The sequence below is a fragment of the Bythopirellula superficialaquae genome (assembly GCF_059632245.1).
In genome coordinates, this window is sequence record NZ_CP197426.1 from 1,902,638 (window position 1) to 2,017,980 (window position 115,343).

At 54.7% G+C, this 115,343-nt stretch carries 94 protein-coding genes and 2 tRNA genes (2 of these 96 running past the window's edge); 45 read left to right on the top strand and 51 right to left on the bottom strand.

Features of this window, described 5'->3' with window-relative positions:
- Positions 1–1,054: the 5' portion of a fused MFS/spermidine synthase gene (locus SH678x_RS07825; RefSeq protein WP_496922336.1), read on the bottom strand. Its footprint begins 1,463 nt before the window's first position; only the first 1,054 of its 2,517 coding nucleotides appear in the window; it begins with the start codon at positions 1,052–1,054; its stop codon lies beyond the left edge, outside the window.
- Positions 1,055–1,302: 248 nt separating this feature from the next.
- Between SH678x_RS07825 and lexA the strand changes: the two genes are divergently transcribed.
- Positions 1,303–1,902: a transcriptional repressor LexA gene (gene lexA, locus SH678x_RS07830; RefSeq protein ID WP_496922337.1), complete on the top strand. Its 600-nt coding sequence runs from the start codon at positions 1,303–1,305 to the stop codon at positions 1,900–1,902.
- 36 nt (positions 1,903–1,938) lie between these two features.
- Here lexA and SH678x_RS07835 read toward each other — a convergent pair whose 3' ends face one another.
- The 4 genes from SH678x_RS07835 to SH678x_RS07850 all read right to left on the bottom strand — a co-directional run bounded on the left by SH678x_RS07835 (position 1,939) and on the right by SH678x_RS07850 (position 7,683).
- A complete protein-coding gene (locus SH678x_RS07835) occupies positions 1,939–3,294 on the bottom strand; it encodes a sigma-54-dependent transcriptional regulator (RefSeq protein ID WP_496922338.1) in 1,356 nt (451 codons plus the stop codon).
- 10 nt (positions 3,295–3,304) lie between these two features.
- Entirely contained in the window at positions 3,305–4,933 is a 1,629-nt protein-coding gene (locus SH678x_RS07840) for a sensor histidine kinase (RefSeq protein WP_496922339.1), read from the bottom strand.
- A gap of 154 nt (positions 4,934–5,087) precedes the next feature.
- The gene (locus SH678x_RS07845) at positions 5,088–6,275 is read right to left on the bottom strand and encodes an LptF/LptG family permease (protein WP_496922340.1); all 1,188 of its coding nucleotides are present in this window, start codon (positions 6,273–6,275) and stop codon (positions 5,088–5,090) included.
- An 85-nt stretch (positions 6,276–6,360) separates the two neighbouring features.
- Positions 6,361–7,683 carry a protein phosphatase 2C domain-containing protein gene (locus tag SH678x_RS07850; RefSeq protein ID WP_496922341.1) on the bottom strand — a complete coding sequence of 441 codons (1,323 nt, stop codon included), beginning with the start codon at positions 7,681–7,683 and terminating at the stop codon, positions 6,361–6,363.
- A 271-nt stretch (positions 7,684–7,954) separates the two neighbouring features.
- Between SH678x_RS07850 and SH678x_RS07855 the strand changes: the two genes are divergently transcribed.
- Positions 7,955–8,521 (top strand): PEGA domain-containing protein, encoded by a 567-nt coding sequence (locus SH678x_RS07855; protein WP_496922342.1) that lies wholly within the window; start codon positions 7,955–7,957, stop codon positions 8,519–8,521.
- A gap of 24 nt (positions 8,522–8,545) precedes the next feature.
- On the opposite strand, the gene SH678x_RS07860 is transcribed toward SH678x_RS07855, so the two are convergent.
- The 4 genes from SH678x_RS07860 to SH678x_RS07875 all read right to left on the bottom strand — a co-directional run bounded on the left by SH678x_RS07860 (position 8,546) and on the right by SH678x_RS07875 (position 12,270).
- Positions 8,546–9,661 (bottom strand): MlaD family protein, encoded by a 1,116-nt coding sequence (locus tag SH678x_RS07860; protein WP_496922343.1) that lies wholly within the window; start codon positions 9,659–9,661, stop codon positions 8,546–8,548.
- A gap of 27 nt (positions 9,662–9,688) precedes the next feature.
- A complete protein-coding gene (locus SH678x_RS07865; RefSeq protein ID WP_496922344.1) occupies positions 9,689–10,495 on the bottom strand; it encodes an ABC transporter ATP-binding protein in 807 nt (268 codons plus the stop codon).
- Positions 10,495–11,367 (bottom strand): MlaE family ABC transporter permease, encoded by an 873-nt coding sequence (locus tag SH678x_RS07870; RefSeq protein WP_496922345.1) that lies wholly within the window; start codon positions 11,365–11,367, stop codon positions 10,495–10,497. Before SH678x_RS07870 ends, SH678x_RS07865 begins: the two co-directional genes overlap by 1 nt.
- Positions 11,368–11,826: 459 nt before the next feature.
- The gene (locus tag SH678x_RS07875) at positions 11,827–12,270 is read right to left on the bottom strand and encodes a hypothetical protein (RefSeq protein ID WP_496922346.1); all 444 of its coding nucleotides are present in this window, start codon (positions 12,268–12,270) and stop codon (positions 11,827–11,829) included.
- 180 nt (positions 12,271–12,450) lie between these two features.
- On the opposite strand from SH678x_RS07875, the gene SH678x_RS07880 reads away from it, so the two are divergent.
- Entirely contained in the window at positions 12,451–13,362 is a 912-nt protein-coding gene (locus SH678x_RS07880; RefSeq protein WP_496922347.1) for a tetratricopeptide repeat protein, read from the top strand.
- A 140-nt stretch (positions 13,363–13,502) separates the two neighbouring features.
- A complete protein-coding gene (locus tag SH678x_RS07885) occupies positions 13,503–13,757 on the top strand; it encodes a hypothetical protein (protein ID WP_496922348.1) in 255 nt (84 codons plus the stop codon).
- Positions 13,758–13,842: 85 nt separating this feature from the next.
- Here the strand turns inward: SH678x_RS07885 and SH678x_RS07890 are convergent, their stop codons facing one another.
- The 3 genes from SH678x_RS07890 to SH678x_RS07900 are packed head-to-tail and all read right to left on the bottom strand — an operon-like array spanning position 13,843 to position 17,954.
- The gene (locus tag SH678x_RS07890; protein WP_496922349.1) at positions 13,843–14,811 is read right to left on the bottom strand and encodes a CNNM domain-containing protein; all 969 of its coding nucleotides are present in this window, start codon (positions 14,809–14,811) and stop codon (positions 13,843–13,845) included.
- Positions 14,808–16,076, bottom strand: a complete 1,269-nt coding sequence (locus SH678x_RS07895; RefSeq protein WP_496922350.1) for a hemolysin family protein — start codon at positions 16,074–16,076, stop codon at positions 14,808–14,810. Before SH678x_RS07895 ends, SH678x_RS07890 begins: the two co-directional genes overlap by 4 nt.
- 18 nt (positions 16,077–16,094) lie before the next feature.
- Positions 16,095–17,954: an ABC transporter permease subunit gene (locus SH678x_RS07900; RefSeq protein ID WP_496922351.1), complete on the bottom strand. Its 1,860-nt coding sequence runs from the start codon at positions 17,952–17,954 to the stop codon at positions 16,095–16,097.
- A gap of 371 nt (positions 17,955–18,325) precedes the next feature.
- On the opposite strand from SH678x_RS07900, the gene SH678x_RS07905 reads away from it, so the two are divergent.
- Positions 18,326–19,780, top strand: coding sequence for a tetratricopeptide repeat protein (locus SH678x_RS07905; RefSeq protein ID WP_496922352.1), 1,455 nt, complete (start codon positions 18,326–18,328; stop codon positions 19,778–19,780).
- Positions 19,781–20,076: 296 nt separating this feature from the next.
- Here the strand turns inward: SH678x_RS07905 and SH678x_RS07910 are convergent, their stop codons facing one another.
- Positions 20,077–20,898 carry a DUF1571 domain-containing protein gene (locus SH678x_RS07910; RefSeq protein ID WP_496922353.1) on the bottom strand — a complete coding sequence of 274 codons (822 nt, stop codon included), beginning with the start codon at positions 20,896–20,898 and terminating at the stop codon, positions 20,077–20,079.
- Positions 20,899–21,290: 392 nt separating this feature from the next.
- Here SH678x_RS07910 and SH678x_RS07915 point away from each other — a divergent pair, with 392 nt between their 5' ends.
- A complete protein-coding gene (locus SH678x_RS07915; RefSeq protein ID WP_496922354.1) occupies positions 21,291–21,962 on the top strand; it encodes an MBL fold metallo-hydrolase in 672 nt (223 codons plus the stop codon).
- Here SH678x_RS07915 and SH678x_RS07920 read toward each other — a convergent pair.
- Entirely contained in the window at positions 21,950–23,752 is a 1,803-nt protein-coding gene (locus SH678x_RS07920; RefSeq protein ID WP_496922355.1) for an ATP-binding protein, read from the bottom strand. The genes SH678x_RS07915 and SH678x_RS07920 overlap by 13 nt on opposite strands.
- Before the next feature lie 799 nt (positions 23,753–24,551).
- On the opposite strand from SH678x_RS07920, the gene SH678x_RS07925 reads away from it, so the two are divergent.
- Both SH678x_RS07925 and SH678x_RS07930 read left to right on the top strand, forming a co-directional pair.
- Entirely contained in the window at positions 24,552–25,421 is an 870-nt protein-coding gene (locus SH678x_RS07925) for an abortive infection family protein (RefSeq protein ID WP_496922356.1), read from the top strand.
- A 1,079-nt stretch (positions 25,422–26,500) separates the two neighbouring features.
- Positions 26,501–28,252, top strand: a complete 1,752-nt coding sequence (locus SH678x_RS07930; RefSeq protein ID WP_496922357.1) for an IS607 family transposase — start codon at positions 26,501–26,503, stop codon at positions 28,250–28,252.
- A 193-nt stretch (positions 28,253–28,445) separates the two neighbouring features.
- Here the strand turns inward: SH678x_RS07930 and SH678x_RS07935 are convergent, their stop codons facing one another.
- The gene (locus tag SH678x_RS07935) at positions 28,446–29,318 is read right to left on the bottom strand and encodes a hypothetical protein (protein ID WP_496922358.1); all 873 of its coding nucleotides are present in this window, start codon (positions 29,316–29,318) and stop codon (positions 28,446–28,448) included.
- Positions 29,319–29,663: 345 nt separating this feature from the next.
- Here SH678x_RS07935 and SH678x_RS07940 point away from each other — a divergent pair, with 345 nt between their 5' ends.
- Positions 29,664–30,326, top strand: a complete 663-nt coding sequence (locus tag SH678x_RS07940; protein ID WP_496922359.1) for a hypothetical protein — start codon at positions 29,664–29,666, stop codon at positions 30,324–30,326.
- Here SH678x_RS07940 and SH678x_RS07945 read toward each other — a convergent pair.
- Both SH678x_RS07945 and SH678x_RS07950 read right to left on the bottom strand, forming a co-directional pair.
- Entirely contained in the window at positions 30,309–32,147 is a 1,839-nt protein-coding gene (locus SH678x_RS07945) for a DEAD/DEAH box helicase (RefSeq protein WP_496922360.1), read from the bottom strand. The two genes, SH678x_RS07940 and SH678x_RS07945, sit on opposite strands and share 18 nt — an antisense overlap.
- Positions 32,125–32,685: a hypothetical protein gene (locus SH678x_RS07950; protein WP_496922361.1), complete on the bottom strand. Its 561-nt coding sequence runs from the start codon at positions 32,683–32,685 to the stop codon at positions 32,125–32,127. Before SH678x_RS07950 ends, SH678x_RS07945 begins: the two co-directional genes overlap by 23 nt.
- Positions 32,686–33,102: 417 nt before the next feature.
- Here SH678x_RS07950 and SH678x_RS07955 point away from each other — a divergent pair, with 417 nt between their 5' ends.
- The 13 genes from SH678x_RS07955 (at position 33,103) to SH678x_RS08015 (ending at position 47,153) form a co-directional block, all read left to right on the top strand.
- Entirely contained in the window at positions 33,103–33,573 is a 471-nt protein-coding gene (locus tag SH678x_RS07955) for a hypothetical protein (RefSeq protein ID WP_496922362.1), read from the top strand.
- Between the two features lie 228 nt (positions 33,574–33,801).
- Positions 33,802–34,923 (top strand): phenylacetate--CoA ligase family protein, encoded by a 1,122-nt coding sequence (locus SH678x_RS07960; protein ID WP_496922363.1) that lies wholly within the window; start codon positions 33,802–33,804, stop codon positions 34,921–34,923.
- A gap of 16 nt (positions 34,924–34,939) precedes the next feature.
- A complete protein-coding gene (locus SH678x_RS07965) occupies positions 34,940–36,361 on the top strand; it encodes an aldehyde dehydrogenase family protein (RefSeq protein WP_496922364.1) in 1,422 nt (473 codons plus the stop codon).
- Between the two features lie 36 nt (positions 36,362–36,397).
- The gene (locus SH678x_RS07970; protein ID WP_496922365.1) at positions 36,398–37,543 is read left to right on the top strand and encodes an iron-containing alcohol dehydrogenase; all 1,146 of its coding nucleotides are present in this window, start codon (positions 36,398–36,400) and stop codon (positions 37,541–37,543) included.
- Positions 37,527–38,639, top strand: a complete 1,113-nt coding sequence (locus SH678x_RS07975) for an outer membrane protein assembly factor BamB family protein (RefSeq protein ID WP_496922366.1) — start codon at positions 37,527–37,529, stop codon at positions 38,637–38,639. The genes SH678x_RS07970 and SH678x_RS07975 overlap by 17 nt, the downstream gene beginning before the upstream one ends.
- A gap of 14 nt (positions 38,640–38,653) precedes the next feature.
- Positions 38,654–39,958: a coproporphyrinogen-III oxidase family protein gene (locus tag SH678x_RS07980; RefSeq protein WP_496922367.1), complete on the top strand. Its 1,305-nt coding sequence runs from the start codon at positions 38,654–38,656 to the stop codon at positions 39,956–39,958.
- Positions 39,959–39,993: 35 nt separating this feature from the next.
- Positions 39,994–41,784, top strand: a complete 1,791-nt coding sequence (locus SH678x_RS07985) for a HAMP domain-containing sensor histidine kinase (protein WP_496922368.1) — start codon at positions 39,994–39,996, stop codon at positions 41,782–41,784.
- A 177-nt stretch (positions 41,785–41,961) separates the two neighbouring features.
- Positions 41,962–42,912 carry a PstS family phosphate ABC transporter substrate-binding protein gene (locus tag SH678x_RS07990; protein ID WP_496922369.1) on the top strand — a complete coding sequence of 317 codons (951 nt, stop codon included), beginning with the start codon at positions 41,962–41,964 and terminating at the stop codon, positions 42,910–42,912.
- Between the two features lie 16 nt (positions 42,913–42,928).
- Entirely contained in the window at positions 42,929–43,864 is a 936-nt protein-coding gene (gene pstC, locus SH678x_RS07995; protein WP_496922370.1) for a phosphate ABC transporter permease subunit PstC, read from the top strand.
- Entirely contained in the window at positions 43,861–44,739 is an 879-nt protein-coding gene (gene pstA / locus SH678x_RS08000) for a phosphate ABC transporter permease PstA (protein ID WP_496922371.1), read from the top strand. Before pstC ends, pstA begins: the two co-directional genes overlap by 4 nt.
- A gap of 57 nt (positions 44,740–44,796) precedes the next feature.
- On the top strand, positions 44,797–45,708 hold the full coding sequence (pstB, locus tag SH678x_RS08005) for a phosphate ABC transporter ATP-binding protein PstB (RefSeq protein ID WP_496922372.1): 912 nt from the start codon (positions 44,797–44,799) through the stop codon (positions 45,706–45,708).
- A gap of 11 nt (positions 45,709–45,719) precedes the next feature.
- The gene (gene phoU / locus SH678x_RS08010) at positions 45,720–46,400 is read left to right on the top strand and encodes a phosphate signaling complex protein PhoU (protein ID WP_496922373.1); all 681 of its coding nucleotides are present in this window, start codon (positions 45,720–45,722) and stop codon (positions 46,398–46,400) included.
- A gap of 39 nt (positions 46,401–46,439) precedes the next feature.
- The gene (locus SH678x_RS08015; RefSeq protein ID WP_496922374.1) at positions 46,440–47,153 is read left to right on the top strand and encodes a response regulator; all 714 of its coding nucleotides are present in this window, start codon (positions 46,440–46,442) and stop codon (positions 47,151–47,153) included.
- Between the two features lie 327 nt (positions 47,154–47,480).
- Here SH678x_RS08015 and SH678x_RS08020 read toward each other — a convergent pair whose 3' ends face one another.
- The gene (locus tag SH678x_RS08020; RefSeq protein ID WP_496922375.1) at positions 47,481–47,609 is read right to left on the bottom strand and encodes a hypothetical protein; all 129 of its coding nucleotides are present in this window, start codon (positions 47,607–47,609) and stop codon (positions 47,481–47,483) included.
- A gap of 137 nt (positions 47,610–47,746) precedes the next feature.
- Positions 47,747–48,646, bottom strand: coding sequence for an alpha/beta hydrolase family protein (locus tag SH678x_RS08025; protein WP_496922376.1), 900 nt, complete (start codon positions 48,644–48,646; stop codon positions 47,747–47,749).
- 280 nt (positions 48,647–48,926) lie between these two features.
- Between SH678x_RS08025 and SH678x_RS08030 the strand changes: the two genes are divergently transcribed.
- Positions 48,927–49,622: a DUF2461 domain-containing protein gene (locus SH678x_RS08030; RefSeq protein WP_496922377.1), complete on the top strand. Its 696-nt coding sequence runs from the start codon at positions 48,927–48,929 to the stop codon at positions 49,620–49,622.
- A gap of 64 nt (positions 49,623–49,686) precedes the next feature.
- On the opposite strand, the gene SH678x_RS08035 is transcribed toward SH678x_RS08030, so the two are convergent.
- Positions 49,687–50,883, bottom strand: coding sequence for a cell surface protein (locus SH678x_RS08035; protein WP_496922378.1), 1,197 nt, complete (start codon positions 50,881–50,883; stop codon positions 49,687–49,689).
- A 161-nt stretch (positions 50,884–51,044) separates the two neighbouring features.
- On the opposite strand from SH678x_RS08035, the gene SH678x_RS08040 reads away from it, so the two are divergent.
- The 3 genes from SH678x_RS08040 to SH678x_RS08050 all read left to right on the top strand — a co-directional run bounded on the left by SH678x_RS08040 (position 51,045) and on the right by SH678x_RS08050 (position 53,949).
- Complete coding sequence (locus SH678x_RS08040; RefSeq protein ID WP_496922379.1) at positions 51,045–51,467, top strand: DUF6384 family protein; 423 nt, start codon at positions 51,045–51,047, stop codon at positions 51,465–51,467.
- Complete coding sequence (locus tag SH678x_RS08045) at positions 51,464–52,972, top strand: coiled-coil domain-containing protein (protein WP_496922380.1); 1,509 nt, start codon at positions 51,464–51,466, stop codon at positions 52,970–52,972. The genes SH678x_RS08040 and SH678x_RS08045 overlap by 4 nt, the downstream gene beginning before the upstream one ends.
- Positions 52,973–53,109: 137 nt before the next feature.
- On the top strand, positions 53,110–53,949 hold the full coding sequence (locus SH678x_RS08050) for a hypothetical protein (RefSeq protein ID WP_496922381.1): 840 nt from the start codon (positions 53,110–53,112) through the stop codon (positions 53,947–53,949).
- 126 nt (positions 53,950–54,075) lie between these two features.
- On the opposite strand, the gene SH678x_RS08055 is transcribed toward SH678x_RS08050, so the two are convergent.
- Positions 54,076–54,501, bottom strand: coding sequence for a hypothetical protein (locus tag SH678x_RS08055; RefSeq protein ID WP_496922382.1), 426 nt, complete (start codon positions 54,499–54,501; stop codon positions 54,076–54,078).
- A 189-nt stretch (positions 54,502–54,690) separates the two neighbouring features.
- A complete protein-coding gene (gene alaS, locus SH678x_RS08060) occupies positions 54,691–57,510 on the bottom strand; it encodes an alanine--tRNA ligase (protein WP_496922383.1) in 2,820 nt (939 codons plus the stop codon).
- Positions 57,511–57,905: 395 nt separating this feature from the next.
- Between alaS and SH678x_RS08065 the strand changes: the two genes are divergently transcribed.
- Positions 57,906–58,685, top strand: a complete 780-nt coding sequence (locus tag SH678x_RS08065) for a YceH family protein (RefSeq protein ID WP_496922384.1) — start codon at positions 57,906–57,908, stop codon at positions 58,683–58,685.
- On the opposite strand, the gene SH678x_RS08070 is transcribed toward SH678x_RS08065, so the two are convergent.
- Positions 58,663–60,018: an MFS transporter gene (locus SH678x_RS08070; protein ID WP_496922385.1), complete on the bottom strand. Its 1,356-nt coding sequence runs from the start codon at positions 60,016–60,018 to the stop codon at positions 58,663–58,665. The two genes, SH678x_RS08065 and SH678x_RS08070, sit on opposite strands and share 23 nt — an antisense overlap.
- 246 nt (positions 60,019–60,264) lie before the next feature.
- Between SH678x_RS08070 and SH678x_RS08075 the strand changes: the two genes are divergently transcribed.
- The gene (locus SH678x_RS08075) at positions 60,265–61,341 is read left to right on the top strand and encodes a bile acid:sodium symporter family protein (protein ID WP_496922386.1); all 1,077 of its coding nucleotides are present in this window, start codon (positions 60,265–60,267) and stop codon (positions 61,339–61,341) included.
- Positions 61,342–61,398: 57 nt separating this feature from the next.
- Here the strand turns inward: SH678x_RS08075 and SH678x_RS08080 are convergent, their stop codons facing one another.
- The 3 genes from SH678x_RS08080 to SH678x_RS08090 form a co-directional block, all read right to left on the bottom strand.
- Positions 61,399–64,161, bottom strand: coding sequence for a protein kinase domain-containing protein (locus SH678x_RS08080; RefSeq protein WP_496922387.1), 2,763 nt, complete (start codon positions 64,159–64,161; stop codon positions 61,399–61,401).
- A 74-nt stretch (positions 64,162–64,235) separates the two neighbouring features.
- Positions 64,236–64,535: a hypothetical protein gene (locus SH678x_RS08085; RefSeq protein WP_496922388.1), complete on the bottom strand. Its 300-nt coding sequence runs from the start codon at positions 64,533–64,535 to the stop codon at positions 64,236–64,238.
- Between the two features lie 172 nt (positions 64,536–64,707).
- Positions 64,708–64,974 carry a DUF4404 family protein gene (locus SH678x_RS08090; RefSeq protein ID WP_496922389.1) on the bottom strand — a complete coding sequence of 89 codons (267 nt, stop codon included), beginning with the start codon at positions 64,972–64,974 and terminating at the stop codon, positions 64,708–64,710.
- Between the two features lie 189 nt (positions 64,975–65,163).
- On the opposite strand from SH678x_RS08090, the gene SH678x_RS08095 reads away from it, so the two are divergent.
- Complete coding sequence (locus tag SH678x_RS08095) at positions 65,164–66,543, top strand: hypothetical protein (RefSeq protein ID WP_496922390.1); 1,380 nt, start codon at positions 65,164–65,166, stop codon at positions 66,541–66,543.
- Positions 66,544–66,554: 11 nt separating this feature from the next.
- Here the strand turns inward: SH678x_RS08095 and SH678x_RS08100 are convergent, their stop codons facing one another.
- The gene (locus SH678x_RS08100; RefSeq protein ID WP_496922391.1) at positions 66,555–67,577 is read right to left on the bottom strand and encodes an alpha/beta fold hydrolase; all 1,023 of its coding nucleotides are present in this window, start codon (positions 67,575–67,577) and stop codon (positions 66,555–66,557) included.
- A 175-nt stretch (positions 67,578–67,752) separates the two neighbouring features.
- On the opposite strand from SH678x_RS08100, the gene SH678x_RS08105 reads away from it, so the two are divergent.
- Entirely contained in the window at positions 67,753–67,980 is a 228-nt protein-coding gene (locus SH678x_RS08105; protein WP_496922392.1) for an AbrB/MazE/SpoVT family DNA-binding domain-containing protein, read from the top strand.
- A 19-nt stretch (positions 67,981–67,999) separates the two neighbouring features.
- Here the strand turns inward: SH678x_RS08105 and SH678x_RS08110 are convergent, their stop codons facing one another.
- Positions 68,000–68,908 (bottom strand): hypothetical protein, encoded by a 909-nt coding sequence (locus SH678x_RS08110; protein WP_496922393.1) that lies wholly within the window; start codon positions 68,906–68,908, stop codon positions 68,000–68,002.
- 139 nt (positions 68,909–69,047) lie between these two features.
- Here SH678x_RS08110 and mnmG point away from each other — a divergent pair, with 139 nt between their 5' ends.
- From mnmG to SH678x_RS08125, 3 genes are all read left to right on the top strand, one after another.
- On the top strand, positions 69,048–70,877 hold the full coding sequence (mnmG, locus tag SH678x_RS08115) for a tRNA uridine-5-carboxymethylaminomethyl(34) synthesis enzyme MnmG (protein WP_496922394.1): 1,830 nt from the start codon (positions 69,048–69,050) through the stop codon (positions 70,875–70,877).
- Positions 70,878–71,328: 451 nt separating this feature from the next.
- Entirely contained in the window at positions 71,329–71,907 is a 579-nt protein-coding gene (locus tag SH678x_RS08120) for a response regulator (RefSeq protein WP_496922395.1), read from the top strand.
- A gap of 27 nt (positions 71,908–71,934) precedes the next feature.
- Positions 71,935–72,630, top strand: coding sequence for a two-component system sensor histidine kinase NtrB (locus SH678x_RS08125; RefSeq protein ID WP_496922396.1), 696 nt, complete (start codon positions 71,935–71,937; stop codon positions 72,628–72,630).
- 49 nt (positions 72,631–72,679) lie between these two features.
- Here the strand turns inward: SH678x_RS08125 and SH678x_RS08130 are convergent, their stop codons facing one another.
- The 6 genes from SH678x_RS08130 to SH678x_RS08155 form a co-directional block, all read right to left on the bottom strand.
- Positions 72,680–73,210 (bottom strand): NYN domain-containing protein, encoded by a 531-nt coding sequence (locus SH678x_RS08130; protein WP_496922397.1) that lies wholly within the window; start codon positions 73,208–73,210, stop codon positions 72,680–72,682.
- A gap of 50 nt (positions 73,211–73,260) precedes the next feature.
- Complete coding sequence (locus SH678x_RS08135; protein ID WP_496922398.1) at positions 73,261–74,529, bottom strand: aspartate/ornithine carbamoyltransferase family protein; 1,269 nt, start codon at positions 74,527–74,529, stop codon at positions 73,261–73,263.
- Positions 74,530–74,718: 189 nt separating this feature from the next.
- Positions 74,719–76,341, bottom strand: coding sequence for an ABC transporter permease subunit (locus SH678x_RS08140; RefSeq protein ID WP_496922399.1), 1,623 nt, complete (start codon positions 76,339–76,341; stop codon positions 74,719–74,721).
- Between the two features lie 33 nt (positions 76,342–76,374).
- Complete coding sequence (locus SH678x_RS08145) at positions 76,375–76,734, bottom strand: four helix bundle protein (protein ID WP_496922400.1); 360 nt, start codon at positions 76,732–76,734, stop codon at positions 76,375–76,377.
- 35 nt (positions 76,735–76,769) lie between these two features.
- The gene (locus tag SH678x_RS08150) at positions 76,770–77,984 is read right to left on the bottom strand and encodes an argininosuccinate synthase (protein WP_496922401.1); all 1,215 of its coding nucleotides are present in this window, start codon (positions 77,982–77,984) and stop codon (positions 76,770–76,772) included.
- 271 nt (positions 77,985–78,255) lie between these two features.
- A complete protein-coding gene (locus SH678x_RS08155; protein ID WP_496922402.1) occupies positions 78,256–79,464 on the bottom strand; it encodes a 3-keto-disaccharide hydrolase in 1,209 nt (402 codons plus the stop codon).
- Positions 79,465–79,620: 156 nt separating this feature from the next.
- On the opposite strand from SH678x_RS08155, the gene SH678x_RS08160 reads away from it, so the two are divergent.
- Positions 79,621–80,001 (top strand): GxxExxY protein, encoded by a 381-nt coding sequence (locus SH678x_RS08160; RefSeq protein WP_496922403.1) that lies wholly within the window; start codon positions 79,621–79,623, stop codon positions 79,999–80,001.
- A 108-nt stretch (positions 80,002–80,109) separates the two neighbouring features.
- On the opposite strand, the gene SH678x_RS08165 is transcribed toward SH678x_RS08160, so the two are convergent.
- Entirely contained in the window at positions 80,110–80,409 is a 300-nt protein-coding gene (locus SH678x_RS08165; protein ID WP_496922404.1) for a hypothetical protein, read from the bottom strand.
- A 74-nt stretch (positions 80,410–80,483) separates the two neighbouring features.
- Positions 80,484–82,178, bottom strand: a complete 1,695-nt coding sequence (locus tag SH678x_RS08170) for a PilW family protein (RefSeq protein ID WP_496922405.1) — start codon at positions 82,176–82,178, stop codon at positions 80,484–80,486.
- A 405-nt stretch (positions 82,179–82,583) separates the two neighbouring features.
- Between SH678x_RS08170 and SH678x_RS08175 the strand changes: the two genes are divergently transcribed.
- The gene (locus SH678x_RS08175) at positions 82,584–84,242 is read left to right on the top strand and encodes an ABC1 kinase family protein (RefSeq protein WP_496922406.1); all 1,659 of its coding nucleotides are present in this window, start codon (positions 82,584–82,586) and stop codon (positions 84,240–84,242) included.
- 51 nt (positions 84,243–84,293) lie between these two features.
- Here the strand turns inward: SH678x_RS08175 and SH678x_RS08180 are convergent, their stop codons facing one another.
- A complete protein-coding gene (locus SH678x_RS08180; RefSeq protein WP_496922407.1) occupies positions 84,294–84,446 on the bottom strand; it encodes a hypothetical protein in 153 nt (50 codons plus the stop codon).
- 341 nt (positions 84,447–84,787) lie between these two features.
- Between SH678x_RS08180 and rpsU the strand changes: the two genes are divergently transcribed.
- Entirely contained in the window at positions 84,788–84,985 is a 198-nt protein-coding gene (gene rpsU / locus SH678x_RS08185; protein ID WP_496922408.1) for a 30S ribosomal protein S21, read from the top strand.
- Between the two features lie 148 nt (positions 84,986–85,133).
- On the opposite strand, the gene SH678x_RS08190 is transcribed toward rpsU, so the two are convergent.
- The 3 genes from SH678x_RS08190 to nadC all read right to left on the bottom strand — a co-directional run bounded on the left by SH678x_RS08190 (position 85,134) and on the right by nadC (position 89,594).
- Positions 85,134–86,354, bottom strand: a complete 1,221-nt coding sequence (locus SH678x_RS08190) for an Lpg1974 family pore-forming outer membrane protein (RefSeq protein WP_496922409.1) — start codon at positions 86,352–86,354, stop codon at positions 85,134–85,136.
- A 322-nt stretch (positions 86,355–86,676) separates the two neighbouring features.
- Positions 86,677–87,711 carry a hypothetical protein gene (locus tag SH678x_RS08195; protein ID WP_496922410.1) on the bottom strand — a complete coding sequence of 345 codons (1,035 nt, stop codon included), beginning with the start codon at positions 87,709–87,711 and terminating at the stop codon, positions 86,677–86,679.
- Positions 87,712–88,682: 971 nt separating this feature from the next.
- Positions 88,683–89,594: a carboxylating nicotinate-nucleotide diphosphorylase gene (nadC, locus tag SH678x_RS08200; RefSeq protein ID WP_496922411.1), complete on the bottom strand. Its 912-nt coding sequence runs from the start codon at positions 89,592–89,594 to the stop codon at positions 88,683–88,685.
- A 91-nt stretch (positions 89,595–89,685) separates the two neighbouring features.
- On the opposite strand from nadC, the gene SH678x_RS08205 reads away from it, so the two are divergent.
- The gene (locus SH678x_RS08205) at positions 89,686–90,126 is read left to right on the top strand and encodes a ComEA family DNA-binding protein (protein ID WP_496922412.1); all 441 of its coding nucleotides are present in this window, start codon (positions 89,686–89,688) and stop codon (positions 90,124–90,126) included.
- Positions 90,127–90,145: 19 nt separating this feature from the next.
- Here SH678x_RS08205 and SH678x_RS08210 read toward each other — a convergent pair whose 3' ends face one another.
- From SH678x_RS08210 to SH678x_RS08225, 4 genes are all read right to left on the bottom strand, one after another.
- Positions 90,146–91,480 carry an Lpg1974 family pore-forming outer membrane protein gene (locus tag SH678x_RS08210; protein ID WP_496922413.1) on the bottom strand — a complete coding sequence of 445 codons (1,335 nt, stop codon included), beginning with the start codon at positions 91,478–91,480 and terminating at the stop codon, positions 90,146–90,148.
- Positions 91,481–91,621: 141 nt separating this feature from the next.
- On the bottom strand, positions 91,622–94,024 hold the full coding sequence (locus tag SH678x_RS08215) for a beta strand repeat-containing protein (RefSeq protein ID WP_496922414.1): 2,403 nt from the start codon (positions 94,022–94,024) through the stop codon (positions 91,622–91,624).
- 215 nt (positions 94,025–94,239) lie between these two features.
- Positions 94,240–97,539 carry a peptidylprolyl isomerase gene (locus SH678x_RS08220; protein WP_496922415.1) on the bottom strand — a complete coding sequence of 1,100 codons (3,300 nt, stop codon included), beginning with the start codon at positions 97,537–97,539 and terminating at the stop codon, positions 94,240–94,242.
- Positions 97,540–97,835: 296 nt separating this feature from the next.
- A complete protein-coding gene (locus SH678x_RS08225) occupies positions 97,836–99,314 on the bottom strand; it encodes an alpha/beta hydrolase-fold protein (protein ID WP_496922416.1) in 1,479 nt (492 codons plus the stop codon).
- A gap of 283 nt (positions 99,315–99,597) precedes the next feature.
- Between SH678x_RS08225 and SH678x_RS08230 the strand changes: the two genes are divergently transcribed.
- Positions 99,598–99,921 (top strand): cupin domain-containing protein, encoded by a 324-nt coding sequence (locus tag SH678x_RS08230; RefSeq protein WP_496922417.1) that lies wholly within the window; start codon positions 99,598–99,600, stop codon positions 99,919–99,921.
- 47 nt (positions 99,922–99,968) lie between these two features.
- On the opposite strand, the gene SH678x_RS08235 is transcribed toward SH678x_RS08230, so the two are convergent.
- The 5 genes from SH678x_RS08235 to SH678x_RS08255 all read right to left on the bottom strand — a co-directional run bounded on the left by SH678x_RS08235 (position 99,969) and on the right by SH678x_RS08255 (position 105,949).
- Positions 99,969–101,426 (bottom strand): DcaP family trimeric outer membrane transporter, encoded by a 1,458-nt coding sequence (locus tag SH678x_RS08235; RefSeq protein WP_496922418.1) that lies wholly within the window; start codon positions 101,424–101,426, stop codon positions 99,969–99,971.
- A gap of 221 nt (positions 101,427–101,647) precedes the next feature.
- A complete protein-coding gene (locus tag SH678x_RS08240) occupies positions 101,648–102,355 on the bottom strand; it encodes a PEP-CTERM sorting domain-containing protein (protein WP_496922419.1) in 708 nt (235 codons plus the stop codon).
- 231 nt (positions 102,356–102,586) lie between these two features.
- Positions 102,587–103,006: a hypothetical protein gene (locus SH678x_RS08245; RefSeq protein ID WP_496922420.1), complete on the bottom strand. Its 420-nt coding sequence runs from the start codon at positions 103,004–103,006 to the stop codon at positions 102,587–102,589.
- Between the two features lie 200 nt (positions 103,007–103,206).
- Entirely contained in the window at positions 103,207–104,586 is a 1,380-nt protein-coding gene (locus SH678x_RS08250) for a hypothetical protein (RefSeq protein ID WP_496922421.1), read from the bottom strand.
- Complete coding sequence (locus tag SH678x_RS08255) at positions 104,579–105,949, bottom strand: hypothetical protein (RefSeq protein WP_496922422.1); 1,371 nt, start codon at positions 105,947–105,949, stop codon at positions 104,579–104,581. Before SH678x_RS08255 ends, SH678x_RS08250 begins: the two co-directional genes overlap by 8 nt.
- A 330-nt stretch (positions 105,950–106,279) precedes the next feature.
- Here SH678x_RS08255 and SH678x_RS08260 point away from each other — a divergent pair, with 330 nt between their 5' ends.
- Complete coding sequence (locus SH678x_RS08260) at positions 106,280–106,963, top strand: hypothetical protein (protein WP_496922423.1); 684 nt, start codon at positions 106,280–106,282, stop codon at positions 106,961–106,963.
- 516 nt (positions 106,964–107,479) lie between these two features.
- On the opposite strand, the gene SH678x_RS08265 is transcribed toward SH678x_RS08260, so the two are convergent.
- Positions 107,480–107,552: transfer RNA gene (locus SH678x_RS08265), tRNA-Ala, on the bottom strand.
- A 79-nt stretch (positions 107,553–107,631) separates the two neighbouring features.
- Positions 107,632–107,705, bottom strand: a tRNA-Ile gene (locus tag SH678x_RS08270).
- Between the two features lie 263 nt (positions 107,706–107,968).
- On the opposite strand from SH678x_RS08270, the gene SH678x_RS08275 reads away from it, so the two are divergent.
- From SH678x_RS08275 to SH678x_RS08300, 6 genes are all read left to right on the top strand, one after another.
- Positions 107,969–109,888 carry a thioredoxin-like domain-containing protein gene (locus SH678x_RS08275; RefSeq protein ID WP_496922424.1) on the top strand — a complete coding sequence of 640 codons (1,920 nt, stop codon included), beginning with the start codon at positions 107,969–107,971 and terminating at the stop codon, positions 109,886–109,888.
- A 281-nt stretch (positions 109,889–110,169) separates the two neighbouring features.
- Positions 110,170–110,451, top strand: a complete 282-nt coding sequence (locus tag SH678x_RS08280) for a hypothetical protein (RefSeq protein WP_496922425.1) — start codon at positions 110,170–110,172, stop codon at positions 110,449–110,451.
- Between the two features lie 277 nt (positions 110,452–110,728).
- Positions 110,729–111,526: a BON domain-containing protein gene (locus SH678x_RS08285; protein WP_496922426.1), complete on the top strand. Its 798-nt coding sequence runs from the start codon at positions 110,729–110,731 to the stop codon at positions 111,524–111,526.
- A 289-nt stretch (positions 111,527–111,815) separates the two neighbouring features.
- Positions 111,816–112,406 (top strand): hypothetical protein, encoded by a 591-nt coding sequence (locus SH678x_RS08290; RefSeq protein ID WP_496922427.1) that lies wholly within the window; start codon positions 111,816–111,818, stop codon positions 112,404–112,406.
- A gap of 105 nt (positions 112,407–112,511) precedes the next feature.
- The gene (locus SH678x_RS08295) at positions 112,512–114,950 is read left to right on the top strand and encodes a tetratricopeptide repeat protein (RefSeq protein ID WP_496922428.1); all 2,439 of its coding nucleotides are present in this window, start codon (positions 112,512–112,514) and stop codon (positions 114,948–114,950) included.
- Positions 114,951–114,974: 24 nt separating this feature from the next.
- Positions 114,975–115,343: the beginning of a MotA/TolQ/ExbB proton channel family protein gene (locus SH678x_RS08300; protein WP_496922429.1), read on the top strand. Its footprint extends 441 nt past the window's final position; only the first 369 of its 810 coding nucleotides appear in the window; it begins with the start codon at positions 114,975–114,977; its stop codon lies off the right edge, out of view.

Below are 115,343 nucleotides of genomic sequence, written 5' to 3' on the forward strand. Positions count from 1 at the left end.
AGAAGACGAAATACACGTAGTATTTCCCCTCGACTTCGGGTGGCCAAAAGGGCACGATCCGCGTGATCACGGCATTAGCAATCACCAACGCCGGTAACAGTGCCAGTTGGCACAGAGCGAGCCAGCGAAGTGGATGATTGGTTTTGCGGGCCATATTCGCCGCGACGGTGCTACCGATACCAAGCCCCGCCAGGAAAACCATCAAGATAATTGCAAATGTGTAAGTCGTAGCCCCAAACATCAATGCCAAAAGCCGTGTCCATATCACTTCCGCGCTCAAGGCAGCAAAACCTGACAATCCCACGACTAAACAAATAATCATCGGCGCGTTCAGCGACCGCGCGGACGATGGGGAAGTCTTTTGCGTGGCTTCCCGCGTGTATGGCAACGAATTGGCAAGCGACAACGCCAGCAGGCCGACAATTAAGTTCACTGCCGCAGCGACATAACTGGCATAAACAATGTCGGACTGTGGGAGGAGGAAAAAACCGGCGATGAAGCAGCCTAATACCGCGCCCAGCGTGTTCATGCCGTAGAACAACCCCATCCGTGACAGTCCTACGGGGGTTGACTTCACCCAGCGGGCAATCGCCGGCAAGGTGGCCCCCATCAAGATGGTGGCCGGTAGTAGACAGCCGCTTGCGACCAGTGACCGAGCCAAAAGATCACGGCCTGCGGAATCCGAGTTCGACAGATAGAGATTTCCTAACCACGGCATCCAATGGGGCAAAGTCGCACCGATCAGTCCGATGCCGAGTTCCAGACAGGCATAAACTTTGAATGGATGATATTTAGGAGAGATCACCATCGGCAGCAGCAAGCTGCCAATGCACATGCCTCCCATGAACGTTCCCAGTACGATGGCCATCGAGACTGATGACCCGCCGATCACAAGCCGCAATAGGTGAAACCATATGATTTCGTAAATCAAAGCGGCGCAACCGCTTCCAACGAATAGCAGTCCAGCCTTCATCCAGGGCAAGGCATCGGCGTCAAGATTCGCGGCAACCTTCTCCACCCGTCTAGCGGACGCTGGGGACGCAGTACTCGACATAATACTCCTGGCGAAACTCACGTGGGAAGAAACGGACAGAGGATATTACGAGTGAACTAGCCGGAATCACTCGCTTGTCTTTGCATTCTAGCCAGTGACCACAAAGTCGGCACACCCTAGGGAAGACCACTTTTTGGGTCTAACCACAAAATACTGTACAGATGCGCTTGTCATGTGTACGAACGTATATTAAGATTGCTTGCTGACCCAGTTCGTGGGCCTTAGGCACATTCCTGAAAGGACTCCCCATGTCACTCGATCAACTCACGCAACGGCAACGACAGGTTTTCGATTTTATCCGCGATAAAATGACTGGCCGGGGCTATGGGCCGACGGTCCGTGAGATCGGCGAGAATTTCTCGATCAATTCGCCCAACGGCGTGATGTGCCACTTAAAGGCTTTGGAGAAGAAGGGCCTAATTACGCGCGAGCCCAACATGTCGCGAGCGATCCAGCTCACCGATGCGGCACGTGAAGACCGGGGCATGCCGCTCGTGGGACAGATCGCGGCAGGTAATTTGACCGAAGCCATCGAGCAAGCCGAGCGGTTTGAATTCGAAGATTGGTTCGGCCAAAAAAATCTCTTCGCCCTCAAGGTGAAGGGAGATTCGATGATCGAAGCAGCCATCGCCGACGGCGACGTGGTCATCTGCCGTAAGGCTCGCACCGCCGATAAGGGGGATATTGTCGTGGCCCTCACAGACGAAGGGGAATCGACACTTAAGTATTGGTATCCCGAAGCAAACCGCGTGCGGCTTCAACCGGCCAACTCATCGATGAAGCCAATCTACTGCCGCAACGTCAAAGTTCTCGGCATAGTGACTGGCGTCGTCCGCAAAGTTAGCTAATAATTTAGCCGTGGTGCTCGCACCGCGCTCACAAGATCACGCACTCTGCTCAAGCGTGCTCACCTGATTGATCTTGTTGTACAATGTCTTCAGGCTGATGCCCAACTCGTCGGCCGCCTTCGGCTTGTTGCCGTCATTGCGGTCCAAGGCTTCGTGGATCGCTTCCATTTCCAAGTCGCGTAAGGTAATCACACCGCGGCGACCTCGTGCCGCGCCTTGCAACTGCCGTGAAGCAAGTTGCGGTGGCAAATGCTCGGCCCGAATTGGTCCCGAGTCGCATAAGATCGTGGCGTGTTCGATGACATTGGCCAACTCGCGAACATTCCCCGGCCACACGTGTGACAGCAGAATCTCAATTGCATCGTCGGCAATCAACGCATCGATCGCCTGTTTGCCCCCGCGGTGACGGGCGAGCAAATGCCGCGCGAGATCGGGCACGTCCTGAACACGTTCCCGCAACGCCGGCAAGTTGATTTCAAAGGGATTGATACGATACATCAAATCCTCGCGGAAATCTTCCGAGGCGACCATCGCTTGCAAGTCACGGTGCGTGGCACAAATCACGCGGACATCGACCTGGGTGGTCTTATTCTCACCCACGCGGCGGATTTCGCCGCTTTCGAGTACCCGCAATAATTTAGCCTGCATTGCCTTGGGGAGTTCGCCGATTTCGTCGAGGAAGATCGTTCCCCCGTGGGCGACTTCAAACAAACCAACGCGATGGTCGTCGGCCCCCGTGAACGCGCCCTTGCGATGGCCGAAGAGCTCGCTTTCGATCAAAGTTTCTGGCAAGGCACCGCAGTTGATCGCCACGAACGGATTTTCCGAGCGGCTGCTATGTTCGTGCAGCGCACGGGCGACAAGTTCTTTGCCCGTGCCGGTTTCGCCAAGAATTAACACGGTCGAATTCGTGGGAGCAACCTTCTCGATCAGAATGCGAACCTTTTGCATCGCCGGAGTATGGCCAATCAGACGCGGCGTACCTTCGAGTCGCTGCACGCGATGCTGTAGCGCGCGATATTTTTGCGTGAGTTGCCGTTTGTCGGAAACTCGCTTCAGAAGTGCTTGTAATTCAACGAGTTTGCAGGGCTTGGTGAGGTAATCGAACGCACCGTGACGGAGCGCGGCAATCGCCGTTTCCATCGACGACTTGCCGGTGAGGACGACCGCCTCGGTGTCGGGCGACACTTCTTTGCAGTGCGCGATCACACCGATGCCGTCACGGCCCGGCATGTCGAGATCCACCAGAATGCAATCGTAGGTGTTCTTGTCGAGCGCAGCCATCGCCGTCAAACCGTCCGGACAAACAGTCACACGGTGACCCAGGCGGGGCAACTCAAGCTTCATCAGTTCTTGCAACGACGGTTCATCATCGGCAAACAACAGGGTCAATCCTTGACCGTTAGGCTGCTTGGTAGAGATGGCTCTTCTCCTTAATATTATGATGAGTCGGCAACGCAACCACAAATCGCGATCCGCATCCTACGCCCGCGCTTGAGGCTTCAATCGTGCCGTCATGTTCTTCCACGATCTTGTAAGTAATCGAGAGTCCGAGTCCGGTCCCCTGCCCTCCACGGCGGCGGGTAAAGAATGGCTCGAACAAATGTTTCCGCACTTCGTCGGTCATGCCACAACCATTATCCTCAACGATGATTTTAGCTAGGCCTTCGTTCTGAGTCAGCGACACTTTCACCGTTCCGCCGGTGTCGAGGCTTTCCAGGCCATTGGCGATCAAGTTGAGCACCACCTGTTTGATTTCTTGGGCATTGACGGCGATTAACACCGAGTCGCCAGGAACGAGTTCCAGGTTCTTGCCTTTGTGATTGCCCAGGTGCTGCACCATGTCGATCACGCCCGCGACAAGATCGCGCAGGTCGGTGAGAATCCGCTGCGAATCTCCCATCCTTGCGAAATCGAGCAGCTTTTCCGTGATTTGCTTGCAGCGGAACGCTTCCTTTTGAATCATTTGCAGGTAATGACGTACCACCTGCACGTCTTCATGCGACGAGCTGTTGGAACCGTCCAACAATTCTTCCACCCGCGAGTCGAGTGATTCGCTGCACAAAGCGATCGACGCGAGTGGGTTGTTGATTTCGTGGGCCACGCCGGCCGCCAGGAACCCGACGCTGGCTAATTGTTCGCTTCGCACGACTTGGCTGGTGCGTTCCTGCACTTGGCGGTCCAAGTCATCACGCACCTCTTGGAACCGGGCGGTCATATTGTTCATCGCCACGGCAAGTTCACCCATCTCGTCCGATCCGTCCAAATGAATGCGGTGATCAAACTTGCCCAGCGCTACCTTGCGTGAACCTTCTACGAGCGTTTGTAGCGGCACGGCAAACCAACGAATAAAGCCGCGTACGGAGATGACCAACAACACGATCGCCACGCCAACATTAAACCAAGCCACGATAATCGCCGTGCGATATTGGGCCTTTACGTTTTCAGCCAAATCTTGCAGCCGCGTATGCAGATAACTGGGAAGCTCCGCCACGTGCAGGCGAAGTTGATCCACTTGATTTCGTAACTTTTCCACCCTCGAGGGACGCGAAAGCCAATTGTCGCTGTTCTGAGCTTTTTCGTCCTCTCCTCCAAGCACGTGAACGGCCTCATCGATCTTGGTGAGCGTTTGGCGTTCGAGACTATCGTCACCCAGTTCGAGACCCCCTTCACTGCTCGTGAGGTCGAGTTGCCGACGGTAGCGTTCGATCGATTCAACAAGCTCGGCAAATTTGGTGCTGTATTGCTGATTCAGAATCAACAGGTCGTAAGACGAGATACGGATTTTGTGTTCGTCGTTGGAAAGATCGATTCGTTCCGTGGCTTGGCTGAGGATCACGCGCAGATCGTTGACGTGCCGTTGTATATCGCTCGCCAACGGCAACTCAGCCGAACGGGCGCTCAAGCTCCGTACCAAGCCGCGATAGGCGTAGAGTCCGTAATACGCACTGCCGAAGAGCGCGAGGATCGCCACTAGGAATAATCCTAGGCCGACCTTGAGCTTCGTGCGAATGGGCCAATGATGGGGCACCGACGACCTCCGTGTCGCTATTGGTGCAACGGCGTGCAAAAATGAGTTTCTCTGAAACTCAACGGGACGCGGAGTCTAGCACCGTTCTTGTAAAAATGACAATAGAAGTGTGCGAGTGCTATCACGGGGTCTGTTCGCTTCAGCGAACAGTCTATTAAAACCGCACAATCCGTCGCATCAAATAGACGCCAATCCCTGCTAGCACCAGATTTCCCAGCCACACCGCGGGGGAAGGGATCGTGCCCGACTTGGCCATGTCCAAACAGCCGACCAGCATGGGGTAGTAGATCAACAAAATGGGGGCGAAGCACATAAAGAAGCTCCCCCAGAATTCGCCATGCTTACGCCACATGGCCATTGGCGCGCCGATCATCACAAAACACAAACAACTAAAACCGTTCGCCCAGCGCCGATGGGGCTCGGTATAAAACCGCTGCAATGTGACCCGGTTGTATTCCAAGCTTTTTTGCTTAGCCAGCCAATTTTGATCCGCCAGCTCAAACGTGCGGCCCGTCATCAAGGCGTTGGAAACATCGGCGGCCATCTCTTGTTCCAGCTCGGCGACTTCCCGTGCTTGTTCCGCCTTTTGCACGCCGATTTCACGTAGGGCGTAATTGGAGGGGCTCCGAGTATTACTCGTTTGACCGCTGAATTCACTCAGCGAAATCGGAAACTCCGAAATCCCAGGATGGGAAACGGCCCCTTTGCCGCCGAAGTCAATTTCGGCATTCGTCAGTTTCAAAAGCACGCGTTCGTTCGCGGCGTCGGCACGAATTTCCGCTTCATCGGCGGTCAGCGTCCAGGCCGGATCGTCGTCGTTGGCAAAGAACAGAAACGTCGGTTGCAGCAGCCGTTTATCCTGCACCCGCCGCACGGTCACTTTGAGTTGGTCGTTGCTGTAAGAGCGGGTCGTTCTCAACCGGCCATAAATAATTTCTTCCAGCGAGCTGAAAAAAACTTTCTGCACGCCTTCATGTCCCCACGAGACGGCCATATCGTTGATCCACACCGTGGCGAAACTCACGAGCGTGGCCAGCACCAAAGTGGGCCACACGAGCGTCATCGGCGAGATACCCAGCGATTTGAGCGCGACGACTTCATTGGCGTTGGAAATACGGCCGTAGATCGTTGTCGTGGCGAGCAGCATCGTTCCCGGCACGGCAAATTGCATCGCCTGCGGCAACATGTAGGGCAGCAAACGCAAGAGTGGCACGAGCCCCAACCCTTTTTCCACCGCTTCCTTGCCGACTAGCACAAAAAAGACGATCCCCGTCATCGCCGTGAGCGTTAACAGAAAGACCGCTAGCAGGTCGAACACAATATAGCGCGTGAGAATCCGCATGGGCCAGACTGTAACAATCCCCACGCAACCTGCAAACGACAATCCGCATGCTAGCAGTCGCTCGCGGCTTAGCGCTCAATCTTGCTCACGCCAAATCCACCGTCGAATCACTCGGCTTGGCGAGCTTCGAATCCCGCAATGCCTGCATCAAGCGCCGCACGGCCGCACAGTAGGCCACGACCGCTTCTTGGAAATTACCGTGGGTGACCGCTTCATGCGCTTTTTCACGGTCTTGCTGAATCGATTTCCAGTCGACGTCCCAATTGCTGTGGCCTTCGAGGTCTTCAAGCTGCCGCACAATATCGCCCAGCGTGCTAATGCTCGTCGCACCGGGGGCACAATCATAGCGGCGATAAGGTGCCTTGCCATGCAGACCCATGTAATGAGAACTGTTGAAAGACCCACCGCCGTTCGAGCGTTGCGTCCAAGCGACTCCCGCTGAGACGAGCAACCCAGCCAACGCCAGACCGCTCCACGCATAATGCCCTGTCATCAGTAATCCAGCGGTCAGAAACGTGCATGCAATCAGCGATAACCAAGTGACAGGATGAACTGATTTTTTACGAGCGCTCTTGCGTTGCACAGGGACCGGGTCGTCAGGACTTGCTTCGAGCCCCAACTTGCCAGTGTCGGCCACCTCGACCAACACGGCGGTGATATTGTCGGGGCCTCCCAGCAGATTCGCGAGATCGATGAGTGTTTGCGCGGCGTCGTTGAGTGGCAAACTGCTCAGTACCGCGCCAATTAATTCCGGCTTAAGCGGACCGGTGAGACCATCACTGCACAACAGAAAGCGATCCCCCGGCTTCACGCCGAACGGCCCTTCGACGTCGACCGACACCGTGGGGTGCGGACCCAACGAGCGAGTGATCACATTTTTTGGAACATAGGCCGGAATCTCTTCTTCGGTGGCATGTCCCGCGGCCGCCATTTCCCAAACCAGGCTGTGATCGAAAGTGAGTTGTTCGAACGTATCATCGCGCAAACGATAAATACGACTGTCGCCCACGTGCGCTGCCAGTGCGCCTTGCGGCAACACAAGCAGGCAACTGCATGTGGTCCCCATCCCTTGAAAGTCTACGCTGTTCGAGCCCTTGGTATAGATGACCGTGTTGGCTTCCAGAACTGCATCGACGATGGCCTGACTCGCCGGCATATCCGCACGTTTGTGATAACTGTGCGGCACGGTGTCAGTGGCCAGTTTGCTAGCGAGCTCGCCCGCGGCGTGGGCCCCCATGCCGTCGGCGACCATAAACAGATGGCCATGCTTTTGCCACTGCGAAGTCCCCTCGGCGAGCAACACGGCCAGCGAATCCTGATTGCTCGAACGCCGCATTCCAACGTCGCTCACCGCCGCGCAGCGCAATCCGCCAGCAGAGTATTCCAGTTTTCGAGACGGGCTGCTCATGCGGCGGCAAAACCTGGCTTACCGCATTGTAGCGGTGGGAAAAAGAATCATGCATCCGGCAAGCTAGCTATTCTACCCAGCCTTGGGGGTGATTGATAGCGGTTCCAACCGTCTTACATGCCGGTCTATGCCCCGAAAGTCGCCATAGCCAGCAGAACTTATGATTTCTATACTTCCGCCCCCGTTTCTCTCGATCCCATTGGACTTATTCAGTATTTGAGTCGTCGTCATGCTCATTGGGCAACCAACTCCTCGATCGACTTTGCGAATCATGGCTTGCCTGGTACTGGTCAGCCTGATGGTGCTCCCGGGTTGCGTGCGCCGACGTCTCATGGTGCGCAGCAATCCCCCGGGGGCCATGGTTTATGTCGACAACCAACTGATCGGCACGACCCCATGTGCCACCGATTTCATTTACTACGGTACGCGCGAGGTTCGCTTGGTGAAGGCTGGGTTCGAGACGCTCACCGTCAATCAACCGATCCCCGCGCCGTGGTATCAGATTCCCCCGCTCGATTTCTTCAGCGAGAATCTTAATCCGCACAAAATTCAAGACTTCCGTACGGTCACATACGATCTCACGCCGCAAGTGATGGTGCCGACGGAGCAACTGCTCAACCGCGCCGAAGAATTGCGCCAAAGCACGCTGCAGGGAGCCGTGTTGCCGACTGCTCCCGCGGTCGCTCCGGTGTTGCCGCCGGGGACACCTGTTATTTTGCCTCCGGGCGTGCAGCCAGGCGTCACAGCGCCAGAAACATTGGGCCCCGCGCTGAACACGCTTCCCGCACCCTCGGGAACTCTCCCCCAAGGCGGCCAAACACTCGAGCCAGTCCAGTAGCCGTTTACGGCTTAGCGCTCCCGATCACTTCACCGGCGTTTCACGATTTTTTGGAACGATACCTCGAGCGATTCGTGCCGGATCGCGGGCCAGCTTATCAGTCAGCACCCAGATGTTATCGAGTATCTGTTGGATACGGCGTTGGATAAACTCGCTGTTGATCATCAGCCGTACGTCACGAATCGCCGCTTGGGCTTCGTTCACGGTGTTCCCCAACCGATCGTAAAGTTCTTGGTCACGCAGCAGTTTGCCTATCGTCCCTTCACCAGAATTGACGTTCTTGGCCAAGAGTGCAGCTTCGGCAAAGACTTGGCTAAGGTTGTCGATGCTGGCTTCCATGCGGTTGACGAGTTCTGGCCCACGTTCACCCAACGGGCCGGTAAGTCCCTGCAAGTTTTGTAGGTTTTTGTCCGCCGACGCGAGCGTGCGTTCCAACACTGCCAAGATCTCACGGGCATCCGAAACGACTTGCGGGATTTGAGTGAGTCCTTGCCGGAGATCGGCTTTGAACTGCTCATCACCCAGCACGTCTTCCACGTCGGCCATCACGCGGCCAAAGTTGGTAAGTGCCGCATCGGCGGAATCCATGACTTGCTTGAGCCGATCCATGTCGGTGTCGCCGATCACGCTGTTGAGTTTGCCGGCCAGTTCGGCCACTTGCTGGCCAGCTTCACCGAGCGACTGGATTGCGATTTTCAGATCGCCCTGCATATTCGAGAGTAAGTCCAGCGGACTTGGCACGAACACGCCGCGCAGTGGTGGCCCCCCCGGCTTCACCACGACGGCATTGGCAGCAGGCCCCGCCGGTGAAAAATCGATAATCGCGTCGCCAATGAGCGACGTAGTAATTCGCGCGACTTCGTTGCTCTTGATTTCTTTATTGCCGTCGATGTTCAGCGTAATCAGCGCCCCCGTGTCGGTATCGGCCACGGTATCGACACGACCGATGAGTACGCCGCGTCGACGCACGGGCGTATCAGGAGCCACGCCGGGCGCTTGGTCCACCAAGATTTGTAACTGATATTGGCTGCGGAACGGCGACCACGAGAAATCGCTGCTCATGAGAATCAGTACGACCGTGATGATCGCCGTGGCAAAGACCACCACGCCGACTCGAAATTGTTTTTTACGTTCGTCCATGTTCGTATCCTTGTGCGCAGCCTCACGCTAAGCGAGGCCTTCGCTCATTTCTTCAAGCCGATCGCCGGCTTCGCCGTTGTAAAACTGCGAAACCCGCGGATCTTTCGAGCGTTCGATTTCTGTTGGCGTGCCGTTGAAGATAATCTGGTGTTCATCGTCTTTCAGCCGCGACGTTGGATAGAGCATCACGATCCGGTCAGCAACTTTCGTGGCCGACTTCATGTCGTGCGTGACCATGATGCTCGTTACTTGGTTGTGGCTTCGTGTGCGCATCATCAGCTCGTTAATCACGTCGCTCATGATGGGATCAAGTCCCGTCGTGGGTTCGTCGTAAAGCAAAATCTCCGGGTGCATCACCAGCGCCCGCGCAAGCCCCACTCGCTTGCGCATGCCGCCGGAAAGCTCGGCAGGACGTTTGCGTAACACGCTCTTAGGCAGCCCGACTTCCGCCAAGCGAGCGTGCATTTCTTCGGAATGATTGCGCGCATCCTGCGGACGATGTTGCCGCAAGGGAAATAAAATATTCTCGGCAATCGTCATGCTGTCGAACAGCGCGGCATTTTGAAACACAAAGCCAAAACGCGTTCGCTCTTGGGCCAGTTGGTGATCGGTGAATTCACTGAGGTGGTGGCCATCAAAAATGACGTGACCCTGGGTGGGTCGAATCAAACCGATCAAGGTTTTCAAGAGCACGGTCTTGCCGCAGCCGCTTTCTCCGATGATGGCCAGCGATTCGCCCACTTTCACATCGAGCGTAATATCGCGCAGCACTTCCTGCCGCCCGAAACGGACTTCCAAATCGTTCACTTCTAAGAGGGCTTGTGCGGCAACCATTACGTTTTTGGCAGCATCAGGCTGTTGGGCCAGATCCAGCTATAAATTTGATCGAGGAAAATGCTTAGGAACAAGTCGAGCGTGATGATCATCACGAACGATTGCACAAATGCAGTCGTGGCGGCTTGACCCACACCTTCAGCGCCCGGTTTGCAGTGGAAGCCGCGATAGCAACTCAAGATGCCGATCGTTGCTCCGAAAAAGACGCTTTTCACAACGCCATAGATCAAGTCCCAAGTCTCGACAAACGATTTCGCATTGCGCGAATAATGCTGCATGTCGATGTTCAAGTAGAAAATGCAGAATGCCGCGCCACCCACCACACCGCAGAAGACGGCCATGATTGTCAGCGAAGGGATGAGTAATAAGCAACTCAAGAACCGTGGCACGACCAAATATTGAATCGGGTTAGCCCCCATGCTCGACAGCGCGTCGATCTGCTCGGTCACGCGCATCGTGCCCAGTTCTGCTGCCATAGCGCTGCCGACTCGACCGGCGAGCATCGTCGCGGCCAGCACGGGTCCAAGTTCGCGAAGCATCGTCCGATTGATCACGCCGCCGAGTTGTGTTTCCAACCCGAACGCGCGGAACTGATTGTAAGATTGCACTGCCAAGATGATTCCAATGAACGTTCCCGTGAGCGCCACCACCGGCAAGCTCAGCACGCCTATCTGGTACATGTTGTTGTAGAGCGTGTCACGACTCGGGAGCCGTGTAAGTAGCCACCTGATCGTTTGCCAGGCAAAGATCGTGATCCCACCGATCGTTTCGAGAAAGCGTAGTACGACCGCCCCCAACTCGGTGAGCGGGTCGGTGAAATAGGACACAAGTCCCCGGCGTCCATTCGGCGTGTAATCGAGGCCTGTCGACATGAAGGCATGCACTCAGGTGTGAAATCGCGGCGAGCGCGCAGTGCGGCTCAACTTCAATTTCGACCAACGGAGATTACTGCTTGAGCAAACATTGACGATTCGGCCGAGATGGCTGATTGGGGGATTTGCGAAGTGCCGCGGTTGCCAGCACAAAACAGAAGGAACCGGTTGGCCCTGCGAGGGATGCCAACCGGTTCCTCAATATGGTCCCACTCGAAATCGGCTCGTGGCGAGCTTTGCAGCGTCATACGATCGACGCACTAAGACGAGGTTGTGCGAAGACAAGCTCTTTCAACAAGCATCTCAGTGCGGGTGAGTTGTTTGTCGATCTGTCATGTCTTGCGGACGTGTTCTTCGTAACGCATCAAGCGTGCCAATGGTTCGCACTATCTCAATACACCGCGATTTGCCGACGAACTCCGTGCCAGCAGTGGCGATTGCGCGTGTAAGAATTGCAAATCATTCCTCGCTGGCAGCCAGATTGCGCAGCACGCTGGCCAGCATTGCGCGAAACACGAGCTCCACTTGCGCGAACTCGCGGTCTTCTGCCTGACAGATCAACAGGTAATTCGCTGCGGGTGTTTCGATTCCGCGTAGCCAACAGGTGTTCGTGAGGTCCAGATAGAAAAAATTGACCGTAAACCCCGTGACCGTAAAACCTTCGACCACGTCGTTTTCGAGTTCCACCTCGATCTCTTCATATTCGCTCCGCAAGGCTGCCAGCACTTCGTCGAACAATGGTTCAAGATCTGTTCCCGGCGGGTACTTACTCAGTTGCCAGAAGGCCGTATGGGGGCTGGAAACCACCACTTGCTGGTTGGAGTCAATATCCTCACTCTGATCGACCGACCAATTATCGGGATACTCAAAGCGGAGGCCAAATTGATCGAAAGTTGCTGGCATCGACGTCATCCCTTTCCTATCAGGGAGGGCTCGTGGGGTTATGTTTTGCTAGCACGCCAGCATATCAAATCGAATTCGACTCGCCCATGCCCAGCCGTTGGCAGCGAGTGCCGTTGTGGTACGTCAAACCGGTTTGCTATCATCCGCCGCTATTTTCCATCGCCTTCAGCACGGTCGACCATGGTTGGTTCTTTCCGCATCGTGTGGCTTGTCGCAGCGAGTTTGCTCGCGCTGTCGCAATACGGCTGCGCGCTCCCTGGCAAGAAAAAAGTCGTGCCCGATTCGTTGGTCGCATGCCGCGAACTTTCGCGCGAAGGGATCACCGCGATGGAAACGGGCGAGTACGATCGCGCCCAGACGTTGCTGGCCGAAGCCGTGACCACGAGCCCCACCGACGTCGATGCGCGGCGCAGTCTGGCCGAGGCATTGTGGCAACAAGGATCCTATCGCGACGCCGCCGTGCAAATGGAAGCCGCCGTGCAGCTCGACCCTCGCGATGCACCCACAGTGATTCGCGCGGGCGAAATGCTCTTAGCCGTCGGCGCCAGTGATCGTGCCATGAAACGCGCTGAACAGGCCATCTTACTCGATTCCAACTTAGCCGGAGCCTGGGCCTTGCGCGGGCGATTATACCGGCAACGAGGCGAACTCGATCGCGCGCTGGCCGACATGCAGCATGCCTTGCGTTTTGCGCCCAACGACTCAGGTGCCCTCCTGGAAGTCGCCCAGATCCAGTTTGAACTTGGTAAACCACAACGCAGTTTGGCGACGCTCCATTGTTTACTCGACACGTATCCACCCGGCGAAGAACCGCAACAAGTCTTGTGGCTCGAAGGTTTGGCGTTCAGTTCGTTGGGACGGCACGTCGAAGCGGTCGAAAGTTTGCACGCCGCCAGTGTCCGTGGTCAGCCGCGGCCTGAGCTTCTCTTCCAACTTGCTCAAGCCGAACAGAGCGCAGGTCAGCGCGATGCCGCCGAGAACTCACTACGCATGGCGCTTGCGCTCGACGAATCGCACGAGCCGAGTCGTGTGATGCTCGCTCAATTGCAGCAGCACGAAGACTTCAGCCAGGGCGGCACGATTCTCCGTTAGCCCGTGCAATTGGCGCGACCGTTACTATCGTGCCCCACTACGGCAAAGCACTTGATTTCACTCCTGAGGCTACGAAATAAGGTATGATTATTTTGTTTGCAACCCGCCTTAGCTTCGTCCCACCTGCCAGGAGCTTGACCATGTCCAGCCTTACCGCACCGTTGCCCCCCACTGAATTTAACGCCTCAGATTTTGTCGACCGCCGCGAACCGCGGGGCGAAGGCAATGCTCCCGGCAAAGAACGCCGCCAATTCGCCAACAGCCATGATGAACTCTCATCGGAGGCCGCCGAATTGGCCTGCGCGATCGATCAATACAAGCTTTTGCACCGCCGCCGATTTATCAACTTCGAAGAAATGCTGGGCATCATAAAGGCGCTTGGTTACAGCAAGTAAGCCACTTTGTCACGACGAAGCAACGCCGAATTGAATGAGGAACGCCATCCGCGGCGTTCCTTTTTTTTGTTGCACAGCGGACATTCTAGCTCACCCGCAACAACGCCATTCGCAGTTCACGTCCCGTCACAAATCCCACGGTTTTGCCCTCGGCGTCGATGACTTGCCCTAAGGCATCGTCGGCCTGTCCCAACAACCGCATCGCCGCCAAGCAGGAAATGTTGTCCAGCAGACGCACCAGCGGCCGTGGTTCGGGCAGTCCCGGCGAATTGTCGAGATATAAGTCCATCATCCGCAAATAACCGACCAATTGGCGTTTGTTATTGCGGGTCTCTTCCACGGGGAGCAAAGCACGCTGATGCCGCTGGGCGAGTCTGAGCACGTCGCTTTTACTCATGGTCGTCGTGGCTCGCACGACTCGTCCCGATGGCGAAGCAAAGGTTTTCACCGGCATACCCGCCACAACGAGCATCGCCTGGGCGAGCGATTGTTGCGAGGGTTTCAAGATGCCCGCTTCGTGTCCCTCGGTCAGCAAATCACCGAGCTCCCGGCGTGCCAGCCGCATGCTGAATTCTTGCGAAGGGCTGCGTGTAATGATTTGTGCCAAACGACTCAGTAACCACAGCACAATCGTGACCGGCATGAATAGGATGATGCAGACGAAAAACGGGATCGCAGCCCGCTTCAACAAGCGGTTCGGTGCATCGTAAAACAATCCTTTGGGCAACAAATCGCTGAAGAGAAACACAACCGGTGTCACGACGATCGTTTCCAAAATCTCCACCATCGCGCCCCCTTTCGGCGCGATCACGTGCGAAGCGAGCACTACGCTCGTCGACACCACGTAGTGCGAAAGGTTGGTTCCCACGAGCGCGGTCGCCACGAAAATCGACGGCTGGCTCCCCAACCACAACAGCGTTTTAGAAATCCAATTGCCGTTGAGTGCTTCAACAGCTAATCGTACGCGCGTCATGCGGAAGAAGCCCGTTTCGGTGCCGCTGAAAAACGCGCTGAGCAGCACGCCGATCACTAACAACATTACCGCGAGGATCATGATTCGGAACCCTCGTCGTCGGCGATGCGTTCCAGCTCGAGCATCAACGGTTGCGTTTCGGTCGATTCCAAAACGCGAAAGCGAAACGGCGGCCAGTCAATCACGTCGCCCACTTCTGGCATGCGCTGCAACACTTCTTGCGCGATTCCCGCGACGGTCGTGCTCTTGCTTTTGGGTAGTTCCAAATCAAACGTGCGGCTTAATCGCCGCAGGCTCGTCATGCCCGTGACGTGCCAACGATTTTTGCCGGCTTGTCGAATCGACGCCGTCGCGAGCAATCGCGCACTCCGGCTTGATTCATCCTCGAACACCGTTTGCAGCAAATCTTCAAGCGTCACGATGCCAATCGTTTCGCCGAACTCGTTGATGATCGCCGCGACTTCGCAATCCTCCGCGTTCAAGTGATCGAACACCGTCGCCACCGACGCGCTCCACGGCACATACACCACCGGCTTGGCGAAATGCTCCAAGTGATGCCGAGGAATTGTGGACAGCAATTTGAGCGGAATCGCCCCGACGATCTCGTCACTGTCCGCTTCGGTAACGAGCAAGTATCCACTGCGCGGGTATTCCCCTTCAAGATCTTCCAAATCCACGGGCGGCGCAAAGGTGCGGTACTGGGTCCGCGGCCGCATCAATTCTTCGGCCGTCAAATCGGAAAGCTGCACGATGTTTTGCAGCACCATCCGCTCTTGTGCAGCCAACTCTTCGTTGGGGGTGGATATCGTGATCGCCTGCTCGAGATCCGAAAGTTCCAGATAAGGTTCTTTCTGAAAATTGGGAAAGAACACTCGTCGCAAAGCGCGGTTCACCGCCGAAAAGATCGGCGCGATCGGGCCGAACAAGCGAATCGCCACGGTCAGCGGTACGCTCACCAAGCTGGCCATGAATCGTGGCGCGAGCACACCCACAGTCTTCGGAGTCATTTCGCTGAACAAGATAATACTGAACATCGCCACCAAAGCTACGATACCTGCTTCCGTTTGCCGGCCTTCATGTTGCAACTTGATGCTGACGATCGACGCAATCGTAAAGAATGTGATGTTGATGATGAGATTCCAAAACAATATCGCCATCAACAATTGCTCGGGCTGATCCAATAATCCCACGGCCATCCGCTGCGGCCGCGAGCCAGTTTTCAATATGCGGCGGTCCTCGGGCTGCAAAGAAAACAGCGCCGCCTCACTGCACGAAAAGAACGCCGAGGCGAAGGCCAGCACCACCATCGTTAAAAATGCAGGAGCGAAATCTTGCAACAACAGCACGGCAATTCTCGCGAGGCGTTAATCTTGACTCGTAGTGCGGCCGGTCGCAACGTCGAACTCATAAACCGCCGGGACAAGCATTGCCGCGGTGGCAAACAAATAAGTGACGAACGTTATGAGAAACGCCCCGCCGTAGCTTTGCTGGAAAAAATTGGTGATGACAATATACGTCGCGAACGGTGTCACGCCCGAAGCCAATGCCAAGGCCCGCGACGGATTGCGAATTCCCAAGGCGTAGAACATTCCTGCCCCGCCGCAAACCATGAACGCGATGAACGCCTGCAATTGATGCGTGAAAGAATTCTGAAACGCCATCATCATCCGCATGCACACCCCGATCCCCAGCAGCAAAAACAGCACCGTGCTTAAGCTCACGCCCACCGCGGTTTGCGACACGCCGTAAGTCATGCCGCAGTGAATTCCCAGTACCGCAGCAAAGATATTCATCACCAAAAACGAAATCACCAGGAACACCAGGTTTTCAGTCGTCAGGTAATCCGTCCACCACAACAGCACGCTCAGCGCGATGGGGAGCAGGATCATTTCCTTGGAGTTGTAAAACACGCCCCCAAGTTTGCCGTAGATAATCTCTTTCGGGCTTAAATCGGTGACGAGCAACAAATCGAGCGCGCGTAAATCGCGTTCGTTCGTCAGCGACGTCACCGCCAGCGCGTTCACCAAGATCAATCCGATCACCATCAACGGCACGAGCGGTTTGGCAAGCTCGGGCAGCATCGCGTTTTGCCGGCTGGCATCGCTTCCCAATTGCCCCATCAAGGCCGCGGCCGAGATCGCGAAAATCACCAAATAGGCAATCCGCACGACAACAATCTTCTTGCCGTAGGCCCAGGTGCAGATCTCTCGCCACAGGATCGGATTGTCCCAAACTTGTTTGGAACTCTTCGGTGCCAGCGGGGTTGCCTCAGCGGCCAGCTTCTCGGACTGTTCGTCGGTCATCCGTGGCTGGGCTTCCTGCGAAGGATTCCATACCCGCACACGGGCAATCGCCCACAGATTCAGCGCCACCGCAGCGGCCAGCGCCAACAGCATGAACAAATTAACGGCCCCGCCGCACCAGGCGAGCCGCGGCGTCACTTCTTGCAGTGGTTGAATCGCCACGAGAATCGCTCGCAATGGCGACAACACAGTGGCCCACTGTTCGGCTGATATGCCAAGCCATCTGCTTCCCACTTGGCCGCTGGCGATTGTTTCCCCCGCGATCAGCCACATCACCAATAGCAGCGCCGTGAGCGCCAGGGATTGAAACGTTCTTTCCCGCCATAGCGCGATTGTCGAACCCAAGCTTCCCGCCAAGATGGCCGAAGCAAACGTCACACCCACCACACGAAAGATCTGTCCGTAGGACACTCCTCCCAACAGCGCGAGCAACATCAACAGCGGCACCGCCGCCGCGATCAATACGAACACGCTCAAGCTACTCGCCAGCCACTTGCCCAGCACCAGTTCGCTGTTGGTCATCCGCGTCAGCAGCAGCAGGTCGAGCGTCTTGCGATCTTTCTCTTGCGCGACCGCCGCCGTGGTCAGCAGCGCGGCAAACGCGATCGCCATGGCCAGTTGCAGCGGGGCCAGCAACGCAAACACGGCCGATCCGAACCGGGCCAAGTCGCCCAGGCTCCGCACGTTCTGCGAGCCCAGCAAAATCAGCCATGCCGTGATCACCAATCCGAAGAGCGCGCCGACGTAAATCGCCCGCATCACATATTGCCGCCAGCCGCGGGGCGAGGTGGTAATTTCGCGCGTGAAGACCGGACCGATGAGCATCAGTTGAGATTCTAGAGATTCTGGGAGAAAGAAACGGGTGTCCGGAGCGATTAAGAAACCTTCACTATAGGCCCCAGCGCCGGGAGTGTCGACCATCGTATCGGTGGCTTCCAGCCGCTGTTTAGCTAACTGGGCAGCGGCTGGAAGCCACCGATACGAAAAACAGTGCGAACATCGAATTTACCCGACTCGCGTATTTCACGGCCCTTGGCCTGCTTGCCGGTGTTTCGTGAACCTTTGCCCGCTAATCCGCGTAATCCCTACGGTCGGCCCATCATTTAATCGCGCTTCTCGCAAGGAATTCCTTGGTGGCTGGCTAGCCAACGTGAAATGTCTAAAATAAAACCAGTGGTTTGCGGGGAACTCCCGCGCTACTGCAATCTCTGATCCAATGCCCTGCCCTGGCTTTGCGCGTTCGTTCGCGAAGCTTAGGCCGCGTGGGCAGACACTTTGAGGCCAATAAATCCATGAAGTTCCGTAATCGCACCTTTTCTTTTGTCAGCGGACTCGCGCTCGGTGGAGTCCTGTTTGCTCCGCTCTCAAGCGTCCATGCCCAAGCCCCTGCGGCGCCACCTGCCGATCCCATCTCGGGCGCGGCTGATCCCGCCGCTCCGACGACCGCCACGCAAGCGCCGGTCGACGTGCAAGGCAACATCCAAAAAATGAAGGAAGCGCTCATCGGCAATGCCGTATCGCTTTCCAATCTCGACTACGCCGAAATCGACAAAGCCATTCAGCGCTTTGGTAACAACGACGGCGAAGGCGCGCTCGAGATCCTCAAGGAAGCCAAGAAGAAGTATCCCAAGCTTCCCCCCGTCTACGTCATGCTCGCCAAGTTGCAAGTCATGGCCCAGAACACTCAAGGCGCGTTCAACTTGCTTGAACTGCAAGTCGCCGAAGAGCCCAACGATCCAGAAGCTTATTTATTACTCGCCGATCAAGCCTTCGCCGGTAATCGCACCGCCGAAGCCGAAGCCTTGTTCGAAAAGGCCGAACCGCTCGTCGAAGCTTTCAAAGACAACGACAAGCGCAAGCGTGACATGGAAATTCGCGTCCTCGCCGGTAAGGCTGCCGTGCAAGAACGCCGCGGCAAGTGGGAGAACGCGATCGAACTGCTCAAACAATGGGTCGCCACCGATCCCGACAACGCCATGTCACACGCTCGTTTGGGTGTGACTTTGTTCCGTCTCGACAAGGCCAAGGAAGCCTTCGACGAATTCAGCAAAGCTCGCACGATTAACCCCGAGATGCCGCATCCCTATGCGTCGCTCGGCCAGTTATTCACGCAGAACAACGATCTCGACAACGCCCGCAAGTCGTTCGAACGGGCGTACAAAGAAGATGGCAAGGACCCCAACACGGTTCGCAGCTATGCCGAATGGCTGTTGCAACAAAGCGAACTCGACAAGGCCCAGGAAGTTGCTGCCGAATTGCGTAAGCTGACCCCCGACAATCCGAATGCGGTGTTGCTCGACGGCGTCGTGGCCTTGATGAAGGGTCAAAGCGACCGTGCCGAGGAAGCCTTTATGAAGGTGCTCAGCCTGGAGCCAGGCAACGCTCGGGCGAACGATCTGTTGGCCCTGCTGTTGATCGAAAGCCCCGACAAGGCCGACCACGATCGAGCCCTCCGATACGCGGACCTCAACGCCAAGCAGTACCCACAGAACTCGCAAGCCAACGTTACCCGTGCGTATGTATTGCACAAGCTCGGCCGTGACAACGAAATGCAAGAAGCGATCCAAGTCGCCGGCCGCGGCCAATTGCAAATCGACTCGGCTTACTTGATTGCGAAGATCATGACCGACCTCGGCCAGACCGATAAGGCCAAGGCCGCGCTCGAACAAGTGCTCGCCCAAAAGGGTGGGTTGTTCATCTTCCGCAAACAAGCCCAAGCCTTGCTCGACCAATTGAACAAGCCGTAAGCGACAACTCGATTCATCGAGAAAAATTTAGCCCCGGGTGATTGCGAGGTCAGGCACCGACGCGCAGCGTTGGTCGCGAGCATCCCCCCGGGGCTTTTTCCTGCGCAGGATTCTGTGGCCGACGTCTCCAATTCATCTCGGCGACTTCTCAGATGCGGCGTACCCCATGTTCATCGATGACTATAACGACTCGGAAGTTGTGCAAAGTCGACAATTTAGTAGAGATTCAAAAAAAAGCCCCAGCAGCGCGAGTTGCGTTGCTGGGGCTTGTTATAGATTCACGAAAAACAACCGGCTTATTTGAAGTATTCAGGGTTGTTCTTGTCGAAGTCGGCGTCGGTGAAGCCGTTGTTCAACTTGATGTTCAGGTAGGTGTAGGCTTCTTCCAACGGGGGTTGCTCACCAGGATTTTGCGGCCACATGTAAGCGGCATAGCGGATTGGCAGCTTCAACTCGTTGTCGATGAAAATTTCAGCTTTGTGGAAGCGGAAGTTTTGGCGGGGAACCGGATGAACCACTTCGATCAAGGTGCAAGCCCGGCCATTGATCGCGCTTTGCTTGGTTTGGACTTCACACTCACCAAATTGCGTGTCGTTGCCGCCCACGACCGAGAGTTCTTCCATGAGGTTGCGAACGCCTAATTTCATAACGGGATATTTTTGGCCAGCCATCGCCAAACGGCCTTCGGGATCAAGCTCGAACTTGCCGAGACGTTGGCGAAAACCACAGTCGCGAGCCACAAGCACGCCTTTCGTGGCGTTGGGGCCATCGTTGTACACGCATTCCCGACCTTTGTGCGGTTGCAGGAAGTAGCAGTAAACTGAGAACGGTTGGTGACGAACTTTGACGAACGCCACTTCCTTGGGATTCAGTGTTCCGTCGATACGTTCTTCTTTGATCAGCATCGCGCTGTAGTCGGAGATCGTTGCATCAATGCGGGCCACCGCGTCTTGGGCCATCCGCACCGAGGGCATCAAGGGATGCTCACCAGGTTGGGGGTTCAAATCGAACGGGCCCGTTGTCGCGGGAGGGGCAATGCGCGAAGCAAGTTGGGCGGGCACTTGCGCGGGAGCTGCCGCCGCGGGTTGTTGATTTTCAACCCGGTGGATGGGTTCCACGAGTTGAGATTGCTGAGCAAATATAGTCGGACAGAACGGTGATGCAAGAAGAGTGGCGGCTAACAGCGAGGAAACTTTACAGCCCATACTAAGTTACTCCTGCGGAAGCGTTGCACTCCCGGCACTCGATTTCAATTCATATTGGTTAGTTGTGCGATGTGCACGACCCGTCGTGAGGCAGCTTTTCCCGACGGCGAGAACGGAAAATATTGCCGGTCGTACTAACTATCGCCCCGCACGGCAGAAACAATTACAATCAGCCCGTCAAAGCCGAGTTTCTACCTAACCTGCCTATTCGGAACTTTTTGGAGAGTAACGTTCTTGCTGCGGGTATCTGCGGGGGTGGGGATGTTAGCGGACTGGGCAAACTGGCGGAAGAGGAATTTCACTGCATGCATAAGTCGCCGCTAACAATTCAGAGCGTGGTTTCCATGCCCTTTGACGAGAACACCTACATCGTCACCGGCCCACGCGAAGGTGAGTGCCTGGTGATCGATCCAGGCTTCGATCCACAGGCGATTTTAGATTTGCTAGCGGAGCAGGAACTCACGCCCGCAGCCATTTTATGCACGCACGGCCATTCTGATCACATTGCCGGCAACGCGTCGCTCAAAGAGCAGTGGCCCGAGTGTCCGCTGATCATCGGCCATGGCGATGCTAGCAAACTGACCGATCCCGTTGGCAATCTCTCGGCGGGTTATGGCTTCAAACTGGTTAGCCCCCCCGCAGACCAGACCGTGGCCGAAGGCGAGACACTCGACTTGGCTGGCATCAAGCTCAAGGTTCGCGAAACGCCCGGCCACTCCGCCGGGCATGTGGTGTTCATCGTGGAAGATCATGCCCCCGTGTTCGTGCTGGGGGGTGATGTGCTTTTCGCCGGCGGCATTGGGCGCACTGATTTTGCCGATGGGAATTTCGCCGATCTAAAACGTTCGATCCACGAAAAGCTATTTACCTTGCCCGCAGAAACAATCGTTCTTCCCGGCCACGGACCGCAAACAACCATTGGTGAAGAGAAACAGCACAATCCCTATGTGGGTGTGAACGCCCACTACGAAGGTTGAGGCGGAGCGACTTTGTGCTGCTGCGTCGCGCGGTTGAGCGTGCCTGGCTCGCCGTCAAACTCTTCCAATTGTTCGCGGTTCGGCTGAGTAGCGGGAAGTTCAAGCGTAAACGAACTCCCCTTGCCTGGCTCGCTCGCCACCAAGATCTGTCCACCGTGCTCTTCGAGAATCTTTCGCGAAACGGGCAAACCCAATCCCGTGCCGCGTCCCCCTTTGCGGGAAACAAACACATGGAAGATGGAATCGAGGTCCTCGGGGGCGATCCCCGCGCCGTTGTCGGTGACCACCAAACGCGCCAACTTTTGTTCTGGGTCGTATTGCGAACTGACCGTAACCGTGGCCCCTTCAACTTCATCACAGGCGTCGATCGCGTTGGTCACAACGTTGAGTAGCGCACGGTGCATGGCTTCAGGATCAAACATCAACACCGGCATTGTAGGATCGATCCGCGAGTCCAATTTCACGTTCATATCGTTGGCATGAACTTGCATCAACTCGACGACGTCTTTGACCAATTCATTCAGATCCGCCGCCCGCGGTTCGGGCTCGCGTTCTTTGCTGAACGTGAGCATGTCCATCACGAGCGCGGAAATACGTTCCTGGTTGCGCTCGACGATGCCCCAGCCTTTGCGGATCGTGTCGACCGCCTTGTTCGTGGCTGCTTCGTCGGGCTCGCCTTTGCTCAGGGATTTGCCATGATCGGCAAGACCCAGTTCGATCAAATAGCTGCCGCCGCGCACCCCTTGCAGGATGTTCTTGATGTGGTGCGACAGCGAGGCAATCGTCTGGCCTACTGCTGCGAGCCGTTCCGCTTGCAGCATGGCCTTATAGTAGGACGTATCTTCAACCGCGAGCGCAGCCTGATGAGCAATCGCGATCATCAACCGCAAATGCTCCTCGGTGAACTGATCGATCTTGCCGGCATTCATCAACATCCGTTGCGGCGTGATCGAAGTATCGATGTAAATCACACCCACGACGTTGTAACGCCCCTGCATCGGTACGCAAATCGCCTCGCGTACACCTAAGCTCACAATACTGGCCGTGGGATCCCAACGTTTGTCGTCGCGGGCGTTGCTGGTGAGCACCCCCTCGTTGCGATCGACGACAAAGTCGAGAATCGTCTTGCTGATCGTAATCTTTTCATCGCTGCGAATCCCTCGGCGATGGCGACGCACTTTTGGTACGAGCTGTTCGCTTTCGGTATCGTAGAGCATGATGCAACCACGATCCGCGTCGACCCACTCGAAGATCATCTCCATGATGCGAGCGAGCAATTGGTCGATGTCCATCGTGTGGCTCACCGCCAAAGCCGTGCGATACATGATTTGCAAATTGCTGCGGGCCCGCGCGATCCAGGGGCTCGAAGAATCACGCGCGTCGGGCAAGAGCCAATCGCTGTTGTTCGAGTGGCTCAAAGCGGCCACGATTCGCGAACCGTCGTTGCTATCCGCACGGGGAATAATGTCGATCTGATCGGCGATGTTCTCGTAGGCGTTTTCGACAAAGCCGGTGTACAGCAACATCGAACGCCCGAACTGCAATTGATCGCCGCTCACGAGCTCGCGTTCGCTGGTGGGTTGGCCGTTCACATACGTGCCGTTCGAGCTGCTCAGATCGCGCAGCACATAGCCATCGCCACGGCGCACGAGTTCCGCGTGTTCACGGGAAACTTCGGTGTCGTGCAGACGTACGGAATTCGATTGGGTCCGCCCTACCGTATGGACCGGTTCCTCGAGCTGGAACCGCGTACCTTGGTCGCGGCCACGAATGACAAACAGAGATGGCACTTACCAAATCACTCCTGAACGATGAGAGAGGCGAGCAGTCACCGTTTGCTGCCCATTCATTTCTCCAATTGGCCAGCCCAACAAAGTCGAGCGTGGCCGAAAACTTCTCGCCTACTGCCAGTGATTCTACGGCTGAACCCCCGAAGATGGTAGGGTGAGTATCCGAAGTGCCTAGCAAATAAAGGACTTAGAGGCCCTGGCCGGTCCGTGTGCGACGATTAGGTAGCCGTTGCGGGCATGGCTCGACTGCCATTCTTCACACCTTGCTGGAGGTAGCCTGGATTGAAGCAGGGGGTACTCGCCCAAAAGGACGTGTTATTCATCTTCCGTCAACAATGCCCAAGAATTGCTCGACCAATTGAACAAGCCCTAAGCGAGTTTGCTGAATCGATAACAACTCGATCCATCGAGAAAAATATTTAGCCCCGGGTGATTGCGAGGTCGGGCACCGACGCGCAGCGTTGGTCGCGAGCACCCACCCGGGGCTTTTTCCTGCGCGGAATTCTGTAGCTGAGGTCTCCGACCTCGGATGTACGGCGAGCCTCCCGCGTAAGCGGGGGGAGTAATCAAAGCATTTTTCTCGTAGTGGTGGCTTCCAGCCGCCATCGTCGTTCCCGCGCAGGCGGGAATCCAGTCTTAGTCACGTGCGGGAGATGATCGTATTTCTGGGTATATCAAACCCTTGAACCATCTCCCCACTTCTGACTACCGATGGCCTGTTTCGTACCGCTCTGTTGAGATAGTTACATTGAACCTGTTATCATGTTGGGTGTCCTGACCAAAAGGATCCGAGGTAAACATGGTAGCCAGATCAACATCAATTGCTGAATTAATCAGTAAGAAGACCCGCCGAGAGTTACAGGAATATTTTGTTGGGACCACTCTGCGCATTATTGAACAAGCGTTTGAAGACGCAGGTATAGAGTGTGACTATAGTTGTCAGCCATCCGATAGTGGTCAGCGACGTTGTCTTGTTCAGCAATACTATGCGACAATAAATTTTGCTAACTACGATGACGTTCGTAAGTTTCTGAATGTTTACGCACATGCTCTCTTTGATTTAGAACAGAACTTTGACAATGGTTATTACGGAGAAGACGCCAAAAAAACACACCGGACTTTAATAGCGTGCCTTCAGATCGACGGCTATGTATATAAAGAAGGCAAAATTGTTCCCATAGGGTCGCTCACTGCAGCTGCATCGCTTAAGGCGAATGCGATAGCAATCGACTCGCCTTATATGTTGCAACAGATTGAACGTATCGAGAATCAAGTTGATTCCGATCCACGACTAGCAATTGGAACAGCTAAAGAATTGGTTGAGACCGTTTGCAAGACGATACTTTCTGATCGAGGAGTTGAGTTCGATCCTAAGTCAGAACTAATGGATCTAGTAAAACAGACGCGGGCAGAGTTGAAACTAGTTCCAGCTAATGTTCCCGAATCTGCTAGGGCAGCTGATACTATCCGAAAGTTGCTTAGTAATTTAGCAACGATCACGCAAAGTCTTGCAGAACTTCGTAATTCCTACGGTACTGGACATGGTCATGATGGTCGTCACAAGGGCCTGTCGCCTCGTCATGCCCGATTGGCTGCAGGAGCTGCATGCGTTCTTGCTAAGTTCTTGTTCGAGACACATCAACATTTAGATGATTCGGAATCAGAATAAGTCTTAACAAGAAGTTGAGTAATACTCGCTGGAAGCTTCTTGTGATGCTCGACTACTTCTGGGAGTTCATAGTCTGCTGCTGCGTCGAAGAACCCCACGCTAGCGCGTTTGGGCTCATGGGGGTGTTTCCTTTGTCAACAATTCTTTTTGTGCCATGTCGTGTTTTTCGTGGCTGATGAGTTGCGAGTAGCGGGCTACGAGTTACGAGTACACGCTACTCGCGACTCGAAACTCACAACTTCCAACTGGCCAAAAATCGTTGTGGCATTGCGCTCGCAAATCACGATAATGGGGTCTTATTGTTAGTGTCTTGTAGGCCGGAACAAGCGGTGCGCAGTTCCGGCAACGTACAACCAGCACCGGGACCATGCCGGAACTGCGCACGACTTGTTCCGGCCTACATAATTCACAACCCATTCGAGGGACGGAGGCTTTACACCCTCAGTCCTGGCCACGCCGGAGGTCTAGACAGATGACAAACACGATGAAAAAAAACACAATCATTTCAAAAGTGCGCACAAAAGTCTGCCAAGTTGGACAAGTTGGAAGAGTTGATTCCTCACTCTTCACATATACTGCTAGGGTAATCTGATTTACTCGGTGATTTTGAATCGCTGAGTTTGAGATACCCAACTTCTAAAACCACCTTGTTAGATTCGCGGCGAATCTCGCCAAGAATGAAGAGATAATATGAAAAAAATGTAAAGGGGGGGGATTCAACAGAAAACCCTACCAATACCCTTTAATCCGCTGTCAATTCCAATGCAATTCAATTGGAAGTCAGAAATTGAGAAATTCACAACAAGAAGAACAAAGGGGGGCAATTCGCAAACAAATACAGTGGAAAATTTTAGGGTAAAAAATTCCTCATCCATCCATTAAGGAGATTCTTGATTGTGGGGGGAATTGGTTCAAAAGCCCCCTAATTCTTCTTTATATTATTGAATTTTTAAGCGGACTAGCCGGAAGCTTGCAACGACCGACTAGCCCTAACCAACAACAACTTCAAAGGAGTTGCTATGGCTAGCGTCGATTGTACGTACCAAAGGGCATATCTCAATATGTCGGAGAGTTGTCGATTGCTCTCGATTCATCCCAATACTCTCAGAGCATGGCATAAGCAAGGGAAAGTTGAGGCATATCGGATAGGTCAAAACGGACAGAGAAAATTCTTGCGAAGCAGTATTCTAGCCCTAACGGGCGAAGAGAATGCAGGCGAAAAATGTAGTGAAATTGGCAAGCTACTGAGCTATTGTCGCGTTTCAAGTTCAAGTCAAAATCGTGGGGCTTCTCAGGGCAAAGAAACTAGCTTATCTCGCCAAGTGGATGCTGTAGAAAACTTCTGTGAAGAAAATTACGGAACAAAGCCAATCGTCTATAAAGAAGTTGGTTCTGCCCTCAACTTCAAAAGACCCCAGCTTGTCAAAATGATTCGAGATATTACCTCTCACAAATTCGATGGGGGAATACTCGTTTTACATTATAAGGATAGGCTCTGCCGGATAGGTGGGGAGCTAGTAACTCTTCTGTGCGAGATTCACAATGTAAAAGTTGTTGTGATCGAAAACAATGAATCAAAGTCAGATATGGAGGAGTTCGCAGAAGATATTGCCAGCTTCGTTCAATTGATGGGTGCGAAATTGTATTCTGCCCGTGGTGCAAAAGTTCTTGAAAAGCATATTGACGAAAAAGCAATCAAAAGAATCCTCGAACTTAGAAAATCTGGTTATGCAATAAATAGGATTAGTGAAGCGGTCACAAGTGAAGGATTCAAAACAACAAAAGGGGGTTTTATCTCTTGCGGGCTAGTTAGAAAATATCTCAAAGAAAGACCCACTTTAGATACTGGCGGGAATAACAGCATTCAATCCTACTATGAAGAATGCATCGAATCATGCAGCGAAGATTATCGCATATCAAAACAAGCTCATTACGATCACTACTTGAAATGGTGCAAAAACAAAGGCATAAAGCCAGTATCACAAAATATGAGCGGGAGACTCTTCAAACGATTAGGATTGAAAGAGTGTGTGATTCATCCTGTCGAAAATAAGAATCTGACATTATTAGCTTGGCAATCTATCAAGATTAGAAATGAGAAGTTGGAAATCAGAGTAATAACAAAGGGGGCTTACCGCGTTAAATCACGCCAAGAGAAGCAAGAGAACTTCCAGCGGTTCTATGATGAGGTGTTGAAAAATAAGTGGCAGGGAATTCGCTCTGAATTGAATGAGAGTTATCGAATCTGGTGTGAGTTGAACAATCTTAAACCGTTGAACACTAGGAAAATCGGACAAGCAATTGAATCACTCGGTTATACCCCCAAGGCAATTGGTAAAGGGCATTGGTTCGATTTTACGTTGACGCCACAAACCGATGGAAAAAATTGTATCAGTCTTCCAAATCAAGAAAAAAATGGGACTGATTCTTCTGTTTATTCTTCTGTAAAAGCCCCCGTATCTTTGAATTTAGGGGATGGCAGGAATTGTGAAAAAATGGCTTGCTGGCGTTTTTCTCGAAGAAAACGAGGGTCGCCAACAGAAAGCAACTTGGCAAAGTTGGACAAGTTGAAGGGGAGAAGAATTGCAGAGGGTTACGCGCTCTGCGTCGCCGACCAACGCTGCGCGTCGGTGCCCGGACACGTCGCGGCTAACGTCAATTCCACAACAAAAAAAGGTCAGGGCAAGCCGATCCGTCGTCTTGCACTGACCTCTATCCTGAAGCAAAACACGTCGCCGTGTCTCGCCCTCCCGTTATCGTTATACAGGAAGTATCGGCCACGACCGGCGGTGAGCTATAGCCGAATTATCTCGGTGGTAGCTTGTTGGTAAGAAGTTCGGATTGGCGAAGAGTTGCCACCGAAACGGCATGAGAACAGGGCGGCGAACGCCAAAAAAATCGGGCGGGCTCTCCAACACAGAGAGCCCGCCCACAAATCACCGGCTCCCACCGCGAACCATACTCCCCAGTAGGTTCGCAGCGAGGAAACCGGCACAGACTACCCGCCGAAGCGGGCTTTGGACGTTAATGATTGTTGGCCGGCAAGGTCCCTTGCGGAATCATGTCGTTGCCCGAGGGGATGTATTCGGGGGCGGCGGGATTGCCGTCGATCGGCGTTTGCGGATCGATTTGGGCCTTGGGCAGGATGTGTTGTAAAGGATTCTCGAGCACGGTTGGTCCGGCCTGGGGCTGAACCTGACCGGGCAGCAAAGGCATGCCGGCACCGAGTTGCAAGCTGCTCAACAGCGGATCGCCGGAAAGCGAAATCGCGCCGAGGACTTGGTACTCACTGGATTCGATGTTGGGGAGGTATTCGCAGTTGCCGTCGGGGCATTGGATGTTTGGACATTGGCCGTCGTAGCAACCGTCGGTTGGGGCCATCGCGACGTGGTAGTTCATCACATCGCCTTGGCACATCCCATTGCCGCACATGCCCCCCTGGCAACCGCCGCAAACACCTTGGCGGCAGCAATAGGGACGAGCACAGAACATGACGGCGAGGCAACCGGGTGGGCAACCCTGTTCGCACAAGCAAGGTCCGCAGCCAGTTCGGTAGGGGCCGTTGTAAGCAACGGGGCAGCAACCGCACTTGCGGGCGTACACATGATTTCGCCAACAATAATGAAAACAGCCATAGGGGCTGCAATAACCGGGATAGTGGGCATGGCAGCGGCGGCAAGCGGGCGACGACGTGCAATCGCGCTTGCAAGGGCTATAAAGTCCGTAGCGGCAGGTGCTGCAATAGCGAGGGACGAAGTAGTCGCTGTTGGCGTTCCAAGTGCAACCGCCCTCGGGCGTGGGAACAACCGAGCCGTAAGTTTGCCAAAACAACCGGGCGTCGGCTTGGGCCGCAAAGCAGCCAAGAAGCAACAGACTCAAAAATGCTGGGGAGCGCATTGTATGAACCGGTGGGTTGTGTAGGTTTGGGGAGGCGTTGACAATGACGAACAATGTCTCGCTGCCGAATCATGGGTCAGAACAGCGTGTTGAGCAAACGCCACAGGTCAGGTTTTACCATCACTAAACTTTTCGATGCCGAAACAACCGGATTAAGCTGATAAGTCCTCCAAAATGTTGTCAATTTTAACGGTTGAATCGAATGTCGTTGCCGGCGTCATGGCGTTGGTGGTATGTGGAATCGCTGGTTACGGCTGGCGAAGGTGGCGTGGGACGACGCTCGCCGCGCCGTGCATTTGGGTGGCGATTTCAGCCGCCTGTTTAGGTCTGCTGGCTTGTGCGGAAATGCGTGGCGAGGAATCGCTGAGGATGTCGGTAGCCCGGTTTGTCGCCGCGGCCAGCACGCTCACGCCGGTGATTGCGGTGCTGGGGGCCAAGCGGCCGCAGGATCGTGGCTGGCAGTGGATCGTGCTGTCGCTGTGGTTGATCGTTTCCTGGCCGGCGCTGCAGGCATTTGCCAATCCCGCGGGACCGCGCTTGGAATTATTTATGCCCTGGAAGTTGTTTATTGTGGCACTCATTATTGTGGGAATGCTGAACTACATGCCGACCAGAAATTCGTTGGCAAACGTGTTTGTGATTACCGGTCAATGTATTCTGTTCAGCGGCTTTCTTGGGCTGCCGCAACCAAATGGTGGGTTGCTTATAGCGGTTGTCTTCTTTGTCAGCGCAATAATCTTTATTGCCGTTCTGCGCACCGCTTCTCCTTTGAAATCTATGTTTTTGCCAGAACAGACCGAGAGGTGGCTTCAATTTCGCGAAGCGTTCGGCGCGTTCTGGGGTTTGAGAATTCTGCAGCGCGTGAATGAAACCGCGGGGCTGCGCAACTGGCCTGTCCGATTAGAATGGACCGGTTTTGAGCAGGTTGAAGGTGCAGAGGAAATAACGTCGGCACAGGTGGCAGAGATCGAACAAACACTCGATACCCTGTTACGCCGCTTCCTCTAGGCTGTCCGAGCCGGGGAAGCGCAAGTTGAACAGGCCGAAGATCTCCTTGCGCGAAAGTCCGAGCTTTGCTGTCGGCACGCCGTCGAACACGGCGTTGAAGAGCTCGCGTTTTTCTTCGAGCACGCGGTTGATGCGTTCCTCAATCGTGCCCGTGGCAAGAAAGCGAGTGACCGTCACGGGGCCAGTGGCACCGATGCGATGCGCGCGATTGATGGCCTGGTCTTCGACCGCAGGATTCCACCAGCGGTCGAACAAGAACACATAGCCCGCGAATTGAAGATTCAGCCCGACGCTCCCCGCGCCGTAGCTCATCAGGATGATGTGCTTCGTGGGATCGTCGCGGAACGTGTTGATCACGGCGTCACGCTTGTTTGAGGGAACACGTCCATGATATTCCACGGGTCCAAAATGTTTGAGCCGTTCGCGGAGTTGGTCGATGGTGCTGACCCATTGGCTAAAGATAATCGCTTTGCGACCACTAGCCACGCACTCTTCGAGATCAACAGCGAGTCGGTCGAATTTGGCACTCGCACCCGTGGCCGGATCGAAGTTGCAGATTTGCTTGAGACGGATCACCAGTTCGAACACATGTTGAATCGTGAGGGATTCACGCAATTCGGTGAGGTGAATGATCCCTTCTTTTTCGGCCATCTCGTAGGCGATTTGCTGGTCGGCGGTCAACTCGATTTCGGCATCGCGAAACATCTTGGGGGGAAGGTCGGTAAGTACCTGATCTTTTGTGCGGCGGATGACGTAATCGCTCACCGATTTGCGGATGTTGGCAATTTTCATCTGTGGCTGTAGGCAGCCGGGCGAGACGAATTCAAAAATGCCGAGCAAATCGTCGGCACTATTTTCGATCGGCGTGCCGGTGAGTGCCCAACTGCGTCGGCGGGGAATCGAGCAGACCACTTCATTGGTGGTGCTGGCGCGGTTCTTAATCCGCTGCGATTCGTCGATCACCGCGAGATCAAAGGGTTCATCCGCGGGAGGCAAATGCTCGCGATCGCGCACAAGTGTTTCGTAGTTGGCAAGCAGTACACCCTCTTTGACATTCTGCCACAGCCACTCGCGACGGGATTGTTTGCCTTCGATCACGGTGAGTGGAAGTTCCGGTGCCCACAGAGCAAATTCTCGTTGCCAATTCGTGACAAGCGGTTTGGGACAGACTAGAACGGCGCGTCGTACGTGACCTTGCTGGAACAAGAGACGCATGGTCACGATAGTTTGCATCGTCTTGCCAAGTCCCATTTCGTCGGCGAGGACCGCTTCGTGACGCGGGTAGAGGAACGCCACGCCGTCGAATTGGTATTTGAAGGGACGAAACGGAAAATCAAGAGTTTCGCTGGCAAAGATTTGTTCTAGCGGCGGTTGTAATAAATAGTACAGCCGGTCTTCGAGCTTTACGACATCGCGAGGTGGGCGAACGCGGGTGCAAGTCGTAAGTTGAAACAATGGCCCGATAGGCTGCTGGGCGGGACTGATCGATTGAACAAGAGGAAGCACGTCTTGCTGTTCAGGCTTAGCGACGAGCGGCTTCTTTTCTGGCTCAGGTTGGTCCTTGGCTAAGGCCGCACTCCCCGCGGGAAAGAGTACGCTCACGATCTTGAGTTTGGGGAACGCAATCGGGACCGAGATCGCGGCCAGCTCTTCAAGCGCGCAATCTAAGGAGACGCATTCAGGAGCTTCTATTACGAATGGATTGTTCACAAGCTCGTTTGTAGAGACTGATGACAAGCGCAGGGCTTCGCCGGAAAGTGTATGAATGACCGGCCGTTTATGCGCATCGCCTTGCGGTTCAAGCGGCATCGGCAAGGTCATGGCGTTCATCCGTGCTGTTATCAGTTACGCGCTGGGCTTCGCGTATGGCTTCTCGAATCCGTTCGAAAGGCTCGGCAAGATCGACGTGCGATGCCAGGTTGTGCAACTTTTCCTGCTGCTCGGTTGGTTGCCAAATACACGTGGCTGATCCAAACAAGCGATAGTTGCCAAGCATAAATTTTGGAATCGCCGTCGTATTCTCTAGGTCTTCATCGGCACGATCGGCAGATTCGACACACATTATGATTTCATCGCGGACCAATGTGAGACCAAGCATCTCGCGTTGATCGGTGAGGACCGCTTGCACTGGTAGCTGGCTTTTGGTCAGCAAAGTTTGCCCAATCAGATCGCCCAGCACATAGGCCCCTAAGGTTTTGCCGTACAAAATTCGCTGAGCCTGGTTAGGCATAACGGGTGTACTGCAATGAAATTCCAAGGGACGGCCTAATTCAGAGAGTACGAGGTACCCCCCGAAGAAGCCGTGTTGGGAGTCTTCCAGGGCTGTGAGAAAGCCAATGGCGGGCAACGATTTAGACACTTTGGTGACCAGCTAGGAGGAAAATCGCAAGGAGGCAATCAAGCTGCATGCCAACTAGCCGTTAAGGCTGATTCGCGTTTCCCTCATCGGGACCAACGGGGGCCCAACTTTAGCCCACGCTTCATGAGGGAATTAGTTGCCAATCGCTAGAAATTCTCTCAAGTTCCATTAGAATAGGTCCTATAGCCCGGGCAGCGGCTTGCGATCAAGTGGGGTCGCCTCAAGTCCTCCTGGGCGAGTGGTGCTTTCATGGGCGCATTCTCCGTGGCATTAATAGTTTCATACTATTAGCAGCGGCTGAAACACCACAGGAAACTTTCATTCAGAGGATATTCGCAAGGGCAACGCTCGCCGTGGCGGGCAACTAATCTGCGAGGGATGCAATTCGCGCATCCAGAGAAAGGAAACGATTTTTCGATGTCTCAAAGTCATTCTATTCCCGCGATGTTCACCCAGGTGGACGTAAGCGCTGGGAGTTCGAGTCGTGCTTCGTCGACAGGTGCCGTTGAACATGCTGAGCTATTGCGGGAAGTTTTAGCCGCTCAGGATCGCACCAATGAAATTCTGGAAGAGTTGGTCTGCGTGATGGGAACGCAGCAAAAGCAGCGTGCTCAGGAATTGCACCAATGGCGGAATGCCAATCCCCGACTTGCGGAAGCCTGCCGCAATGCTGCCGAAGCTCTTAGCCGCGTTCAAGTGGAATACTTGGAACGCATGACCGACGAGATCAACGATACCGCTGATGAACTTGCCGACGGCGAGTTTATGCTCAACGAGTTCGTTGATCGATTCGGCCCTCGGCTCGCTCATCTTAATGGCGTGATTCAAGTGCTTGCGCAGTTAAGCAGTTCCCCTGCTCCGGCCAATCAAGCCGACGACCTGGCGTAGTCGACCACACCATTGTTATTGCGGGAAAACCCCGCGCTTACGCGAAGTCGCAGGACTAGTCGAGTTGGCCTGCCCGTTGCCATGCGCCGGTAGGTCGGATATGGTTATGGGTGCGTTTGGCAACGCGCCTTTTCCAATGAGCAGGAACATGCATGGACCTGAACGGTTGTGGCCATGAGCTTGCTTTGCGGAGGGCTTCCCCCTACTCCACATGCCTTCTCCCGCCTCATGACTACGCCTATCGCAGTTTCGGCTGAATCGTTTGCCTCGGCACGTGAGAAACTTGATGCTCATACCGTGGAAATGGTGGCTTGGCATTTTCACGATTCAACGGGCTGTCCTTTTTGGTTGGAAAAGAAATCCCAGTTGAAATTCGATCCCCTCAAAGACATCAAATGCTTCGAGGATCTCAAGAAGTTTGATTCCTTTGAAGACGAATGGCTGCGTGGCGGGCCGGTACGGCGTTGGGTTCCGAAAGGTCTGGCCGATAAGCCGGTGTATGTCTTTGAAACGGGCGGAACCACGGGCATCCCCAAGAGTCGCATTGCGATCGACGATTTCCGCACCGACTATTCATTGTTCAGTGAAACACTGCCCGACAAATATTTTCCTAAAGGTAGTAACTGGCTCATGTTGGGGCCATCGGGTCCGCGTCGCTTGCGCCTGGCTGTCGAACATTTGGCCCAGCATCGCGGTGGGATTTGCTTCTGCATCGATCTCGATCCTCGCTGGGTGATCAAGCTCATCAAAAAAGGTTGGATGGAGCATCTCGAAGCTTATAAAAAACATTGTATCGAGCAAGCAATCACGATTCTTTCCGCAGGACACGACGTGAAGTGCATGTTTGGGACGCCAAAGTTGATCGAAGCTTTGTGCCTAGAACTTGAAGATCGTGGCAAAACACTGGCCGACATGGGAATCACGGGTATCTTTTCCGGCGGCACGGAGTTCACCCCACAATGGACCAAATTTTGTGTTGAAGAACTCTTCGGTGGTCCCCCCGAGGTGAGCGGAATCTATATGACGCCCACTTACGGTAACACATTGATGGGTCTGGCCTGCAGCGAATTGGTGAGCAAAGAGAACGGCTACAAAATCACATACCACGCCCCACAACCCCGCGCTGTGATCGAGGTCGTTGATTTTGACGAAACCGATCGCATTGTGGGATACGGCGAAACCGGCCGCGTGAAATTAACGACGCTCACGAAAGAATTCTTCGTTCCGGGATTTCTGGAACGCGATGAAGGCGAGCGCGAACCCGCCTGCGTACAGTATCCCTGGGATGGCGTGAGCGGAGTGCGGCCTTTCCATCGTTTGGCGGAAAGCACGACCGTAGGCGTTTATTGAGAGATTAAACGAATCAATGATTACTCTGCCAGCTATCCGATGGGGCCAGCCGTACGAATCGCTTGAGATCGAAGAAATCAAGCACTTTCTGACGGGTGAAACCGTGGCCAAGGTCAACACGGTTGGCTCGGGAATCATTCGTCGCGATGCGAAGCAATCGCTCAAAGCGCGGGAGGCCTTGCGAGCCTTATCGCCTGCGGAATTAATCCAGCGCTCTCAACGAGCCGGTGAACTTTTTGAAACGGGCACTCTGGCCGTGGGAGATTCTCAGCAAACTCCTGCTGACTTTGTGGCCCAAACTTCGGCGACCACGGGCATGCCGATCGCGATGGTGCAAGGGAACATCACCAAGAACGCTTTCGTGCTAAAGAACATCGATAAGATCTTGGCCGCTCTCACGCGCGGGTTAGATCTAGATATTCTGGCACGCGGCTATGGCGATGAAGGCCGGGGAGTAATTGTCAGCTACCAAGCGCAAACCGATGCTTTGGGTGCCGTCCTGCCCTCAAATTCTCCGGGCGTTCATACACTCTGGCTGCCGGTGATCGCACTCCAGATTGGGCTCGCCTTGAAGCCTGGTTCGCAAGAACCTTGGACACCTTATCGCGTCGCGGCAGCAATGACTGCTGCAGGCATTCCGGCCGAAGCGATTTCGATTTATCCCGGCCCTGGTGGAGAACTTGGCGGCGCACTGCTCGCGAGTTGCCGACGGAGCATGATCTTTGGCGGGCCACAAACGATCGAACAATATGCCGGCAATCCTCAAGTTCAGGTTCACGGACCCGGTTACAGCAAGATTTTGCTGGGCGACGACGTCGTAGATGATTGGCCGCAGTACATTGATATGATGGTTGACAGTGTTTATCGCAACGGTGGGCGAAGCTGCATAAATTGTTCGAGCATCTATGCCTCACGGCACACGAAGGAAATTGCTGATACCCTGGCCCAGAAATTAGGGCCCATCGACGTGCTCCCGCCTGATGATCCGTTGGCAGGATTGGCTGCGTTCACAACGCCAAATGTCGCGCCGGCTGTGTGGAAATCGTTAGAGAAATTTATTGAGAATGGCTCCGCTCGGCACGCTACGGCGAGCTACGGTCCACGCCTCGTGCAGCGTGAGACCTGCGACTATCTGCGGCCCACGGTGCTGGAGTGTGAAAGTCCCGAGTCGCCTGCCGCGAATGTCGAGTATATGTTTCCCATGGTGAGCGTCGTACGTTGCCCGCAAAACGAGATGCTCGCCGCGATTGGCCCCACCTTAGTGGGCACCGCGATTACAAATGATGCATCGTTCCGCAACGATTTGATCGCGGCCACGCATATCGACCGCTTGAATCTTGGGCCAATTCCTACACCCCAAGTGGATTGGCTCCAACCCCACGAAGGCAATCTTATTGAATTCTTGTATCGCAATCGAGCGCTGCAAGTGTCGCAGTGAGAATGTCACCCACCCTGATTTCTCATGAATGGACTTATGACCCCAGCCCAATTTGAATCGGCGACGCGGGTTGAGTTTGGCGCTGGTAAAGTGGCAACGCTCGGCGAGTTTGCGCGCGAGTTGGAAACGCTGAGAGTCTTTGTTGTCAGTGATCCCGGTGTGATCGCTGCCGGCCATACGGGACGTGGTATTGATAGTCTGACTGATGCTAATCTTGAGTTTCGCTTGTTCGATGGCGTACAAGAGAATCCCACAACCGATAACGTCGAAGCGGGACTGGCGATTGCCAGAGAATTTCAGCCGGATTTAATCGTCGGCTTTGGTGGCGGCAGCTCGATGGATTGTGCGAAAGGAATCAATTTCCTTTTTTCCTGTGGCGGGCGGATGCAAGATTATTGGGGTATTGGCAAGGCCACGGGGCCGTTGCTGCCAATGATTGCCGTGCCAACCACTGCGGGGACGGGAAGTGAAACACAATCGTTCGCGTTGATCTCGGATGCTGAAACCCATGTGAAGATGGCTTGTGGAGATAAGCGGGCCGCATTCCGAGTGGCGATTCTCGACCCTGAGTTAACAGTGACCCAACCGCCACGCGTGGCGGCGCTGGCCGGTTTTGATGCCTTGTCGCATGCGGTGGAAACTTATGTCACGAAGAAACGAAACGAAGTTTCTTGTGACTACAGTCAAAGGGCCTGGCAAGCGTTGGCACCTAATTATCTGCGCGTGCTCGCGGAGCCCAAGGATTTGGATGCGCGGGGACAGATGCAATTGGGAGCTTGCTTGGCGGGAGCTGCCATTGAGAATTCGATGCTTGGTGCGGCGCACGCACTCGCGAATCCGTTGACGGCCACTTACGGGATTGCCCACGGTGAAGCGGTCGCTCTGATGTTACCACACGTGGTACGATTCAATGGTCAAGAATGCGATGCGTGGTACCGGGAACTGCTTGCCACGACTGACAACGAACCAAATTGTCCCCATGGTGGTGCCGAAGAACTCGCGGGGTTCCTGAGGAATGTCGCCACAGAGGCGGGCTTGCCTGATAAACTAGAAGCATGTGGCGTCGAACGGGGGCGACTTTCTTATTTGGCCGAGGCCGCCGGATGTCAGTGGACCGCGACTTTTAACCCAATTCCCGTGGATCGCAACGAGTTGTTGAAACTCTATGAAGCAGCGTATTGAATTCGCGATTGTTCTGATCGTGCTGAGCCTGTGCAGCCTCCGTGCTGAAGGTGGGGATTGGCCTTTCTGCCGTGGTGATGCTTTAGCGACCGCAGCGGTGAAAGAAGATTTGCCGGCCGAACTTGAAGTTGTTTGGAAGCAGACCCTTCCCGACACCGGCTTTGAAGCGACCGCCGTGATCGCCGACGGGATTATCTATCTGGGCGACGTCGATGGCGGTTTTTATGCGTATCGTTTGAGCGATGGCAGCGAAGTTTGGCAGCAGAAATTTGAAGACAGCGGGTTTCTCGCCGGCGCGGCATTTCATGATGGCCGACTCTATGTCGGAGATTTCAATGGCATTGTTCGCGCGCTCGACGCCAAAGATGGTAAGGAGCTTTGGCAATACGAAGCCAAGGGTGAAGCTTATGCAGGCCCCAATGTCGTCGATGGGCGTGTGCTGGTGACCACCGAGGCGGGAGAATTGATCTCGTTAGATGCTGAAACAGGCAAACAACAATGGCATTTTCAAATCGAGGCGCCGTTGCGTTGTTGGCCGACGGTCGTTGATGGTCGAGTGTTGCTGGCCGGTTGTGATGAACGCGTTCATGCCGTCGATGTGGCAACGGGTAAGGAAGTCGACGGAGTCGATATCGATGGCCCCACGGGTTCGACTCCAGCGATGTTCGATGGCCATGCTTTGTTTGGCACGGAGCAAGGCAGCTTTTATTCGATCAACAGTAAGGATATGAAGATCGCATGGCGGTATTTGGATGACGAGAATATTGATCCAATTCACAGTGCTGCGGCTGTTGATTCGCGCATTGCCGTCTACGGCACTCAGGGGAAACTCGCGTATGCTCTCAAGCCTGCCAGTGGTGAGTTGGCGTGGACGTTTCCCGTCCGGAGCCATGTGGAAAGCTCGCCTGTAATCGCAGGGGATTCGGCATTTTTAGCCACCAAGCGCGGCATGATTCATCGCGTTGATGTGAATACGGGCGAGGAACTGTGGAATTACGAGGCGGGGGGCGATTTTCAGGCTTCGTTCGCGATTGCCGATGGCAAACTCGTGATTGGCAATACCGATGGCACCTTGTATTGCTTCGGCAAAAAATAGAACGGTCAAGATCCATGGCAACCGATACCGTCAAAACTGAAGTTGGCAGCTACTTTGTCAGCAATTATCCGCCGTTCTCCCAATGGACGACCGAGCAATTGGTCGACGTGCGCGAGGCGCTGGAAAGCCCGCCGGCGGATGTGCCCTTGGGTTTGTATCTGCATATTCCTTTTTGTCGTAAGCGGTGCAAGTTTTGTTATTTCAAAGTATTCACCGATAAGAATTCCGGTGAAGTCGAACGCTATGTGAGTGCTCTTTCGCAGGAAATAGAGTTAGTAAGCAAACTGCCTGTGATGGGGGAGCGGCCATTTCGATTTGTTTACTTTGGTGGTGGAACTCCATCCTTTCTCAGCGGTAAGCAGCTCACACGCTTGGTGGATCGCTTGAAGGAGAACATCAACTGGGATCATGCTGAAGAGGTGACTTTTGAGTGTGAACCCGGAACGCTGAGCGAAGCCAAGGTCCACACGCTACGCGAGTTGGGAGTGACTCGCTTGAGCTTGGGAGTTGAGCATTTTGACGACGAAATCCTACGCGACAACGGTCGTGCCCACGAATCGGGGGAAATTGATAAGGCTTGGCCCTGGATCAAAGCCGCGGGGTTTTCCAACACGAATATTGATCTAATCTCAGGCATGGTCGGCGAAACTGACGAGAAGTGGAAGTATGCCGTGCAGCGTGCTTTAGAGCTTGATCCCGACAGTGTGACCATCTACCAGATGGAATTGCCCTTCAACACCGTGTACTCCAAAGACATTTTAGGCAATCAAATCGAAACGCCGGTCGCCGATTGGCCAACGAAACGACGGTGGGTCGATTGGGCCTTCGACCAATTCAGCGCGGCGGGTTACAGCGTTTCCAGCGCTTACACCATGGTAAAGAACCCAACGGCTGTAAATTTCAGCTACCGCGACAACTTGTGGCGGGGAAGCGACCTGCTTGCCACCGGTATCGCTAGTTTTGGCCATGTATCGGGCGTTCATTATCAAAATCGAGCCGAGTGGGACGATTATTGTGGTTCTCTGGAAGCCGGCCAATTGCCATTAGGGCGCGGATTGCGTCTTACAGACGAGCAGCGTTTGATTCGCGAAATGATTTTGCAGCTCAAGAAAGGTTATGTCGATCTGGCGTATTTCCAACAGAAATTTGGCTGCAACATCGTCGACGAATGGCAAGAGGCATGGCAAGACTACGAGGCGGCGGGTTATGTTACTATCAGTGACACACGCGTTGAATTGACACGGCAAGGACTCTTACGAGTGGATGCCCTGCTGCCGGCGTTTTTCGAGCCCCAATTCCGCGACGTTCGATATACCTAAATCCAACTTTTTTGTTGACGCCGAGCGATTGATTCATGCGGACCAGCCAATTGTTCTGGAGGATGTTTCTCGCTTACGCTGGTCTGGTTTTGCTGGGAATCATTGCCTCGACCGCTTCGATTGCTTCCTGGGAGCGCGACCAGCTCATCGAACAGGCCAATCGTCGCTTGAGAGACGCTGGTATCTTATTGCGGGATCACGTCGCAGACCGTTTACCATCCAAGCCTTCAGAGCAACTTCAAGACGAAATTCGCGACTTGGGTAAGCAGCTAGAAATGCGGCTCACCATTATCGCGGCCGACGGCAAAGTCTTGGCGGACTCCGCTCAGGAGAATCTGACCGCTGTTGAAAAGATGGAGAACCATCGCAGTCGTACGGAGGTTGTCAAAGCCTTGCGTGCCGGTGAAGGAACGACGCGGCGTAATAGCCCCACTCTTGGCGATGCATACTACTACTATGCAATAGCGATCAATCAGGGAGATGAAAACGATGGCATCGTCCGCACGGCCCTGCCAGCAAGCTTGATACAAGGACAACTCGATGCGATGCGCCGCTTGGTGTGGACCATTGGTCTGGCACTGGGACTCTTAGGATTGTTGATCACGTACTGGCTTACGAAAAAATTGGTGAGCCCGCTCACTCAATTGGCTGACGCCGCGGAAGGGATCGCCGCAGGGAGGTATTCCCAGCGAATTCGGGTGAATTCCAGCGATGAATTCGGCATGTTGGCCCGTTCTTTTGAACGCATGAGCAGCGAACTTGGCTCACGCGAGGCTCAATTACGTGAAAGCGTGCAACGGCAGACTACCGTGCTTGGTGGGATGGTCGAAGGGGTGATTGCCGTTGACAGCGATCAGCATGTGCTGTTCGCGAATGTGGCCGCTGGCTCGAAATTGGGTTTTGCCCCCGACAAAGTCGAAGGCTGGCCTTTGTTGGAAGTCGTGCGGAGCCATGAACTTCGCGAGATCGTCCAGCAAGCTCTTGGATCGAATCAACAAACCGTGCGGGGCGAGATCGCCTGGCAATCACGAAAGAGGATGCTGACGCTCGACGTGCAAGCCACGCCGCTGGCCGGCAATCCTACGCCCGGTGTGGTGCTTGTGTTGCACGACGTCACTGAACTGAAGCGGCTTGAAGGATTGCGTCAGCAGTTTGTCGCCAATGTGTCTCACGAATTGAAGACGCCGCTCAGTTCGATCAAGGCCTACACCGAAACACTGCTCAATGGAGCGCTCGAAGATCCTCAGCATGCGCGGCACTTTCTCAGTCGTATCGATGATCAAGCCACACGGCTCCACGAATTGATCCTCGATTTGTTGAGCCTCGCTCGGATTGAATCGGGACAAGCGACTCTTGACATCACAAACCTGCCGCTCAAGAAGGTGGTGGCTCGTTGCTTGATCGATCACGAGGAGCGGGCCAAATCGAATGGCTTGACCATCGAGAATCAAGTAGCCGACAGCCCACTGATGGTGCGGGCGGATGAAGAAGGCTTACTGCAAATTTTAGGGAACTTGATCGACAATGCGATCAAATACACTCCCAAGGGGGGCTCAATCAGAATTCGCGGTCGCGAAGAAGCTGATGAAGCCGTGATCGAAGTGGCGGACACCGGCGTGGGGATCGAGCCCGAGCACCATAGCCGCCTGTTCGAGAGGTTTTATCGAGTTGATAAGGCGAGGTCCCGGGAGTTGGGCGGAACCGGTCTGGGGCTGGCCATCGTCAAACACCTCTGCCAGGCCATGGAGGGTACCGTCTCCGTAAAAAGTGAGCCCGGCCAGGGGAGCGTGTTTGCCGTGAGATTGCCGTTAGGGCCGAATAATTAACCGGAGATTTCCCTCGCTCCCCGAATCTCTTAAACCGCCAGTTTTTGCTGGCTTTTCAAATTCGCGTGAATCCACATCCCCGACTCTGCGATTCTTAACATTTCCTTCACACAATACGGCTACAGTACCGGGACTGAGTTCTCGAAATCCACGCAAACTAATGAGGAAGGCAACGTGGTGTTTCTCTCGAATTGGCGGGCATTGTCTGCCCCGGTCATGATGGCCGTGGTGCTAGCAGTTGGTTGTGGTGAATCCAGCACCACGCAAAGTATTCGCGTCGACGGCTCCAGCACCGTCTTCCCGATTTCCATGTCCGTGGCGGAAAGTTTCCGTGCGGATCACCCCGATTTGAAGGTTCCCGTACGTGCTTCGGGGACCGGCGGCGGCATGAAGCAGTTCTCCGCCGGTGATATCGATATCTGCAATGCCTCGCGGCACATGACCGACTCGGAAAAGGAAGCCTGCAAACAGAATAAGGTCGACTACTTGGAATTGGTCGTTGCCTTCGATGGTTTGGCCGTTGTGGTCAATCCTGAGAACGATTGGTGTGACTGTATCACCATCGAGCAACTGAAAAACATCTGGCGACCGGAAAGCGACGGCACGGTCACCAAGTGGAGCGATGTGAATCCTGATTGGCCTGAGGAAGAATTAAAACTTTATGGTCCGGGAACGGACTCCGGCACGTTTGACTATTTCACCGAAGTGGTTTGCGGAGAAGCCCGCGCGAGCCGACCAGATTACACGGCGAGCGAGAACGACAATGCGTTGGTCCGTGGCGTGGTCGCCGACAAGGGTGCTTTAGGTTACTTCGGTATTGCTTACTATGCGGAAAACAAAGACGAGCTGAAATTGCTCGGTGTGAAAGCGGACGGTGAATGCGTCGTTCCGAGTGAAGCGACCGTCCGCGATGGGACCTACGCTCCTCTATCACGGCCACTCATGATTTACGTCAACAAGAAGTCACTGGAACGACCTGAAGTCGCCGAGTTCGTGAAATTCTACTTAGCGAATGCCGGGAAAGCGGCGACCGAAGTCGGTTACGTTCCTGTTAACGACGAAGTTGCCGCTGAAAGCGATAAGGTGCTGTCCGAGGCGTTGCCCAAATCAGATAAAAACGGCACCTGAGCGACGGGAATCGTTTATGGCCTCTGTAACAACCAAGATCAATCAACTTGATGGCTCGACGGGGGGCGCGAAGTTTCGCGCTGCCGTCGAGTTAATCTTGCATGCTCTGTTATTTGGGTGTGCAGCCATTTCGATCATCACTACCGTCGGTATCGTGTTGGTTTTGTTTGTCGAATCGCTCCAGTTCTTTCGCGAAGTTTCAGTTTGGGAATTTTTGACGGGCACGAAATGGTCACCGCTTTTGAAGCCCGCCCACTTCGGCATCTTGCCTTTGTTTTGTGGCACGCTGTTGGTGACAGCCGGATCGGCAATCATCGCCATTCCAATTGGATTGGGGACCGCCATTTTCTTAAGTGAATATGCATCAAGCGGATTTCGCGACGTTGTGAAGCCGCTTTTGGAGATCCTCGCTGGTATTCCCTCGGTCGTTTTTGGCTATTTGGCCGTGGTGTTTGTTTCGCCACTGATTCGCCAGGTTTTCCCCAGCGCCGATTTGTTTAACGCTGCGAATGCCAGTATTGTGGTCGGCTTTATGATTTTGCCGACCATCGTTTCGATCAGCGAAGACGTGTTGCGTTCGGTACCCCGCTCGCTCCGTGAAGGAGCCTATGCCTTGGGGGCAACCAAGCTGGATGTCACGGCCGGAGTCGTCGTTCCCGCGGCGATGTCAGGCATCATGGCGTCGTTTCTCTTGGCAATCGCCCGAGCTATCGGTGAAACGATGGCCGTAGCCTTGGCAGCGGGTTCAACTCCCAATATGACGTTCAGTTTTCTGGAAAGTATTCAGACGATGACCGCTTATATCGTGCAGGTCAGCCAAGGTGATACGCCTGCCGGCTCGAAGGAATACCACACGATCTTCGCCGTGGGCTTGGCGTTGTTTATGTTGACGCTGGTTTTGAATTTGTTTGCCCAATGGATTCTCACGCGAGTTCGCGAGAAATACGAATGAGCATTTCCAAACATTCTGACGGTCGGCCATACGCAAAATTGGCCTCCACGCTCTTTGCCTGGTCGTGCGGTTTCTGCACATTTTTGTGCATCGCAGTGCTAGGGTTGTTGCTTTGGAACGTCGTGAGTTTTGGTTGGGAGTCGCTCTCTTGGAAGTTCCTGACGAGTTGGCCCTCGATGAAGCCCGCCAATAGCGGCATTTGGGCTGCGCTCGTGGGGAGCTTGTATCTCATAGGACTGACAGCGTTGTTCTCGGTGCCGGTCGGCGTCGGCGCGGCGATTTACTTGGAAGAATATGCTCCGCCCAGTCGTTGGCGGACTTTGGTCCAAATCAACATCGCGAACCTCGCCGGCGTGCCGTCGATTGTCTACGGTATTCTCGGTTTGGGTTTGTTTGTGCGAATGATGATGCTCGGTCGAAGCGTAATGTCGGGAGCGTTGACGCTCACTTTGGTCGTGTTGCCAATTGTGATTTTGGCGGCGCAGGAATCGTTGCGAGCAGTTCCCAGCACAATCCGTCAGGCCTCCTACGCCTTGGGAGCCACGCGCTGGCAAACGATTTGGTATCAATTGCTACCCGCATCGCTGCCAGGAATTATGACTGGCGTGATTCTGGCGCTTTCCCGTGCGTTGGGTGAAGCCGCACCGCTGGTGGCCATTGGCGCCGCGACTTATGTGTCTTTCACGCCTCAGAATATCTTCACCGACGAGTTCAGTGCCCTCCCCTTGCAGATTTTCAACTGGACCGACCAGCCCAAGAAAGAATTCCATCAGCTCGCCGCGGCGGGAATTGTCGTCTTGCTCACGGTGTTGATTTTGATGAACGCCGTCGCTGTGATCCTGCGGCAGCGGTTTAGCAAGAAAATCCGCTGGTAAACCCACCTTAGTTTGTTTGTGGTAAAATTAATTCAGTAGTTCAAGTCGAGAACCAAAATGATGGCCCCTGAGTCAATCGCGCCTGAGTTAATGGTTATGGACGAAGAGGAACGACCGATGAGTGAAGCGACTTCTCCAAGAACTCCGATCCGGGTGTCGGCTTCCCCCATACGGCGGCCTGTGACCACCAATGAAAAAGAAGACCTCGAGCGGCGAGCGAAAAAAGTTGTTGCGCACGACGTCAACTTTTTCTACGGGTCGCACCATGCCTTGCATGATATCAACCTCGACATGCCGGAGCATTGCGTCACGGCGTTGATCGGTCCTTCCGGTTGTGGCAAAAGCACGTTTTTGCGTTGCCTGAACCGCATGAACGACATGATCGACGACACGACGCTCCGCGGTCAGATTCTGCTTGATAACATCGACATCTATCAGCGCGGCACCGACGTCGTGGAATTGCGTAAGCGGGTGGGAATGGTTTTCCAGAAATCCAATCCGTTCCCCAAATCGATTTACGAAAATGTTGCCTATGGCCCCCGCGTGGCGGGTGTGAAGAAACGCGCCGTGCTGGATGAGATCGTCGAGAAGTGCCTGCAACAGGCCGCGCTCTGGAGCGAAGTTCAAAATCGGCTCAACGACTCGGCACTCCAACTTTCAGGTGGTCAGCAGCAGCGGCTTTGCATCGCACGGGCTTTGGCGACCGATCCCGACGTTCTGTTAATGGACGAACCGGCCTCGGCGCTCGATCCCAAGTCGACCGCTGCGATTGAAGACCTGATCTTCGAATTGAAGGACACTTATACAATCGTGATCGTCACGCACAACATGCAACAAGCGGCCCGCGTGTCCGACCAGACGGCTTTTTTCTATGAAGGCCGGTTGATCGAAGTCGGGCCGACCACCGAAATGTTCACTAATCCCAAGGAAAAGCGTACCGAAGACTATATTACTGGTCGTTTTGGTTGATAAAGGCATTTATGTCGAAACATCTCAGTCGTGATTTGGAAGCTTTGGAGCAAAACTTGCTCGCGCAATCGTCGATCGTCGAGCGGATGATCCTCCGCGCGAGCCAGTCGATCACCGAGCAACGCACCGACTTGATCCCCCTCCTCTTGCAGGACGAAGACACCGTCAATCGGGGTGAGGTGCTGATCGAGGAAGAATGCCTCAAGTTGTTGGCGTTGCATCAGCCGGTCGCGGTGGATTTGCGGCGCGTGGCGACGGTGCTCAAAATCAACGGCGACTTGGAACGCATCGCCGATCTGGCCGTGAATCTGGGCGAGCGGGCTCAGGCACTGATGCACTTTCCGCACTTCCTGTTTCCCACGCACTTGGATGAGATGGTGGAAGTTGCCATGTCGATGGTGCGCGATTCCTTGGACGCCTTCGTACGGCTCGACGTGGAACTCGCTCACGAAGTTTGCTTGCGTGATGATCAAGTCGACGAACTCAACCGTCAAACGATCGACGACCTTCAGAACTTGGTGATCAACAATTCCGCGGAAATTGAACCCGCTTGGCAATACTTCTCGGCATCCCGGCACGTCGAGCGGATTGCCGATCATGCAACCAACATCGCCGAGGACGTGATTTATCTCGTCGACGGCGAAATCGCCCGACATCGTCATGAAGACCTGTCGTTCTATCGGATGGATTAAGGCACTCTCGCGAAGAGCAGTCTGAAAGTTAGGGCAGTTATGGGCAAGGCAAGCATTTTGATTGTGGAAGACGACATCTCGCTGGGCGAGGTGCTCGAATACAACCTCCGCCAAGAAGGTTACGAAACCCATTTGGCTCGCGACGGCCATCAAGGTCTGCGCGAAGCGCGGCAGCATTGTCCCGACTTGATCGTACTGGACCTGATGCTGCCGTTGATCGACGGTATCGAAGTCTGCCGCCTGCTCCGGGCTGATCCCGCCACGCAGGAACTCGCGATTTTGATGCTGACGGCTCGTTCCGAAGAAAGCGACGAGCTGATTGGCTTCTCGGTGGGGGCCGACGACTACGTTACAAAGCCGTTCAGCGTGAAGGTTCTGCTCCAGCGGATCAACGCTCTGCTGCGCCGCAAGGAACAAGGCCATGCTGACCGCGAAGTCATGGTCAGCCAAGGGATCATGATCGACCGCCGCCGGCATCGGGCCACCGTGGGCGACAAGCCGCTCGATCTCACGCCGAGCGAGTTCGGTTTGCTCTCGGCCTTCGTGCGGCAACCAGGGCGAGCATTCTCGCGGGCGGAGTTGATCGACGTGGCTCTCGGCGACGATGCGATCGTGCTGGAGCGAACCATCGACGTCCATATTCGCGCTCTGCGCAAAAAGCTCGAAGCCCATGCCGACCTGATTCAAACGGTCCGCGGCATCGGTTACCGCTTCCGCGATCCAGCCGACGTGGCGATGGCCGAAGCTCATTGAAGCCGTCAGCAGTTCATTCCCACGCAGGCGTCGCGATAAGCTGCGCGGTGTGCAAGGTCTTTCTTTGTGCCAATGGTTGTGAATTCTCATTTCAAGATGGTCAAGTTGTCCAACGTGGTCAACTTTTCAGCGCGATTCACGAACGCGCGAATTGGAGAAAAATAGTTTTTGGATGTGGCCAGGAATTGGGATAGACACTGGGGGTCAACAACTAACGCGCTCATTTTAGCTGACGGCGTTGGCCAATTTAGGAGAGAAAATTTGCTCACGGGTTGGCTCGTTCCGCGTTGCTTTGCAACACGTCGCGGCTAACGGAAATTTTAAATTTTAGAACGTAGCACAACGCTTCCGCGCCGCGGCAAAGTCGACGACTTGCTCTAACTCGCACGGATGGCGGCGGAACCACTCCGCGAGGATTGTGAACTCGCTTCCTTCGCGGTCGTCGGTCTTGGGCATGACTGTGGCTGACCTCTTTGAGGTCGGACGTGTAAGAAGTCCGGATAATTTGTGTGGCATGCCCTCGGAGGTACGACGTGGGCATGTCCCTCATTGCTTCATACACGCCCACGAGTACGACGGCATGCCACCCGAGGTTATAGAATTTCTTCCGCCAGTTCGGGTTCTTCAACGCTTGGCGGCACCGGCGGTTCCGTGGGGACGCCGATGAATTCGCCTTCCACGCAACCGGGGCAGAGGCATCCTGCGCGGCCGCAGCAATCGACGAACACGCTGTTTTGGAAGCCGCAGGGCATCGACGGGCAGCGCATCGTGTCGTAGTACCATCGCATCACGCCGACGTGGTTCGACAGGCTCAAGTCGAGGATGCCGCGAATGGGGTTGTCTCCTTCAACGGAGTAGTTGCGCACGCCGCGATAGTTGGCCTCGTCGCCGTAGCCGCTGATGCCTGGCGACCAATAATTCTCGACCACGCAGGCATGCCGAGTGGCGGCGAGCTTACAGAAGATTTCCTCGTGCATCGAAGTGGGCGGATCAAGTAGCGTCAGTTGTGCCACTGGTCCGCGATCGCTCAAACATGCGGCGCATTGCGCGGCGGCGACCGTTCCCAAGCTGTGGGCGATGATTTGCGTGCAACGGGGATTCACGCCGCGGCAGCGCAAAGCCGAGGCCATCATGCGACCCTGCTGGCGACCAATACGAATCGGTTCGTCATTGAACGGCGAAATCTTAACGGCGTTCCAGTCCCAGCTCAGGATGTTGTAGCTATCGCCGCAACGGCACTTAAGCGCGTTGGCCCCCGCGATACCAAAGGTGGTGCGAATCTTGTTGGGAAGTGGGTTCCAGCCGTGCGTGATGACAATCGTCGGCTTCGTGGGATCAATGGGGTCGCACGGATGGGCGCCGCAAGAATAGTTCAGCAGAATGCCGTGACGGTTGTTGCCCCCCTTTTGGAGGACGGCCGTATTGAGCCCGCAGCCGACCGTCGAGGTCAGCAGCAGCATCACGAGAACAAGTTGACGTAGAGCATTGTCCATCCATGGACCTGCTAAACTTTCGGGCCTGTGCCGGTTGTGGCATCAAGCCTTGCGGGTGGGTTAAAATGGACCGCCTCATGCGGTTCCAGGGGGGTCGGGTCGTGCTTTTGGTATCGTCTTTTCCGGGATAAACTCTCTACAGCTCGCCGCAAGAAGTTATGAGATTTACACAACAACCTAGCCGGAGGGCCACGCCCTCCGGGTGTTATTGATTCACACTAGACCAATTATCCTGGACCGCGTGGCGATCCGGCTGGGGTTTAACTTCAGGATTCTCACCATGGCCAAACATAAATTCCCCGGTTTCCCCGAAGGGTTGGTTTCATTCCTCTCCGACCTTTCGCGGCATAACAACCGCACTTGGTTCAAAGCCAACCAAGATCGCTACGAACACGATGTCCGCGAGCCGGCGTTGGAATTCATCGCGGCCATGGCGGAACCTTTGCGCAAAATTTCGCCGAACTTCGTGGCGGTTCCCAAGAAGGTGGGCGGCTCGCTGATGAGGATTCATCGCGATATTCGGTTCGCCAAGGATAAGAAGCCCTACAAGACGAACTTGGGAATTCATTTCCGCCACGCGGCGGGGAAAGATGTTCACGCGCCGGGATTTTATTTTCACGTGGATCCCTACGACGTGTTTCTCGGCGCGGGGATTTGGCACCCAGAGTCCGATGCGCTGGCTGGGATACGCGAAGCGATTGACGACGATCCGGCTGGATGGAAGAAGGCGAAAGCCAATAAGCCGTTCGCCGCGAAGTTTGAATTTTCGGGGGAAAGTCTTCGCCGCCCGCCGCAAGGCTATTCGGGCGATCATCCGCTGATTGATGATCTGAAACGGAAGGACTTTATCGGTATCTATCGGCTGGCGCACGATGATTTGTTCGAGCCGTCGATTCTCGATCAAACCGTGGAAGCGTTTCGTACGGCGAAGCCGTTGATGGCGTTTTTGTGTAAGGCGGTGGGGGTGAAGTTTTGAGGGGTGGGGTGGCACGGCAGCGGGACGCTGCCGGCTAACTAGACTTCCTCGCCACGCGCGCTGATTATATCTCTTCGCCGCGGGCGAAACGCGCGAGTGATTCCTGGTAGCGTTTTTTGCCTTCTTCGACCACGCGGCGGATTTCGCGGGCGTTCTCTTCGCTTTCCTTGCGCAGCTCGGCGATCATTTGCAGCGAGTCGACTTGGTAATCCGAAATTGCCGTGACTAGTTTCTCCAGCGATTCAGCGGCGATCGTTGATCCGTAGCCCGCCTTGAGCGCGGCCCGCTCCAATTCGCGACCGAGCTCCGCGACGTCTTCCAAACTTTTGTTCACGCCCCGTTTCAAGGCTTCCGTCGATTCCGTGGCTTCATGCAATCCCTGCTGCGAAGTGTAGACCGTGCCAAGAATCGTGAAGACGTGCTCGTTCGTGGTGAAGAACGTCACCGCTCGGCGATAGACTTGGTCCTTCACGTCGTGCGTTTGTTTGAGCTTGGTGATCAGTGTTTCGCCGACGTCGTAGCCGATCGACAGGTTTTCGGAAATGTCCTTGAGCAGCTGATAAAAGCGATCCTGCTTCTGGAATTCGTTGCGGGCTTCGTCGCGGGCGAGTTCCAAGCGGCCCAGCGTGCTTTCATCGCCCTTGTGATCGTCGACCGCTTGTTGCGAGGCAGCGAGCGCGTGCTTGGCTTTATCCAAATGCGGCAGCTGAGCTTCGAGCAATTCCCGGCTGAGGATTTCGGCTTCTTTCAGTGCGAAGCGGAAATCGATGTAGCCGTCCATGATAGATTGCTCGCGATTGAGTTGATCCTTGGTGTCGGCGCACACGTCGCGGTAGACGTCGACGATCTTTTCAAATCGCGCGTAAGGCGTACCGCGCTGGAGACGCATCCACAAATTGGCGAGCTTCTCGCTAACACCGAGCTTGCCGTCGTCGAGCTGGCCGATGAGATTTTTCGAGTCTTCGCGGATCGAATCGAACATTTGGCTGATTTCGAGGAACCGATTTCCCACGTTGATATTTTCGACGTTCTCGCGCACAAGCTTGTTGAACGTGCTCATGTGCTTGACGGTCTTGGCGATCGCCAACGCCTTGGCTTCGTCGATGTGGCGGACTTCTTCGAGCAAGCGAATCAGCTCGGCGGGGACCTCTTCGTCTTTGGACAGGCCGAACTTCTCGAGCACGTCGACGGCCTTATCCAAATACTTCTGCATGTTCTTCTGAGCAGCGGGGGCCGGTTGGGTTTGAGTTGCTTGAGCCATGGTTCATCTCGGGGAGGTTCGGGAGTTGTCGGGTGCTATTCGCGGATGATACAGTAATCTTGCCGGTAAGCGTCAATTTATCATGTTGCCGGGCGAATCAATAGTATTGTCGATTGCAGGGAGTTCCTGGCCTGGGCGGGAATGCGAAACGGATAAACAGAATGGGAAAGATTCAATACGCCCAGCAGACCGCCCCGCCGGAGGAAGCTCAGGCCGAGATCGAAGCGGTACCACGCTTCAGCCGGCCGGAGCAATTGAGCCTGCCGGAATTGATCCGCATCATGGATGTCGCCACGGAGCTGCGCAAAGGGCAGGAAGTGGTCGAGGAACAGCTCAACATCGATCAAATCAAGGTGCGGCTGCGTGAGCGGTTGTTGGAAGCAGCCAAGGTTTCGGGCGAGCCAATCACGGCCGAACAGATCGACGCGGCGATCGAAGATTACTACGACAAACTCCATTCGTTCGAGGAACCCGCGTGGAGCTTTGATTTGCTGCTCGCGCATTTCTACGTGCGGCGGGTGGCGATCATCAAATGGGCCGTGGCGATTGGTGCCTTGATCGGCGTCGCGTGGGGTATGTCATGAACGCACGATCTGGCTATTCCGTGGGCAGCGTGCTGCAACAAGGTGTGCAAGGCCTCAACGGCCGCTTGCAGGAATGTATCAACGGCGTTGCCGAGCTGAACGAGAGTGCCGCTGACCTTGTCGAGCGGCGTTCCCAAGCGTTTCTGGAACTGGCCGAGCATTATCTGCCAACGATCGATCAGAAATCGGTGGCCGACACGTTTCAGGAAGTCCGCAGCCAGTTGATGGAAGTGCTGATGCGCAAGCAAAAGCACGAGCGCGAAATTCAGAAATTGCTGGAATCTGGTGCCCTCGACGCCGAGCGTTTAGAGAAAGATTTGGATCGCATCACGGTCACGCTCAACGAAAAAGTCGAGCAGCGCGAAGAACTCGAAAAAGTCGTTGCCGAGCGACTGGAAAAAGATGACGAGTTTCAGCGGCTCTCGAAAGAAGCGCTGGTCGCCGAGAAAGAACTTGAACGCAATGAGGGGCGCGTGACGGATATGCAGCAGGAAGCCGCTGAGAAATTGCCGTCCTACGAAAAGAGCGCGCTGTTTCAATATCTGCATAAGCGGGGCTACGGCACTTCGGGATATGTCAAAACGGGGCTGACCAAACGGCTCGATGGTTGGGTGGCGCGGATGATTGATTTCAATCGCGCGCGGCGCGGGTATGAATTTCTGCGCGTCACACCCGAATTGATGGCGCAAGAAGTGGGCCGCCGCCGGGATCAATTCAACGCGTTGATGGAACTTGTCGAGGCCTGTGAAGATCGTCACAGCGATGCCGTGGGGCTCACCGCCGTGATGCGTGAAGGCCAAGAGCTGGGCAAGGCGCGCGACAATCTAGTTGCCGACATGAGCAAGCAGCAGGAGCGGATGGACAAGCAGCAGCAAGAACTCACGCTGCTGGCGAGCTCGCGGAATGAATACTACGAACAGGCCGTTGTACGGATGAGGGAGTTTTTGGCGGGACTCGAAAGCTGGCGGCTGGAACATGCCTCGCGCGCCACGCCCGAGCCGCAGGACGATCAGATCGTGGCGGAAGTGAATTGGATCAGCGAAGAGGTCGAGAAAACGAAACAACACGTCGCCGAGTTGACCTCCGAACAAGAGGTGTGGAAGCGGCGGGTGTATGAACTGCAAGACATCTGGCTCCGCTTCCGCCGGGCGGATTACGATTCCGCGCGGTCGATGTTTCATCCTAATTTCGAGATCGAAGAGATTGTCGAAAGTTTTGTGCGGGGACAAATGAGCCGCGATGATTTGTGGTCGGCAATTCGCGCGGCGCAGCAATTTGCTCCGCCGTGGTATGACGATCAGAATCGTCCGCACGAGCGTCTGCCCACCGGGAACGATTTTTCTTATGTGCTGCTACGCGTGCTCACTGAGGTGGCCGGGGCGGCATTGCGGCACGCGGTCGAGCGGGGCATGGAACGTCGCGGGCCGATTCGTCAGCAGCAACGCGTGGAGTCGGGACGGCCAAAATTTCGTCCGCGGGGGTTCACGAGTGGCCGGGGATTCTAGTGCCAGCAACGCTCGGATTGCGGTAAATGGGCTATTTTTGACCACATCTCAGAAGCCCGGTGCCGGTCGTCGCGAAATTTGGCTATAATCAGCGCCCTAATTGAGTTTGCTGATTTTGGACCGTGAAAGGATTCCGCATGTCTTGTCGCTTTGTGTGTTTGTTTCTCTTGTCTGTGTTCGTGTTGCTGCAGACAAACACCGCCGAAGCTCAAATTGTTCGCAGGGTTCTCGAACGCCGTGCCGCATTGTTGGCACCGCCGGTCGATCCGAATGCCCCTGCCGCGGCACCGGCGCCCGCCACAGACGCAACCACTCCCCCGGTAGAACCACCGGTTCGCGGAGGATTTTTCGCGCGGCGTATGCAACAACGGCGCGATCTCGTGGCGCAACAAGCGGCCGAAGCTCAGCCCACGCCAGCGGTCCCAGGCCAAACGCCACCAGCCACGCCACAACAAGCACGGGCGCGTGCCTTCCAAGCCTTGCGACAAACATCCGCGACCGCGGCCCCCATGATGCGCGCCCTCTCGCCCATCGAAGTGAAGGGGATGGACGTGCCCGCGTTGCAGACGGCCCTCTCGAACACCGGGGGCGAACTGGGCAACGAGCTGAACCGCTTTACATCGGCCGCCAGTTGGCAAGGCTTCTTGGATTTGCCGACGGGAATCGTCGACGAAGGGACCATCGATCTCGCCGCGCTGCAAGCTGCCTTGCAGCGGTTTGATAACGTCTCGAACGATCCGAAGTTCGCGCAGATCTCTGAACTTCCAAGTTTCAACCAGACACGCATGCTGCTCACGGAACTGGTGAATCGCGCCGACGTGCCGGCCGCGGACGGCCCGCAATTGATCGATCCCTCGGGCGAGGCAGACTTGTCGATGGAATCGATTCAAGTCGAAGAGACGCTCCCCACCCCCCAGCCAGAACTCCCCCGCAACGAGGGTGAGCATTCGATCCTGGTCCGGACGAAGAAGAGTTAGAGGCGTTTGCTGCCATTCCCGCGAAGGCGGAATCTAGACCTGGATCACCGCCAGGCTTCCCAACCCGCACGCACACCAGACCCAGTGAGTAGGGGTTGCAGCCACACAGTTGGTTTTGGTCTGTGGTTAAGTGGTGCTGGTTGGATGTTCTGGTTTTGCTGAAAGCCACCACTGCATTGTCTCAAGAGCGAGAACTTCACGACTATCAGGCGGATATTCGGCAGCGACACGCTTTGCATATTGTATGACAGCATCGTGTCCAAAAGTATGCCTCAAGTACAACGGTAGCTGTTCTACACTTGGATTCCAGGTTGTGGCTGTTGTGCGCAGTATGTCATCAAGCGGGCGATAGCATTTCGGCATAAGGATTATGAGCAGCCGACCCGCCACCTCCTGCTCATAATACATAGATGAATTCGCCATGATTGCAAGGAGCGCCTCGGCTCTTAAGTCTGATCGAATCTGCTGCAATTTCATGCGCAGTTGATGCAGAGTATGTTTACCCGATTTAAGATATTCTCCAAATTCGGCAGGTGTATTCGGGGTGTGCATATTTAAGAGTTGCGAATAGTGGACAGAATAATTGCCACTAACTTATTGCAGTAATTGTCGCACGGTCAATCTGTGGCTTGCACGCCCGGGCGTATTGACCTGTAGGCTATTGTGTGAACTAAAAAAATTAAAGAGCCGAAAGACTGAGCGACTCCCGTTCCCATTTTTCACTCCCCCCTGTTCCTTTAATCACGCACCGATCATCTCAGCAATCGTCTTACGCGCGACTTCCAGTGCTTCCGGCAGACGCTTGGGTTCTTTGCCACCGGCTTGAGCCAGGTCGGGCCTGCCGCCGCCGCCGCCGCCGAGGGCTTGGGCGACCGGTTTGATCCAGTTGCCGGCGTGGCCGCCGCGGGCTTGGAGTTCTTTCGACACGCCGGCCACGAGCGTGACTTTGTCGTCCCCTTCGCTGCTGGCCAAGAGGACCGCGCTGAGCCCCACTTTCTGACGGATCTGATCGATCAGTTGCCGCATGAGGTTCGATTCTACCGTGGGGGCTTCGGCCACGATCACGGTCACGTCGCCCACTTGGGTTGCTTTTTCGAGCAAGCTCTCGGCGGTGATGGGGCCTGCCGCGGCGCGTTGCGCGAGCCGTTCTTGCAGGTGGAACACGTCTTCTTGAATCGCGGCCAAGCGCTCGGGCACATTGAGTGGCGACACCGACAGCAGCTTCGCCACTTCGGCGAGAATCGCTTTGGCAGCCGCGGGCTTGGGTGCTTCCTGGCTGATGTTGGTGGCCATGCCGCTGCCACCGACGTTGGGAAGCGTGCCGCCTGAGGCCAGTAGCTTCTTCAGATCGCGTTGCTTGTCCAAGAGTTCGGCGGCGTTCACCGCCAAAGCCAATTGCGCGCAGCCAATGGTCTCGGCCGCTTTGTGGACGGCATCAAGGGTTTGCTGCGCGTGCTCGGCGGCGCGTTTGCCTGTCAAGGCAACAATCCGCCGCGTGCCAGCCGAAACACCTTCTTCGCTGAGCACTTCAAAGGATTGCACTTCGCGGGTGTTGTTCAGGTGAGTTCCGCCGCAGAGTTCCTTGCTGAAGGAGCCCATCGAAACCATCCGCACGGGGTCGGGATACTTTTCGCCGAAGAGCATCATCGCCCCCTGCTTGCGAGCCTCGGCCAGTGGCAAAGTCTCCCACTTCACGGGCTCGGCGGCGGCAATGTGCTTGGCGACGTCTTGATTGATCGAAACAAGCTGTTCGGTCGTCACGGGGCTGAGATTGGTAAAGTCGAAACGCAACCAATCGTCGTCGACTTTGCTCCCCTGCTGTTGGGCGTGCGTGCCCAAATGTTTTTGCAGCGCGTGATGCAAAATGTGCGTGGCCGAGTGCGCGCGGCGGATGCCTTGCCGACGTTCGACGTCGACAATGGCCTTCACCTTCGAGCCTTCGTGAATAATCCCCTTGGTCAATTGGCCGATGTGAACGATCAGCTGACCATCTTTTTGCGTGTCGGTGACTTTGAATTCAAAGCCATCCCCGACGAGTTTGCCCGCATCGCCGACTTGGCCACCACTCTCACCATAAAAAGGCGTTTGATCGAGCACGACGCGCACGGCCGTGTGGCTCAGATCGTCGAGCATATCGCACAGATGATCTTCGGGGGCTTGGCCCACGATGATACCTTTCACGATGGCATCGGCTTCATTTTTTTCGTAACCCAAGAATGCCGTGCTGTGGAGGGCATGTTTGAGCGAATCGATCGGGCCCTTGGCACCCATGACGGTGTGTTGCACCTTGCCCGACGCTTCGCCGTGCAGCTCCATGGCGTGCTTGTAGCCGTCCCAATCGAAGGCCAGATTGTGCTCCGCGGCAAGGGCTTCAAACAATTCCGGCGGCACGCCGAAGGTTTGATACAACTCGGCGGCAATCTCGCCTTCGACCTTTACGCGGTTATGGCTCCGCATGTCGTCGAACACGCGCTCGATGCGATTGAGGCCAGCGTCGATCGTGCCGAAGAAGTTGGCTTCTTCTTGTTGAATGACTCGGGCGACGCGATCGGTGGTTTCGGTCAGTTCGGGATAGGCGCTTTTCATCGCCGCGACCACTGCTGGCACGAGCTTGTAAAGGAACGGATCGCGTAATCCCATTTGGTGGCCGTCGAGAACGGCCCGACGGAGCAAGCGCTTCACGACATATTTTTCTTTGTTCGCGCCGGGGTAAACATTTTCATGCACCGCGAAAGTACACGCGCGGATGTGGTCGGTGATCCGACGGCAACGGCGGCCTGCCTCGCTATCGAGGCTGTACTTTACGCCGCACACTTCCGCGGCGGCTTCGACGATGGGAAACAGCGTGTCGATGTGATAGTTGGTCGGCACCCCTTGCAGCGTGGCGGCGGCACGTTCCAAACCCATGCCGGTATCGATGTTCTTCGACGGCAGTGGCCGCAGATTGTTGGGTGGATCGCCCACGCGATTGAATTGTGTGAACACGAGGTTCCAGATTTCGACCGACTTGCCGCTGTCGGGGTGGAAATAAATTTCGCTGCACGGCCCACACACACCGTCGGGCCCTGCGCTGGGGGCACTGGCTGGCCAGAAGTTTTCCCCTTCGTCGAGCCGTTCGATACGGTTGCTGGGGAGTCCAATTTCATTGGCCCAGATGTTCGCTGCTTCGTCGTCGTCGAGATACACGGTAACGCTCAATCGCTCGGGCGCAATCGCGAGCCATTTTTTGTCGGTCAGGAATTCCCACGCCCAGTTGATCGCTTCGCGCTTGAAGTAGTCGCCGAAGCTGAAGTTGCCCAGCATTTCAAAAAACGTGTGGTGATAAGCCGTGCGGCCGACGTTATCGATGTCGCCCGTGCGCAAGCATTTTTGGCAGCTCGTCGCGCGGGTGTAGTCCAGTTTCACCTTGCCGAGGAAATGATCCTTGAACTGGTTCATGCCGGCGGGAGTGAACAGCACCGACGGATCCCACGTGGGGACCAGCACGTCGCTGGCCACGCGGGTGTGTCCCTTGGATTCAAAAAATGCCAAATACTTTTCGCGAAGTTCGTCGGTTTTCATAACGGCAAGTGTCGAGAGAACAGTGGTCGGAAATCGGGGAAATAGAATCCCTGAATATACCGCGAGAAAGCCAAACGCGGCAGGGCAATGAAGCCGTTGCCGTCGCGAGAAATAATGCCTTGTTGCCCGAGCGAACTACAGTGTCGAAATTTGGAACCGCCAAGTACACCAAGAGCGCCAAGAAGGAGGATTCACCGCTAATTTGCGCTACTGGTCGCTTATGGTTTTATTAGCGATCATTAGCGCAGATTAGCGGTCAAAATTCTTAACTTGGCGGACTTGGCGAGCTTGGCGGTTCAATGGACTTTTGCCTCTCCCCTGCCCCTCGCCGTTCGTCGGACAGGCCTTTATACTCACGGTTTCAGTTGTCACGGCAGGGAGCAGAGGGATTCATAATGAGCGACGAAGCAGCTACCACTGAAACCGGTCCCCGCTGGCGGCCCCTTGATCGGACGGAACGCCGGGTGCTGGGGGTTTTGATCGAGAAAGCCAAAACGACGCCGGACAACTATCCGTTGTCGCTCAACGCGTTGACCAATGGTTGCAATCAAAAGAGTAATCGCTTTCCACAGATGCAGCTGGAAGAATCGGATGTCGAAGACGCCCTCGAACGCTTACGCAAGATGAAAGCAGCGGCTGAGATTCAAGGGGATGGTCGCGTCGACAAGTTTCGCCACTTAGCCTACGAGTGGTTGGGTGTCGATAAGAAAGAGCTCGCCGTGATGGGGGAGTTACTATTGCGTGGCGCGCAGTCGATTGGTGAGTTGCGTGCGCGGGCCTCGCGGATGGAACCGATCCCGGGGATCTCGGATTTGCGGCCGCTGGTGGAAAGCCTGCGCAAGAAAAAGCTGATCATTCTGCTCACGCCGCCGGGACGCGGCTGCGTGCTGACTCATGCGCTGTACCAAGATCAGGAACTTGCGAAAGTTCGCGCCGAGCATGGCAACATGACCGTCGGGGACGAGCCGTTCACCGACGACGATGATGCACCATCTGCACCCGTGGCAGCCGTTGTTCAGCGCCCGAGTGTGAGTTCTTCACCTAGCGCTGCTCCGTCGAACGCACCGGCGATTAATTTCCGTTCCGAGCTTGCCGAGTTGCGTGAAGAACTGACCAATGAGATCAGCCAGTTGCGCCGGGAACTCGACGATCTTAAGCAGCAATTGGGCGTGTAGCGGCCGCTTCTTGCTCGATCACTCGCGCAGTGCGCGGTGGGGTGGCCCATAACGCCGCGACGGCGGTGATGACCGACAGTCCCGCGAACAGCCAGAGTGAATAGCCAAAGCCGCCGAGGTAATCTGCGCTCACGCCCATAATCACGGGGCCGATGGCGCTCGCCGCCACGGCGATGGTGAGCGACAGGCCGCGGATTTTTCCCAGATGCGTGCGGCCAAAATAGCGGGCCCACACCGTGGCCGAGACCACCGAAATCATCCCCTGTCCGCAGCCAAACACGCCGTAGCCGAGCATCAGCGTCGAAAGCGATGTCGGCTCGGAAAGAATCACGCAGCAGAGCCCCATCAGGGCCATCGCCGACATCAACAGCCAGCGCATCGTTAAGCGATCGGCGAGAACTCCGCCGACCAGTTGTGTCATGGCCGTCACGAGGGCCATCACCGTGATCGCGCGGGTGGAGTCTTGAATGCGAAAGCCGCTGGCTTGGAACAAGGCCACGAGATGAAAGATCAAGGCCGTTCCAATCATCGACCACACGCCAGTCGTTGTCAGCAGCAGCCAATAGGACCGATGCTGCATCGCCTCGCGAATCGTGAATTCATTGCCATAGCTGAACGGCTTGTAACGCAGCGAGGCATGAAAGCGCATGCCGTCAGGAACTTGTCCGATTTCGTGCGGTGATTGCCGGAAAAAGATCGCCATTAAAGGGAGAAAGCAACCGGCAATGATCGCGGCGAAGACGAGATAAGCACCTCGCCAGCCCACCGATTCGATTAACAACACGATGGCCGTCGGAATCGCGGCCGACGCACCCGCCATGGCGATTTGCGCGGCGCTGCTGGCCGTGCCCAAGCGACAATCGAACCACGCGGCCAAGCTGTTGTTGGCGAGCAAAGTCATCGTGCCGGGGCCGAAGAATCGCAGCAGCGTAAACGCGATGAACAAAGTAAAGATGCCCGTGGCTTGCGCGGCGAACGCGCAGGCGATGCCCATCGCGGTGAATCCCACGATGGTCATAATTCGCAAGCCCCAGCGGTCGATCATCGCGCCGATGAACGTCAGCCCCACCGAGGCCAAAAGCGTGGCGAACAAGTACGCCGCCGACAACGCGGTTTTGCTCATGCCAAATTCGGCGATGAAGGCTTCGTTGAAATAACTCACGCCGAAGGTTTGCCCTGGGCTGGTGGTGAGCATCATCAAGAAGGCCAGCGGCAAAATCACCCAACCATAGAAGATCGGCTGAGATTCGTCGTAGGTCCGGGTGGCCAATCCTCGGTTGCTCAAGGGAGTGGCCGCTAGTATTTCCGTCAGTTCAGCAGAGGGTGTCGACATCGAAATTATGCGAATTCGCGGCACGGTCGTGATGCGAATCGCGCTTAGCTTCCTATCCAGATTGATCCAGGTTGTCCCACAAAGGGTCGAGACACTAGCGCATCGATCCTGGTTCGGCAAGATCACTATCGAGGGTGAAACGTGGCGTAGTATTTGTTATTCTAATGATGTTCGTGAATCCGCCGCCGTGTGCAGCTATCACGGTTTGAGGGCTTTCCGCAACCATCGAATTCCACGCAGCAGATTATGGCGTCGGCTCCATCAATTGAGGACGAACCACCACGCAGAGGCAATCGTGCTGCCATTGTTGTCGGCTGGATGCACGATCATTTTTTATGGCTGCTCGTGGGATGCTATCTGCTGGCGGCGGTTGTGCCTGGTCCGGGTCTGATGCTGCGGCAGTTTTCCTGGGGAAGTTCCGATGCCGGTGAAATCACCGTGCCGGTGTTGCTGTTGACGTTGCTACTGTTTTGCGCGGCGGCGGTCGTCCGTTGGGAACAAGTGTGGCATCTGATGGAGCGGCCCGGAATTATCGTGCTCGCGTTGATCGCCACGTGGCTCGTGCCTTGTCTGTTTGTCACGGTGTTGGGTGGATCGCTGCCCCGTTTCTTTGCCAGCGAAGCGACCAGCGAACTGTTGGTGGGACTGGCGCTCGTGGCGGCAATGCCGGTGGCGAATTCCTCGGTGGCGTGGACACAAAACTCGCGCGGCAACGTGGCCCTGGGGTTGGGGCTCATCGTGCTCACCATCGTGATCAGCCCGATCGCCACGCCGCAGATGCTCAAGCTGATGGGGCTTGCGCTCTCGGATGAAGCGACCGAGCAATGCGAAGAACTTGTGAAGCGCTTTTCGGGGGCGTTTTTTATCGTGTGGGTGATTTTGCCGTCGCTCGCCGGGATGTTATTTAACCGCCTGGTGGGCGCGGAGGGGATTCAGAAAAACCGCGGCGCGATTCGGCTCGTGAGTGCGATCGCGCTGTTGGCACTCAATTACACGAACGCGTCGCTCGCCATGCCCCAGGTGTTTGAACGGGCAGCCCTGCAGATGATCGCCTTGGCATCGCTGCTGGCAATTTCGCTGCAATTGCTGGGAGTCCTCACGGCTTGGGTGATGTCGCGCGTGATTACGCTCGACAAGGAATCGACGATCGCACTGGTGTTCGCTTTCAGCATGAAGCACACGGGCGTAGCCTTGGTGCTGGCCGGGGTCGTGCTGGAAAGCAAACCGCGCGTGGTACTGTTGATTGTCATGGCCACTCTGCTGCAACACATTCTGGCCGCGATTGTCGATTGGACGATCGCGCGGATGAAACCAGCCACCTAGCCGGGCCGCCGCGCGGGCCGGGAAAGACACGGATCGCATTGCGATTCGGCTAGGGTACTACTGAATCGCCGGTTGCTGGACCAGCACCATCCAATGGGCCGGCAAGACCTTGGGCGTTTCGGTCATGACATCCTGAACCTTGTACTCCACGGGCTGGAAGGCCCCCCAGTAAGTCGTTTCGGTATTGATCGAGAGCGGATCGTGATAACCGGCGATGAAATGGTCGGTACCCGCATCCATCGCGGCGAGCACTTGGGGGCTGATGCGTGGCGGGTTGTCTTTGTCTTTCCACACCGAGAGCAGCGGATGATTGAGTATCAGGCCGCGCTCCGGAATTGATTCGTCGGTGGCCTTGTTGATTTGCAAATAATCGTTCCGCAAATCAACGAGCACAATATCCTTGCCGCGCTGCAGATTCGTGTTGAGCACTTCAAAGTCGCCCAGATCGACCGACATCGCCAACACGCCAATCACCTTGCGAGTTTCTTCGGCCGTCGGCTGGGTCCAGATCGGCACGGAAAACGCCACGCGTAGTTTGCCCGTCGTGCTGCTTAAGTACACGGTCGAGATGTACGGTTCTTGAATTGGTGCGATGCGATTTTGCTCGGCAACTTCCCCCTCGGCAAGCGGGTCGATCTCAGGCAACTCTTTCTGTTGGCCGTGGAAGTAATCGCGGTGGGCATAGTTCTGTAAGAAACTGTCGACGGGTTGCTTGGTCTCCGGATCGATCAGCGGATGGCGGGCGATTTGTTTCCCTTCCAAATCGACAATGAACCAACTGTCGGAGCGGGCTGTGTCCATGTTGTTTTTGCGATGATCTTCGATCCACTCGGCCAGACGATAGGTTTGTAAGTCTTCGCGGGCCTTGTCGGCATCAAAGTATTCCACGTCGTAGATGACGGCCGCTTCGGCGGCGGCTGATTGCAGAATAGCGAAACGCTTTTCGATCTCTGCCCCCACGATCTTGGCCGCTTGCTCCGCAGAGCTGGGGAGATTATTACGGGCTTGCTCCATGGCATTCGCGATGGTTTGCTGCCGCGATTGCTGCATCGACCACAGCAAAGCCCCAATTGCACCGACAATGATCAATAAGGGCACACCACGTTGCAGCAGCCAACGCCGCGAGGGCGACCATTCGCTGACCCAAGAAGAATGAGTTCGTTTGGAACTCCGCGTATCGAACTGAGCCCCCGAATCAATCCGTGTGTATTGCAGCGCGCTGGGATGGCTGCCGGGGTCGAGATAGCCGTTCACCAGCCCGGTGAGATTGTGCCCTTCGCAGAACGGCGACAGCTCCGCGGCAACTTCCGCGGGAGTCGCGTAACGCTCTTCCGGTTTCTTGGCCAACATCTTTTCGATCACGTCCCACAACTTGCGGGGGATATTGTTCGTGCGAATCGGCGGGACGCGCGATTTCTCGTGCGCCTTTTCGGGACGCAATTCCGAATCATAAAACGGCGGGTTGCCGGAGAGCAGGTGATAGAGCGTGCAGCCGAGGCTATAAATATCCGCGCGGATGTCGACGCTGGTGGTCTTCCATTGTTCGGGGGACATATACATGCCGGTCCCCATCGCTTTGTGATCGTAGCGTGTGAGACGTTCCTGGGAATCACCGGCCAGCAAGGCCAACCCCAAGTCGAGAATCTTCACGACCCCTTCCACGGGCTCGCCTGGATCAGAAGAGGTTTGCCCCGCCACGCCGTCGCTATCCATCAGCGTGATCATCAAGTTCGAAGGCTTGATATCGCGATGGACCATGCCGTTGCGATGGATGTATTGCAAACCACGGGCGGCCTGACGGACGATTTCGCACGCATCGGCCACGCTCAATCGCCCGCGCTGCTCAACGACATCTTGCACGGAAACGCCGTCGATGTACTCCATCACCAAGTAGTGCAAGCGGTCCGATGGCGATGACGAATCGATGGCCACCACGACGTTGCGGTGCTCGAGCGTGCCGATCGCTTTGATTTCTTGATAGAACCGACGGATAACATCGTCGTTACCGGCGGAAATGAATTGGGGCTTGATGACTTTGATTGCCCGCAGTCGGCCAAACTGCGTGTGACGGCCTTTGTAAACGTCGCCCATGCCGCCGCTGCCCAGCATCGCCTCAAGCTCGTAATTCCCCACGCGCTTGAGCATGGGAATTTCGGCCACGGCCGAGCCGCGCGATTCCCCCTGCCCTCCTCCTCCCAAGCCCGTGGGAATCACCGTCCACTGGCGGTCGGAGTGGCTGGAAGGTTGTTGCCGCAGTGGCCGCGGGCCGTGATCGTCGTACAGCATCTCGTGGACTTCGACATGGCCGATGCCCTTGAGATTCCGGCGGCCATGGAGATGAAAGGAAATGCCTTCGAGACCGATGTCATCGAGAATCGCCATCACGCTGCGCGAGACAAGTATCTGTCCGCCGGTGGCATGATCGTTCAGTCGCGAAGCGTAGTCGACGCTCTTGCCAACGAAATTGTCAGGAGCCGCGGGATCAACTTGCGGCACGCCGACGTGCATGCTGATCCGCACCTCGACCTTGCCGCCACCGGGTGTATCGATGGGATTGTCTTGATGACTTTTCTGTACGTCGGCTGCCCACGTCGCGGCGAGGATCGTGTTGTTGAACACCAGGAAGTGACCATCGCCCGCCGTCGAAACAACCCGGCCCGTGTTTTCGGCGAGGTTGGCTTCGATGCGTTCGCGATGGGGAATCAGGATTTGCTGAATGAACGCCATGTCGCGTTCGGTGACGCTCCGCCCCGACATCTCGTTCTTGAGATCGACGCTGCGACAGATGTCGGTGAAGACGAAAGTCTTGAGCTCAGCCATATGTAGGCGCGAGTCCTCAGTTACGAGGCGCTAGTTCTCGCCTGGCAGCATGAAACTGAGCGCGCCTCAATTTTTCAAAAACCGAAAAACACGGGAGCTGGTTGCACAACAACTGGCGCGAATGCCGTTCGATAGCGGGTGACCGAGCCCCCCAGAATCGGACGGTAGCGGGTGCGGGCCACAGGAACTGGTTGGTAAGTAACAACGGGTGCGGGAGCAAAGAAAGCGGTTTGGACGACGGGTGCGGGAGCAAAAAATGTGGTGACGGGAACCGCGGGGGCGAAATACGTGACACGGCGGACCTGAGCCTCAGCTTGGTTTGTCAGGGCGAGTCCCACAATCGCGGCGGCCAACAGCATTACGACACGTTTCATACGAAATTCCCCTCTCGTGTGATCGTTAGATTTTCTAAGCGCGGTAAATAGCAAGATGTTACGTCTAGGGAACCAGTATCCCACGACCGCCCTGGAGAAGCAACAGGGCCGTTCAGTACCCCAGAAACCGGGAGCTGCCGCTAGGCTGCCAGCAAAATTTGCTAGCCGGATTCTAGATACCCAGATTGGAAAGCGCGACCGCCACCTGATTGAGCGCGCTGGTGAGCTGGGGGTGATCGGCTTCAAACTTGAGCACCATGTCCTCGACTTGTTCGCTCAAAGGTTCCCCCTCTAGCTTGTCCTTCTCCGATTCGATGGCCCGCTCGATGTCGGCCACCAAAGCGCGGAGTTGGGCGTGGGTTTTGTCATCAAGCTTGGATACGCCAGCCAATTCGGTGCGGAGTTGTTCGAGTTTGGCGTGGAGTGATTCAGTGTTCATGGTGCGGGCCGCCTCAAGGGGGATGGGTCATCTCTAAGTATAAGCAATCGCGAGTTCCGAGTCAGCCGGTCGTATTGGTCGTAGTGAGAGGCAATTTCTCAGTCTGAACAACGCTCAGGGATGGCAATCCCGGAGCGTTCCCCGTTTTCGTTCCATCTGTAACGGTTACGTGAAACGTGCCGACGCGGCGTGTTGATTTTCTGCAACTTCTTGGCCGCGGGGACGTGGTGTTATCGCCACACGATGTATTTTTTCCCAGAGCCGCAAGGTTTGCGCTGTTTGCCCAGCACGTACTCGGCACGCGACCTCGACGGCCAACGTCTTCCTATCCCAGTTAAAGAAGGCAAAGAATCAATGAACGGTTTCCTCTCACGCTTGAGCCGCCCCGTGCGGCTGGCCGTGGTCGCCCTGGTGGTGATCGCCGGCACAACATCGAACAATCCTGTCCAAGCCAAGGGCAACAGCGGCTCGTGCTGCTGCGGCTCGCTTCCTGAATTGTGGGTGATCAACACGCGTTGTGTCCCACGCTGCAACAATCTCGATCGTGGCTTCGAGATGATCTCCTATCAACGCTTCGATCGCTGTCGCGGTTGTTTTGTGAAAGAAACGCGCGAATCGTTTCTTGCTCAAGAAGCAAGCATGCCCACCCTGTTCTACATTCACGGTAATACACTCAAGCACAAGGGAGCGATGAAAGGCTTCTGGGATGTTTATGAAAAGCTGTGCTGCTGCCCCGGCAAGAAGCGTTTGGTCTGCTGGTCATGGCCGGCGGAACGCGTGTTCAAGACTCAGGGTTTGCGGTTTCGTGAAATGATCCGCAAGAACTTGCAAATCAAATATGTTTATGCCGAGTACCAAGGCTACTACTTGGGCAAACTTGTGAGCCAAATGAGCCTCACACAACGCGTCACCCTGTCGGGCCATAGCTATGGTGCGATCACTTCGTCGGTGGCCTTACACTTGATGGGTAACGGCAGCGTTCGCGGCATGAAGCTTGCCGGTGGTGCTCCGGTGGAACGTGCCAATCTGCGTGCCGCGATGATTTCGCCGGCGTTTGATTGCGATATGCTCTACCCGGGTCACCGTTATGGCCAGGCGTTTGTCGCCGCCGAGAAGATCCTCTCGACGTTCAACTGCCACGACCGCACGCTGCGTAAATGGCCCAAGACAGGTTCGTTGCGTGGAATGCAAGCTTTGGGCTTCTCGGGCATGAATGCCGGTCGCCTGGGTCAGTTCCGTCATAAGTTCATCCAACTGAACACCTATCCTGAAAATGGCCGGTCGCACTATTTGGGACCGCACTTGAAGAACCCTCGTTTCTTGTCGGCTTACTGCCGGATCGCCTTCGGTGGCATCACCTCGGGTGTGCCAGTGACGGCGGACAAGATTGACCTTGGCAAAGAGTTAGTTGACGCCGCGCAGGAAGAAGCGGCTACGACCAAATCCAAGGTCAAGAAAGTTAGCGAGCCGACGTTGGCGGAGCCTCAAGCCGCGAGCGACAAGAAACAGAAAGCGGACATCAAAAGCGGGCAGGAAGCCCGCTCCGCCAAACTGCGCAAATCGGCCTAACGTCTGCTACCTCAGGGAGCCGCGTGAGCCACATCCGTCGCCGGAATGGGGTCCTTGGTTCCCGAAGGGAGAAAGTAACCTTTCTCGAGGAAGCGTAGCGTGGCGTCTTGAACTTGTTCGTTCTTGGGCATGAGTTGATGAATCCCTTTGATCACGATGAAATCACTCGCGCCAGAGAGCCGCGTCGTTGCGACCGAGAGTAAACCATCGTCATCACCCGGAATGGCCGCGAGATAACCTTCATTGTCTCCCGTGCCACCGGCAATGATGCCGAATTCGAAACTGGGCGCCGCGAGTCGCTGCTCCAATGATTCCCAGCCTTTGCTGGGGGCCAATTGTTGCAGCGGCTCTCCGGCGAATGTATTCGCCAGTTTGTTGTCGACAAACTCATCCGCGATTTCCGCCCCATGATTCGGCGGGGCAATCATCACGAATCGCTTGAATTTGAGCTTGGGCTGTTCGTCGGCTGGTAACTCCGCCAAGTCAGCGAGTGCATGACGGATCACAATGTTCCCCATGCTGTGCGCGACAAAGCTCACCGTTTCCACGCCGTCGAGATGCTTGAGCACATTCACGAGCGACGCCGCGTGGGTGGCGATGTCGCCATTGGTCGAGGGATAGCCAAAGTTAATGACGTTAAAGTGGCCGTTCTCTTTTAAGAATTCAGCCAACTGATCCATGAATTGCCGGCTTGCGCCGAGGCCATGGACGACGATCACCACTTCCTTGGGGAGTGGAGCAAGCTTTTCAGTCTTCTTGATGCTTTCGAGTTCGGCCAGGCAATTCTCATACGTGCCAAACGTGCGGCGGCGATCTTCGGGATCGATCAACCGATAGTGCCCGATCGTCGAATGCTTTTGAACGCGAAAGCCATCGTAGATCACTTCGTCGGACCAGATGAATCGCCCGCCAAGTGTCTTCGTGCCGATGCCCCCCAGAAAGGGTTCGGCTTTGGCAGTGACAGCGAGCAGGGCCAGGATGAACAAGCTTTCGAGCAGCAGCGCGGCAAAGCAGTGGTTTTCAGCGCGTTTCATGACGGATTCCTTTTCCTCTGTTACGCGACCGGCCTAACCCTTCGTTACAGCCTAATCGCTAGCGTGGATTGTACTCCTTCGGGGCCAGCTCCCCAATCGGCTTACGGAACGAGCGGGTGTGGGGTTCAAATCGGCGGAAATTGCCGGGAATTCACCTGTCAGCTATACTTAGGACATGACAGTACGAGTGACCATCGACAGCAACGGCCTTATTACAATTCCAGAGCAAATCCGCGCAGCGTGTGGATTGCAGACTGATGGCGAGCTAATTCTGGAAACCGTTGAGCAGGGGCTTCTGCTTCGCCCCTCCCCCAGTTTCACCGTGGAAGACTACACCGACGAACGGATTGCCGAGTTTGCATCGGAAGAGTTGACGCTGGGACGGGTGATCAACGCCGATTGAGACGGTTTCAACGTAGGGTCTATTCTTCGTCTGGCTCGTAGTCTTCGTGAGCCTTCCAAGCTTCACCGCAGTAAGTTTGCGTCATTTTACCATCGACGATTTCCCATCGCTCGTCGTAACTTCCCATGAAAAGATCTATGGGAAATTGAATCCGCGCAAATGGATTCATGCAAGTAATTATTCTAGGAGCAAAGCCTATAGTTGCAGGCATTCCTTCTAAAATTAGATCGCATTTGATCGAAAATAATTCCTTTCCTGAGAGATAGTATCCGTGCTGTGATTCGTGCCTTACTTTTATTTGTGTAACAGCATCAGTAAATCTAGGGTTTGGGATACGAAAGGTTTCAAGAACAATTATTGCGCTTATGTTTTTGGTTGACTCGTGAATCTCAAGTGGTAAATACTTTCTGATCATTTCACCACGACGATGCAAAAAAACATTCTGTGAATTGTCGCTATCTAGTCTCCCAGTGCTGGGGTCAAATGGCATCTCGAAACCTGGATTACCCAACATTCCACTAAAGATACACAGAGGATCTAGGCGAGTTTGACAATCCCCATTGTTATAAACAACTAACGCGCACAAGTGTTCGTCAAAACTCTTGAACTTTTCCCGTCCTTTGTCAATTAACTTCCGTACGCCTTTTATAGGGTCGAAGAATCGAGCTCCCGGCGGAAGGTCGGTAGGAGAACGCTCTTTTACATCGCAGAGTACTGATGTATCCGAATAACTCACACGGAAATCTGGCTTTTTGGATTGACCTGAAATTGAAGGTTCATAATCCCAAGTCATATTAGTAATGCCTAAATATTCACAGAATAGCTTTTCAGAAACAGTTTTAAATAGATTATCTCTCTCCATACATATGTTCCTTGATTTCAGTTGTTTTATCTTAATTTTACTGTTGTCTGAAATCAAACTCTGCATGGGCACCTTTCTCTGCGTCCCCGGCGCCTCTGCGTGAAACCTCTTCCTCCCCGGGGTGTACCCTCGGCGAGCCTCGGGATCACCCCGGGCTAAGTGGGGCCGCTCGCATTGTGTGGCGGGTTGCGTTACTCTAAATCTCATGTCATCCACCTATGAGTTCGACGTGATTGTAGTCGGGGCCGGGCACGCCGGGACCGAGGCGGCGTTGGCGGCTGCCCGGATGGGGGCGAAGACCGTTCTGCTGACCACGAACTGCGATACCGTCGGCCAGATGAGCTGCAACCCGGCGATTGGCGGCGTCGGCAAGGGCCAGATCGTTCGCGAAATCGATGCCCTGGGTGGAGCGATGGGTCGAGCGATCGATGCCACGGGCATTCAATTCCGCATGCTCAATTTGCGGAAAGGCCCCGCGATGCATAGCCCGCGGGCGCAAGCGGATAAAAAACTCTATCAGGCCGAAATCAAGCGGCTCGTGGAATCCGAGCCGAATCTTTCATTGCGGCAAGAAGTTGTTGAAGAGTTGCTGACTGAGGGTGGTACAGAGCGCCCTAAGATTGTTGGCGTTGCAGTGCGAGGGGATGCCGTTTATCGCGCGCAGGCGGTTGTGCTTACAACGGGAACATTCCTGCAAGCGCTCATGCACACGGGTGAGACCAAAACCCCCGGCGGTCGCGCGGGGGAAGGAACCACCGGTGGCATCAGCGGTGCGCTCGCTCGGTTGGGCGTGCGACTGCAACGCTTCAAAACGGGCACGCCGCCACGACTGAATGGCCGCACCATTGATTATGCGAGAACCGAATTGCAGCCGGGAGACGACGATCCGCAGCCATTTTCGTTTTTGAACGACAAGCTCGAACTCGAGCAACTCCCCTGCTACATCACATATACGAATCAAGCCGTCCATGATTTGATTCGCGCGAATCTGCACCGCGCGCCGATGTACAGCGGTCAGATTCAAGGTACGGGGCCGCGGTACTGCCCTTCCATCGAAGACAAGGTCGTCCGCTTTGCCGAGAAGACGCAGCATCAGTTGTTTCTCGAGCCCGAAGGCCGCAACACGCTGGAAATCTATGTCAACGGCGTGTCGACCAGCTTGCCGCGCGACGTGCAGGATCAGATGTTCAAGCTGATCCCCGGCTTGGAGAACGCCGAGATCATGCGTTACGGCTACGCGGTGGAGTACGACTTCGCCCCTCCCGAGCAACTTAATGTGAATCTCGAATCGAAGCTGGTCAATGGTTTGTTCTTTGCCGGGCAGATCAATGGCACGACCGGCTACGAAGAAGCCGGTGCCCAAGGTTTAATCGCCGGCGCCAATGCGGTGCTCGCGCTGCGTGGAGCTGAACCGTTGGTGCTCGACCGCGATCAAGCTTACATCGGTGTGTTGATCGACGATCTGGTTACTTGCGGTGTCGATGAACCGTATCGAATGTTCACCAGCCGGGCTGAGTATCGGTTGCTGTTGCGGCAAGACAATGCCGACCGCCGGCTGACGCCGTTGGCTCACAAGTTTGGCTTGGTCGAGAGCGAGCGGTTCAGCCGCTTCGAGCAGAAGCTTACTGAAATCGAATCCGCCACCGAACTATTAAATACGACTCGCCATCAGGGGACTGCGATTGCCCAGATCGTGCGGCGACCCGAAGTCGAATGGCACGATGTCGTGGAACTTGTGCCGAGTCTCGCCACACTTGGCCGATCATCCGCCGAGCAAGTGCTCAATGATCTGAAGTACGCCGGCTATGTCGCGCGACAAACTGTGGAAGTCGATCGGCAGCAGCGGCTCGCTGAGAAGCGGATTCCCCAAGGTTTCGATTATGCCCGTCTCACGCAGCTTCGCGCCGAAGCTCGCGAGAAGTTCCAGCGCGTTCAGCCCGTGAACCTCGCCCAAGCGAGCCGGATCAGCGGGATCACGCCCGCCGACATTGCGTTATTGATGGTGCATTTCGATGGAAAAGCAGCGCGGCGCTAATCATCGTGGCGATTTCTTTGGCAAGTTGGGGGCGAGGCGGTGTACTTCTTTTTTGAGCGTGGAACCTTGCGTATTCGCCTAAGTATTGTATTTGATTAGAGTTAAGGCGAATCAATCTCTGTTGACGCGGTATGGGGGCCAGCTATAATTCGGGCAATTGGCAATTCAGGGGATATCGGCAGATACGGAGAAGATTGCCGTCTGAACAGCTTTGCTTATTTAAGTCGGCAAGCCTGTTTGAGTTGGTAATCGAGGATTTGGAAAAATGCGTACTTCTGCCGGTGAGTCACCGCGCAGGCTAGCATCCCCCGCCAAGGATTTAGCAATTCATTCCCGCCCGGTAAGAGAGTCAAACAAGGGATGCTTGGCAATGCTCTTCAGGTTGGCATGAAAGCTCCCGAAAGCCCCCAGGTCAATTGACCATCGACTAAGGAGAGAGGTGGTTCGAGCTATGAAGACCGTTTTCACGACCGGCGAAGCCGCGAAGATTTGCAAGGTAAGTCAGCAAACCATCATTCGCTGCTTTGATTCAGGACAACTCAAAGGCTTCCGCGTGCCGGGCAGCCGTTTTCGCCGTATCCCCCGCGACCAGCTGTATGCTTTCATGCGGGATAATGGCATTCCGACCGACGCCCTCGACAGCGGCCGCCGCAAGGTGCTGGTCGTCGACGACGACGAAGATTTGGTCGAGCTGATCGTCGACGCCCTGGAGCGTGATGGTCGCTTTGATATCCGCAGCGTCAACAATGGTTTTGGCGCGGGGATGCTGATCAAAGAATTTCGCCCCGACATGATCGTGCTCGACGTGATGCTGCCGGATATCAACGGCAAGGAAGTTTGCACGCTCGTCCGCGGTGAAAAATCGATGGACGACGTCAAAATCATTTGCATCTCGGGTATGGTCGAGCAAGCGAAGATTCAAGAACTTCGCGACGCCGGGGCCAACGAATTCATGAAGAAACCTTTCGACGTGGAAGAGTTGATCGGTCGGATTTGCCAGTTGCTCGACGTCGAAATTCACTCGGCGTGAGTGGTTTAACCGCCAGGGCGCGATTTCATGGTCGACGAGCTTGAACGCTTGAAGCTCGATGCCTTGAAAGAGCTGGCCTACGGTGCAAGCCACGAGATCAACAATCCGCTGGCGAACATTGCTGCCCGTGCGCAGACCTTGCTACGCGATGAAGTGCATCCCGAGCGCCGCCGCGCGCTCGAAGCGATTCATCAGCAGGCCTTGCGCGCGCATGAAATGATCTCGGATCTCATGCTGTTTGCTCGTCCGCCGCAATTGGTGCTGGGCGAGGTGGAACTTTGTGGACTTTTAGAGCAAGTCTCGCAAAGTTTGCAAATGGAAACAGTGGCACGGCAGATCGAGATCGCCGTCAGTTTGCACGTACAGCCGATCGTGATTCAAGGCGATGCCGAGCAACTTACCGTTGCGCTCAAGGCTCTGCTTGTGAATGCCGTCGAAGCGATTGGGCGCGAAGGTCAAATTTCAGTTCTACTGCGGCAAGAAATAATCGCCGATCAAACGCGCGCGGTGATCGAAATTGCCGACACAGGGCCCGGGATTTCTCCTGAAATTCGCGAGCATATTTTCGAACCCTTTTTCTCGGGCCGAGAAGCTGGCCGTGGACTCGGCTTTGGGCTCTCTAAATGTTGGCGGATCGTGACAGAGCATCATGGCGAGATCGTTGTTTCGTCGCAGTCCGGCTCGGGGGCGAGCTTTACGGTCTACCTGCCAATGACCACCTAGCCCGATTGCAACGCAATCCGGGACTTCCCGGACCGCGTGGCGGGTCCGGCTAGAGTTTGCGGTCTTTTCGAGATTCCTCGGTGGTGAATTTCGTGACCCAGTATTCCACTTCCGCGGCCGAGAGTTGCGACATCGGTTTATCAAACTGGGCGTTCCCCGCGGCTTGTTCGGCGGCGAATCGCTTTTGCCACAGCTCGGAGTACCAGCGGTCGCTATCAATAAAACTGGCTCGGCGCCGACGTGCGGCGCGTTGGATGCGGTGATCGCTCGAGACAACGAGCAATGACTTGGGCACGTGATGGTCTTCGATCAATTGCTCGATCAGGGCGTCGGCATCGCGATAATCCGAGGCATACCGAACCGTGATACCACGATGGCTGAGCGTACGCGGCAAGCCGGGTGGCGCATCAGCGGCATCGAACACGATTGTCGTTTGCGAGAGTTCCGCCGTGGAAAGTGACGAGGCCAACAGATTCAGCAGCCCTTCTCGTGAACGCTGAAATGTTCCCCCCGGTCCCGACGAGTCACCGATAATTCCTGTGACGTGCAGCAGGTTGTAACCGTCGATGATGAGAGGCATGGCCCTGCGATACGTTGTATCGCGGCTAACGGTCAGGGTCCTGATATTGGCTACGGCCGCACGATCGCTTCATTGTAGTCATGCCACTCGCTGTACTCATCGTGGAAATAGCGCGAGATTTGATGATCGACGCCGAAAACCGCGGCCAACAGTGCCGCGCGGATCCACATGCCGTTGCGTGCCTGACGGAAATAAACCGCGCGGGGGTCGTTATCGATCTCGGGGGGAATTTCGCCGAAATGTTGATCGCGGGGGAAAGGATGCAAGATCGGCGCGTAAAGCTTCATGCGATTGACAAGTTCGCGGCTCAGCTTGTACTTCGACAGATCGAGCTTGGCGAAGTTGGCTTCCTCGGCGGGATTGTTGTGCTCTTTTTGAATACGAGTCATATAGAGCGCGTCGATCGCTTCGATCACCGGCGTACCGCCAATTTTTTCCTCGAACGAATCGACTTCAATAAACTTGACGCCGCGATCAGCCAGCCGCTGTCGCATATCGTCACGCAGGGCAAGCGTGGGGTCATTCGGAGCAATGAACACGAGTGTCACGCCCTCGTAATTGGCCAGCAAACTCGCCAGTGATCGGACCGTGCGACCTCGTCCGATGTCACCGCAAAAGGCGTAGGTTTTGTTGGCGAGTCCCTTGGAAAGTTCCGGATACTCGCGGCGGAGCTCGTCGAAACGGTTCGCCATCGGCGAGTCGTGGGAGTTGGCAAACTGGAAACTGCGCTGCAACGTATAAATGTCGAGCAGCGCTTGGGTCGGATGCTCGTCGGCTCCCGAGCCCGCATTAATGATTGGCACGCTGCGATTGCCCGTAGCTTCCAAATCGTTCATCAGGTAAGCACAGGATTCGGCCAGTCGCGCGAGCTTGCTCCGCATGATGATCAAATCGAAGTAGCTCGAAAACATCCGAATCGAATCGAAGCGGGTTTCCCCCTTGGTTTCCGACGAGGTCGTTGGGTCGCGGACTTCGTTGCAGGTGATTCCCAAAATTTGACACGCGGCCATGAACGAAAGAAACGTGCGGGTCGACGGCTGCGTGAAATAAAGCATCGCCCGCTTGTGGTTGAGCAGGCGGATGAGAAAGTCCTGACCGCCGCGCATTTTTGAGAGGGCGCGAATCTTGTCGGCCGTACCGGCAAGGTCTTCCAGCATGTCGACCGAAAATTGCCCGCTGAAAATTACGTGGCGGAGGCGTTCGTTGCGCTCGAATTCGGGCAGCTTCATCCGAACGGGCCGCTGAAAACGCGACTCGTAATGCAGCAAATCCAACTCATCCTGGGTGGGCGTGCGGCGGTTGTCCGGATCGCGCGACATCGAAGAATCCTCGCGGGGAATGGTGGGCGACTTCCGTTGTTATCGCACACGCAGAGTTTGGCCGTCAAGCTGCGCAAGATTAGACTTACCACGAAGGCACAAAGAGCACGAAGAATTCATAAAAAATTGTTGACTGCCGGCGCAATGATCAAACTTCAAGTTCTCTTTGTGTCCCTTGAGACTTCGTGGTTAATTATCCGAAACGCGCCAGCGGAAGTGAAACATCCCCATCACCGCGAGTAGCAAGACCGCATTGTAAATAACCGTGAATGTGAGATAGCCCCAGAACACCGGGAGCGAAATGGCCCGCGGCTGGGGCGAGTTGGAAACATCCAGCGGCAGATTGAACGCCGCGGCAAAGGGGCTCGTGATGCCGGCAAGGGTAGCGGTTTCCATCGCTTCGGGCGTTTTCACGAAAGTATCCACGAACCGTTCCGCGGCCAAAGGCACGAGAAACAAGACAATGATCACCAAATAGGTTGCAAGCAGGCTGGTGGAACTTTTGGTGAAGAGCGTCGAACAAAACAGCGCCGTCATCGCCGTGGTGACGCAAGTGAGCATCACCACGAGAAAATAGCCCCCCATCGTTGGCAGGTTGCGCCAATAGTCCAACGGCATGATGCAAGCGAGCACCACGGGCCACATCAGAAATCCGGTGAGCACGCTCGAAACGCGCAGACCCGAAAACAGTTTGCCCCACATCATTTGCCAGGGAGTAATCAGCGTCGTGAGCAGCAGATCGAGCGTTTGCCGTTCGCGTTCGCTGGTGACGCTCCCAGCGGTGAAGACCGGCCCGACGAGCATATTAAATATGAGTACATAAGCGATGTACCACGGTGCGTAGTAAGGCCGCAAGAACAAGCAGAACGCCATGACGAACATCGCCAGACCCATACTGATCTGGATCACCAGCCGCAGCATGAGCGTGCCTTGCGCGAAAATTTCGCTGCGGATTTCCTTCTCGTAGATGGGATTAGCATCCTCGGGCAGGAATGTTGTTCGCTTGGGTGGAGCAAACAGCCGGTCGGGGAATTCATCGCGTTTGATATAAAGCCCGACCGCGGCTTCGGCTTCGGTTTCCAGATCAATTGCCTCGCGGCCTGCGCTTCCGAGGTTCGGAGCTTGCAGCAAACGCCGCGAAACGTCGGCGAACAAAATAGCCGCGACCGAGAGACATGCCAGTGGAACGACTGTGAGCAAAATGAACAAGCGAGCTTCGCCCAGTTGTTCGAGCGCTTGCCAAATGAACACCCCCGCCATCGCCAGTGGCAGGATCATCAAATACGAAACCACCAGCGAGGCAGACGTCCGCACAAAATAGCTGCTGCACCACAGGCTGATCATCGTGAAAAGCGCGACCGACGAAATCATGGCGAGATAGGCGGCCAAGATTTCAAAAAACTGCACGCCCCCCAGCGGCAGACAGAGCATCACGACCGGCAGCGAACCAATCATTAACTCGGCCAGCGGACACAGCGATGCGGCGAATTTGCCGAACACGATCGCCGCAGGCTTCATGGGGCTGGCCAGCAGCATTTCGAAACTGTCGCGTTCCTTTTCGCCCGTGATCGCCCCCGCGGCAAAGCTGGGAGCCATCAACGACATCAGCATGTATTGCCCCAGGAACAGCAAATTCACCAGCGGTCGAGCCTTGTCGCTATTGGACATGTCGATCGTCTGATCGGCAGGCCAAGCGGCGTAAACCAGCAAACCCAACAAACCCACATAAGCGAACAGCAACACAAACGTGCGCGTCATGCGCAAGTTCGCGACGAGTTCGTTTTGCAGAACGGGGTTTTCGAAGAAGTACATAGTTTCGAGTTAAGTGTTTCGAGTGGCGAGTTCCTATTGCGAATTCCGCACGCTACGCATCAAGCCACTTAACATACGACTCTCGTTTTCGGCAATCATTAACACAGCCTCAATTTCTGAACGCTCCGCGAAGCCAAGCTCCCGAGCGATTATCAATTGTGTTTCCAATTCAGCTAGGGAGCCTTTAGCAATACTCAGGTAACGCTGTAACTCAGGTTGCGTTTTGCGAGCATGTCCCTCAGCAATATTCGAGGGGATCGAAACCGCCGCACGGCGGAGTTGGCTCGTCAGCCCATACTGTTCACTCTTTGGAAACTCAGAGCTGAGTTTATAGACAGATAGCGCTAATTCAATTCCTAGTTGCCAAACCTTTAAGTCTTGATAGCTAGCCATTCTTAACTCGCAACTCGTAACTCGGTACTCGTAACTTAATACTCCCGCGGCCGAACCTTCCCCAGTACCCGACTCGGCAAACCTTGAATCCTTAAGAAGCCCTCGGCATCCGTCTGATCGTAGCTGCCGCCGCCTTCCATGCTGGCGATGGCTTCGTCGTACAGGCTGTTCGGGCTCGTGCGGCCTTGGATCATGACGTTGCCTTTGTAGAAGCCGAGCGTGACTTCCCCTGTCACTGGCTTTTGCACTTCGTGAATGAAGGCCATCAGAGCGTCCATCTTGGGGACGTACCAGAAGCCGTAGTAAACCATCTCAGCGACTTCGGGTGCGATGCGGTCGCGCAAATGAACGGTCTCGCGGTCGAGCGTGAGTTGCTCAAGTGCAAGGTGCGCTGCGTAGAGCGCGGTCATGCCGGGAGCTTCGTACACGCCGCGGCTTTTCATACCGACAAAACGATTCTCGACGATGTCGATGCGTCCCACGCCATTGCGTCCGGCGTTTTGGTTCATGGTTTCCACCATCGCCAAGGCGCTTTTCTTCTCGCCGTTGATCGCAACGGGCACGCCGCTTTCAAAGCTGATCGTGACTTCTTCGACTTTGTCCGGCGCGTCTTGCGGCGAAACCGTCATGCCGAAATCGACAATCGCCACGCCGTTCACCGCGGGGTCTTCCAGCTGGCCGGCTTCATAGCTGATATGCAGGCAGTTCTCGTCGCTGCTGTACGGCTTGGAGATCGAAGCCTTCACGGGAATGTTCTTGGCTTCGCAGTAGGCGATCATCTCGGTGCGGCCGGGGAACAGATCGCGAAACTTTTTGATCCGCCACGGCGCGATGATCTGCACGTTAGGATCGAGCGCTTCGGCAGCGAGTTGGAACCGGCATTGATCGTTGCCTTTGCCCGTAGCACCGTGAGCATAAGCTTCGGCGCCGACTTCGCGAGCCACCTGCAAGCAAACCTTTGAAATTAGCGGCCGCGCGATCGAAGTGCCGAGCAAATAGATGTTCTCGTACTTGGCTTGCCATTGCAGTACGGGAAACGCGAAGTCGCGGCACAACTCTTCGCGGGCATCGATCAATTGCGAGGACTTGGCCCCGTTGTCGCGGGCCTTCTTGAGGATTGCCTCGCGGTCTTCGCAGGGTTGGCCCAGGTCGACGTACACGGCATGCACGTCGTAGCCTTCATCCTGCAACCAACCAAGAATCACCGAGGTATCTAAACCACCTGAATAGGCCAACACACAACTGGGCATGATCACGATCCTAATTAAACGTAAGTTGTAGGCCGGAACGAGTTTTACGAAGTTCCGGCAATGAAGCAGTATTGGTAGTGCCTTGCCGGAACTGCGCACGGCTTGTTCCGGCCTACATTGGTCGCCTTGCTGACAGCGAACTCCCCATTGTGGTTCACGCCCGTGCGAGTGACAAGCGGTGGATGATAGAACGCGGATGAACACAGATCAGGCGGATTTACGCGGAGAGCTTGATCGGCGAACATCCGCAAAATCCGCGTTCATCGGTGTTCTATTTCGCCGGCAACTCCGCGATTCGCAGACTCCGAAACAACAAATCCGTCGTCGGATCGTGCCCTTGAATGGCGATCGTGCCTGCCTCGGTGCGCAAGCCGCGGCGGGGGTTTTCATCGCTGGGACGGTCGTCGGTCCAGTCCGTCACTTGATAGCCGTTAACCCATACGGCGATGTGCGCGCCGGTGGCGACAATCGTTTTGGTGAACCAATCATGATCGCGCGGCACGACCCGCCGCGCGGTGGTGCGGCGATAAATGGCCCCCGTACCGGCGTCGACCGGCTGGGTGGGATCGCCATCCTTCATCAAATTGTGAATCTGGCTTTCATATCCCATCAACACGTCACCGGGGATGCAGCGGAAGAAAATGCCGGAGTTCAAGCCGTCGCCGTTCACTTTGGCATCGAGTTGCAGAACGAAGTCGCCGAACGAGTCGTTCGTTTCGAGTTGGCCGGGACCATTCTTGACGGCGATCTCGCCGGTGGGCGTAACACGGAATTCGCTCTTGTTGGCACGGTCGGTGGTCCAACCTGTGAGGTCTTTGCCGTTGAAGAGTGGCTTGAGCCCGAGCGGTTTCAAACGGATGTTGCGAAACGCAATATGCCCTTCGCGAAATTGCAGGCCGATGTGACCACAAGAAAGAGGATGGGCATCGGTATATTTTTGAGCATATTCATCCGATGGTTGTATCGAAATGTTTGGACCATCAACAATGATATTCACTGATACCCACTCTTCAGGCATTTCTACCGTAGGTTTTTCATGTTTTGGTTTTTCCGACAAGGAAGGATAGCTTGTCCATTTAAGCCATTTCATTCGTCCGACAATGGAAAGTGTAGGAAAGGGATTATCGTCTGGCGCGATATTCACCTCATAACAATCTTTCGTGGGATCTTTCGGATCGAGCGAAGTCCGCAAGAAGACGCCGCTGTTCGTAGTGGCGGGGGCTTTGAACTCGACATGCAGTTCGTAGTCGGCGAATTCGCTGGTCGTCATCAACCAACCTTCCTTGCCACTGTCGACGCGAATCTCGCCGTCTTCGACGTGCCAGTTGGCGTCGCTCGTGCTTTTCCAACCGAAAAGCGTCTCGCCATCAAAAAGCGCAATCCAACCTTCGGCGGCTTGCTCGGGAGTGACGACTTCCGTTTGAGCTGTTGCCAAAGAAGTAAGGAACAGGAGGAAGCAGAGTGAGCAGAGTTTGGGCATAATGGAATAGTCCCAGGAGAGATAGAACGCGGATGAACGCTGATTGGGCGGATTTTCACAGATTAAGAAGAAACTTATGTCTTATGATCCGTGTTAATCTGTAAAATCTGCGTTCGTCCGCGTTCTATTCAGTCTTTGTTAAAGGAGAGTTTGTTTATGAACAGCAACTTGGTATATGGTGATGTGACGGACGAAATTATCAAACAATACTATCACGTTTACAACACGCTCGGTTACGGATTTCTTGAGAAGGTTTACGAGAATGCTTTGCGCGTCTCGCTTTCAAAAAATGGCTTCGACGTTAAGCAGCAGTGGCCAATCGAAGTCCATTTTGAACAAGAGCCTGTTGGCGATTATTTTGCTGACTTGTTGATTGACAATCGAGTGATTGTCGAGGTGAAGGCGGCAGATGCTATCTCGCCGAAGCATGAAGCCCAGCTTGTTAACTATTTAAAGGCAACAGGAATTCAGGTGGGGCTGTTATTAAACTTTGGTCCCAAGGCAGAATTTAAGCGGAAGATATTTACCAAGACATAGAACACAGATTATCGCGGATTGAGCTGATGATCACGGATGAAATTGTATCAATTAAAATCTGTGTTAATCTGCCAAATCCGCGTTCCTCCGCGGCCTATTCTTTCTCTCTTACCCTTCGTCGATGTCGAGCCGTACCTGGAACGGTCGCTCCCCTGCCCTTTCGCCGGGCAGTTCGATTTCCAGTCTGTTCGTGAGCCCGATCAGCTTCGTCACTTCCAGATCATCGGCCAGAAGTTGCCCATTGAGCGATACCCGCGCGTCGGCGGGAAGATCATCAACGACGATCCACACCTTCTCGCGCGGCGTTAGCCCGGCGGGCCAATTGAACTTGCGAATCCAGCAGACGCAATCCTCGCGCGGCTCACAAATCCAAGGTTCGCGGAGACGGATAGAATGAATGTCGGGCATGGGGAGAGTTGCGAGCTATGAGTTGCGAGTTGTGAGCCTTCAATCTTAACTCGTTACTCGCAACTCGCCACTCATCACTTCGCCAAATTCCGCGTCACGGTCGTTTCGCGAATCTGCCGGCTCTCGGGTTCATACACCCGGAGCTTCACTTGAACCCCCAGCAGCGGAGAGGGATACGGCGGCGAGGTTTCACGCTCGCCGGGATCGTCGGGGCCGTTGATAGTCAACATCACTGGTGGTGTTGAGGGATCGTTGTCCGTGTCATAGAGACCAGGATCGTCGAGTCCATTCGTACCTTCATCTGCTCCTGTCAATATGTTGTTGTCGTCATCCATATTATCTTGGTCAATTTGATCAGTTTCGTAGTACGTAGTCCAAGTGTCGTAGACAACTGAGCGATAATCAGCAGTAGTTTGAGACAAGCCAGATTTAATCGTAGGCAGATCTCCAAACTGTTGGCGAGGGTCATTTGCTGTTGCGGTCCAGCGAGCCAAGGTAGGAGGCTGATCCCAAGGTGTATGGAGACTTCGCCAATAGAGATCTACGTAAGCTCCAAAGCCGACTGGCGTCTGGCTGGGAGACCTTTGACTTGGATAAGCAAGCACTGCCCATCTCGGACTACTCGGTTCCAGTATTGTTGCCGGTCCATCAGCTATTAAAGGCGCCCCAGGGTCATAAATCTGCACATCAAATCCCAGTACATCGGTCAGAACCAAATCTTCGCCTTGGCGCTCGCCCTGCAAACGTCGTAATGATGAATCACCTTCGTTGACTTCTTCGCAGATGTCTGGTTCACCTGTATCATAGGGAAATCGATGTGGATAATGATTGATCGCATTTACTGAATCATTCGGTGAATGAGCAAACCGATTCTGACGCTTTGCTAAATCAGCCAGCGTATTCGGAACAAGTCGTCCATTTTCTAAGCGAACAGAAACATCGTACTTTTCTTGAAAGTCTCTAAGTTCTAACAATTGTTGTTCGTGTGTGCTAAAGCCTCTAGAAACGAGGTCCAGTAGCGGATCACTACCGGTTGATGGTGTGCCACCAATTGTTTTTGTTTCGGTTCCATACCATGGTGCGACTAACAAGGTTCGGCGATAGACCTTCCGCATCCCGGGCTCGCCTTCAGAGCGGTCCGTTGGGTTCTGTGTGGCGAACCAAACAACCTCGGCTACAGGGGAAGAAATAGCCATGTCGATCCAATCACCATCTGTGTAGTTTGCGGCCAGCGTGCCAATGTTTTGGGGATCGCCTCCCGGTCGTAACCCGCGCCCCTTGCCCCGAAATTTTTCAACTTCGTTTTCGACCGTCATCGCCAGAATGTCGTCGTAGTCGCCCAGGCCGAGTCCGTCCGTAACTATATTGGGATCGTTCAATTCGCCTTTGCTATTTGCTACCTGGCTTGAAGATGGAATGAGAGAAGTCGCGGGATCGAAAGTCCCCCCTGGATTGTCATCCGAATATTCCCCCTCGACATACTCAAAATACCCATCCGGCGGATTGTTTGAGTCGGGTTTGAGCATCACTCCGTGGGAATTCTTCGGGTACTTGAGACACGTCGCCCCGGCGAGATCGTTGAAGAGCTGGGTCCGCGCGATCCGCAGATTCGCGCTGATTTCCATCGTGGCCCGTCGGTTGCGGACCCCCTGGCTGATGTTGGCAAACAGATTCACCACCGCCGCCATCATCACCAGCGTGATCGCCATGCCGATCAGCATTTCGATCAGGGTCAGCGCGCGGCGATTGTTTGAACTGAAGTTCGTCATGAATTTGCTCTGTTCCGGTGAGTGCCTCTGCAACTGGCAGGCCGCGAGAAGATACTTCTATTGCACCGTGAAACAAGCCAAAAGTCAAGCAGAACTAGCAGCCGTAAAGCATTTTGGCGGCGGGAGTTAGCATGCTTCCTGTGCAATCGTAACACACTGCACTGCACACTTTGTGGTGTTACAATACAGTTTAGGAATAGGCCGCGGATTGGTACGGATTGAGCAGATTTGACGCGGATTATTTCCGTAAGTTGAAAACAGACAGGGAGAGTTGGGCACCGCTAATGTTCGCTCATATCCGCTAATGTATTTTTGATTAGCGAGAATCAGCGTCAATAAGCGGCTTGCTAGTCTTAGAATCCGTGGCGATCAGTTCAATCCGCGTTCATCCGCGGCCAATTTTTTATGCGTATCAGCACCATCCCACAGCTTTACCGCAACATGAATCGTTGGGGAGAAATCCTCTCGATTATGAGCAAATATGGATTGGCGGGATGGCTCAACCGATTTGATTTCCTGCCGGGCAAGACACTGCTCAAAAACCGCAACGGCCAGGTCCTGGCAAAAGAAAATCGCGAAACGCGGATTCGCTTGGCTATCGAGGAGTTGGGGCCGACGTTTATCAAACTCGGCCAAATCCTCAGCACGCGACCCGACGTCGTAGGCGTGGAACTTGCCGAAGAATTGCAGAAGCTGCAAACCGAAGTTCCGGCCGACTCGCTGCTGTTGGTTTCCGCCGTGTTTGAAGCGGATCTTGGCCGGCCGATCGCGGCGAGCTTTACAGAGTTCACTTCCGAACCGGAAGCCTCAGCCTCGATTGGCCAGGTGCATCGCGCGCGGTTGAAAACCGGCGAGCAAGTCGCGGTGAAGGTGCAGCATCCCTCGATCAAGCAGCGGATCAGGGTCGACCTGGAAATCCTCACGGGCCTCGCGCAATTGGCGGAGCGCATTCCGGAATTGCAGCCGTATCGACCCACGTTAATCGTGGCGGAGTTTCAAAGGCTCTTGCGGCGGGAAATTGATTTCACCTGCGAGCGGCGCCATCTCGAACATTTTGTGCGTGCGTTTCGTGGCAGTGAGAAAGTCAAAATTCCTGTTTCCTATGCGGACCTCAGCACCGAGCGCGTGCTGGTGATGGAGTGGCTCGACGGCGTGCCTTTGTCGGATCCGCTCGGTGTGCAGGCGATGGGAGTTGACCTGGGGCAAGTGGCGAAGAATGGTGCGGAAGCCTATCTGGAAATGATCTTCAGCCACGGCGTTTACCACGCCGACCCGCATCCCGGCAATTTGCTGCTGATGCCCGACGGCCGGATCGGTCTGCTCGATTTCGGGATGGTCGTCCGCATGGACGACAAGACCCGCGATAACGTCGAAGAGCTGATGCTGGCGATTGTCGAGCAGGATGCCCACCGACTGTGTGCAGTCGTCATGCGAGTAGGAGATGTTCCCCCCGGCTTAGATGAAACGAGCTTGGGATTGGACTTAGCTGATTTCGTGGCCCACTACGCACATCAGTCGTTTGATCGCTTCGAGTTGGGTGCCGCACTCTCGGAAATGATCAATATCATGTTGCAGTACAAGATCGTGCTACCCTCGGCGATGTCGTTGCTGCTCAAAGTGCTGATCATGCTCGAGGGCACCGCCAAGAAACTCGAGCCGAACTTCTGTTTGATGGAAGTCTTACAGCCGTACCAGCGCAAGATCATGGCCCGGCGGTTGTCGCCGCGGCGGCAACTGCGCAAGGCGAAGCGGTTCGCGTTCGAAATCCAAGAGTTGATCGAAATTTTTCCCCGTCGATTACGCGACATCATGCAGCAAGTGCAATCGGGACGTTTCGACGTGCATCTCGATCACCGCGGGTTGGAACCGTCGGTGAATCGCCTGGTGTTGGGCATGATGACCAGCGCACTCTTTTTGGGATCGACACTCCTCGTGACGAACCACACCTGGCCGCTCTGGGATGTTTCGGTGCCGGGTGCCGCGGGGTTTGCCCTGAGTGGCTTCCTAGGACTGCGGTTACTGCGAGCGATCAACAAATCGGGCCGGCTCGAACGACGAAAGTAACTCGTTCACGCCGTCGCTTGCGACGGTCATTGCGCGACGAGTCGCTGCGTGTCAGGCCGCTTCTTGGAGAGGTATTTCCATTTTGGGGGCGAGATTCTGCAGCGCCGTTTCCAGCTCCTGGCACAGCGCATCGAGCTTCACGAGTAGCTCTTCGTGCCGTTGGTCCAGCTTGTGGAGGGACTCGCTATCGGCCAATTCTTTCATATCGGGTAGCCGTCGGGGTGGCAGTCGTCGAACCACGGAAAAGAATCGGCGTGCTTCAGGGGACGGGGCGAGCCAAGTTGGCCCCCGGCGGCTTGGCAAATCCTAGCGAAGGTGGGGCTGTAGCGGCTGTGGCGGTTATTGCGGTCGGCTAAGCCGGCAAGCGGACGCTTGCCGGCTTAGCCCGAGGCGAAATTGGGGAAATAAAGAGGGAGGGCCGTGGGCTGGACGGTTTGGCGGGCCGATGCTATCTTACGTGTTGGTGCATAACACGTTAGGCCCCCTCTACGAGAGTGTGGGCTGCCCATATTCATTAGGTTTGACCGATCGATTAGGAGTAACCCTTGGTAAAGTTGACTCTTCGGGAAAGAGAAACCGCTCAAGAGGCGGTTCGCAGATTTCGCAAGTTGGTGGAGCGGAGCGGTATCAAGAAGGAAATCCGCGTCCGTGAGTTCTACGAGAAGCCCAGCGAAACAAAGCGTCGCGCTCGCCTCCGGGCCCAGCGCCGTTCCCGTCGCGAACGATTGGTCCCCACGCGCTAGATATTTAGCGGCACAGTTCCTGTGCTGGTTCGTTAGCCGGCAGCGTCCCGCTGCCGTTGCCGTGTGCGATCACCATTACAACAAATACAGCCAGTCGCAATTGCTTGCGACTGGCTGTTGGCATTTCTGTAGGATTGGTATCCCTCGACTAGAAGGTCAACTCGGCACGGCCGAAGAACCCATCGAAGCCCAGGATGTTCGCGTCGTCCCACCAGGCACCTTGATTGGCAGCCAGTGGAACGATCGTGTCACGCATGCCCATATCGAACCAGGCGGAGAACAAATATCCGGCTGATACACTCAAGTTATTGGTGACTTGGATCGTGCCACCCGCTTCGATATCGAGAACAGGGAACAACTGAGTGTTGCTCATAGTCGTCACGATATTACCATTGTCGGCGCTATGCACCATATTGATGTCGCCCAGCAAGATTGCGGCATCGCTGGATGCGTAAATCGACAGGATGCGACTTTGACCGCAATAACGACGCCCCGTCAAACCAACACGAGGTCCGCCGCCTTCGAAATCCATGGTAGTTGAACCGACGATATTCGCGGCAGGATTAACAGTCGTAACTGTACCTACGCGTTGCCAATCGACCTCAGCAAAACGAACGCCAGCCCGCCAAGTGAAATCCCAAGCGGGACATGGACAACAGCAACCGCTACCCGACCCACAGCCTGAACCGCAACAAGTGTCGCAGCACGAATCACAACCGCCTTCACAGCAGGCCTGGTAGCACGAGCAAACAGGAATCGTTTTGCCAAACGCCAAGTCATAGGCGGCAATATCCACGTCGACATCTTGCCTTACGCGATCAACCGTACCCGCGGGAACCTCTTGGTGCGGGTCGCGGAAGATAATTGCAGTTTGAGGTGCCACGGGTGTGGGAGCTTCACCGCTATCAAAGTCAGAATCATTTTGAAAACGGGTGTAAGTAAAGATGATTTCTTCACCACATTCATCCCAGCGATAACCACCGTAGAAGCGGTAACTCGAATTGTAATCGAACTCGATGGGAATGTAGTCAATTTGTCGAACAGGCGGCGAAGGGTTAAAGTCGGTGATAACGATCAAGCCGTTCGCTTCGCTGAACGTCGGACGGACGTTCAAGTAATCGCCACCCACGACAAAGCTGCCTTGGCGGACAAAGCGGCTTTTCCCCCACCCCATGTGACCGGGCGTGTAGTCAGTACTTTGGCACTCGGTGTAGCTTTCGACGCTGTTGTAGTCAGCCATCGAATCGGCCGCCTCGGCCGTGGCTCCTGCCATTTGGTATTGCCGATTGTTGTCGGCTTGCACTGCCGTGGAATTCCACAGCGCAAGGCAAACTGCAAGCGCAGCCGCCCTCTGAAAACAGAGTTTCATCCTTGAGTCCCCCCTACATGAAAAGCATCGCGTTTAAGGCACTTTGCGGGCTCAAACGCGAAAGAAGGCGAAACTGCCAGCGCTGGATCACTTGCCAGGGCCGTCCGCCTCAGTACTTCGTTCACATAGAAGAATCGGAGGCCGCACTATCGGTACTTCCGCTTTTTTAGGAAAAATCCGGAGAATCGCTACCAGACGCAGGTTTTCTGAAACCAGAAGATGTTACGCAGTTTAACAGATGCAAATGCCAGCAAAAAAACAACGCCCGGGAACCGAAGTTCCCGGGCGCTCACAGGTCACAAAGTTGTCTACTAGGCTTCGCCTAAGCAGCGCGGCGACGGCCCAGCAAGAGGTAGCCAGTCAAACTACCCATGGCTAATACAATGCTTCCAGGTTCTGGAACGGGGACAATAATTGTGCCGTCAATTTCATAAGAAGGTACATAAAAATCAATGTGTTGATTGGGAGCAGCAAGTTGATCAATCCACTGATCAACTTTTGGTATAAAGTTTGAGAAAGGAACTGGATCAGCTTCAGTCACGTCCATCGTGTCGGGGTCTTGAAATACCACAGTCAACAGCGAGTCAGTCGAAAAGAACTGTGTCATCGCTGGCCAGGGAGTCGTGGGCGTTGCATTGTCGCGGCTCAATTGAACTTGCATCGTGGCCATTTGCCCTGGCAACAAACCACCGTTGTCAAAACTGATAACGAGCGTGTTTCCGCTGTCTTGCACGAAGGAAGAAACCGCCGTATTGCTTGGAACGACCATACCCAAAGCATTCGTGTTGCTTTTGAGAAGCTTCCCAAATTCATAGAGATTGGCCGTACTACCAAGCGTTATCTTAAATCCAATGATGTTGGCATCTGAATTTGTAGCATGCAGATTATTTGGGTCAGCATCACGATCATATTGATCGAAGTAAACTCCATTATTACCGCCGTCATAATAGGACTGATTTAATGGAGTAATCAGGGGATCGTAATTGGGGGATGTCGGATTGCTACTTTTTTCCACACCGTTGCCAATCGCAATCATAGGTTGGCGTCGTCTGGCCAATGCTGACCCTTTCAGAGTACACAAGGCATTGTAGGAACTCATAAATTGTTGTAACTCGGCACGTGCGAGGTCATGTTGGACCTGAGGGTTGTTGCCGTTGAGAATCCCCGATTCAATAGCCGCTTCGATAATTTCCAAATTGGCCTGATCGTTCAGCACCGACTCATGCTGGTCAAGCTTGAATGTAAAGGCCGGGCCAGGAATTTGAGCCTGAGATTTTGGCGAATCGATCGCAAGGTTTGCGAACAAGGCTAAAATTAGAGCGAACTGCGGAACATAATTTTGAAGCTGCTTTTTCATGGTGTGTCTCCCGACCGCCTGTTCTTTTGCCATCCGTTGGCCTTCCCGGCGCGATGCACAATTGCAATTGCGATGCATTGCCGAAGCAAAATTCCTAGCGGTGTGTATTACTGTTGTGACGTGTGACCTGGATTCGATGTATGGTTGCCAGATCGAGCAGCGAGCTTCATGAGAGAGTCAAACGCGTGGGCGTTTGACGGCATTCGAAGGGCGAATGGCGCGGAAAGATGCCTCTGAGCCCTTGTGTAAGAAGGGCCAAAGCAAAAACCTATTTGCGCATTTTGAGCGTGGCGAATTGACAGCGTTGTCGGATCTCGGGCGAGATCAATAGGTTGCAGACAGACTGCGCCCCAAAGGCCTACCTAGCAATCACATCATCGCTTGGAACCTGCTAGAAAGTGCCTGTCAGAATGACTTGCGCTATGCAGGAAAGATGGTGTGGTGAACCCAGGCGTAAGTGCCTTTTCGGACAACGACCGAGTCAATCCGACTCGTCGCCGATCGAATGTTCATGAGGTCCACTACCCAATCTTGGTAAGAAAAAAATACTTAAAAACCGAGCCTATTTCGCTCGGACATCTCTCATAATATCTACCCTAACCCCCAGTGTCAAACAAATTGCCCCAAAATAACTGGGAAAGTCCTAGGTGCCTGGACAAAGGCTGTGGGGGGTGATTTTGCCAGCACGGCGCAAAAAAAATGACGCGGCGGGGTCCCCTCTCGCTCCTAGCGTGACCCGCCGCGTCTGTGAAGCGGCACCCCTCCCCTCAGGTGCCATCTCTACTCAAACATAGTTCAAACTTGAGCGGTGCAGATTGAAAGCGGCTGTTGCAGGACAGTTGAACAGGATCTCGATGGAGATAAGTGGCAATCACGAGACATATTGCCGGAAATGCGATGTTGATTTTTTTCAACATGTGGCCAGCAGTGCCTGCACAGCCCGAAATGCCAGTAAAACAGGGCCTGCAAAGCTACGCCTGCCAGTCGAGTCCGATGTCGAGCACGCGGGCTGAATGGGTTAAAGCGCCCACACTAATTCTCTCCACCCCAGTGGATGCGATTTCCCGAATCGTGTCTAAACGAACGCCCCCGGAGGCTTCGAGTTCAACCTGCGGCGCGATTTTGTCACGCATTGCCACGGCCTCGCGCAAGGCTGTTGACGGCATGTTATCGAGCAGCACAATTTCGGGCTTCACGGGCAGCACGGCGGCGAGTTGCTCCAGCGAATCAACTTCGACTTCGATAGGCATGGCCAACTTCTGAGACTGGAGAAATTGCCGTGCCTCGACGACGGCTGCTGCGGCATCAGCGGGGGCACCGATGGAACTCCCCGCGCGCTGGGCCAAATGATTGTCTTTGATCAAGACGGCATCAAAGAGCCCGCTGCGATGATTACGTCCCCCACCGCAGTGGACGGCATATTTTTCCAACCGTCGCCAACCCGGCGTCGTCTTGCGGGTATCGTAAACGCGAGCCTTTGTCGCCGTCACTTCTCGGGCATATTGGCCCGTGAGCGTGGCAATGCCCATCAACCGTCCTAGCAAATTGAGCAGTGTTCGCTCCACGGTCAGCAGGTCACGAACGCTGCCAGCAAGCGTGGCCAACTTGGTCTTCGCAGCGAACGATTGGCCGTCATCGACGAACGTCGTGACGTCGAGCTCTGCTTGAGCTACCGCCAGAACGATTTCCATGGCCGACATCCCCGCCGCGATACCTGACTCGCGCGCCACGATGTCGGCCCTACCCTTCCGGCCCGCGGGAACGAGCGATACGGTCGTCCAATCTTGCTGGCCGTTCAAATCCTCGGCGAGTGCCAGCCGCACCAAAGTTTGGCAATCCTGTTGAAGAGCGTCGTCCCAGGTAAATTGGTGAAAATCCTGCACAAGAGCCGTCCAAAGTTGCTTGGGGGTGAAAAAGCTGATCTGCTATATTTGAGTCAGTCAGCCCTCATGCAGCAATCCGAGAAATCCCCTTATGCCGAAGAAGCGTTCGCCAGCGAATGAGTCCTCGACGGCGCATGGGCCTTGGATCAAGGAAAGCCAGCACAAAACGCTTTTAGCACTTACTTCGAGCGGATTGTTGCTGCTGGCGTGCTATTGGCTCTATCTGGGTGGGCATCGGGGACGGTTGATCGAGATCGATCGCGCTCGGCCACTGCACGCCAAGTATCTGGTCGACATCAACCGCGCCGATTGGCCCGAGATGGTTCAACTCCCCGGCTTGGGAGAAACATTAGCGCAGAAAATCATTGCCGATCGGCAGCAGCGCGGGCCATTTCTCGATCTGGATGACCTCGACCGCGTCGATGGCATCGGCCTACGCACACTAGATCGTATCTGGCCTTATCTGTTGCCGATTCCCAAAGATACCGACTGGGCGGGTTTGGAATTGGAAAGTACCGAGCATGTGCAGTGACCACCCGGCGTACCCGCTCTTACCAAATAAACCCCGTGCCAACGTTCATTCCAAAGAAGCCCAGGTTGCCTTCTTCGCTCGTGGCGTTGCCGGCCCCTTGCCACAGTTGGCCTTCCATAGCCGTGGTGACGAACGGCGTCAGCACACGGCCACGGTATTGCTGAGCATGCCAGCGCACGCCGAGCTGAATTTCGCCGATGCTAAACACATCGTCGCGCTCAGTGATATTCCGCGTGATGAACGAGTTCGCCACGTCGAGGTCTTCGCCTGCGGTCAGATTGCTCGAACCGTCGCCAAACAGCAGCGAGCCACGTGCTTTGACGAACGAGCCAATTTGCGGCGTCCAAGGGCGATAAGCTTCGAACGAAATCGTGGGACCTATTCCTTCCAGTGAGTGCCGGAAGTTGATGGCATCGCGCAAGACGTTGCCTGTCTCGCGAATTTCAGCCTGATAAGTTTGCTCGGTGAAAGCATAGCGAATGCCACCTCCCAAGCCGAACTGCCAACAACCCAACGAAGCCTGTCGAGTTGCTTCCAAATCGATTGCGTAAGCGTCGAGGTCGCTTTGCGCGCGATAAGTATCGGTGGGAATATTCGTGGTGATGTCGAGTTCGGGGAACGGACTGATAATCTCGCCGAAGCCGTTCGCGGGGGGATTGGCGCTCGTGCCCGCAGCAGCGTAATCAAACTGCCACCACGTCGCCCGCAGGCCAATGCCGTCGTTGCGTTCCCAGCCGAGGAATACTCGCGGCGCGACTTCCATGTCGTAATCGAAATCGGTCTGGCTGAAGGTATCGAACGTCGTGCCGTCGCTGGTCATCGTCGTGAACGCTTCATTATTTTCAAAGCGCGGCTTGACGATCACTGCCTCAAAGCCGACGTAAACATGCTGACCCGGCGAAAAGCTCATGTTGTTGCCGCAACAGATATCGCCGCAACAAGGATCGTTACAGCAAGTATCGCCGCAACCAATACAACCACCGCTGTCACACGAATCGAATTTCGAGCCTGCTTCGTAATAGGGTTCACTCTCTGAAGAAGTTTCATACGAAGCTTGGGTAATCGTATCAAAATCTTCTTCGTAGAATTCTTCTTCGGTGGGTTGCTCGGCTACCTGCGCAGCTTTTTTGTTGGGCTGCGCTGATGATTGAGTGCGCTGCTTGGGCTGCCGATCTTCGGGAGTCCAAGTCGCCAGTCGGCGCGTGCGCACCTCGGGTTCCATCTGTTGCGTAGTGGGATTATAGACCTGACGGCCTGCGGATTTCGCGTGCAGCCAGGTGCTATCACAAGCAAACAAAACGACGGCTGCTAGCAGCCATTGACCAAAGGGACGGAGGGCCCGTTTGCAGTCCATTGCCGGCCTCAATTTCTGGAAATCGATGAAGAAAAGCGGGCGCAGTGTGATTTTCCCAGGGATATCACGCCCACTGGTATCATCGGCAAGCTACGCAAGGAAATCCAGTTAAATTGAGTTTGCCGGCAAATGACCGCACGCTCAAATCAGGCTCGCAAACGCTGCGTCGAGACTTTCAAGAGTTCCTACCACTGCGGGATTAACAGGCTCTTTCACAATGATTGTGAAGGATTGAGTGTTGGCTGTTGAAGGCGAGTCAATTGCAATAATCGTAATTGTAAAAGTACCAATTGTGTCAGGCGTCCACTGAAACAATCCAGCTCCGTCAATCGTAGGTCCAACCGAGCCCGAGGGAAGATTGTCAGAATCAAGATAAACAGTGATTTCTGCGAGAGTATTGTCTGGATCAGTGATGATTGCTGTAAACTCGATGTCGTCGCCGAGAGTGATTTCGACGGGCGAATTATCATATGGAGCTGGCAGAGCCAAGCCGACGCCATCATTGACCCCGGTGACGCTCACGGTTGCTGTTGCGGCAGTGCTGCTATTCGCTCCATCATTGACTACGAATGTGATACTGCGATTCACTTCAGTCGGGTCTTGCGACGTATTGTTATAAGTTAACGTCCGCAAGACTTGTTGGTAATTCGCCAATGTTGCTGAACCTGTCAACGACAGAACACCAGTTGCGGCATTGTAGTTAGCAGTAATTGGCGTGCCCGTTGTATTTACAGCGAGAATTTCGGCATCGCCATCCTGCAGGTTTGTAATTGTGACCGTCGCGGATGCGAGGTTGGCACTATCGGTATCGGTCACAGTTAATCCGGCCGCGGCGACAATGACAGCAGGAGACGTTTGTCCTTCGGTAAACGACGCTGTGAAGCCGGTTCCAGTTTCTGCACCATTGAGGTCCACCACCGGAGCGGCGGTAACGATCGTGACGGAAAATTCTTCACTGTCGCTCAGCGCAGTACCATCGTCGTCGGTCACCAAGACTACGAAATTAAAGGGGCCAGGGCCGTCGGCAGCGCTAGGTGTCCAAGTAATAACGGCCTCATTATTGTTGTTCTTGGTGATTATGGCCGAGGCGGGCATGTTTGCTTCGGGATCGTCACCGTCGAGTTGATAAGTGAGGTTGTCGTTCTCCGGATCCGTGGCCGTAACAATCACTTGGAAGGGAACGCCCACGGTGGCAGTCTTGTCGGTAATTTCCGCGATATTAGGAGCGTCGTTCGAGGCAGTAATCGTGACGGTCGAAGTGCGTGCCGTGCTATTGTTCGAGCCGTCATTGACGACAACCAGAATGGTTCGAGTTGCCGATGGGTTCTGGGACGTGCTTGAGTATTTGAGCGTGCGCAGCACTTGTTGGTAGTTGGTGAGAGTGTCATTGCCGCTGAGTGTCAGGATACCGGTCGCCGCCACGTAATTCGCGGTGATGTTTGTGCCAGTCGTCACGACAGCTAACAATTCGTTGCTGCCATCGAGAGGCCCGGTGATGGTGATGGTCGCGGAGGCAAGATTCGCGCTGTCGACGTCGCCGATCGTAGCATTTGCACCAACAATCGCGACCGCATCGGGGGCATCTTCGGTATATGTCGCGGTAAAGCCTGTTCCCGAATCTCCACCGTTGAGGTCTACACTTGGAGCGTCATTCGCTCCTTGAATCGTGATTGTGGCTATTGCGGGAGTGCTATTTGAGGTTCCGTCATTGACCACGACATTCACAGTGCGCGTGGTGGTATCCGGCGCTTGTGAGATGTTGTTGTAAGTCAGGGTTCGCAGCACTTGCTGATATTGGGCAACTGTTGCTGTGCCGCTAAGCGTCAATACGCCCGTTGTGGCATTGTAACTTTGCGTAATCGGCGTGCCAGTTACGGTCACGGCGAGCGATTCGTCTTCACCGTCGGGGCGATTGGTGAGCGTAATTGTGGCCGATTCGAGATTCGTGTCGTCGGCATCGGTCACCGTGAGATCGGTGTCGACAATGGCTTTTGCTCCACCGTCTTCGACAAACGTCGAACTGAAGCCTGTTCCGGCGTCGGCACCGTTAAGGTCCACAACGGCGGCGGGCGTGGTGGCGATGACGTTGACGATAAAGACTTCCGCATCGGCGAGCGCAGGAGTGCCCTCGTCGACAGCGATCACGATAATCCGATGCGTGCCGATTTGCGCCGCGGTGGGTGTCCAGGTGAACACACCTGCAGTTGTGAGCGCAGCGCCGGTGGGTGTATCAGTTCCTACGTCGGGATCCAGATAATACAGGATTGTGTCGCCGGTGGGCGCGCCTTCGTCGTCGAGGTCTTCGACCGTGGCACCAGCGGTAATGAGATTGAGGGTGAGCAGTTGACCGGCAGTCACGGTTTGGGCGTCGACTTCAGAGAGGTCGAGATCAGGTGGAGAAAAATTGCCTGGGAAACTCACCGTCAGCATATGGCGAGCTTCCAGCATTTCCATGAGCGGCCGCCTTGAACCGTAGAGGAGACGAGACTGACTTTTCTTGCTTGAAAACGACGTAATGCGATCCCACAAAGATAAACGGCCCATGAATTAATCCCTAAATTCTGAAGTTGCGCGTTATGTAAAGAAGCTGCGAATGGCCAAGGCTATTTCATACCAGTCCTGGCTAGTGGGGATTGTAGCCCAGATAGGGGGTGTTTGAAACAGCCGTTTAAGAAGATTTTTCCGGTTAGGAAAAATGCAAAGTTTCGCGCACTTCGAGCACAGAGCCCCATCCTGGAAAGCATTTAATGTGCGGTGAATTAGACGAATTGCACGCTAATCAGCTGTGTGTCATCCGGACTATTGGCGGTATCACCCACGCCCACGCGAATTTGAATCGTGCCGACGAAATCCGTGGGAGGAGTGATCCTTACCAGACCCGTTTCGCTGACCGTGAAGGTGTAGTCGCCGCTGCTAACTTTCTGGGCGGTGTAAAATACGGCATCTCCCTCCACGTCGGTCGAAGTGAGTTGCACTTGGGCAACCGTGTTGCGAGTGGCCGTGATGGGACTCGTAATGGTGCCCAAATACGGCTCATTATTAACGGTGTCGTTCGCCACGGTCACCTGAAACTCGCGCTGGAACGAATTGCCGTTTTGATCAGTGACGGTCACGGTAACCGTCACTGGGCCGGTGGTTCCAGGGGCTGCCTTGAGCATCACCACCGCGTTTTCTTCGTCCGTAAAGATATCGATGCCTTCCATCACAATGTCAGTAAGCGGTTTGTTGTTCGGATTGCCGGAGGTAGCCGTATTGCTGATGGCATCACGGACGGATTCGCCCTCAACCATCAGACCAAGAATCGTGTGATCAAAATCAAGGGTGCGTTGAGCCCCTTCGGTGATAAAAAATTGTGAATCGTTCGTATCGTCGTCACTTTTGGCCATCGACAGCAGGCCCGTACGATTATGCTGCAGATCCGGATGATACTGATCATCGAAATCTCCGAGCGTGGAACCGCCGCTGCCCGTACCGGTGGGGTCACCCCCTTGAATGACAAAGTTATTAATAATGCGGTGGAAGATGATGTCTTTGTAGAAATCATCTTCAGCTAGCTCGATCATTCGCTCGGTGGCGCGCGAGGCTTTGTCTTCAAACAATTCAAAAACCATATCGCCATAACCGGCCACATTGATCCGAGCCGAGCGATTGCCGGTTTGCAATGTTGCCGTCACGCCCGGATTGTTGGTCGTCACGCTGTAAGTGAGCGTTCCGCCGTTGGGATCATACCCATCGAGCGGAATAAACAGTGGCGAACCGATTAGCAGCGTCGAACTTGGGATCGTCGCCAGGAATGGCTGCGTCGAGACCGAAATATCGATCCCCGTATGTTCCGACAATTCCTCCAATGTTTGAACGCCCACTAAGCGTGAACCATCGGCAAAGACCCATGTGGGATAGGTCGTGATGTTGTTGTCAGTGGCCGTTTGATTGGGGGTGCGGTTGGCATTCGTCACTTCCACGAAGGGCAAATACTGTCCACCGTCCTGAAATAATTCGCGCTGTTCGGTCGTATCGGCTGACCAAGCCGCGCCATAGAATTTGGCCCCCGCGGCGGTGAGTGCTTGGGCGAACGCCACGAGGTTCGGCGCCGCGATTTCAACCGATGCGGTTGCCACGTTGCTGACAGTTGAACCCACAGTCACGCTGATCGAAACTGTACGCGATCCCGAAGCTCCCTCGGCGACGTTGTTGTAACGCAGTGTGCGCAACACACGGGCATAATTTTCGGCCGTATCATTTCCCGTGAGCGTAAGGGTTCGTGTAGAACTCCGGTAAAGGGGGACTAGATTGGTGTCGAGCGTATCGATGTGCAGATATTCCCTCGTGCCATCCGGTGCGGCAGCCAGTTGAGCACTGGCCGATGTGATCGTCCCGTTGTTTGGCGAAAATATCGAAAGATCATCATCAACGATGATGACTTCGCCACCTCCTGGCACGAATGACGCCGCATTGTTATTACCCAGATCATCGGAACCGTTGAGGTCGATGGTTAAACCGGCTTCGGCAACCGTGACTTCAAATTCCTCGGTATCGGTCATCGTCGGTTCACCGTCATCGGTGACTATGACCCGGAAAGTGACCGTCTCGTCTTCATCTTCCACACTTGGAGTCCAACGAATGACCGCCGTGGTGTCACTCGTTTTGGTAATCGTTGCCCCGGCGGGTGCATTGTCCGGATCCAAAGTAAAGGTCAGCGTGTCGCCGTCGGGATCCGTGGCTGTCACAGTAATCTCCAACTGAGTGCCCACTGTGGCCGTTTTGTCGGTGATAGGTGTGATGTTCGGAGCTTCTTGCTCATCGTCATCGAGATCGTACCGCTGGGCATAAACGCCGTCACGGTCCGTGGCTCCGTTACCCGACCAAACGATCAGCGAATCCATCGCGTTAGCGGCGATGAACGAATATTGTTGATGTCCAGAATTAGCACCCGTTGTGCCCGTGTTTACTGTAAAGCTATTGCCATCAGCGGTGCCTGCTGCTGTGTAGGATCGTGCCAGAATTTCCCACCCTGCCCCGTTCGTGCCGGCACTGGTCCAAGTGGAAAGCAGACTGCCGTCGCTGCCAAATGCCACGCTGACATTAGTTTGGTGACCTGCCGTGACATTATTCATCACGAACTCGGTACCATCGGTGGCACCTGCGGCAGTGAAACGTCGGGCCACGATTCCCCAGCCCGACGCGTCTTGATTGAAACTTTGCCAACCCACAAGAAATCCGCCCGTGGGATCGATGGCCACGTCGGGATTGGTCTGACTGTTGTTGGTCGTGGAATTCGCGGCGAAAGCTGTGCCTTGCGCAACTCCTGACGAATTGTAGCGTTGCACGTACACGCCCCAATCGCTGCCATCTTGATTACGGCTCGCCCAAGCAGCCACCAAGTTGCCGTTTGCGTCATAAGCAATATCAGGGGTGATCTGGTCACTTGTGGTTGTTGTGTTGATGCGAACTTCGCTAGCCGCCGCGACACCGGCCGAGCTATAGCGCCGCATGAAGACGCCAGACACGTCGCCCGTGCCTACGCCAGCCCACGCAATAGTGAACGAACCGTCCGCGGCAATCGCCACCATCGGCGTTTCTTGAACGCCTCCGACGGTGGTGTTCACCCGCGTTTCGCCACCGACGGCCGTGCCAGTTGCCGTATAACGCTGAAAGAAAATGCCTTCGCGATCGCCAATTCCGCGGCCAGCCCAGGTCACAATAAAATCGCCCGATGCTCCGACCGCCACCGCCGCCGAATGCTGTTTGCCGTCCGTGGTGGTATTCACGCGGAACGTCGCCAACGTGGTCGTGCCCGACGGATTAAAGATCTCTGCATACACGCCATCGTCGTCCGAGGCGCTGTGACCTTCAAAGACGATAATCTTGTTCGCGCTGCTCACCGCCACGGCTTGGGCGGAGTTCTCGGTGGTTTGATTGCGGATCAACAAGTCGTTGACCAGAAACGGATTTCCCACCGATTCGGCCGCCATGGCGAGCCGCTGTTCCAGTTGCTCGGGATGAGAGAGTCGCTTTTTACCGAATTGGGAAGAGGGCTGCTTGCGCTTGGAGAATCTCATAAGTTGGATCGCGAAGTACTTGTTCCGGGAAGATCGCCGCCATGGAGAAGGTGCCTCAATCTCGTTGGCAATATCACTTCAGTATGCTCGCCAACTCAACTTTCAGCAACGATTTTGCCCTGTGCGCAAAACCCGAATGATCGCTACAACAAGGCTGAAGCGTAATGAAATCTGCCCAATTCCAGGAAAATTCGTGACAAGCGAACTGGCCTTCGGCCTTACCGCCTCGGCAAGGGTGCGTCACGTGACCGGAGTCCTGGACACTCAGCAAAATGTGCTTGGGCAACGCGGCGGGTTCAATTGACTGGCGCTTTGGCCTTGCGCAGCGAGAACGTGACCTTAGGCGGGACGAAGCCTCGCGGCAACAGGCCGCCCCCTTTCAGAAAGACTTCTCCAGCAAGCATATTGAAGTCGTTGAGACGGGCCACATGAATATGTGTCCCCCCATTGTTGTCGGGCCGATCCCATTCGAGTTGATCCCCCAGCAGTCGCGTTCCCGTGATCTCCATACGGAAATCGCCACCATCGGCGGCAAGTCCGCGGGCGATCATGTGGCCCTGCAGTTGACTATCGACGATTTGAAGCACCACAACAATGTCACTTGGAACGCCGGGATCCGTTTTGAGCGTTCCTTCCCAACGACCGACAAAAGGTGACAGTGCGTCCACGGCGGCAAAAGAACTTGCTCGCCTTTCGCTCACCGGCGGAGCGGTCGCCGCCTTCACTCGCATTCGTTCCAACTGATGGAGAACTTCATCGGAAGCAGGATAAAGCTCCGCAGCGCGTTCCAAGGTTGCCACGCTGGCTTGATAGTCTTCGCGATTGGCCGCGCGCTGAGCGACTTCCAACAAAGCGAATTCAGGGATCGTCACGTCAAAGCCATAGTCGTTCGACAGTTCACGATATTGCTCCTCGAGGGCCTTTAACGAAGCTCGGCTCGCATCGTGCCGCATTTGAGGTATGTAATCCTTAAATAAAGCTTTGAGCGCCTCAAAGCGCCCGCGGAAAGCCATGCCTTCATGGCTTTCATTAGGAATGGAGAGCAATTCCCACTGCAAGCTAGCCGACAACTTTGGGGAAATCCTCGGCCAATCATTCTTCCAGCCTTCGACGCTGTTTCCTTCGACCATGATCAAGCGCGGTGGATGCAGCGGCTTTCTTTGAAAAAAATGTTCCACGCGGTCAACCATAACTCGATCATCCCACCACAGCGCGGGTTCGAGCGTAACGATCCCTTGGAACAATTCAGGTCGATTGATCAGCGCATGTGTAGCGAAGAGCCCACCTAAGGAGTGCCCCACGAGCACTCGGAACGAGGCCACAGGATAGTGCTGATTGACATAGGGAATCAGCTCCTCGTGCAAGTACTGCAGATAGCGTTCTGCGCCCCCCGAGACTTTGAATTCCTCGTCAGGCGTTGACAAGGCAGGCGTGAAATCCCGCAGGCGATTGTTGCTGTTCACACCGACGACGATCGCGGGAGGCATATTGCCCTGGGCGGCCAGAAATTGCGTGGCACTTACCGTATGTAGAAACGTGTATTCACCATCCAGAACGTAAATCACAGGGCAATGGTGACTCCGATTCTCTGACTGCGGCGGCACATAAATCATGACTTCTTGTTTCTCGCCCAAAACGCGCGAGGGCAAGGAGAACTCTTGGCCAACGACAACAGGCTGTTCAGAAGGGCGCTCAAAAGTCGTATCGCCAACAGCCCAGACTCTTAACGAATGGATGATCAACAGCACACATAAAACCATACTCAGGCGGCTCATAGTGACTTTCTAAAGTCTAAGTTAATCGGTCCGTCGCGGCGGATTCCGCTGCCGCGAATCCATGAACAGTCTGTCCACATAATTAGTGCCTGGATAATTAACAAAGGGACCGCTAAAAAATCAAAGATGGCAAAAATAGCCCTCTCTCGTCATGCCAGGAGGGGCTACCGGAGGGTTTTTCTGGAAGCAGTTTCCGGCACGTTAAGTCGTCCAGGGAAAGGCTACAATCTCTTCGTACCGCTGCGGAAAATATTGTTAGTGCGAACCAAGAATCGAGCGCCTCATGAAATGCATCGATAACATCTATTCCGGGATCCCCACCGATCTCCCTGAGGAACTGCTTACGACACTCGCTAAATCGCAGCACGTGCGCATCGAACGGATTGTTTCCCAAGGCCACGCCTCACCCGAGGGATTTTGGTATGACCAACCCGAGCACGAATGGGTGCTGCTCTTACAAGGTTATGCCCGTTTACACTTTGAAGATCAGACCTTGGAATTGAAGCCGGGCGATTTTGTAAACATCCCGGCACACAAGAAACACAGTGTGGAATGGACCACGTCCGAGGAGCCGACGGTTTGGCTGGGGGTGTGGTATGAGGAATGAGTGAAGCATTGCCTGCCCCATCGGCAAGCAACAATGGCATTACTCTCTCACGGCAAGAAAAAGCCAAAGGCGATTTGCAGCCGATTCGCACTGCCGCTGTCGCCACTTACGTCCTCGCGAACGCCGTACAGGTATTCAATCCCACAGAAGACGCGTTCATAAGGATTCGCGATCAAATTGATCGCCAGATAGGTCGTGGCTTCCAAGTTGTCGGGGGCTTGGCCCGGTACATCATCAAGCCGTAGCTCGCTAAAGGTAAGATTGGAAGTCCACGAATCATTCCATTCGTGGTGCATGCCGATCATCCAGCCGAACATCGGCAGAATAGCGGCCGTGTCGGGTCCCGTGGCCACGACGTCGGGAGAACCCCGGTAGCTGCCGATCCCTTCGCCGAATGTGATTTGATAGTAGGCTTTCGTATCCTCAAGCAAAAGGAACGAGCCCGTGAAGTTGAAGCCCCACGCTTCCTCGGTAATCACCGGTTGATTGGTTGGCTGAAAACCGAGCTCACGCAGCACAAACGCGCTTTGAAATTCGCCCCAGTCAGGAGTCAGTCTGAGACGCGTAATAAAATCGGGCGATTCCGTGCGGCCCATTCCCGTCACCGCCGAGGGCGCTTCAATCATGATGTCCGGATTTTCAACGGCAACGGCCCAAAACAAAAAGTCATCCACGAGGGGTTGATCCCAGCGCACCAATCCTTGGCGACGATTGACGTTTGAAACAGCACCTTCGAAGTCAATCGTCTGTGGCACAGCCGAGGGATCGGTGAATGTTGTCCAGGTCTGTCCCGCCGTAAATCGCCCGAATTGGCCATACGCCTGCCGGAGTCGAAAATCATCGTTGCTCTGGGAGTTACTACCACTAGGGTCGTTTTCGTTAGGAGCGCCTCCAAAGAAGTCCCCTTCAATGTAAGCCCGCGCGATTTCACCATCGATCCGCCATCGTGTGTCGAAACTCAATCGCGATTGCCGCGCATGAAAGCGCGTGTTTTGATATGGCACGACATCCACCGGAATGGTCGTCGTGTCGAAAAAATCTTTGGACCCAATCGGATCAAAGTCGTGAATGAGATCCGCTTTGACATAACCGCCGATCTTCAGCGCCACGTCCGAACCATAGATCACCAGTCCGCGATCAAATACGGGATCAGCCGTAAAGTTGTTATTGAGTCGCGTGGCCGTGAAATCGTCGAAAGCCTGAGTTTGAAATTGAGTCGCGACCGGAGATTGCCCGAAGGCGATCCCTGAGTTCCCAGAGCTTTGGTTGTAAGCAGCCACGGCAATCTCAGACGGCGATGAGCATGCATCGATTGCTGGCACAACGGCTTCGTCGATCGCCGGCAAAGGCAGCGGCTGCGGCAACTCATTTTGCGCACGGCTCCAATTGACCTGCAGGCCGACGAGCAGCGCGAAAGCGGTACGTAGGAAGAGACTAAGCACAATCGACCGTGAATAGACGGCAAGGACGAGCCGGGGCGAAATGTTTGCATTTGCCCACATCATTCATTTCGGCGGTACCGTTGCGACGGCTTCAACCAGATCGGGCCGCGAGAAAAACTAGCCGCTTTCGATCGCAATGCTAGCTTCGCCAAATCAGCCATTTGCCGCAGTTTTATTGTCGGACGAACAGGAGTGAATCAAGCGAATTCATCAAGCTCCCAAAAAAACAGCGGCTGGCACTGCCACAGTGCCAGCCGCTGATCAATAGACTGAGGGTGCGTTGATTAGTTCGCCGAACGACGCCGCTGACGCAAGGTCAAAAACGATCCGAGCGCGAGGCTAACCAATCCGAACGATGCAGGTTCGGGAATGCTTACGGAGACGTTATCGAGATCGAATTTAAGATTGGTGAAGTTCGTGGTTGGGGGCACGTAGAGACCAATTTGTAGATCATTAATGTTCGAAAACACACTATTGAACGTGCCAGCGCCATATGACAAAAACGGTGGGTTGCTGTTTGCGATTGGCAGCGTCACCTTAGTCCAAGTGTTGGGAGCGACGGTGTAGGAGGGACTTGGGGCCGAACTGGCTGCCGCACCTGCCGAAGCATTCAGCCGTGCATAGAAGGTCAACGGTGTGGTGTAGTTGTGACGAATGGAGACGCTGAGGGAATCAACGCCACTAGTAATCCAGTTGCCGACAAAAGCATCGCCACTGGCATTTGCAGAATTGTTGCCCCGCATGAGGATCTGCAACGCTGGAGAGCCCATGGGACCCGATGCCCCGGAAGTGAACGTTGAAGTGTAAGAAATGTAACCCGAGTCGCCGACACCCCCGGTGGCGTTGTAAGTCGGGGCACTGTTCGTACCGGCGAGCCAACCACTGGCGTTGGTGTTGAATGTTTCTGTGAAATTCGTCACCGCCCAGGCGGCACCTGCCTCGCAGGCGAATGCCAAGGCGCATAGCAGTGTGAGTGATTTACGGATCGACATTAGGCATCTCCAGGTGGGATTACAAACTGCGGTTGGCGAATTGAGACTGAGTCTCTCTATCATGTATTTCCCGACGATTTTGGCTGCCGAGGCCGGGATTGTCAAGCAATTCGCCGCTGGTCTCTCACAAATCCGAGGATTCTAGCCAATCGCCAGAGCATTTTTATGTTTTTCAGAGCTTGATAGTGAATAGTGTACCACAGGCTGACTTGCCCAGCAGTGCATTGATTTCTAATCCAACACATCGTCCCATCGCATCGTCGCTTCGCGATACTTGCCCTGGCGGTTGGCTGGGAATTCAACGCGTATCTGCCGGTCAAGTTGCTGTTCCCACGTCGGCCCCAAGACGAGCTTCATATCTTGCCGGAGTGCGTGGTCGGATTTAATCAGGGCCAAAAGCTCCCGCACGGTCATGATCTTCGCCACGGTCATCGCCACCGGAGCCACCCCGCGCTTGCTGCGTTGTTCGTTGATCCACTCTTCCAGATCGTAGTGGCGAGTCATATCCGCCGGCTCGCCCAGCGACCAGGCCAGCGCCATCACCTTGCCGATCAACAGTCCGTAGCGAAAGTTATCTCCCTTGCCACTGAATTGGCCCAGCATGCCCGCCAATTCCTTGGCGGTTCGCTGAATCTCGGCTTCTGTACGCATGTCGCACTCCAGGGATAAAAGAGCGGCTTGTGAGTTGCAGAAATCTCGGTGAGCTATTTTCTGACATTAATAGCTTACACCATAGGTCAAGACGTTCGCTGAGAGTGGGAGTCTATCTCGCAATGAGTAACGAAGTGGCGTCACAACGATAGTTCAGGGCGCAGCACTGACGACAAAAGACTCTTTGTCATAACTCTAATTCAACGCACCTTGTTTTCTGGTGTTTGAATTGCCGTGATGGGAATCGCAAAAAGACGTGATTTGTCATAGCAGATGAGTGACTTCCCATCGAGAGCGAAGCCAGCGACATTGTAAGGTGATACATAAGTCCCCGACTCGTCACCCGGCAGCTTCCACAGATGCCGTTTCCGGTCTGCAAGATGATAAGATTCACCACTGGTCCCCCGTGGCAAACCAATCGTGAATAACTCATAGTCAGGAGACCACGTGACAGTTGGCCCACGTCGCAAGAGTGGAACTTTGCTCTCTATCCCGGGCGGGTCCGCGCGGATATGCCAAAATGATCGCATATGGATTCGTTCGTCCGGCACTAGCCCGACGTAGTTCTCTGATAAATCCAATCCGGAAAAATTCCGCGTAACACCTTTGCTACCGACTCGCACGAATTCGCCCCGTTGTCCCGTGAATGCTATTTTTTCCTCCCTATAGTCGCCATTGAAGATTTGACGTTCACCTGTTTTTAGGTCGTAGCGACAACCAACCCAGTTGCTGTACCAGTCAGAACCGATTTGCTCTCGCCAAATTGCAAATCGTTCGTCAGGCGACCAAATCATGTCGAAACCATATCTATTTTCAGGCATGATCTCTTCATAACGCGTAATGATATTGAAATCTTCGTCGACAATCACAAGTTGTCGCGTATCCTTCTCGATGCCAAGCCATCGCCCACTGGTTGGAGAAGGGGTTAAATAGGTGAACGGTGTAGCTCGGGGTTTGTTTGACGAAACATCCCAGATGAGCGCTCGGTGGCGGCCTGAATTGTTGACGAGATACTTCCCATCCCGCGAAAGGATGCCACCAACTCCACGATCCGTCGAAGATAACTGCATGCCGTCGGCGATTTGTTGTGGTTCGCCCTCGAGAGGAGCACGCCACACACGAACTTGCGTGCTCTTCTCTTTGTCATCCCAGCTTGTCAATGCGTAGACGATGGCAGTAGAGTCTGCTGTCCATTGAAAATCTTTAATTTCTGTTTTCGAAAGCTTATACAATTCATTGAATTTCGCGTGAGCCATTTTTTGACTCAATGAGTCCGGGTCGCCCCCCTCGTCTCCTTCGCCAGAATTGGCGAAGACATGAGTCCACGTTCCGGGAACTTCCGCGAGTCGCCGAGACTTGCCCGATTCGATGTCAGCAACGCAAACATAGCCTCGGCTTACATAGGCAACATAGCGTCCGTTGGGTGACACCAGCGGCACAGGTCGCGAGTAGATAAGGAGATTGTCATCGAGGATAGTCACCTCTTCAGGGAGTCCACCGGTTGTGGCAGCTGCATCCTGAACAAAACTGAAAAAGCAACACACTGCACCCAGCAACGCGCATTGAAGCCTACTATTCATTACTTGCCTCACGGTCGTCTGCCACTTTTGACACAGGGATAGAAAACAGCTTTGATCCCAATCTTGCTATTAAACTCTTACCCCCGTCCGCGAATGTAATTGGATAATAAGGGGTGAGATACTTATAATCGCCCGTTGGACCAAAAGGTTTTGCACTGCCATCGCGATCGACCAAGTGATAGTGGGCGCCTGGGGCTTGGTGCTCAGGTCTTGGTATCGGGACAACGACATGGCTTCCGTCATCCGCCGCGATGAGGGGCGGGAAAGTATAGGAGCGACCTGTGCGTGATTTGCGAACCTGCTTTGAGGTAAAAAGATTTTTCTTCGATCCGTCTTTGTCGATGGCAGTGACACAAGTCCCTAATTCGCCATCCGTGAAGCCCCACACATTGGCGGCAGCGATACGCAAGTGAAGAAGTTCGCCTTCTTTCCCCGTAAAGACAAAATCATCTTGCATATTAGCTTTGCTAAGCTCAACCTGCTTGCCGGTTTCGAGGTCGATACGAAAAGCGGTTGCTTTATAGCTGCCATAGTCATCGCGGATTCGGCAGACAGCAAATCGTTCATTGTCTGACCAAGTCAGATCGACGGACCTATCAACAGGAAATGTAACTTCATATCTTTTGGCGATCTGGAATAGCTCGTCAACGAGAACAAGCTGACGTGTATCGATTTCGATGCCAAGAAACCGGCCGCTCGTTGACGATGGCACAAGAAGATCATACGGAGTGGCCCGAGGTTTATCCGCTTCAACGTCCCAAATGAGAGGGTGGTATGACGAGACGATGACAAACTTTCGATCTTTTGTGACATGAATCTTTGTCATGTATTCGGAAGGGGTGCCAAAATTCCCCTCGATAGCCACGATTTGACCTACTTCCCCGCTTAATGTGGCGTACATGACGTAATACGTCGACACGGGTGAATCATCGCGAAAGCGTTTGCGCACGGTGTAGACAACTCCCCTCTGGTCGGGAGTCCACGCCAGACTGAACACATAATGCCTGTCTCTGTGCGGTGGGCCAAGAAAATAATTGTGGTGGCTATTGCGAGGCGATGCTGCGGCCTCTTGCCGCTCCTTTTCATTGGCCGGATCTGCCAGAATCGCAGTGATTGTATATGGTAAATCAGCAATCTTAACAGGTGGTCCAGCATCAACATTGCAAACCCAAATTGCGCCTCGACTAATATAAGCGATCTTTTTGCCGTCGCGAGACATGGCAAAGCAATGCGGGTCGACCACGTCCCAAATAAGACCGGAATCGAGAACCGTCGCGCCAGGAGGCAGGTCGTCGGTTTGGGCATCCACGCTATTCGCGAAGCTAATAACAAGCAAGACAGCCATGATAAACTTACCGACCATGAATCACCCTAAGTAAAGAGTGAGGACCACAATCGATTCTAGAGGAAATCTCGAAAAAGAAAAATTTATTTTTTTAGATAAATCTGGGAGATCGGAGGGCATTTGTTCTCTCCGTTTTGGCCGCCAAGGTTGATATAATAGCTTTGCACTGAAGTCGAATATCGTGTTGGCAAATCGCTATTTGTCAAATTCGCAAGTCTCTGCAAAGCTTCTTTGATGCGTGCTGCGGAGACAATTCTCCAAAAAATGTGGATCAATTACTTGCGATTTAGAGTTCGACGAGTGATATTGAGATAAGTTTTGATGCTTTTGAGTCGGGAGGTTTGTCTATTGCGGTACTTGGTAGCAATTGCTTTTCTGCTTGTTTCAACTACCACACAAGCAGCCACAGAGATTTATACGGATCAGAATCTGTTTGAATCTCAATTGCTGGGTTCCATTATCGATGACTACGAGCAACCTGCCTACAATGTGGGCAATCTAACAAATGCTCAGATGAATGCAGTTCTGAGCGAGACGAAGTATGAGCCGACGTATTGGCCTAACAACCGCGTCTACACAGAAGGGAGTAATCAAGCCTACTGTGCCGGTTGCAATGGGTCGTACCGGCTAGATTTTACCACTACGTCACTTTCCGATGGTACGGGTGTCGATGGAGTAGCCTTTGAATTCTTCAATGATCCTTTCAATTTAGGTCGACCTAACCCTGTGACATTTACTGCATTTGTTCAGTTTGGTGACGGGTCAACATCGAACTACTCACTTCCATTTGCCAATTATCAGGCAAATTTGACGGGATACTGGGGAATAATCTCTGATAAAAAAATTGCCTCAATCCACTTCGGACTGCCTGGCGGGGGTTCTACCAGTGACGGTTCATTTGGGCATGATAATCTCACTATCGGCCGCGTTGTTCCAGAACCTACTTCAATCATGCTTGCGGTGGGCTCGCTTCTAGCATTCGCTTTTGGTCGCCGGGTGCCACTGAACCAAACTCACTCCTGCTCTTGCTAACTGCCATGATGCTCATCCGTTCAAAGCGACGCATTAGCGTTAATTAGCGTCCATCAGCGGTTTCATCTTCTCCGGGCGCTGATTCCGCCTGCGGCGAACTTTCGCAGCGCTCCAGCGTTCACGGCTCGCCGATTCTATTCGTGCGATTCGTTTGATCCGTGGTTTCTCCCACCGCGACCACCGCGTCTCCGCGTGAAACCTCTTCGTTTTGGCCATCACCTCTGGTATAATAACTTCACACTGGCTAGGAATGTCATACTGTCAAGTAGCGAGGCGTTGTCAACCACAGATGTTGGCCAGCCTCGTCTGAAAAAAATCGATTCGCGGAAACGCGAATAGGGGTGGAAAAGTTGGACAAGTTGACCAAGTTGGAAGTCTTGAAATGAGAATTCCACTCGTGTGGCACAAGAAATGGCGATTGACGTGCCTCGAATCAAAAGATGATTCGTCATGCGAGTCGAGAGCAAAGAATTCACTCACGCCTTGCCAGAAGAAATTCTGGCAGAAAGAAAAAAGTGGAGCCGAGGGGGGTCGAACCCCTAACCCCTGGCTTGCAAAGCCAGTGCTCTCCCAATTGAGCTACGGCCCCAATCGAATGGGGATTGCGGAATTCGGATTGTCGATGGGAATTCCCAATTCCGCAATCCGAACTCTGCAATTGAAAACAGTGGGCGCACCAAGACTCGAACTTGGGACCTCAGCCTTATCAGGGCTGCGCTCTAACCAACTGAGCTATGCGCCCGCACGGCCTCAGCCAGGGTGAAGTGCTATCACTTGCCTCCCGAACTGGGGTCGAATCACACATTTTAGGTTGCTATCGCTGTCTGTCAAAGGGGGATTCAGGCGATTCTGGGCCTTTGGGAAATCAACATCGCTCTGGCCCGCTAACCGGTACAAACGCTATAACACCGCCACTTTTCGGAGGCCGAGACTTGCGGGCCGTGCGTTGTGCGGCTGTGTTCTCGATTCCCGAAATAAGGAATCCCCGCAACAAGGATTTTTGTGATGTCATATCGTTCGTTCGCCGTGCTGGTTGTTACTTGTGCCACTTTGTTCGCGCTGGCGGATTCCGCTGCCGCGGCCCCCACGGTGGCCGATGCTTTGAAGCTCACACCCGTGCAAAAGGGCATAGAATATGACACGCCGAAGGCCGATGAGATCGCGAAATCTTCGATCAAACCGGAAAAAGTCAACGGCATGACCGCGTGGGTCGTGCGCGGGCCGAACAATCAAATTCTCCGGCAATTCGCGGATTCCAACGGAGATAATGTCGTCGACGTTTGGAGTTACTACCGCGACGGCCTCGAAGTTTATCGCGACATCGATTCCAACAACAACGGCAAGGCCGACCAGTATCGTTGGTTCCACAGCGCCGGCATTCGCTGGGCTCTGGATGAGAACGAGGACAACACGATCGACGCATGGCGATTGATTTCGCCCGAAGAAGTCGCCGAGGAAGTTGTGACCGCGCTTGCCATGAATGATCAAGCCCGCTTTGAGAAGCTGTTGCTCACCGCCGAGGACATCAAAAGCTTGGGGCTCGATAATGTTCGCTCCGAGCAGGTGACCAAACGACTCGCTGCCGCCCCCGAGAAATTCAAAACGCTATCGGCGGATGCCAAGGAATTTAAGTTTAGTGACTTCGGCGGCACCAAGCCGGGCATGGTTCCCGCGGGTTCGCAAGGCGTGGGCAAAGATCTGCAAGCTTATGAAAGCGTGTGGGCGATGGTCGACACCGGCGAAGAGCACAAGCAATTGCAACTTGGCACCCTCATTAGCGTCAAAGGAGCTTGGAAATTAATCGACGGCCCTGCCCTGGGCACAGAAAACAGCGTGGCTGGATTCTTCTTCGATCCAGGTGGACGCGGTATTGGCGAACGGGCGACCGTGGAAGCTGACGCGGCCCCGACCGAGAAGATGGAAAAATGGATGACAGAGATCCAAGAGCTGGATCAGAAGCTGAGCGAAGCCGCATCGGCTGACAAACCGGCTCTCAACAAGCAACGCGCGGACTTAATGCTAGAACTAGCGAATTCGTGTTCCGACAGTAGTGATCGCGAGCAATGGCTCAAAAATCTTGCCGACAGTGTTAGTGCCGCCGCTCAGGAAGGCAGTTTTCCCGACGGTATCGCTTATTTGAAAGACTTGGAGGCCAAACTCGCCGCGGCCAAAGAATCGGAAGACTTGGGGGCCTATTTCGAGTTCCACCGCATGTCGGCGGAATATTACGGAGTGACACTTAAGGATCCTAAAGTCGATTTTGCCAAAGCGCAGGAAGAATGGTTGAAAGTCCTCGAAGCCTTTGTGGCGGCACATCCGAAATCGGAACATGCCCCCGAAGCATTGCGACAGATGGCGATGAGCACCGAGAATGCCGGACAGATCGATGCCGCCAAAAAGTGGTACAGCAAGATCTTGAGTGATTACCCGAATCATATTTCGGCTTCGCATGCCAAGGGAGCGATCAATCGCCTTACGAGCGAAGGACGCGAAATTGCTTTGAAAGCAAAAGATCTGAATGGCGCGGAGGTCGATCTCAAGGGTTTGCAGGGCAAGCCGGTTGTCGTTCAGTACTGGACCACGACTTCGGACGTCTGTAAGGCCGATCATGCCATTCTCAAGGATTTGGTTTCGAAATACGGCGGTGGCAATGGCTTGCAAGTGATCAGCATCAACTTGGATTACAGCCGCGACCCGCTCGACAAATATTTGGCCACCAATCGATTGCCTTGGAAGCAAGTTTACGAAGATGGTGGCTTCGACGGTCGTTTGGCGAGCGAAATGGGCGTGGTGACCGTGCCATTGATTTTGCTGGTAGGTCCCGACGGCAAGGTAATCTCGAGCAACATTCAGGCGGCGGAGATCGAAAGCGAGCTTAAGAAGTTGCAAGTGGCCGGCCTACCTGGCGGCGATAGCAAGCGCTAGACTTAAACTCGTTTTGAGACGCCGTTGTATTTTTTGCAATCGTGTTGTGTTAACAACAACGGCGTGCCGATCTTTTGTTTTCATAGGTGCGTATTGAAGAGAGTATTCGTCGCGCCACGTTTGGCACACGAATCGCATAACAAATTGCTGACTATATTAAGTCGTTGCTAGCGGAGTTCCGATTCATCAAAGATTGAATCGCGTGAACTAACAAAGCTAACAACACCCTCAGCAAGGAATCGCATCAGGGACGCCGCACACGGAATCGTCGGCGAAGAACAATGGACGGATCTATCGCTCTCGAAACAGTCTGGGTTGGGGTTCATATTATTGGCCTGACCGCCGCCTGGATGGTTCGCAAAGAAGCATCAGGTTATCGCCAACGCCTGGCCTACAACAGCTTCTTCGCCTGCTTGCCTTTGGTGGCCATCATCACCGTCGTGGGTCAGTTTCTGTGCCTGACGACTTGGCCCCTTTCTGCCGCGACTTTGGGTGTGATGATCGTGGCCGCAGTGGCAGACTTCGGACCGCGCACATCGCAAGCGACGACCAACGAGCGCTAGTAAGCCAGCAGCCGGAGAGTTCGCTTGAACTGCCTGGCTTATCAGGGCCGCATGTTTTTGTCGTCAAAATCGGAAAAAAACTCCCTTTCCGAACTCCCGACTGCCGAAACTCTCTTGTGACCGACCAACTCGTCTCAACTGCGCGGCTGTCTCCAACCGCCAGCGTCGACAGAAGGTTTTAGCAGCATCACGGAGGTGCTGCGGAACAGCAGCGAATCGGCCGCCCGCTCGACCCGAGTGGGAGCGACGAGAGCAGCAAATCATTAGGAGGGGGACCATGCGGAGTTTTATCTTAGGTCTGGCGGTGCTGAGCGCAACGCTGGGGACCGCAGTGCCTACGGCGCTTGCGGCGACCAACGAGCAAGCGGCCCAGCAAATCGCCAAGAATCTGAAAGACAGCGGTAAGCTCAAAGGCTACCGCGTCGGTGTGAAGTATGAAGACGGCGTAGCCTGGTTGATGGGTACCGTCACCAGCGAAAAGCAATTGCAGATTGCCGAGCAGATTGCTAGCAGCACGCCAGGCGTCGACCATGTGATCTGCAAGTTGGAAATTGCCGCTCCCGAAGCTGAAAGCTTCGAGCCGGCATCCTTCGAGCAGCAGCCACAAGCCGTAAGCAAGCCTGCGGTTCAACAGCCGCGGCCAGCAGCTGCGAATCGTCGCAGCAACATGCCTGTGCCTTATGCCTATATGGGTCAAGGTCATCCACGGAGCATGCCACCACAGGGCATGCCCCAACAAGGCAACGTCCAAGCTGCTGCATACAGCCAACAAGCACAGTATTGCCCCGATGGTGGTTACGGCGCTCCCGCGGGTATGAGCCACACACCCGCAGCTTCAGGTGCTGGCGTCGCTTATGACAATCCTCAGATGCCGGGTTATGCGTGGCCAAGCTACGCGGCCTCGCCGAACTACGCTGCTTTGAGCTATCCGCAGCAATATTCGGCTTCGGCCTGGCCTTACATCGGTCCGTTCTATCCTTATCCCCAGGTTCCGCTTGGCTGGCGGAAAGTAACCTTGGAATGGGATGACGGCTGGTGGTTCCTCGACTTCAAGGACAGCAAGCACTGCAAGTAATTGATGCTCGCTGAGAAAGAGTTAACGGTTCCCAACCCTCGCCGAACAGACTGTTCGGCGAGGGTTTTTCGTTTTGGTATTTCGCTCTTTTGAAGTTTGAGCTGATGCCACACAACTCATGCGCAAATCTTGCTAGCAAGAGTGCGTCGGAATTCTTGATTTTTTCGGCACAACCGGAAAAGGCCGCAAGTTCGACCCAGATTTACTCGATAACAGTAGCAGCAACTCGGCTACGTGCCGGATTGCCAAGCTTTTCCCACGAATCACTGGACGGTTAAAGGTAGATTCGATGTCACGCTCGCATAAGTTCACTACGCTGACTTTGGCTTCCATCGTGGCCATCAGCTCGTTGTCGACCACCGGTTGTTTCTGGGGGTTAACGTCACTAGGACCAAGCTTGGGCCCCTTCGCGATCCCAACGCCGATTAGCCCCTACTTCCAAAAGAAGAAGGAAGACGAATATTGGCAACAAGAACGCTATAAACGAGTTCCCATTTTAGGCCCGATCACTTCGGGCGCCGACATTGTAGCTCTCGATGCGCCAAGCGACGATGAAGTGATGCGAGCTCTTGAAATCGCTCAGCCCGTGCAAGGTGGAATTCCCCTGTTGCACGAACACAATCGCAACAATGTGCGAATCGTGAAGGAAAAAATTGCCGATTACATCGATCCTCCTCGGGTGTATCCGATGATCGGTCCGGCTCAACAGCATCATGCTCACTACAAGTGTACGATCTACTACGAAGACGTGCGTCGCATCGGCTGGCCTGTGCCACACACGCTACGGGATGAAGATGCCCGCGAAGTGATCTACGTCGACCATAACCACCTTCACATGGTGGGGAACGTCGAGAATGCGATCGAGGCTCCCCTGTTCTAAGACAGTCGCCTGATCAAAAGAGCTAACACGGGTGGGGCTTGCCAGAACTCCAGGGATTGGAGTGCTGGCAAGCCCTCTTTATTTGGGGTCCATCAGAGCTTTCTTATGATTCCCCGTTCCATTTATAAGCTGTTATTTTTGGGTGCTACTTGCAGTCTTTTTGCGTTGAATGCCGTTGCAGACACAGCAAGTTTTCAACAGGCTCAAGAGCTCTATAAAAAAGCAGCCTGGCAACCGGCTTTAGAAATGTTTGCCGCTGCTGTGGCAAAGAATAAAGACTCGGATGAAATCGCGACGGCGCATTTCTTTGCTGGCGAATGCGCCATGCAATTAAGCGATTATCGCCAAGCCCAAGAGCACTACGAGCAAGTGCTGGCCCTTGTAGGTGAGCAGCCACTCAAGGCAAACGCCCAATTTCGGCATAGTGAAGCACGCTTCTTGGCAGGTGATGTGGTCGGAGCCGCAAGGGACTTTCACGATTTTGCCAATAGTTATGCACAGCATAAGTTCACTCCATCGGCCTACAACTACCTCGGCCAAATAGCCGCAGAGGCAGATCTCCACGACCAAGCGGTCACATCTTACAACTTCGTTATCGAAAATTTCTCAACCGGTCCGGAAGTCGATCAAGCTCGTTTGGGACTCGCGCGAGTGTTGCTTGCCACGGGCCGTGAGAGTGAAGTGCCTGTCTGTCTGGGGCGGCTTTGCCAAGATGAAAACCAGACAACTGCCGCAGAGGCGATCCTGTTGTTAGGACGGTCCAAGTACGAAGCACGACAATTCGATCAGGCACTCAGCGAGTTTCGCCGGATTTACGAATTAGAGGCCACACCAGCGCAACAGCAGCGGGCCCATTTGGGAGCTGGCTGGGCGCTGTGGAACTTAGGCCGACCGGAAGAGATTTCTGTCGAGATTTCCGCACTCGCCAAGGCAAACGACTGTCAGACGGAATGTCACTATTTGCTGGGCATGGCCGCTTACAGCGCGGAGGATTGGGGCGTTGCTTGTCGTGAATTGGAACAAGCTTCAGTCGAACTCAGTCCGCACCGCCCTGCCGCATTATTTTATTTGGGCGAAAGTTTTCTAAAAGCTCAGAACACGAAGCGAGCCCAGGAAATCTTCGAGCAAGTGGTTCGTTCTGAACCACAAAGTGAATGGTCCGACGATGCCGCCTGGGGTTTGGCTCGGGCGGCGCAGGCCGCCAAGTCCAAGATCGAAATGGAGGAAGCCTGCGAACTCTTAAAAACCAAGTTCCCCCAGAGCGAATATGTAGCGCTGATTTCGATCGTGCCGCAAGCCGATTTTAGCGCAGCCAAAAATACGACCGGCTTTCCGCTGTTTGAAGAAGCAGTCGCACTAGAGCGTGACGGTCAATTCAATGCGGCCCTGGCAGCGTATCGTGAGTTCTTGGCAGACAAGAATGACATGACACTCCGAGCCGAAGGTTTGTGGCGAACTGCTCGTCTGCACGAACGCCTTAAGCAGTATGCCGAGGCAGAGCAGATTTACGGTTTATTACTCGCGGAGAGTTCACAATTTGAACGAAGGGCTGACGTTCTATTCCACCTCGCCGCGATTGAGGCAGGGCGTGGGAAACAAGCCGAAGCGAAAAAACATTACTGCGACTTGGTGTCAAACTTTCCCCAAAGCCCCCAGGCCGCACCTGCCGCCTATTGGCTAGCACTGGCTGCTGCCGATGAAAGGAATAATAGCGAAGCCCAGTATCAGGTCGATTGGTTGTTGGCCCATGGCGATCCCACCGAGCAATCACTGACCGAAGAGCAAACTCGGTTGTGGGAACAAACGCTCTGTTTGCAATGTCAGTTGTGGGCCGAGAGCAACAACTGGGAATCGATCAAAGATTTATTGGGCGAGAGCGAACAGACAGGAAATAGCGTAGCGAAAGCGCGGCTGGAATTTTGGCGGGCGGAAGCGGCACTTCGGTTGGGAAATCACGCCGAAGCCAGTGAACGCTTTGACAAGTTAGCATCGTCAACCGCGGGAATCGTTGAGGCCTGGGTGCCGATGGTCTCGTTGCGGCAAGCACAACTTGCCGCACGACGCGAAGATTGGCAGTCCGTGCTGAAGTTGGTGGATGTACACGACGCAAAGCATCCTGAATTTGAGCTCGCTTACGAATGTGATTACCTGCGTGGCCGAGCATTGGCAGGGCGTGGCGAAATGTCGTCGGCGCGAAGTGCGTATGGCGACGTTTTGGAGAATGAATGGGCGACCGGCACGGAAACGGCCGCGATGGCCCAGTGGATGATTGGCGAAACTTACTTTCATCAAAGAGATTACGAACACGCCGCAGTGGCGTATGAGAAAGTGATAGAGCGGCACAATCTACCCGAGTGGCAAGCACGGGCGGCCCTGCAAGCCGGCAAGTGTGCCGAGTTGAGGGATCATTGGGACGCGGCTCGCGAACAATACTCGCGGGCTCTGGATCGTTGGCCGAAGTCAGCTTCCGAACAGCAATTGGCAGCGCGGTTGAAATGGTCAGAGGAACGGATGGCACAACAGCCATCCACGTTGCTTAGATAGTTAAAATAATATCGGACGGCAGGGATGCATTTTCCAATAAACATATTGAACCAGCCTGGCTGCAAGTTTCTTGCAGGTCTGGTTATTGTGTTGGCTGGAGCTGTGCCTGGCTGGGCGCAAGAATCCGCCAGTGGTGCCGCTCAAATGGCCGAGAATTCTCGCACACTGTGGGATATGGTCTCGGCCGGTGGGCCGTTGGTGATTCCCATTCTTTTGTGCTCATTCGTATTATGTGTAGTTGTCTTTGAACGCACCTTAAGTCTACGTCGGGGACGTGTCGTCCCCCGTGTTTTTATCGAGCGTTTTATACTGCAAATCAGTGAGGGGGCCATCGACAAAACCGAGGCCCTGGAGCGCTGCGAACAAAATGGCAGTTTGATCGCCCGTGTGTTT

Bases quoted from the DNA above. Each gene is read 5' to 3' on its own strand.
- SH678x_RS08235 (WP_496922418.1), bottom strand. From the start codon at position 101,426: ATGATGTGGGCAAATGCAAACATTTCGCCCCGGCTCGTCCTTGCCGTC.
- SH678x_RS08255 (WP_496922422.1), bottom strand. From the start codon at position 105,949: ATGGTCGGTAAGTTTATCATGGCTGTCTTGCTTGTTATTAGCTTCGCG.
- SH678x_RS07870 (WP_496922345.1), bottom strand. From the start codon at position 11,367: ATGTCGACAGGCCTCGATTACACGCCGAATGGACGCCGGGGACTTGTG.
- SH678x_RS08170 (WP_496922405.1), bottom strand. From the start codon at position 82,178: ATGACGAACTTCAGTTCAAACAATCGCCGCGCGCTGACCCTGATCGAA.
- SH678x_RS08160 (WP_496922403.1), top strand. From the start codon at position 79,621: ATGAACAGCAACTTGGTATATGGTGATGTGACGGACGAAATTATCAAA.
- SH678x_RS07935 (WP_496922358.1), bottom strand. From the start codon at position 29,318: ATGCGCTCCCCAGCATTTTTGAGTCTGTTGCTTCTTGGCTGCTTTGCG.
- SH678x_RS08140 (WP_496922399.1), bottom strand. From the start codon at position 76,341: ATGTACTTCTTCGAAAACCCCGTTCTGCAAAACGAACTCGTCGCGAAC.
- SH678x_RS07890 (WP_496922349.1), bottom strand. From the start codon at position 14,811: ATGATCCTCGCGGTAATGTTGTTAGTGATCGGCGTGCTGCTCAGCGCG.
- SH678x_RS08045 (WP_496922380.1), top strand. From the start codon at position 51,464: ATGAACGCACGATCTGGCTATTCCGTGGGCAGCGTGCTGCAACAAGGT.
- SH678x_RS08075 (WP_496922386.1), top strand. From the start codon at position 60,265: ATGGCGTCGGCTCCATCAATTGAGGACGAACCACCACGCAGAGGCAAT.
- SH678x_RS07985 (WP_496922368.1), top strand. From the start codon at position 39,994: ATGCGGACCAGCCAATTGTTCTGGAGGATGTTTCTCGCTTACGCTGGT.
- pstC (WP_496922370.1), top strand. From the start codon at position 42,929: ATGGCCTCTGTAACAACCAAGATCAATCAACTTGATGGCTCGACGGGG.
- SH678x_RS08295 (WP_496922428.1), top strand. From the start codon at position 112,512: ATGATTCCCCGTTCCATTTATAAGCTGTTATTTTTGGGTGCTACTTGC.
- SH678x_RS07865 (WP_496922344.1), bottom strand. From the start codon at position 10,495: ATGGTTGCCGCACAAGCCCTCTTAGAAGTGAACGATTTGGAAGTCCGT.
- SH678x_RS08020 (WP_496922375.1), bottom strand. From the start codon at position 47,609: ATGCCCAAGACCGACGACCGCGAAGGAAGCGAGTTCACAATCCTCGCG.
- SH678x_RS08090 (WP_496922389.1), bottom strand. From the start codon at position 64,974: ATGAACACTGAATCACTCCACGCCAAACTCGAACAACTCCGCACCGAA.
- SH678x_RS07860 (WP_496922343.1), bottom strand. From the start codon at position 9,661: ATGGACGAACGTAAAAAACAATTTCGAGTCGGCGTGGTGGTCTTTGCC.
- SH678x_RS08220 (WP_496922415.1), bottom strand. From the start codon at position 97,539: ATGAGATTCTCCAAGCGCAAGCAGCCCTCTTCCCAATTCGGTAAAAAG.
- SH678x_RS07880 (WP_496922347.1), top strand. From the start codon at position 12,451: ATGGTTGGTTCTTTCCGCATCGTGTGGCTTGTCGCAGCGAGTTTGCTC.
- SH678x_RS08155 (WP_496922402.1), bottom strand. From the start codon at position 79,464: ATGCCCAAACTCTGCTCACTCTGCTTCCTCCTGTTCCTTACTTCTTTG.
- SH678x_RS07965 (WP_496922364.1), top strand. From the start codon at position 34,940: ATGATTACTCTGCCAGCTATCCGATGGGGCCAGCCGTACGAATCGCTT.
- SH678x_RS08085 (WP_496922388.1), bottom strand. From the start codon at position 64,535: ATGAAACGTGTCGTAATGCTGTTGGCCGCCGCGATTGTGGGACTCGCC.
- SH678x_RS07970 (WP_496922365.1), top strand. From the start codon at position 36,398: ATGACCCCAGCCCAATTTGAATCGGCGACGCGGGTTGAGTTTGGCGCT.
- pstA (WP_496922371.1), top strand. From the start codon at position 43,861: ATGAGCATTTCCAAACATTCTGACGGTCGGCCATACGCAAAATTGGCC.
- SH678x_RS08025 (WP_496922376.1), bottom strand. From the start codon at position 48,646: ATGGACAATGCTCTACGTCAACTTGTTCTCGTGATGCTGCTGCTGACC.
- SH678x_RS08195 (WP_496922410.1), bottom strand. From the start codon at position 87,711: ATGAAAAAGCAGCTTCAAAATTATGTTCCGCAGTTCGCTCTAATTTTA.
- SH678x_RS08280 (WP_496922425.1), top strand. From the start codon at position 110,170: ATGGACGGATCTATCGCTCTCGAAACAGTCTGGGTTGGGGTTCATATT.
- alaS (WP_496922383.1), bottom strand. From the start codon at position 57,510: ATGAAAACCGACGAACTTCGCGAAAAGTATTTGGCATTTTTTGAATCC.
- SH678x_RS08120 (WP_496922395.1), top strand. From the start codon at position 71,329: ATGAAGACCGTTTTCACGACCGGCGAAGCCGCGAAGATTTGCAAGGTA.
- SH678x_RS08050 (WP_496922381.1), top strand. From the start codon at position 53,110: ATGTCTTGTCGCTTTGTGTGTTTGTTTCTCTTGTCTGTGTTCGTGTTG.
- lexA (WP_496922337.1), top strand. From the start codon at position 1,303: ATGTCACTCGATCAACTCACGCAACGGCAACGACAGGTTTTCGATTTT.
- SH678x_RS07975 (WP_496922366.1), top strand. From the start codon at position 37,527: ATGAAGCAGCGTATTGAATTCGCGATTGTTCTGATCGTGCTGAGCCTG.
- SH678x_RS08165 (WP_496922404.1), bottom strand. From the start codon at position 80,409: ATGCCCGACATTCATTCTATCCGTCTCCGCGAACCTTGGATTTGTGAG.
- SH678x_RS07905 (WP_496922352.1), top strand. From the start codon at position 18,326: ATGAAGTTCCGTAATCGCACCTTTTCTTTTGTCAGCGGACTCGCGCTC.
- SH678x_RS08080 (WP_496922387.1), bottom strand. From the start codon at position 64,161: ATGGCTGAGCTCAAGACTTTCGTCTTCACCGACATCTGTCGCAGCGTC.
- SH678x_RS08275 (WP_496922424.1), top strand. From the start codon at position 107,969: ATGTCATATCGTTCGTTCGCCGTGCTGGTTGTTACTTGTGCCACTTTG.
- SH678x_RS08230 (WP_496922417.1), top strand. From the start codon at position 99,598: ATGAAATGCATCGATAACATCTATTCCGGGATCCCCACCGATCTCCCT.
- SH678x_RS07875 (WP_496922346.1), bottom strand. From the start codon at position 12,270: ATGCCAGCAACTTTCGATCAATTTGGCCTCCGCTTTGAGTATCCCGAT.
- SH678x_RS08125 (WP_496922396.1), top strand. From the start codon at position 71,935: ATGGTCGACGAGCTTGAACGCTTGAAGCTCGATGCCTTGAAAGAGCTG.
- SH678x_RS07900 (WP_496922351.1), bottom strand. From the start codon at position 17,954: ATGGTCGACACTCCCGGCGCTGGGGCCTATAGTGAAGGTTTCTTAATC.
- SH678x_RS08035 (WP_496922378.1), bottom strand. From the start codon at position 50,883: ATGGCTCAAGCAACTCAAACCCAACCGGCCCCCGCTGCTCAGAAGAAC.
- SH678x_RS07885 (WP_496922348.1), top strand. From the start codon at position 13,503: ATGTCCAGCCTTACCGCACCGTTGCCCCCCACTGAATTTAACGCCTCA.
- SH678x_RS08215 (WP_496922414.1), bottom strand. From the start codon at position 94,024: ATGGGCCGTTTATCTTTGTGGGATCGCATTACGTCGTTTTCAAGCAAG.
- SH678x_RS08100 (WP_496922391.1), bottom strand. From the start codon at position 67,577: ATGAAACGCGCTGAAAACCACTGCTTTGCCGCGCTGCTGCTCGAAAGC.
- SH678x_RS08070 (WP_496922385.1), bottom strand. From the start codon at position 60,018: ATGTCGACACCCTCTGCTGAACTGACGGAAATACTAGCGGCCACTCCC.
- SH678x_RS08290 (WP_496922427.1), top strand. From the start codon at position 111,816: ATGTCACGCTCGCATAAGTTCACTACGCTGACTTTGGCTTCCATCGTG.
- SH678x_RS08130 (WP_496922397.1), bottom strand. From the start codon at position 73,210: ATGCCTCTCATCATCGACGGTTACAACCTGCTGCACGTCACAGGAATT.
- SH678x_RS08145 (WP_496922400.1), bottom strand. From the start codon at position 76,734: ATGGCTAGCTATCAAGACTTAAAGGTTTGGCAACTAGGAATTGAATTA.
- SH678x_RS08180 (WP_496922407.1), bottom strand. From the start codon at position 84,446: ATGAAAGAATTGGCCGATAGCGAGTCCCTCCACAAGCTGGACCAACGG.
- SH678x_RS07855 (WP_496922342.1), top strand. From the start codon at position 7,955: ATGGCTTGCCTGGTACTGGTCAGCCTGATGGTGCTCCCGGGTTGCGTG.
- SH678x_RS07845 (WP_496922340.1), bottom strand. From the start codon at position 6,275: ATGCGGATTCTCACGCGCTATATTGTGTTCGACCTGCTAGCGGTCTTT.
- SH678x_RS08225 (WP_496922416.1), bottom strand. From the start codon at position 99,314: ATGAGCCGCCTGAGTATGGTTTTATGTGTGCTGTTGATCATCCATTCG.
- SH678x_RS08110 (WP_496922393.1), bottom strand. From the start codon at position 68,908: ATGCAGAGTTTGATTTCAGACAACAGTAAAATTAAGATAAAACAACTG.
- SH678x_RS08135 (WP_496922398.1), bottom strand. From the start codon at position 74,529: ATGTCGCGCGATCCGGACAACCGCCGCACGCCCACCCAGGATGAGTTG.
- SH678x_RS08015 (WP_496922374.1), top strand. From the start codon at position 46,440: ATGGGCAAGGCAAGCATTTTGATTGTGGAAGACGACATCTCGCTGGGC.
- SH678x_RS08210 (WP_496922413.1), bottom strand. From the start codon at position 91,480: ATGGACTGCAAACGGGCCCTCCGTCCCTTTGGTCAATGGCTGCTAGCA.
- SH678x_RS07955 (WP_496922362.1), top strand. From the start codon at position 33,103: ATGTCTCAAAGTCATTCTATTCCCGCGATGTTCACCCAGGTGGACGTA.
- SH678x_RS07925 (WP_496922356.1), top strand. From the start codon at position 24,552: ATGGTAGCCAGATCAACATCAATTGCTGAATTAATCAGTAAGAAGACC.
- mnmG (WP_496922394.1), top strand. From the start codon at position 69,048: ATGTCATCCACCTATGAGTTCGACGTGATTGTAGTCGGGGCCGGGCAC.
- SH678x_RS08205 (WP_496922412.1), top strand. From the start codon at position 89,686: ATGCCGAAGAAGCGTTCGCCAGCGAATGAGTCCTCGACGGCGCATGGG.
- SH678x_RS08245 (WP_496922420.1), bottom strand. From the start codon at position 103,006: ATGCGTACAGAAGCCGAGATTCAGCGAACCGCCAAGGAATTGGCGGGC.
- SH678x_RS08190 (WP_496922409.1), bottom strand. From the start codon at position 86,354: ATGAAACTCTGTTTTCAGAGGGCGGCTGCGCTTGCAGTTTGCCTTGCG.
- SH678x_RS08285 (WP_496922426.1), top strand. From the start codon at position 110,729: ATGCGGAGTTTTATCTTAGGTCTGGCGGTGCTGAGCGCAACGCTGGGG.
- SH678x_RS08040 (WP_496922379.1), top strand. From the start codon at position 51,045: ATGGGAAAGATTCAATACGCCCAGCAGACCGCCCCGCCGGAGGAAGCT.
- pstB (WP_496922372.1), top strand. From the start codon at position 44,797: ATGATGGCCCCTGAGTCAATCGCGCCTGAGTTAATGGTTATGGACGAA.
- SH678x_RS08240 (WP_496922419.1), bottom strand. From the start codon at position 102,355: ATGTCGATCCGTAAATCACTCACACTGCTATGCGCCTTGGCATTCGCC.
- SH678x_RS08250 (WP_496922421.1), bottom strand. From the start codon at position 104,586: ATGAATAGTAGGCTTCAATGCGCGTTGCTGGGTGCAGTGTGTTGCTTT.
- SH678x_RS08065 (WP_496922384.1), top strand. From the start codon at position 57,906: ATGAGCGACGAAGCAGCTACCACTGAAACCGGTCCCCGCTGGCGGCCC.
- SH678x_RS08105 (WP_496922392.1), top strand. From the start codon at position 67,753: ATGACAGTACGAGTGACCATCGACAGCAACGGCCTTATTACAATTCCA.
- SH678x_RS07945 (WP_496922360.1), bottom strand. From the start codon at position 32,147: ATGACCTTGCCGATGCCGCTTGAACCGCAAGGCGATGCGCATAAACGG.
- SH678x_RS07850 (WP_496922341.1), bottom strand. From the start codon at position 7,683: ATGAGCAGCCCGTCTCGAAAACTGGAATACTCTGCTGGCGGATTGCGC.
- SH678x_RS07980 (WP_496922367.1), top strand. From the start codon at position 38,654: ATGGCAACCGATACCGTCAAAACTGAAGTTGGCAGCTACTTTGTCAGC.
- SH678x_RS07940 (WP_496922359.1), top strand. From the start codon at position 29,664: ATGCGTGGCGAGGAATCGCTGAGGATGTCGGTAGCCCGGTTTGTCGCC.
- SH678x_RS07960 (WP_496922363.1), top strand. From the start codon at position 33,802: ATGACTACGCCTATCGCAGTTTCGGCTGAATCGTTTGCCTCGGCACGT.
- SH678x_RS08030 (WP_496922377.1), top strand. From the start codon at position 48,927: ATGGCCAAACATAAATTCCCCGGTTTCCCCGAAGGGTTGGTTTCATTC.
- SH678x_RS07915 (WP_496922354.1), top strand. From the start codon at position 21,291: ATGCATAAGTCGCCGCTAACAATTCAGAGCGTGGTTTCCATGCCCTTT.
- phoU (WP_496922373.1), top strand. From the start codon at position 45,720: ATGTCGAAACATCTCAGTCGTGATTTGGAAGCTTTGGAGCAAAACTTG.
- SH678x_RS08055 (WP_496922382.1), bottom strand. From the start codon at position 54,501: ATGCACACCCCGAATACACCTGCCGAATTTGGAGAATATCTTAAATCG.
- SH678x_RS08150 (WP_496922401.1), bottom strand. From the start codon at position 77,984: ATGCCCAGTTGTGTGTTGGCCTATTCAGGTGGTTTAGATACCTCGGTG.
- SH678x_RS08175 (WP_496922406.1), top strand. From the start codon at position 82,584: ATGCGTATCAGCACCATCCCACAGCTTTACCGCAACATGAATCGTTGG.